96 protein-coding genes (1 of these 96 running past the window's edge) are annotated in these 115,343 nt (G+C 40.5%); 58 read left to right on the top strand and 38 right to left on the bottom strand.

The window, feature by feature from the left end; translation table 11 throughout:
- The 7 genes from B5X76_RS15630 to B5X76_RS15600 form a co-directional block, all read right to left on the bottom strand.
- Window positions 1-32, bottom strand: partial view of an acyl-CoA thioesterase gene (locus B5X76_RS15630; RefSeq protein ID WP_079644508.1) — the beginning only. 379 nt of this gene lie to the left of the window's left edge; only the first 32 of its 411 coding nucleotides appear in the window; the start codon lies at window positions 30-32; the stop codon falls past the left edge of the window.
- 112 nt (window positions 33-144) lie between these two features.
- Window positions 145-1,551 carry a dihydrolipoyl dehydrogenase gene (gene lpdA, locus B5X76_RS15625; RefSeq protein ID WP_079644495.1) on the bottom strand — a complete coding sequence of 469 codons (1,407 nt, stop codon included), beginning with the start codon at window positions 1,549-1,551 and terminating at the stop codon, window positions 145-147.
- A 205-nt stretch (window positions 1,552-1,756) separates the two neighbouring features.
- Entirely contained in the window at window positions 1,757-2,290 is a 534-nt protein-coding gene (locus B5X76_RS15620; protein WP_079644493.1) for a plastocyanin/azurin family copper-binding protein, read from the bottom strand.
- 259 nt (window positions 2,291-2,549) lie between these two features.
- Window positions 2,550-4,172, bottom strand: a complete 1,623-nt coding sequence (locus B5X76_RS15615; RefSeq protein WP_079644491.1) for a response regulator — start codon at window positions 4,170-4,172, stop codon at window positions 2,550-2,552.
- On the bottom strand, window positions 4,169-4,747 hold the full coding sequence (locus B5X76_RS15610; RefSeq protein ID WP_079644490.1) for a chemotaxis protein CheB: 579 nt from the start codon (window positions 4,745-4,747) through the stop codon (window positions 4,169-4,171). The genes B5X76_RS15615 and B5X76_RS15610 overlap by 4 nt, the downstream gene beginning before the upstream one ends.
- A complete protein-coding gene (locus tag B5X76_RS15605) occupies window positions 4,744-5,580 on the bottom strand; it encodes a CheR family methyltransferase (RefSeq protein ID WP_079644488.1) in 837 nt (278 codons plus the stop codon). The genes B5X76_RS15610 and B5X76_RS15605 overlap by 4 nt, the downstream gene beginning before the upstream one ends.
- Window positions 5,568-8,858 carry a response regulator gene (locus B5X76_RS15600; protein ID WP_176141102.1) on the bottom strand — a complete coding sequence of 1,097 codons (3,291 nt, stop codon included), beginning with the start codon at window positions 8,856-8,858 and terminating at the stop codon, window positions 5,568-5,570. The genes B5X76_RS15605 and B5X76_RS15600 overlap by 13 nt, the downstream gene beginning before the upstream one ends.
- Window positions 8,859-9,137: 279 nt before the next feature.
- On the opposite strand from B5X76_RS15600, the gene floA reads away from it, so the two are divergent.
- From floA to B5X76_RS15585, 3 genes are all read left to right on the top strand, one after another.
- On the top strand, window positions 9,138-10,121 hold the full coding sequence (floA, locus tag B5X76_RS15595) for a flotillin-like protein FloA (RefSeq protein WP_079644484.1): 984 nt from the start codon (window positions 9,138-9,140) through the stop codon (window positions 10,119-10,121).
- A gap of 450 nt (window positions 10,122-10,571) precedes the next feature.
- Window positions 10,572-11,090, top strand: coding sequence for a KdsC family phosphatase (locus tag B5X76_RS15590; protein ID WP_079644482.1), 519 nt, complete (start codon window positions 10,572-10,574; stop codon window positions 11,088-11,090).
- 1 nt (window position 11,091) lies between these two features.
- Window positions 11,092-11,688 carry a Maf family nucleotide pyrophosphatase gene (locus B5X76_RS15585; RefSeq protein WP_245801067.1) on the top strand — a complete coding sequence of 199 codons (597 nt, stop codon included), beginning with the start codon at window positions 11,092-11,094 and terminating at the stop codon, window positions 11,686-11,688.
- A 33-nt stretch (window positions 11,689-11,721) separates the two neighbouring features.
- On the opposite strand, the gene B5X76_RS15580 is transcribed toward B5X76_RS15585, so the two are convergent.
- Window positions 11,722-14,391 (bottom strand): TonB-dependent receptor domain-containing protein, encoded by a 2,670-nt coding sequence (locus B5X76_RS15580; protein WP_079644480.1) that lies wholly within the window; start codon window positions 14,389-14,391, stop codon window positions 11,722-11,724.
- Window positions 14,392-14,559: 168 nt separating this feature from the next.
- Window positions 14,560-14,985, bottom strand: coding sequence for an HYC_CC_PP family protein (locus B5X76_RS15575; RefSeq protein WP_139375342.1), 426 nt, complete (start codon window positions 14,983-14,985; stop codon window positions 14,560-14,562).
- 316 nt (window positions 14,986-15,301) lie between these two features.
- On the opposite strand from B5X76_RS15575, the gene B5X76_RS15570 reads away from it, so the two are divergent.
- Complete coding sequence (locus B5X76_RS15570; protein ID WP_079644477.1) at window positions 15,302-16,183, top strand: energy transducer TonB; 882 nt, start codon at window positions 15,302-15,304, stop codon at window positions 16,181-16,183.
- Window positions 16,184-16,254: 71 nt separating this feature from the next.
- Here the strand turns inward: B5X76_RS15570 and B5X76_RS15565 are convergent, their stop codons facing one another.
- From B5X76_RS15565 to B5X76_RS15555, 3 genes are all read right to left on the bottom strand, one after another.
- On the bottom strand, window positions 16,255-17,574 hold the full coding sequence (locus tag B5X76_RS15565) for a carboxypeptidase-like regulatory domain-containing protein (RefSeq protein ID WP_079644475.1): 1,320 nt from the start codon (window positions 17,572-17,574) through the stop codon (window positions 16,255-16,257).
- Window positions 17,567-18,139 carry an RNA polymerase sigma factor gene (locus B5X76_RS15560; protein WP_079644473.1) on the bottom strand — a complete coding sequence of 191 codons (573 nt, stop codon included), beginning with the start codon at window positions 18,137-18,139 and terminating at the stop codon, window positions 17,567-17,569. The genes B5X76_RS15565 and B5X76_RS15560 overlap by 8 nt, the downstream gene beginning before the upstream one ends.
- Before the next feature lie 79 nt (window positions 18,140-18,218).
- Window positions 18,219-19,118, bottom strand: coding sequence for a hypothetical protein (locus tag B5X76_RS15555; RefSeq protein WP_079644471.1), 900 nt, complete (start codon window positions 19,116-19,118; stop codon window positions 18,219-18,221).
- 186 nt (window positions 19,119-19,304) lie between these two features.
- On the opposite strand from B5X76_RS15555, the gene B5X76_RS15550 reads away from it, so the two are divergent.
- From B5X76_RS15550 to B5X76_RS15535, 4 genes are all read left to right on the top strand, one after another.
- Window positions 19,305-19,868, top strand: coding sequence for a C40 family peptidase (locus B5X76_RS15550; RefSeq protein WP_079644469.1), 564 nt, complete (start codon window positions 19,305-19,307; stop codon window positions 19,866-19,868).
- A 101-nt stretch (window positions 19,869-19,969) separates the two neighbouring features.
- The gene (locus B5X76_RS15545; RefSeq protein WP_079644467.1) at window positions 19,970-20,467 is read left to right on the top strand and encodes a hypothetical protein; all 498 of its coding nucleotides are present in this window, start codon (window positions 19,970-19,972) and stop codon (window positions 20,465-20,467) included.
- 34 nt (window positions 20,468-20,501) lie between these two features.
- Window positions 20,502-20,777, top strand: coding sequence for a hypothetical protein (locus B5X76_RS15540; RefSeq protein ID WP_079644465.1), 276 nt, complete (start codon window positions 20,502-20,504; stop codon window positions 20,775-20,777).
- 188 nt (window positions 20,778-20,965) lie between these two features.
- Window positions 20,966-23,431: a phosphocholine-specific phospholipase C gene (locus B5X76_RS15535; protein WP_079644463.1), complete on the top strand. Its 2,466-nt coding sequence runs from the start codon at window positions 20,966-20,968 to the stop codon at window positions 23,429-23,431.
- 281 nt (window positions 23,432-23,712) lie between these two features.
- Here B5X76_RS15535 and B5X76_RS15530 read toward each other — a convergent pair whose 3' ends face one another.
- Window positions 23,713-24,807, bottom strand: coding sequence for a hypothetical protein (locus tag B5X76_RS15530; protein WP_079644461.1), 1,095 nt, complete (start codon window positions 24,805-24,807; stop codon window positions 23,713-23,715).
- 2 nt (window positions 24,808-24,809) lie between these two features.
- Entirely contained in the window at window positions 24,810-25,610 is an 801-nt protein-coding gene (locus B5X76_RS15525; protein WP_079644459.1) for a sigma-70 family RNA polymerase sigma factor, read from the bottom strand.
- 1,396 nt (window positions 25,611-27,006) lie between these two features.
- Here B5X76_RS15525 and B5X76_RS15520 point away from each other — a divergent pair.
- The 3 genes from B5X76_RS15520 to B5X76_RS15510 all read left to right on the top strand — a co-directional run bounded on the left by B5X76_RS15520 (window position 27,007) and on the right by B5X76_RS15510 (window position 30,858).
- Window positions 27,007-27,306 (top strand): GIY-YIG nuclease family protein, encoded by a 300-nt coding sequence (locus B5X76_RS15520; RefSeq protein WP_079644458.1) that lies wholly within the window; start codon window positions 27,007-27,009, stop codon window positions 27,304-27,306.
- A 1,626-nt stretch (window positions 27,307-28,932) separates the two neighbouring features.
- Window positions 28,933-29,412 (top strand): helix-turn-helix transcriptional regulator, encoded by a 480-nt coding sequence (locus tag B5X76_RS15515; protein ID WP_176141101.1) that lies wholly within the window; start codon window positions 28,933-28,935, stop codon window positions 29,410-29,412.
- A 75-nt stretch (window positions 29,413-29,487) separates the two neighbouring features.
- Window positions 29,488-30,858 (top strand): tetratricopeptide repeat protein, encoded by a 1,371-nt coding sequence (locus B5X76_RS15510; RefSeq protein ID WP_079644455.1) that lies wholly within the window; start codon window positions 29,488-29,490, stop codon window positions 30,856-30,858.
- On the opposite strand, the gene B5X76_RS15505 is transcribed toward B5X76_RS15510, so the two are convergent.
- From B5X76_RS15505 to B5X76_RS15495, 3 genes are all read right to left on the bottom strand, one after another.
- Complete coding sequence (locus B5X76_RS15505) at window positions 30,851-31,885, bottom strand: energy transducer TonB (RefSeq protein WP_079644453.1); 1,035 nt, start codon at window positions 31,883-31,885, stop codon at window positions 30,851-30,853. The genes B5X76_RS15510 and B5X76_RS15505 overlap by 8 nt on opposite strands.
- Window positions 31,886-31,978: 93 nt before the next feature.
- Window positions 31,979-32,590 carry a response regulator gene (locus tag B5X76_RS15500; protein WP_079644451.1) on the bottom strand — a complete coding sequence of 204 codons (612 nt, stop codon included), beginning with the start codon at window positions 32,588-32,590 and terminating at the stop codon, window positions 31,979-31,981.
- Window positions 32,583-34,538, bottom strand: coding sequence for a tetratricopeptide repeat-containing sensor histidine kinase (locus B5X76_RS15495; RefSeq protein ID WP_079644450.1), 1,956 nt, complete (start codon window positions 34,536-34,538; stop codon window positions 32,583-32,585). Before B5X76_RS15495 ends, B5X76_RS15500 begins: the two co-directional genes overlap by 8 nt.
- A gap of 194 nt (window positions 34,539-34,732) precedes the next feature.
- Between B5X76_RS15495 and B5X76_RS15490 the strand changes: the two genes are divergently transcribed.
- The 10 genes from B5X76_RS15490 (at window position 34,733) to B5X76_RS15450 (ending at window position 41,383) form a co-directional block, all read left to right on the top strand.
- Window positions 34,733-35,326, top strand: a complete 594-nt coding sequence (locus B5X76_RS15490; RefSeq protein WP_079644448.1) for a carboxypeptidase-like regulatory domain-containing protein — start codon at window positions 34,733-34,735, stop codon at window positions 35,324-35,326.
- Window positions 35,327-35,335: 9 nt separating this feature from the next.
- A complete protein-coding gene (locus B5X76_RS22025; RefSeq protein WP_176141100.1) occupies window positions 35,336-35,491 on the top strand; it encodes a hypothetical protein in 156 nt (51 codons plus the stop codon).
- A 30-nt stretch (window positions 35,492-35,521) separates the two neighbouring features.
- Window positions 35,522-36,316: a hypothetical protein gene (locus B5X76_RS15485; protein ID WP_079644446.1), complete on the top strand. Its 795-nt coding sequence runs from the start codon at window positions 35,522-35,524 to the stop codon at window positions 36,314-36,316.
- 34 nt (window positions 36,317-36,350) lie between these two features.
- Entirely contained in the window at window positions 36,351-36,890 is a 540-nt protein-coding gene (locus B5X76_RS15480; protein ID WP_079644444.1) for a hypothetical protein, read from the top strand.
- Between the two features lie 203 nt (window positions 36,891-37,093).
- Window positions 37,094-38,083 (top strand): helix-turn-helix domain-containing protein, encoded by a 990-nt coding sequence (locus B5X76_RS15475; RefSeq protein WP_079644443.1) that lies wholly within the window; start codon window positions 37,094-37,096, stop codon window positions 38,081-38,083.
- A 44-nt stretch (window positions 38,084-38,127) separates the two neighbouring features.
- Window positions 38,128-38,340 carry a hypothetical protein gene (locus tag B5X76_RS15470; RefSeq protein WP_079644442.1) on the top strand — a complete coding sequence of 71 codons (213 nt, stop codon included), beginning with the start codon at window positions 38,128-38,130 and terminating at the stop codon, window positions 38,338-38,340.
- Window positions 38,341-38,697: 357 nt separating this feature from the next.
- A complete protein-coding gene (locus tag B5X76_RS15465) occupies window positions 38,698-39,306 on the top strand; it encodes a fibronectin type III domain-containing protein (protein WP_079644441.1) in 609 nt (202 codons plus the stop codon).
- 61 nt (window positions 39,307-39,367) lie between these two features.
- Window positions 39,368-40,051: a hypothetical protein gene (locus tag B5X76_RS15460; RefSeq protein WP_139375341.1), complete on the top strand. Its 684-nt coding sequence runs from the start codon at window positions 39,368-39,370 to the stop codon at window positions 40,049-40,051.
- 71 nt (window positions 40,052-40,122) lie between these two features.
- Window positions 40,123-40,623, top strand: coding sequence for a hypothetical protein (locus tag B5X76_RS15455; RefSeq protein ID WP_245801066.1), 501 nt, complete (start codon window positions 40,123-40,125; stop codon window positions 40,621-40,623).
- A gap of 130 nt (window positions 40,624-40,753) precedes the next feature.
- Window positions 40,754-41,383, top strand: a complete 630-nt coding sequence (locus tag B5X76_RS15450; protein ID WP_079644436.1) for an outer membrane beta-barrel protein — start codon at window positions 40,754-40,756, stop codon at window positions 41,381-41,383.
- A gap of 36 nt (window positions 41,384-41,419) precedes the next feature.
- Here the strand turns inward: B5X76_RS15450 and B5X76_RS15445 are convergent, their stop codons facing one another.
- The 5 genes from B5X76_RS15445 to B5X76_RS22370 form a co-directional block, all read right to left on the bottom strand.
- On the bottom strand, window positions 41,420-42,796 hold the full coding sequence (locus B5X76_RS15445; RefSeq protein WP_079644434.1) for a nucleoside permease: 1,377 nt from the start codon (window positions 42,794-42,796) through the stop codon (window positions 41,420-41,422).
- A gap of 9 nt (window positions 42,797-42,805) precedes the next feature.
- Window positions 42,806-43,444, bottom strand: coding sequence for a bifunctional nuclease family protein (locus tag B5X76_RS15440; protein WP_079644432.1), 639 nt, complete (start codon window positions 43,442-43,444; stop codon window positions 42,806-42,808).
- Between the two features lie 118 nt (window positions 43,445-43,562).
- The gene (locus tag B5X76_RS15435) at window positions 43,563-44,537 is read right to left on the bottom strand and encodes an electron transfer flavoprotein subunit alpha/FixB family protein (RefSeq protein WP_079644430.1); all 975 of its coding nucleotides are present in this window, start codon (window positions 44,535-44,537) and stop codon (window positions 43,563-43,565) included.
- A gap of 36 nt (window positions 44,538-44,573) precedes the next feature.
- Complete coding sequence (locus B5X76_RS15430) at window positions 44,574-45,311, bottom strand: electron transfer flavoprotein subunit beta/FixA family protein (RefSeq protein WP_079644429.1); 738 nt, start codon at window positions 45,309-45,311, stop codon at window positions 44,574-44,576.
- A 154-nt stretch (window positions 45,312-45,465) separates the two neighbouring features.
- A complete protein-coding gene (locus tag B5X76_RS22370; protein WP_262507911.1) occupies window positions 45,466-45,597 on the bottom strand; it encodes a hypothetical protein in 132 nt (43 codons plus the stop codon).
- A 71-nt stretch (window positions 45,598-45,668) separates the two neighbouring features.
- Here B5X76_RS22370 and B5X76_RS15425 point away from each other — a divergent pair, with 71 nt between their 5' ends.
- Together B5X76_RS15425 and B5X76_RS15420 are read left to right on the top strand one after the other, a co-directional pair.
- Window positions 45,669-46,001 carry a hypothetical protein gene (locus tag B5X76_RS15425; RefSeq protein ID WP_079644427.1) on the top strand — a complete coding sequence of 111 codons (333 nt, stop codon included), beginning with the start codon at window positions 45,669-45,671 and terminating at the stop codon, window positions 45,999-46,001.
- A 68-nt stretch (window positions 46,002-46,069) separates the two neighbouring features.
- The gene (locus B5X76_RS15420) at window positions 46,070-46,486 is read left to right on the top strand and encodes a copper resistance protein NlpE (protein WP_079644425.1); all 417 of its coding nucleotides are present in this window, start codon (window positions 46,070-46,072) and stop codon (window positions 46,484-46,486) included.
- Between the two features lie 40 nt (window positions 46,487-46,526).
- On the opposite strand, the gene B5X76_RS15415 is transcribed toward B5X76_RS15420, so the two are convergent.
- The 4 genes from B5X76_RS15415 to rsmI all read right to left on the bottom strand — a co-directional run bounded on the left by B5X76_RS15415 (window position 46,527) and on the right by rsmI (window position 50,821).
- Window positions 46,527-47,660: a cysteine desulfurase family protein gene (locus tag B5X76_RS15415; RefSeq protein ID WP_079644423.1), complete on the bottom strand. Its 1,134-nt coding sequence runs from the start codon at window positions 47,658-47,660 to the stop codon at window positions 46,527-46,529.
- Between the two features lie 9 nt (window positions 47,661-47,669).
- Window positions 47,670-49,313, bottom strand: a complete 1,644-nt coding sequence (gene lnt, locus B5X76_RS15410; protein ID WP_079644422.1) for an apolipoprotein N-acyltransferase — start codon at window positions 49,311-49,313, stop codon at window positions 47,670-47,672.
- 8 nt (window positions 49,314-49,321) lie between these two features.
- Complete coding sequence (locus B5X76_RS15405; protein ID WP_079644420.1) at window positions 49,322-50,041, bottom strand: PH domain-containing protein; 720 nt, start codon at window positions 50,039-50,041, stop codon at window positions 49,322-49,324.
- Between the two features lie 114 nt (window positions 50,042-50,155).
- Window positions 50,156-50,821, bottom strand: coding sequence for a 16S rRNA (cytidine(1402)-2'-O)-methyltransferase (rsmI, locus tag B5X76_RS15400; protein ID WP_079644418.1), 666 nt, complete (start codon window positions 50,819-50,821; stop codon window positions 50,156-50,158).
- 102 nt (window positions 50,822-50,923) lie between these two features.
- Between rsmI and serS the strand changes: the two genes are divergently transcribed.
- Window positions 50,924-52,195, top strand: a complete 1,272-nt coding sequence (gene serS / locus B5X76_RS15395) for a serine--tRNA ligase (RefSeq protein WP_079644417.1) — start codon at window positions 50,924-50,926, stop codon at window positions 52,193-52,195.
- A 35-nt stretch (window positions 52,196-52,230) separates the two neighbouring features.
- Here serS and B5X76_RS15390 read toward each other — a convergent pair whose 3' ends face one another.
- Both B5X76_RS15390 and aspS read right to left on the bottom strand, forming a co-directional pair.
- Window positions 52,231-53,616, bottom strand: a complete 1,386-nt coding sequence (locus B5X76_RS15390; RefSeq protein WP_079644415.1) for a LutB/LldF family L-lactate oxidation iron-sulfur protein — start codon at window positions 53,614-53,616, stop codon at window positions 52,231-52,233.
- Between the two features lie 209 nt (window positions 53,617-53,825).
- Window positions 53,826-55,580: an aspartate--tRNA ligase gene (gene aspS, locus B5X76_RS15385; protein WP_079644413.1), complete on the bottom strand. Its 1,755-nt coding sequence runs from the start codon at window positions 55,578-55,580 to the stop codon at window positions 53,826-53,828.
- A gap of 415 nt (window positions 55,581-55,995) precedes the next feature.
- Here aspS and mraZ point away from each other — a divergent pair, with 415 nt between their 5' ends.
- The 13 genes from mraZ to ftsZ all read left to right on the top strand — a co-directional run bounded on the left by mraZ (window position 55,996) and on the right by ftsZ (window position 72,024).
- Entirely contained in the window at window positions 55,996-56,466 is a 471-nt protein-coding gene (mraZ, locus tag B5X76_RS15380; RefSeq protein WP_079644411.1) for a division/cell wall cluster transcriptional repressor MraZ, read from the top strand.
- Window positions 56,459-57,388 carry a 16S rRNA (cytosine(1402)-N(4))-methyltransferase RsmH gene (rsmH, locus tag B5X76_RS15375; protein WP_079644409.1) on the top strand — a complete coding sequence of 310 codons (930 nt, stop codon included), beginning with the start codon at window positions 56,459-56,461 and terminating at the stop codon, window positions 57,386-57,388. Before mraZ ends, rsmH begins: the two co-directional genes overlap by 8 nt.
- Window positions 57,389-57,454: 66 nt before the next feature.
- A complete protein-coding gene (locus B5X76_RS15370; RefSeq protein ID WP_079644408.1) occupies window positions 57,455-57,865 on the top strand; it encodes an FtsL-like putative cell division protein in 411 nt (136 codons plus the stop codon).
- A gap of 18 nt (window positions 57,866-57,883) precedes the next feature.
- The gene (locus B5X76_RS15365; protein ID WP_079644407.1) at window positions 57,884-60,001 is read left to right on the top strand and encodes a penicillin-binding protein; all 2,118 of its coding nucleotides are present in this window, start codon (window positions 57,884-57,886) and stop codon (window positions 59,999-60,001) included.
- A gap of 2 nt (window positions 60,002-60,003) precedes the next feature.
- Window positions 60,004-61,458 (top strand): UDP-N-acetylmuramoyl-L-alanyl-D-glutamate--2,6-diaminopimelate ligase, encoded by a 1,455-nt coding sequence (locus B5X76_RS15360; protein ID WP_079644406.1) that lies wholly within the window; start codon window positions 60,004-60,006, stop codon window positions 61,456-61,458.
- A gap of 9 nt (window positions 61,459-61,467) precedes the next feature.
- Window positions 61,468-62,712, top strand: coding sequence for a phospho-N-acetylmuramoyl-pentapeptide-transferase (mraY, locus tag B5X76_RS15355; RefSeq protein WP_079644405.1), 1,245 nt, complete (start codon window positions 61,468-61,470; stop codon window positions 62,710-62,712).
- Between the two features lies 1 nt (window position 62,713).
- The gene (gene murD, locus B5X76_RS15350; protein ID WP_079644404.1) at window positions 62,714-64,087 is read left to right on the top strand and encodes a UDP-N-acetylmuramoyl-L-alanine--D-glutamate ligase; all 1,374 of its coding nucleotides are present in this window, start codon (window positions 62,714-62,716) and stop codon (window positions 64,085-64,087) included.
- Between the two features lie 129 nt (window positions 64,088-64,216).
- Window positions 64,217-65,410, top strand: a complete 1,194-nt coding sequence (locus B5X76_RS15345; RefSeq protein ID WP_079644403.1) for an FtsW/RodA/SpoVE family cell cycle protein — start codon at window positions 64,217-64,219, stop codon at window positions 65,408-65,410.
- A 110-nt stretch (window positions 65,411-65,520) separates the two neighbouring features.
- A complete protein-coding gene (murG, locus tag B5X76_RS15340) occupies window positions 65,521-66,618 on the top strand; it encodes an undecaprenyldiphospho-muramoylpentapeptide beta-N-acetylglucosaminyltransferase (protein WP_079644402.1) in 1,098 nt (365 codons plus the stop codon).
- A gap of 4 nt (window positions 66,619-66,622) precedes the next feature.
- Window positions 66,623-67,975, top strand: a complete 1,353-nt coding sequence (gene murC, locus B5X76_RS15335; RefSeq protein ID WP_079644401.1) for a UDP-N-acetylmuramate--L-alanine ligase — start codon at window positions 66,623-66,625, stop codon at window positions 67,973-67,975.
- A gap of 2 nt (window positions 67,976-67,977) precedes the next feature.
- A complete protein-coding gene (locus B5X76_RS15330; protein ID WP_079644400.1) occupies window positions 67,978-68,796 on the top strand; it encodes a cell division protein FtsQ/DivIB in 819 nt (272 codons plus the stop codon).
- Window positions 68,797-68,818: 22 nt separating this feature from the next.
- Window positions 68,819-70,183: a cell division protein FtsA gene (gene ftsA, locus B5X76_RS15325; RefSeq protein WP_079644398.1), complete on the top strand. Its 1,365-nt coding sequence runs from the start codon at window positions 68,819-68,821 to the stop codon at window positions 70,181-70,183.
- Window positions 70,184-70,317: 134 nt separating this feature from the next.
- Window positions 70,318-72,024: a cell division protein FtsZ gene (gene ftsZ, locus B5X76_RS15320; protein WP_079644396.1), complete on the top strand. Its 1,707-nt coding sequence runs from the start codon at window positions 70,318-70,320 to the stop codon at window positions 72,022-72,024.
- A gap of 194 nt (window positions 72,025-72,218) precedes the next feature.
- Here the strand turns inward: ftsZ and B5X76_RS15315 are convergent, their stop codons facing one another.
- Entirely contained in the window at window positions 72,219-72,860 is a 642-nt protein-coding gene (locus B5X76_RS15315) for a response regulator transcription factor (RefSeq protein WP_079644395.1), read from the bottom strand.
- A 205-nt stretch (window positions 72,861-73,065) separates the two neighbouring features.
- Between B5X76_RS15315 and mscL the strand changes: the two genes are divergently transcribed.
- The 5 genes from mscL to tsaB all read left to right on the top strand — a co-directional run bounded on the left by mscL (window position 73,066) and on the right by tsaB (window position 75,171).
- Entirely contained in the window at window positions 73,066-73,473 is a 408-nt protein-coding gene (gene mscL / locus B5X76_RS15310) for a large-conductance mechanosensitive channel protein MscL (RefSeq protein WP_079644393.1), read from the top strand.
- Between the two features lie 136 nt (window positions 73,474-73,609).
- Window positions 73,610-73,768 carry a 50S ribosomal protein L34 gene (gene rpmH / locus B5X76_RS15305; RefSeq protein WP_079644391.1) on the top strand — a complete coding sequence of 53 codons (159 nt, stop codon included), beginning with the start codon at window positions 73,610-73,612 and terminating at the stop codon, window positions 73,766-73,768.
- A gap of 56 nt (window positions 73,769-73,824) precedes the next feature.
- Window positions 73,825-74,214 (top strand): ribonuclease P protein component, encoded by a 390-nt coding sequence (gene rnpA / locus B5X76_RS15300; RefSeq protein ID WP_079644390.1) that lies wholly within the window; start codon window positions 73,825-73,827, stop codon window positions 74,212-74,214.
- Window positions 74,198-74,449, top strand: coding sequence for a membrane protein insertion efficiency factor YidD (gene yidD / locus B5X76_RS15295; protein WP_079644388.1), 252 nt, complete (start codon window positions 74,198-74,200; stop codon window positions 74,447-74,449). The genes rnpA and yidD overlap by 17 nt, the downstream gene beginning before the upstream one ends.
- A gap of 29 nt (window positions 74,450-74,478) precedes the next feature.
- Window positions 74,479-75,171: a tRNA (adenosine(37)-N6)-threonylcarbamoyltransferase complex dimerization subunit type 1 TsaB gene (tsaB, locus tag B5X76_RS15290; protein ID WP_079644386.1), complete on the top strand. Its 693-nt coding sequence runs from the start codon at window positions 74,479-74,481 to the stop codon at window positions 75,169-75,171.
- A gap of 10 nt (window positions 75,172-75,181) precedes the next feature.
- Here the strand turns inward: tsaB and B5X76_RS15285 are convergent, their stop codons facing one another.
- Complete coding sequence (locus tag B5X76_RS15285) at window positions 75,182-76,087, bottom strand: magnesium transporter CorA family protein (protein WP_079644384.1); 906 nt, start codon at window positions 76,085-76,087, stop codon at window positions 75,182-75,184.
- A gap of 188 nt (window positions 76,088-76,275) precedes the next feature.
- On the bottom strand, window positions 76,276-77,004 hold the full coding sequence (locus tag B5X76_RS15280; protein WP_245801065.1) for an OmpH/Skp family outer membrane protein: 729 nt from the start codon (window positions 77,002-77,004) through the stop codon (window positions 76,276-76,278).
- 159 nt (window positions 77,005-77,163) lie between these two features.
- Between B5X76_RS15280 and gyrB the strand changes: the two genes are divergently transcribed.
- The 6 genes from gyrB (at window position 77,164) to B5X76_RS15250 (ending at window position 88,435) form a co-directional block, all read left to right on the top strand.
- Window positions 77,164-79,122 carry a DNA topoisomerase (ATP-hydrolyzing) subunit B gene (gene gyrB, locus B5X76_RS15275; protein WP_079644381.1) on the top strand — a complete coding sequence of 653 codons (1,959 nt, stop codon included), beginning with the start codon at window positions 77,164-77,166 and terminating at the stop codon, window positions 79,120-79,122.
- A gap of 153 nt (window positions 79,123-79,275) precedes the next feature.
- A complete protein-coding gene (locus B5X76_RS15270; RefSeq protein ID WP_079644379.1) occupies window positions 79,276-80,079 on the top strand; it encodes a hypothetical protein in 804 nt (267 codons plus the stop codon).
- Window positions 80,069-82,117, top strand: coding sequence for a helix-hairpin-helix domain-containing protein (locus B5X76_RS15265; protein WP_079644377.1), 2,049 nt, complete (start codon window positions 80,069-80,071; stop codon window positions 82,115-82,117). Before B5X76_RS15270 ends, B5X76_RS15265 begins: the two co-directional genes overlap by 11 nt.
- Complete coding sequence (locus tag B5X76_RS15260) at window positions 82,105-84,198, top strand: ComEC/Rec2 family competence protein (RefSeq protein WP_079644375.1); 2,094 nt, start codon at window positions 82,105-82,107, stop codon at window positions 84,196-84,198. The genes B5X76_RS15265 and B5X76_RS15260 overlap by 13 nt, the downstream gene beginning before the upstream one ends.
- Before the next feature lie 3 nt (window positions 84,199-84,201).
- On the top strand, window positions 84,202-86,100 hold the full coding sequence (locus tag B5X76_RS15255; RefSeq protein ID WP_079644373.1) for a RecQ family ATP-dependent DNA helicase: 1,899 nt from the start codon (window positions 84,202-84,204) through the stop codon (window positions 86,098-86,100).
- 97 nt (window positions 86,101-86,197) lie between these two features.
- Complete coding sequence (locus tag B5X76_RS15250) at window positions 86,198-88,435, top strand: sodium-translocating pyrophosphatase (protein ID WP_079644371.1); 2,238 nt, start codon at window positions 86,198-86,200, stop codon at window positions 88,433-88,435.
- Between the two features lie 68 nt (window positions 88,436-88,503).
- Here the strand turns inward: B5X76_RS15250 and B5X76_RS15245 are convergent, their stop codons facing one another.
- Window positions 88,504-94,404 (bottom strand): alpha-2-macroglobulin family protein, encoded by a 5,901-nt coding sequence (locus tag B5X76_RS15245; RefSeq protein WP_176141099.1) that lies wholly within the window; start codon window positions 94,402-94,404, stop codon window positions 88,504-88,506.
- Between the two features lie 216 nt (window positions 94,405-94,620).
- Between B5X76_RS15245 and B5X76_RS15240 the strand changes: the two genes are divergently transcribed.
- Entirely contained in the window at window positions 94,621-95,211 is a 591-nt protein-coding gene (locus tag B5X76_RS15240) for a pentapeptide repeat-containing protein (RefSeq protein WP_079644367.1), read from the top strand.
- A 22-nt stretch (window positions 95,212-95,233) separates the two neighbouring features.
- On the opposite strand, the gene B5X76_RS15235 is transcribed toward B5X76_RS15240, so the two are convergent.
- A complete protein-coding gene (locus tag B5X76_RS15235; RefSeq protein WP_079644365.1) occupies window positions 95,234-96,124 on the bottom strand; it encodes a LysR family transcriptional regulator in 891 nt (296 codons plus the stop codon).
- A gap of 79 nt (window positions 96,125-96,203) precedes the next feature.
- Here B5X76_RS15235 and hutH point away from each other — a divergent pair, with 79 nt between their 5' ends.
- The 7 genes from hutH (at window position 96,204) to B5X76_RS15200 (ending at window position 106,817) form a co-directional block, all read left to right on the top strand.
- The gene (gene hutH / locus B5X76_RS15230) at window positions 96,204-97,763 is read left to right on the top strand and encodes a histidine ammonia-lyase (RefSeq protein ID WP_079644363.1); all 1,560 of its coding nucleotides are present in this window, start codon (window positions 96,204-96,206) and stop codon (window positions 97,761-97,763) included.
- 3 nt (window positions 97,764-97,766) lie between these two features.
- Window positions 97,767-99,014 (top strand): imidazolonepropionase, encoded by a 1,248-nt coding sequence (gene hutI, locus B5X76_RS15225; RefSeq protein ID WP_079644361.1) that lies wholly within the window; start codon window positions 97,767-97,769, stop codon window positions 99,012-99,014.
- A gap of 2 nt (window positions 99,015-99,016) precedes the next feature.
- Entirely contained in the window at window positions 99,017-101,023 is a 2,007-nt protein-coding gene (locus B5X76_RS15220; protein WP_079644359.1) for a urocanate hydratase, read from the top strand.
- A gap of 7 nt (window positions 101,024-101,030) precedes the next feature.
- A complete protein-coding gene (gene hutG, locus B5X76_RS15215) occupies window positions 101,031-101,990 on the top strand; it encodes a formimidoylglutamase (RefSeq protein WP_139375340.1) in 960 nt (319 codons plus the stop codon).
- 150 nt (window positions 101,991-102,140) lie between these two features.
- Window positions 102,141-103,019, top strand: a complete 879-nt coding sequence (locus B5X76_RS15210; RefSeq protein ID WP_079644554.1) for a pirin family protein — start codon at window positions 102,141-102,143, stop codon at window positions 103,017-103,019.
- Window positions 103,020-103,228: 209 nt separating this feature from the next.
- Window positions 103,229-106,024: a TonB-dependent receptor gene (locus B5X76_RS15205; RefSeq protein WP_079644357.1), complete on the top strand. Its 2,796-nt coding sequence runs from the start codon at window positions 103,229-103,231 to the stop codon at window positions 106,022-106,024.
- A 13-nt stretch (window positions 106,025-106,037) separates the two neighbouring features.
- Entirely contained in the window at window positions 106,038-106,817 is a 780-nt protein-coding gene (locus tag B5X76_RS15200) for a GLPGLI family protein (protein WP_245801064.1), read from the top strand.
- A gap of 8 nt (window positions 106,818-106,825) precedes the next feature.
- Here B5X76_RS15200 and B5X76_RS15195 read toward each other — a convergent pair whose 3' ends face one another.
- The 5 genes from B5X76_RS15195 to amaB form a co-directional block, all read right to left on the bottom strand.
- Window positions 106,826-107,650, bottom strand: a complete 825-nt coding sequence (locus tag B5X76_RS15195) for a sulfurtransferase (RefSeq protein ID WP_079644354.1) — start codon at window positions 107,648-107,650, stop codon at window positions 106,826-106,828.
- A gap of 265 nt (window positions 107,651-107,915) precedes the next feature.
- The gene (locus B5X76_RS15190) at window positions 107,916-108,494 is read right to left on the bottom strand and encodes a hypothetical protein (RefSeq protein WP_079644352.1); all 579 of its coding nucleotides are present in this window, start codon (window positions 108,492-108,494) and stop codon (window positions 107,916-107,918) included.
- Window positions 108,494-109,309: a metallophosphoesterase family protein gene (locus B5X76_RS15185; RefSeq protein WP_079644350.1), complete on the bottom strand. Its 816-nt coding sequence runs from the start codon at window positions 109,307-109,309 to the stop codon at window positions 108,494-108,496. Before B5X76_RS15185 ends, B5X76_RS15190 begins: the two co-directional genes overlap by 1 nt.
- Before the next feature lie 213 nt (window positions 109,310-109,522).
- The gene (gene lat, locus B5X76_RS15180) at window positions 109,523-110,812 is read right to left on the bottom strand and encodes an L-lysine 6-transaminase (protein WP_176141098.1); all 1,290 of its coding nucleotides are present in this window, start codon (window positions 110,810-110,812) and stop codon (window positions 109,523-109,525) included.
- Window positions 110,813-110,824: 12 nt separating this feature from the next.
- The gene (gene amaB / locus B5X76_RS15175; protein ID WP_079644347.1) at window positions 110,825-112,354 is read right to left on the bottom strand and encodes an L-piperidine-6-carboxylate dehydrogenase; all 1,530 of its coding nucleotides are present in this window, start codon (window positions 112,352-112,354) and stop codon (window positions 110,825-110,827) included.
- A 106-nt stretch (window positions 112,355-112,460) separates the two neighbouring features.
- On the opposite strand from amaB, the gene B5X76_RS15170 reads away from it, so the two are divergent.
- Together B5X76_RS15170 and B5X76_RS15165 are read left to right on the top strand one after the other, a co-directional pair.
- On the top strand, window positions 112,461-113,624 hold the full coding sequence (locus B5X76_RS15170) for an acyl-CoA dehydrogenase family protein (protein WP_079644346.1): 1,164 nt from the start codon (window positions 112,461-112,463) through the stop codon (window positions 113,622-113,624).
- Window positions 113,625-113,788: 164 nt separating this feature from the next.
- Window positions 113,789-114,493, top strand: coding sequence for a 3-keto-disaccharide hydrolase (locus B5X76_RS15165; RefSeq protein WP_079644345.1), 705 nt, complete (start codon window positions 113,789-113,791; stop codon window positions 114,491-114,493).
- Window positions 114,494-115,343 lie beyond the last annotated feature (850 nt).

Genomic DNA, 115,343 nt, shown 5'->3' with positions numbered 1-115,343 from the left:
GGTTTTATCCATTTACGTGTGTGAAAATTCATGTTTTAAACGTTGTATATATTTCATTAATCAAAAAATGCCCTTTGCCTTTATCCGTAAGAAAATACGGTTTTAGCAAAAGGCATTTCTATATTTAAAAAGCTTGATTTCTAATTAAGCATGAATAGCTCTATTAGCTGTAGCTGCTAATGCTGCTTCTTTCAATGCTTCGGTATATGTAGGGTGTGCATGACATATTCTGCCGATGTCTTCAGCAGAAGCTCTGTATTCCATAGCTACGACTGCTTCTGCAATCATATCTGCTGCTCGTGGCCCTATCATATGTACTCCTAACACCTCGTCCGTTTCAGCGTCGGCTAATACTTTGACAAAACCATCGGTATCTCCTGATGCTTTGGCACGACCGGAAGCTTTGAATGAGAACGAACCTGATTTGTATTTTTTACCAGCTTCTTTCAGTTGCTCTTCAGTCTGCCCAACAGATGCTACCTCAGGCCATGTATATACGACCCCAGGGATCAAGTTGTAGTCGATATGTGGTTTTTGACCGGCAATACGTTCTGCAACATATATTCCTTCGTCTTCCGCTTTGTGTGCCAACATCGCACCTTTTACTACATCACCAATTGCATATATACCCTCTACCGAAGTCTCTAGATGATCATTGACCGTGATTTTGTTGCCCCTCTCTTCTGGAGTGATTCCGATATTTTCTAAACCTAAATCTTTGGTGTAAGCGATACGGCCTACAGATACGATACAGTAATCTCCTTCAAAAGAAACAGCCTGACCTTTACTGTCTTCAGCAGTAACAGTCACTTTCTTACCTTTAGCGGAAGCTCCGGTTACTTTGTGTCCTAAGAAAAACTCCATACCTAAAGATTTTTTTAGTACACGTTGGAGTTCTTTTCCTAAACCACCATCCATTGTGCTGATAATAGATTTAGCATACTCAATGACAGAAACTTTGGCGCCTAAACGCGCATAAACTGATCCTAATTCCAGACCGATTACACCACCACCAATAACAATAAGGTGTTTAGGTACTTCAGTAAGGTTTAATGCTTCTGTAGAAGTAATGATACGCTGTTTGTCAATAGGGAGGAATGGTAACGCAGTAGGTTTGGAACCTGTCGCGATGATTACGTTCTTGCCTGTGATTTCTTCTGCCGTACCATCTTTTTTAGTGATTTTTATGGTATTTTTATTAACAAAAGAACCTACTCCTTCGTAAGAGTCGACTTTGTTCTTTTTAAATAAGTAAGTGATACCTGCCGTATTTTGGGCAATGACATCGTTCTTACGATCGATCATTTTCTTAACGTCTATTTTAAGACTGCTAAGGCTAATCCCATGATCAGCAAAGGCATGAGCTGCGTTGTGATAGTGCTCTGAAGTGTCCAATAGGGCTTTAGAAGGTATACAGCCTACATTAAGACAGGTACCCCCAAAAGTACTGTATTTTTCGATTACCGCTGTTTTTAGGCCTAATTGAGCGCAACGGATAGCGGCTACATAACCACCTGGACCACTGCCTATAACTATAACGTCGTATTGCATGATTGCGAGTTTTAAATTTTGAGGCTAAGTTAAGACTTATCTCTAAGTAATTCCAAAATATTGATTCAAAAATACCCCTTAAAGTTTCTGTTTATTTTGTTCTATCGCTTTCTAGGTTTTGTTTTAACGTCGAAAGCCTTAATATAATACAAAAGGCACGACTCCGTGCCTTTTGTATTATATTAAAAGAAAATCCGTACTGCTATTATTCAGCAACAATTTTTCCGTGCATTACACCATAGTGTCCTGGGAAACTACAGATATAGTCGTATACTCCTTTTTCCAAAGTCACGGTGATTTTATCTTCTTCACCTGGGCCTAGTAATTTGGTGTGTGCTACAATCGATGAAAGTGAAGATTTAGGGATGTACTCGTTATCCGCTGCAGCTGATGCTTCGCCGCCAAAAGTAGGCAAATCGACACCAGGATTAAGAATAACCAAGTTGTGTCCCATTGATTCTTTTGGCATTGAACCGACATTTTTCAATGTTAATTCTAGAGGTTCTCCTGCTTTTACGCGGATCAACTCCGTGTTAAATTTCATTTGATCGTTACCTTCTACAGTCCAGCTGTTGGAGATCGCTACATTTTCGATACCAGGTACCGTTTCAGCCGGAGATTCCGAAGTCGTTTCTTCGGTCGTGTTTTGCGTTGAACTTTCTGACTTCGTGTTGTTTCCTCCGCAAGCAGCTAGAGATACAACGGCAGCTAAAGCTGGGATAAAAAATAATTTTTTCATATGTGTATAATTTGTCTTTTAATGGTCAAATGGAATACTCATGAGTGTTCGTGCTTCGCTAAACATGAGTATTTCATTGAAAAGTAATTAAATTTAAGCGTATAAAAACTCCATTGTACAATAGAGCTAGTTACACCCGGATTGTTGTTAATGATAAATGAGCTAAAACAGGTTTCAATGTTGTTTTATGCCATTATTCCATTGTTAAATAGAACGCTTAAAGATACTAAAAATAAAAGTACTAGATGGCAATTAGACCTCAAAATGGCAATTTGTTGACTTTCTCTGATTCACATACTTTTGTTATTTTCTTGTAGAGCTCGGCAGGATCAAAAGGTTTACCAATGACCTCATCTGCCCCTACTTGAAAAGCTGCTTGTTGTTCATGCTCCAGTACCGATGCGGATATGGTAATTATAGGTGTCTGTCTGCGTGCCGGGTTGATATTGCCCCGGATTTCTTTAATAGCTTCAAATCCACTCATGACCGGCATATGGGTGTCCATGAGGACCAGGTCAAAACTGTCTTTTTCTAAAGCTTCTAGCGCGAGACGTCCATTTTTTACGACAGTGACTTTGCAATCCCAAGTCTGTAGGATATGGGCCAGCATAAAGCTGTTTAACTCATTGTCTTCTGCTACCAAAACGTTAAATCCTTCCAGTTTAGGGAATTGCGAGTAGGGTAGATTGATCTCTCTTTTGATTTTCTCCTTGTTTTTAACTTCTTTGATATCGACAATAAATGAAAATTCTGACCCATCACCGTATACGCTTTGGGCATGCACTTCACCATTTAAAAGCTCGGAAAGGCGTTTTACAATAGCTAATCCTAAACCAGTACCGCCAAATTTTTTGGTGATTCCATCATCGCCTTGTTCGAATGCGAGAAATATTTTGTCCACTGAGCCTGGCTTTATACCGATTCCGGTATCAGTGACTGAAAATTTTATTTTATGGATATCATCCGTCTCTTCTAGGGTCTGTACCGCTAATGTTATCTTTCCTCTTTCGGTAAATTTTAAACTGTTGGATACAAAATTGCTGATGATCTGTTCGAGTCGCAAGGAGTCAAAATGGACATGTTTTGGCAATTTTGAATCAAGTCTTACATCAAATTCTAGCTTTTTATCAGATGCTTTGATCTTGAACATCTGCCCCAGATCCAAAAGTAGATTAGTGAGATGGAAGTCCTCCATTTCAATCTTCATCATGCCCGAGTCGATCTTTGAAATATCCAAAATGTCGTTGATGATCAGTAATAGCGAATTGGAGGCAATCTCCAGTCGATTGACCCAGTCCAATTGCTCAAAACTTAGATTTGCATTTTTCAACATATGCACTATTCCTTTGATACCGTTAATAGGGGTGCGGATCTCGTGACTCATATTGGCCAAAAATATTTCTTTGGATTTTCGAGCTTGTTCCGCTTCTTGATTGGCTTGTATCAGTGCCTTCTTAGAAAGTTCTAGTTCGGTGTTTTTTTGGATTATTTCTTCTTGAATATGTATCTGTTTGATGAATGATGTTACCTTAGCAATGGTGATTTCGGGATTGAGTGGCTTGTAAAGATAATCTACAGCACCACTTTGCAAACCTTTGATCAGATATTTATCCTCTTTCGATATCGCTGTAACCATTACAGCCATGATGTGGCTTGTCTTTGGGTTGGCTTTGAGCAAAGAGACAAATTCAAAACCGTTTATTTCCGGCATTTGAACGTCTACCAAAGCTAAAGATATATCGTTTTTCCAACATAATTTGAGCGCTTCATTCGGATCGGTGGAGCAGATGATATTAATGTTTTCAATATCGGATAAAAGAGCTTGTAAACTTATGATGTTCTCTTCTTTGTCGTCAAGTATTAATAAGTTGATGTTTTTCATGGTAAAAAGAGATTGTAGCAAAAGTAACGTATTATTTCTTGATTTTTAAGTACAGTAGCAGCGGTAGATTCTTGGATACCAGAAAGCGGCATTGTATTAATTATGGCTTCATCCGGATCTTGTATAAATGTCTTTCCACCAAAATGTTCCACAGTGCTCAGGCCGTGGGCGCCATCTATATTAGCTCCCGAGAATAAAAAGGCCTTACAGTTTTCTCGGTACACCTGAGCAGCTGTTTCGAAAAAAACGTCGATTGATGGTTTTGAATAGTTAACATGCTCTGAGCTGTCCAGTGCAAATGTTCGGTCGGGCTCGACAAGTAAGTGGTAGCCCGCTGGAGCAAAATAAACATAGCCGTTTCTGATTTCCATTTTGTCTGTCACGGATACAACAGGTCTATTCAGTTTTTTTGAAAGACTACTTTCAATTTTGGTGTTAAATGTAATGCTGCGATGGATCACAACGCACAGTGCATAGTCTAGCTGTTGAGGTAGTTTTTCGAGTATTTCAGTGATTAGTGTAAATGAACCTGCTGAGCCCCCAATGATCACTATTTTATCTGCAGTTCCTTTCATCTAATTTTTTGGTAGATATTTAAGGTGCTATCTATAACTTTAAATTTGCTTTTTATAGCATGCCCATATAGGCTTTCTTTTGTTCCCAAGCACAAGAAACCAAAGAGAGCCAGTGATTGATAAAACAAATTCAAGGCACGTTCCTGCAATTCTTTATCAAAATAGATCATCACATTACGGCATAATATCAGTTGGAACTCATTGAAGACATTATCTGACACTAAGTTGTGTGTAGAGAATAGCACCTTATTTCGATACTCATTATTGATTATTGCCGCATCATACATGGCCGTATAGTGAGAGGCGAATTCAGAAGGAAGGCCTGATTTATTATAGTTATCTGTATATGACTTAATTTTCTTTAGTGGATAAACTCCTTTTCGAGCGAAGTCCAAAGCTTTTAGACTGACATCTGTTCCGTATAGGAAAGATCGATCTAATAAATTATTTTCCTTTAGCAGTATTGTTAGAGAGTACGCCTCTTCGCCTGTTGCACAGCCGGCACTCCATATTCTCAATTGAGGATAGGTCTCTAGGTAAGGGAATAGTTTAATTTTTAACTGCCTGAAAAATTCGGGATCCCGAAACATTTCGGTCACATTGACCACCAATTCTTGTATAAAATAGTTTTCAAAGCCATCGACATTTAGTATAGCATTTTTTAGGTCGACCAGATCTATTTTTTCAACCATAAGAAAGCGTTCTACCCTTCGTTTTAATGAAGATTTGGAATATCCAGTAAGGTCGAAGTCTGAGATATTCTTCAGTAGATAGATGACTTCATCTAAATCTGAAAAACTGATGAATTCACTTTTGCTTGCTACCCTAACCATACCTGCATTAATGACGTTAACTTGTCTATATCGATAGGCTTACTGACATAATCATTGGCTCCGATTTGTATAGACTTCTCTCGATCGCCTTTCATAGCCTTGGCTGTGACAGCTAGGATAGGTACATTTTTATACTTTAGGTCTTCACGGATTATTCTTATGGCTTCGTATCCGTCCATCTCAGGCATCATAATATCCATCAGAATAATGTCTACATTATTGTCCGGATTACTCATGATCTGTACAGCCTCTTTGCCATTATTGGCAATCTCTATATCCATCTCAAAGCTCTGTAACGACGTGGTAAGTGCAAACACATTGCGCATGTCATCATCAGCGACAAGAACCCGTTTTCCTTTTAAATTGCTTGTCTGCTGAATGTTACCCATGTTTTTGATCGGTTGATAGGAGGAATCATTGATCTTATTTAGAAAAAGATTGACCTCATCTATCAATCGGTCGCTTGATTTGTCGGATTTTAGAATAGTTGCTCTTGCATCAGCGATAATCTGATCATATTGCTCTTTTGGGAGCTCGTATGCCGTATTGATAATGATCGGAATATTTACTAAACGAGGTGTTTTTTTTATTTTTTCTATTAGATCTAGGCCATTCCCATCGGGGAGCTGCATATCTAGAATGATACAGTCAATATTTGTTTCTTCAGAGAGTTTTTCCCATGCTGTAGCTAATGAAAAGGCCTGTATGACATTGATACTGTGGTCGGCAAACGAATCCTTAATAAAATCACTCTGCAACTCTTGATCTTCTATCAGTAAGATCTTTTTGACTGCCTGGCTTAGATTAAGATTGATTGTTTCAAACGTATGCTGGATCGTGTCTGCTGTCACCGGCTTGTGCATAAAGCCTATAGCACCTTTTTCTAAGAAATCTTTTTTGTTGAAAGTCGCTGCAGACATCATATGTACAGGAATATGTTTGGTCAACGGGTTTTCTTTCAGAAGTCTTAATACTTCCCATCCATCAGCTATAGGGAGCATTACGTCAAGGATAATGGCGTCGGGATTGATTTGTTGGGCCACTTCTATTCCTTTCGCCCCGTCATGAGCAAGACTGACTACAAATCCATACTCTTCTGCGAAGCCCTTTAAGATATCTGCAAAATTGATGTCGTCCTCTATAATTAGAATGGACCTTTCTTTTTCTGGGGCCGATCGTCCGTTTTCGGCAATCGGAACTATTGGGTTTACTTGTATTTCTTTCTTCTCGACAGGAGGTTGTGTCTTTTCTACAGCTACGGTTTCGGAAGCTGTATAGGGGATGATTAGGGAGAATGTACTTCCTATTCCGATCTGGCTTTCCAGTGTGATTCTTCCTCCCAATAGGGAAGCTATTTCCCGACTAATAGATAGACCTAGTCCAGTCCCTCCATATTTACGGCTTGTAGAGCCATCTTCTTGCCTAAAGGCTTCGAAGATGAGTTCTTGCTTTTCCGGTGAGATGCCTTTTCCAGAGTCTTTGACTTCAAAGCATAAATTATTGGTTTGCATTTTTATGCTAAACTCTACCGTGCCATTGATAGGGGTAAATTTAAATGCGTTTGAAAGAAAGTTTTTGACAACCTGCTGTAGGCGATACTCGTCACATAAAAAGTGTCTAGGTAGATCGTCTGTTAATTTTGTTGTAAAAGTTATGCCTTTATCCTTCGCTACGGCTTTAAATAGTTCCTCCGTATTACTTGCAAAATCTTTGGAATAAATTTTTTCGATGTTTAGGTCTATTTTTCCTGATTCTATTTTTGCTAGATCCAATAGCTCATTGATCAGTTCCAGAAGATCTGTTCCAGCCCCGTGTATCACACTGGCGTATTTTACCTGTTCTGTGTTTAGGTTTTTTAACTTATTGTCCTGTAGGAGTTTTGCCAGTATTAGGATACTGTTTAGCGGGGTTCGGAGTTCGTGGCTCATGTTGGCCATAAATTCAGACTTATATTTACTAGCTTGCTGTACTTCTGCTATTTTTTGTTCTACGATTCTATGGGCATGGTTTAGGTCTGTATTTCTTTTTTCGACTTCGGCTGCTTTTTGATTCAGTTCGACATTGGTTTGTGTGAGTTCTTCCTGTTGTACACGAAGCTCTTCTTCAGAAGATTCCAGAAGATGAGTTTTATGTATTAATTCTTCGTTCGTGATTCGTAGTTCTTCCTGTTGAGCTTCTAGTTCCTCTGTTTGTCTTTGTGTTTCTTCCAGCAATTGTTCGACCAATAAATGGCTTTGTCCAAATTTGATACGGGTAGCGATCAATCTACTGATTCGTGTTAGGTAATCCTTATATTTTTTTTGTTTTTCAGGAGTGCATAGTGCTGCGATTTCAATGATACCAAGGCAATGGTCTTCATGTATCAGTGGCGAAATAAATACTGTAGCGGGTAATTGATTAAGCGTAGCAGTATTTGTATTTAGGTGATTTGTATCTTCTATCTTTTGTATGACAAAGCTTTTGTCTTCAGCTATTTTTCCTAAGAAACCTTCCCCACTTACAAAGTTTTCGAGGTTTAGTGTGTTTTTCAGACCTAAAGCAGCAGTTCTTTCGAATTGGTAGGAGTCTAATTTTCTTACATATATTGCGATAGCTTGTGTCGAAAGTTGTTCGTTAAGTAGTTTGGTTACAATCTGACTTATTTTATAGCTATCATCTATACCACTTATTCTGTCAGCGAGATAAGCACTTTTCTCCAGTATCCAGTTTGTATCTTCAATATGTATGCGAGCTTCTTCAAACTCTTTATTGACATTCTTCAGTTCGTTGCTGGATTTGCGAAGTTGGGTTAGTATTTGAAAAATCTTGTAGAATGAATAAGCAATAATTAGCAAGCTGATAATAATCAGCCCTATTATTACCTTTTCAACATCGCTGATATATTTTTCGTTTTTTGCCATCTCTTTCGCACGATTGGCAATAACAGATTCTATAAATATGTTGGTAGATTCTAAGTTTTTTTTCTGCTCTTTGAGCCAATAATTGATTGTCTCATCCTTGGATCCCCCTTTATCACGTAATGACGATATGTCTAATACGGTCTCAACACGGTCGATCAGGTGTTTTGCGTTTTCGCTGTTCTGAGAGCTTACCTTCCTTATCGCTGTAACATGTTCTTCCAGCTCGTCGGTGTTGTTAGCAATTTCGATTTCTGCACTGTTCAGTCCTTTTACCAAATCGATATGCGCTCGGGTTAGATCATAAAGACTTTTGTTGACGGTTGTCGCTAACTGTAATTGTTCTTGCGAGTTTTTTATGATTTCGTCGTTTCTAACCATGAAGTTAGAAAACTGACTAAATAAATATATGATTGACAACAAGATAATGCTAGTAGCGATGCCAATGCTTATAAAAACCTGGGTTTTTAATTTATTTCGTTTATTCATGTTGATGGTATCTAAACTGTTTTTCATCCAGTAGGATTAGGTTAGATGTATACAAAGGTATATAATAGTTTAATTTCTTTATACGTATTGTTAATAATATAAAGCACAATAATGCACAGAAAATTAAAATAAATTAATATCTTTAAAAAGCTATTTTTTTAATTTTAATATATGAATCCAGACGTATCTTTAATTTTAACCATCATCGGTGCTGTTATAGCCCTTTTTTTTCTGTTCTATTTGTTGCCTGTTAACCTGTGGTTTACAGCACAATTGTCTAATGTACGGATTAGTCTTTTGAATTTGGTGTTAATGCGCTTGCGTAAGGTGTCACCAGCATTGGTTACCAATGCGATGATCACTTCTACCAAGGCCGGATTACGCATCAGTACTAACGATATAGAGACGCACTATCTTGCTGGTGGCAATGTCAATAAAGTAATCAAAGCGTTAATTTCAGCTGATAAGGCTAATATTCCTTTGGATTTTAAACTGGCGACTGCTATCGATTTGGCTGGGCGTGACGTCTTCGATGCGGTTCAGCTTTCTGTTAATCCGCAGGTTATTAATACTCCTCCTGTGGCTGCTGTTGCCAAAGACGGTATTCAATTGATTGCCAAAGCCCGGGTTACTGTACGTGCTAATATCAATCAATTAGTCGGTGGAGCAGGAGAGGAGACTATTCTTGCCCGTGTTGGTGAAGGTATCGTTACGACGATCGGTTCTTCGGCTAATCATAAGGAAGTGCTAGAGAATCCTGATCGTATTTCGAAAACTGTATTGTCCAAAGGATTGGATTCTGGTACGGCATTCGAGATATTATCAATTGATATTGCTGATATTGATATCGGCGAAAACGTAGGAGCAAAGCTACAGACCGATCAGGCCGAGGCAGATCTTAAGGTAGCTAACGCGCGCGCCGAAGAGCGTAGAGCGATGGCAGTAGCGAATGAGCAGGAGATGAAAGCCAAGGCGCAGGAAGCGAAGGCTAAGGTTATCGAAGCGGAAGCTCAGGTACCTTTAGCTATGGCGGAAGCTTTCCGCAGTGGTAACTTGGGGGTGATGGATTATTACAAAATGCAGAATATTCAGGCCGACACAGATATGCGTTCTTCTATATCCAATCCGAAAGGAAATGATAAGGGTAAATCGTAAGATTTGTGTTGTTTAATGATGTCTTCATTCCGATGGCTGCTTTTTGAGATCGGAATGAAGACATTTTTTTTGAAAGTGTTTGTCCTTAAGGATATCAAGAACTTTCATGATTCCTTTGGATCATGAAAGTTTTACTTTAGGTCGGTAGGGTTTGAGCTTTTTAGAAAAAAACAAAACCTTGACGATGGGCGCCAAGGTTTGCTACTAACCAATTATAAACCTAAATTATGAAAAGACTATTTTATAAACAACTCATTATATTTCCGAATTGTTAACACAAAGTTACGTCAAGAAACGATAGGAGTCAATACTTTTGGTGAAAAAAGTTGCGAAAACAACTACTTTGTGACAAATTCTTGATGTTTCTGGTTTATCTCGATAAATCTGTGGCGACTATGAGTAAATAAACGATTTAGCATATATGATTTAATCTTTACCTTTGCGTTTATTATGATTTATTCAACACTGAAAAATACGAAATGTGTCGTTCTGGATGTCGATGGTGTCCTGACAAATGGTGATATCTTAGTTAATGAAAGTGGCGATCAGCTACGTACATTTAATGTGAAGGACGGCTACGCCATTCAATACGCTGTAAAACAAGGATTATTGATTTTTGTGATTACAGGAGGGCGTTCTCAGGGAGTTTTGAGCCGCATGGAGGGACTTCGGGTATCGGAGGTACATTTAGGGGTGTCTGACAAATTAGGGCTGTTGCAGGATCTGGCGAATCGCTATGGGCTAAGTTTTGGCGAGATCGCATTTATTGGCGACGATATGCCTGACTATACCTGTATGCAGCAGGTAGGGGCCGCCATTGCACCAGCGGATGCTGTCGAAGATATTAAAAAGCTCAGTCACTATGTCTCTTCCAAAAAAGGAGGAGAAGGGGTCGTCCGTGAGATCATCGAAAAGATTTTGCGACTTCAGGATAAATGGCATTCCGATGTTTTTATAAAGAGTATTTAATATGTTGTTAGCAGACGTTATGCAATCGATCCCGGTTATATTGGGATCCCAATCACCACGACGAAGAGAACTCTTGGCGTCATTGGATTTGAAGTTTGAGGTGTTGGTACGAGAGATAGAAGAAGTGGTGCCCTCGCATATTGAGTCAAGAGATGCTGCCGAATACATAGCGCTAGAAAAAATTGGAGCTTTTTCCGATTCCGAATTTTATGATCATGTCGTTATTACGGCAGATACTGTTGTTGTAGACAACGCGGATAGGGTTCTTGGCAAACCAAAAGATGCAGCGGAGGCAAGAAAAGTTTTGATGACTTTGAGTGGAGGATCACATCTCGTTTATACGGGAGTGGCAATAGCCTATCGTGGAGAGGTAAAAAGCTTTACCAGTATGACTGTGGTACGGTTCAGGTCATTAGAAGTCGCTGAGATAGACTATTATCTGGATAAATATAAACCTTACGACAAGGCGGGATCTTATGGTATCCAGGAATGGATTGGACGTATAGGTGTGGATTCTATTGAAGGTGCTTTTGAAAATGTGGTAGGACTCCCTACGAGCCATCTTTATAGCGAACTCAAACAAATGTTAATCAAATAATAAAAAAGGCGGTTTTAAAAACCGCCTTTTTTATTATTTGATATGGTACCTTACCCCCGAGTAGAACATTCTACCCGTTAGTGGTCCCCACAATAGATTGGTGTCAAAGTATTGTCCGAATGGTTGGTCAAAACCAAGGATTGGATCTTTTTGGTAATAGTTGCCAAGATTCTCTCCTCCGATATAGATATCAAAGTTTTTGTTTCTACCTAAAGTTTTGCTGACCTGCGCATTCATCGTTACATAGCCTTTCGAGTGCGATGCTAACTGAAATTCTACAGGGTTGGCTGCCGTCGATGGCATTCTTTTTTCTCCAACGACATTTAATGTATAGTCAAATGACCAGCCACTGTGTAGGTTGTAAGCTAGATTCATAAAGCCTCTATGTTTTGCAGTCAATGGCTTTTGTAAGCGACCATTTGCATAGTCTGTCTGTACGTCCAATAGGCGGTATGCAAAGCGTGCTTCAAAGTGCTGAGCCGGCATAAAACGTAGCTCTGTTTGCAAACTGTTTGAGAATGATTTTCCATCCAAATTATAGAAGGAAACAGTCCTAGCGTCTTCGAAATCGATAACAACTTGGTCCTGGAAATTGTTGTGAAACAATTCTACCGAAACGCCAGCCTCTCTTCCAAACAATTGAAAGTTTTGGTCGAATGTCAAACCTGTATTCCACGATACTTCGGGTTTTAATCCATAAGCATTATTTTGATTTGCTAAAGAAGCAAAATCGATGGTACGGCTAGAAGCAAAGATGCTCATATTTTCTGCGAAAATATTTGCGGTACGCTGACCTCTTCCTGAGCTAAGACGAAGTGTCGTTGTCGATGTAGGAGCGTATCGTACCACAGCTCTAGGCGTAGTAAACCAGCCATATAAAGAATTGTAATCTTGGCGTAATCCCAATACAGCGTCAAAGTTTTCGGCAGGACTGTACGTATATTCTGCGAATGCTCCTGTTACAGCCTCTTTTCTTTTAAAATTGAAGGTGTTGACCGTTTCGTTGTAATCGTCATACGATACCGATGCTCCGACTTTATATTTATGAGCGACCGAACCTATTACATCTTGAAAAATAAGATTAGCATATCCGCTACTTTGTTTACTCAGATAGTTGGTAAGCCCGAAATAGCTATCTTGCTTATAGTTTGATCCTGACAACTGTAAGCCGATACTTCTCAGTCTGTTTTCTGGAAATACATATCCGATTTTAGCGAAACCTTCAATGCGCTGATTGTCAAAACCTAGACCATAGCGGTTTGTTGTTCCTTTGTCGGTGGATTTGTTAAAGTCGGTCTGCCCTCCCGTGCGATCATCTTTTAGATATTTGACACCAAATTGTGCAATTACCCCCTTACCATCTTCATAATGCCATCTATTAATGCCCGAAAATAGGTTTCCTACAGGAACATCTCTAAAGCCATTGTCGCTATAGTTCATGTTTTTATTGTACATGAAGTTATCGTGTAATAAGAATCCCACAGACCATTTGTCATTGAGTTTTTGAGCCAAGTTTAAGTTTACGTCTGTACGTCCCATATTATTGGCATAGGCATTGAAAAATAATTTGTCTGAATCGTGCGGTTTTTTCAATTCTACGTTGATTTGTCCGGCCATGTTTTCAAACCCATTTACTACAGAGCCGATTCCTTTAGATATTTCAATGGAATTGATCCAGGTTCCAGCGATGCTGTTAAGTCCTAAAGGAGTAGCAAAACCACGAGGTCCCGGCAAACCTTCAACTGTAAGTTGTGTGTAGATACCGCTAAGTCCTAGCATCTGTATCTGCTTACTGCCTGTTACTGCGTCATTACTCACTACATCTACGGAAGCATTTGTCGAAAAACTTTCACTAAGATCACAACAAGCAGCTTTGAAAAGTTCTTTTGTCGTTAAAATCTCTTTACGCATTGGGTCAAGCTTATTGATATAAGTTGATTTTCTGCTGCGTGATACCACTACTTCAGACAATACATTATCTTTTGAGTGGATTATCAAAACTTCATGTAAATCTTTAACCTCTACGGTGTCGGGAGTCATTCCTGAATGAGAGAAAACTAAATGTTTATACCCTTTTTCATGTTTAATTTTGAATACACCGTTGTCATTACTGGTTGTTTGTTTTTCTGGCGCCTCTAACCATTTAATATTAACACCAGCGATAGGGGTCATTTCTGCTTTACCATCTTCATTTACCACGACGCCAGTTACGATATGATCGTGGTCATGGTGTTCTTGTTCAGCTCTCGTTCCTCCTTTTTTATTATCATGATTATGTCCCGCATGGTCATCATGATTATGCCCAGCGTGGTCATCGTGATTATGTCCACTATGATCCTCCTGGTCATGTTTTTCTTCTTTACCGTCGCCTAATCGCTCATACAGACAACATTCATGGAGTTTAGCGTAGACGTCATCCGCTGCTTTGATTAAAGGTGTATCGTGACCAGCTTTAGCTATAGCTTGTTGAATCTGTTTTAGATTCACTTGCTTTGAATTGTATTTGGTAGTTATTTTGTGTGTATTTAGGTCCCAAACGGCAGATTCCACACCTTGTATTTTCGCTGCTGTTTCGATCCGTTTTTTACACATGCCGCAGTTTCCAGGGACTTCAAATGTAGTCGTGCTATCTGTTTGGGCAATGGTGACTTGCGTCATGAATATAAATATAATTAAAGACGTTATTTTAAATATTGTACGCATATAAAATTAATTAAACCTTGTATTGGTTCTAATGAAATGTTTACTCCAGCTGTTTTTGTCCTAAAAAAGACATTCTTAGCATAGACTAAATATTACTTTGACACAGTTATGTAAGTAGTTATTTGAGATACAGCTTTCGGTACTCAAACTAAATAAGGGGGGGCAATCCTAAATTATAAAAATACAATTCAATAGAAAGGTGGGCGGAGAGGAGTCTATATAGACAAAACTGTTTTTCAGTGGTAGCTTTTCTTTTTCTATTTCCACAGCTAATGGCTTGGAGTTGATCCAAAGCCGTGTAAGGATAGAAGGTGCAAAGTGTACCGAAAAGTGAGGGTGTCCAGAAAATAGCTTATTGGCTAGCTGATCTATTTTGATCTCTACATCGTTGCATTTACCATCGGAGCATGTATTATGGTGCTCCGAGTCGGATTTTTGCTCCTCGTGTTTTGTGCATAGTGGGCATGCATCATGCCCTGTTTTTTCGTAGATACTGATCGATGTTCCTCCACAACAATTATGCATATACACTGAACCTCCAAAAGAGACTATGGTGTAGATTATACATATTAATAGGGCTAGAAATCTTTTCATTACTGGCAAATATAAAGTAAAATAAATGATAAAAAATATGATATACCTGCAACATTATTGTTATCTTAGTGTTAGCTAACCTTTATCTAATTATTATGATGGATTTTTTTGATCAGCCGCTAGTAGCTATAGCTGGTATTGCAGGGCTAGTTTTTGCAGCCCTTTTATTGCTTAAAGTATACACCAAGTTGATGTCGCGTGTCCAATAATTGACGGATTTATCCATTACAGAGAGCCTCGGAAAAAGTTTTATGGAAAAAGCTAGAGCGGGTCATCATAGCATTAAACAGAGTTATAAACCTTTAATTTTATTGCTATGCTATTTTCAAAGTCAGTTATTTTCAACAAAGAATGGATGGATGTCGTTTTTGTTGGTCGGAACAAAGCTTATGGAGCCTATCAGTTAAGACTTTTTGGAGAGAAAGCGATCCAGATTTCATTAGGCGGGGTTGTATTGATTGTTGCTGCTCTGTGTGGCCTATCTTTCATTGAGCCTACACCGAAAATTACGTCGAATCAGCCAACGCCTGAGATGAGTCTGACGGTGGTGGAGATTGATAACTCCTTACCAATAGAGGAGGAAATTGTCAAGCCTAAAGAGACAGAGGGAGATGTGCAACAAGTAGCTCAGGATGTGCCTGCTGTCGATCTGGTGAAATTTACGGAAATTAATCCCACAGACCGGGCATCGGTCAAAGAAGATGTGATCGCTACATCGGAGACCTTAGCACCCAAAAAGATGATTGCGGCAATTTCTATGAAGGGTGAAAAAGGGGGGACGTTGATTCCTAAGGGTACGTTTGGTAAGGAAAAACGAGATGGGGGTTCCATCGGTCGTTCGATTGGAGATGTGACAGGGGGAGGAGGCGATGAGAATGGTACATTTACGTCGGTAGAAATAATGCCTATGCCTCCGGGGGGAATGAAAGCATTTGTGGATTGGGTGGCTGTAAATTATCAATTTCCGTCGGCAGCTGTCGATAATGAGGCCGCCGGAGTTATTCAAGTGTCTTTTGTGGTTGAGAAAGATGGTGGATTGAGTTCTTTTGAGGTCGTCAAAGATTTGGGCTATGGTACCGGCGATCAGGCAATAAAGCTTTTGAAAAGGGCGAAGAAATGGAGCCCTGGTATCCAAAATGGAATTCCTGTTCGGGTTGCTTACACCTTACCGATTCGACTTAGTACGATTCAGCAATAATAATCGATTGTCATTTCGAACGATAGATTTCATTTTGTTATCTCTTGTTCGAAATGACTTCTGAGAAATATTTATAAGGATTTTATTTGCAGATAAATATTTTTCCAATCGGTTCCTCTTTTCCAGGATGGCCCCTTTTCTACTAAAGAGATTACTTTTGGATTTAACGTTTTGTCAGAAGACTTCAATACAGAGATACGAGTCGGAGTACCTTTCTTATCCAATTCCATTTGGAGGTTAAAGGTATAGTTCGAGCTGGTATGTTTTGCGATTTCTTCATGAAGGTAAGCCAGGTATTTCTCCCAACCTACGGAAGGTGTGCTCCTAGTGATTTTGGTAGTGCTACCGGTACTCACTTCTTCTGGTTTAGTCTCTTTTGGGGACAGTAAGATAGTTTGTTCGCCACTTTCAGCAGCAATTTCCCTTGCATTGTAGCCATTAGCATTAATTTCCAAGTTCTTTTTGCTATTTGCAGCGTATGCAAAACGCCCCTCTGCATCGGTGACTACCACGTTGTCGTTTTGAAGATCTTTTACAGCAGCTCCAGCAAGGGGTTGTCTAGATTGTTGATCAATAACCTGACCCAAAATAAAGCTGGTTTGTGGATCTAAGCCCATATTACTGAGCCTTGCTCTCATCTGTGCTGCCGATGGCGTATTATTCGGGTTAACACTTACCCGAGCGTCAGGGACTTTAGACTGAAGCTGCTTTCTAGAGTTGGAAGCCAATAAGTTTGATTTATCTGTCGCTTCTGTGTTGATAATAATCACATCGCTCTCGTGTTTTGGATGTCCTAAGTTTAAGGTTCCAGCTATATCTTGCGAAAGCTCCACATTCTTTTCCACCGGCGTATACGCTAATATATGCTTTTCATGAGGAGTGAGGGATCTATTTCCAGAAGACGCTTGTACTTCACTCTGTGTGTTTTCCGGATGCGTTGTCGAGGGCTGAGGGGTTGCATGCGCCAACACATGATTAGTACTATCATGTGCTGTTGCTTCCAGAATGTCTGCCTGTGTAGGGGCACTTATTGATTCAGGAGACTTACTTGCGATGGCCTGCTCTGTTGTAGGTCTGCTATCCTGTTGGTGCCAGAACAAAATCCCTACAGTAGCTAACAATACGATCGATGCAGCAATCTGCAGGTATCGATTGTGCCATAATGGTCGCTTAATACCTCGATGTTGCGTGCGCTGATTAATCTGTTGGCGGATACTGTCCAGTGGTATAGAATTCGATCCTTGCTCTTTCTCTATTTCCATTCCCATCAGTATATCCGTCAGCATCTCATCCTCATGAGCAGCACGTTCTACTTCGTGCATTTCTCGTGCAGATAATTCGCCATTGATATACTTGCGTAGGTGGTCTATATCGAAAGTGAGTTTACGCATCGGTTTTATCCATACAGTTTTTTAAATTTCTCTTCCCGTTCTGAATGTAGCTTTTCACTTCATTCATGCTATACCCTGTTATTTCCGCTACTTCTTTGTAACAATGCTCGTTGATAAAAAAAAGGTCTACAGTTACCTTTTGCTTTTCTGGAAGCTTTTCTATGCAGTGCTCCAATAAAGATAATTTTCCTTCTTTTTCAAGATAGCTTTCTTCCTGATGCATATTCGTAGGAAATTCCACAAATTCGTCCACCGAAATTTCTAGTTTACCTTTTTTTGATCGTAGGTCCATTAAGCAATAGTTCTTGCTTACGACATATAGCCATTTAGGAAAACTTTCGATATCCTGTTTTTTAATTTTAGTTATCAATTCTTCAAAGATTTGCATCACACTGTCTTTGCTTTTTTCCTCTTCTTTGAAGTAGCGCAAACATACGTAGTATACCATTTCGGCATGTTTGCTGTACAAGGTCCCTAGCGCTTCCATATCATTAGCCTGAAGATACCGTCTCAATAAGACGGAGTCTTCTTCGTTAGGAGGAAAGGCCGGATTGTACAGTTTCATAAAATTGCGCTCAAATTAGTGCTTTTTTTTCAGAGTATCAGTTATTTAATGTTAAAAATAGGCTTTGCAACCAACTCAATTACAATGGAGACCAATATACATATGCTTCTTTAATGTACTGATACTTATTTTGACTGTTGGGGACTATGAATGAGAAGTTGCCACCTTCGGCCCCTGGGAACGAGGTAACCAGTTCTATTTTACCATGGCGCTCAAACGCATTTAGTATAGTAAAATCCTCCATAGGGAATTGACCTCCATCATCCACCCGCCAGGTACTCATCTCATTGTACTCGGCTTTAAATTCTTGAGTGAACAATGTTGAAGTAGTATTTCTTTTTGTTACGAGTACGACAGTCAGGCTATCTGCTATCGGAGCTAATTGCACTAAGAAGATACTGTCCTTTTGTGATGTCGTCGCAATGAGTTTGGCGTTGGTTATCGATCTGTCGTATGCCTTTTTCAGTTCGGAGGTTACGCTACTGGCCGAAGCATCTACAAAGGTGTTGTTGAGAGTAAGTGGCTTTCTGTTTTTCAAAAAAATAGCATCGCAAAGTAGGACGTATGCCTCGCCCGGTTTTACTTTTTCTGCTAGATTGAAAACAGCACCAGGGATATTGTCAAAATTATCGGGTGTTTGTCTTCCATTATAGGCATTTCCTTCTTTTTGGATTTTAGCAAAATCTAATCTATAGGATTGCGAATTGACCCAAGCATGTTCGAGTTTCTTTTCGTCTGTAGGTCGCTCTTCATCATCGATTAAGATAATCTGATTACGCAAATTATTGAATAGACCAAAGCCAATATCACGATGTGATAGCGTATCGTCTGTTGCGCTTTCTATAGTTTGCTGAGGTATGCTGTCTCTGACCTGGGGACTGTTGTTGTTTTGCTGCGGAGTGCTATTACAGCTGGTATAAGTGCCTAGCGATAGGATGCAGAGCGGTACTAATAACCACTGGTTGAGTGCGTTTTTCATGTTTACAAATTTAGTGTAATTATGCGTGTTTGTACAAAAGGATTTGATATAATTGTATTGAGCTGTATATGGGGTTTGACTGATTTATGATTTAAATAGGACCTATTTAAATCACAAATGTGGAAAACTATCTGTTTTATAGTATTATTGTGAGCGACTATATTCGTATAAATAAGAGGATATACTATGACACTAACGAAAAACTTATCTCTATTACTGCTCCTCGTACCTCTCATTTTTGCATCCTGTGGTGCCAAAAAGAAAACACTGTACGGCCATGGACATAAGCCGACAACAGGGAATAACAATTCCACAACTACAAAGAACAAGGGCAATCTTACCGCCTATTATGCAGAGTTACTTGGTACAGATTCTCGGGATATGAATGCGGATCTTTATTCTTTTATTGATGATTGGATGGGAAGTCCACATCGTATGGGAGGACTTACGCGCTCCGGGATCGACTGTTCGGCTTTTGTAGGGATGGTCTATAATGAGGTGTATCGCAAAGATCTCCCACGCACCTCTAGGGATATGGCACAAAATATTAAGCGAAAATACGACGATCAGCTCAAAGAGGGAGATTTAGTTTTTTTCTCCTTTGGTGGCCGTGATATCGATCACGTAGGTGTGTACCTGCAAAATGGAAAATTTGTACATGTTTCGACCAAACAGGGAGTCGTTATCTCCAATCTTAAAGACGTATGGTATTATAAATACTTGAAGCGTTGTGGAACACCTACGAGCTAAAATATTAAAGATTGTTAAAACTCCTTAACCACAGGGTGTCTTCACTTTAGCAGATCAGATTTTTGTTTATATTTATGCTGTCAGATCAGCAATTATAAACTATGACCAATCAACCTTGGAGCATTTCTGCTAAAATAGGTTTTCGCTTTGCCTTTATTTTTATTCTATTATTTATTCTGTTTAAGAATAATGGAGCTTTTTCGTTTTTGGGTTATTTGACCCAATTTCTTATGACACCTATACGCCAAGTCTGCCATTGGTTTGCGTCTAACATTCTGAGTTATCAATACGATTATGCTATTTATACCAATGGAAGTGGAGATACTTCATACGATTGGGTTTCTATCACAGTCTTTTTGTTTGTAGCTGTTTTTGGAACGGCTATTTGGTCCGTCTTGGACAGAAATAGGAAAAGCTACAATACCTGCTATTATTGGTTGACAGCTATCACGAGATACTATATAGCCTTCATGTTGATTAACTACGGTGTAATCAAACTGACACACTCACAAATGCCGCCGCCGGGGTTAGGTAGACTGATGCAGCCTTTGGGCGAGTTCTCTCCTATGGGACTAGCCTGGACCTTTCATTGCCGATGATAAGACGGAGCGCAAGAGCATACCTCAAGATTGGATGTCGATTGTTTTTGAATATGAAGGGCATGCTTCAGTTCGGGATAAGTACTATAAGAAATCTTCTATAGAACCAAAAATCAATCCTGGAGAAAAGAAAATATCGTTAAACAACTATACATTTGATTATTCTGTTGCCGACAACGGTGATATTTTCTTGAAGAAAGTGTTTGATGATCGTACCGAAGTGATTAAGCTGATCAAACAGAAACCTGAAGAGTTTGAACTGATGAAACGTAGATTTAACTGGATACAGGAGTATCCGTATAATCGGTAGAGGGTACGCTTTGGAAGTATCCAAGTTCGGAGTTTGATTACAACATCGAAAACGTAGACGAGGCGGTCAAGCGCCAATTCGGAGGGGGTGACGATATCAACCAGCTGATGTGGATTTTGAAATAAAATGTATTAAAACTATATTAGAAGGTGCTCTCCATGGGCACCTTCATACTTTAAACAATCTAAATGGAAAGCAGAAGAGATTTTATAAAAAAGGCAGGAATGCTAGCGGGTTCTTTTGGATTATTCAATAGCCTTCCATCGGCTATTCAGGCAGCATTGCGTATCGATCCTGCGTATGGCAGTACTTATTTGGATGCAGAGCATATCGTCATGGTCATGCAGGAAAATCGTTCGTTCGACCATAGTTTTGGCAGTCTCCGCGGTGTCCGGGGCTTCAATGATCCTAGAGCGTTGCGCCTTACCAATGGAAATCCAGTATGGTTGCAGTCTAATAAGAATGGAGAAACTTATGCGCCGTTTCGTCTTGATATTAAAAACTCTAATGCGGCTTGGACACGAGATCTACCTCATTCTTGGGAAAATCAGATAGGGGCATGGAACAATGGCCGGTTTGACAATTGGTTAGAATCCAAGCGATCTGGCAATAAGCAATATCGGGATCTACCCTTGACATTGGGATATTATACCCGTGAAGATATCCCATTCTATTACGCTTTTGCAGATGCATTTACGATATGTGATCAACACTTCTGTTCTTCTATTACAGGTACTACGACCAACAGACATTTTTTTTGGACAGGCAAATGTGTTCCTGAGAAGGGCGCAAAACCTCTGGTTAGAAATTCTGACGTATACTTCAATAAGGAAGCGCATTGGCGTACATTCCCAGAGTTACTGGAGAAAAATAACATCAGTTGGAAGGTTTATCAAAATGAAGTGAGCGTGCAGAATGATTTGAGTGGTGCAGACGAAAGCTGGCTTGGCAATTTTACAGACAATAATCTGGAATGGTTTAGTCAATATAAGGTTCGCTTCAAAAAGAGCCATCTTGACTTTTACCAGCGACGTATACAAGAGTTACCATTCGAAATCGAAAAGATGAAAGATGAATTAGGCAACCGCAATGATCAAAAGTTAAAGCAGAAAATTGAACAGAAGGAACAGCAGCTGGAAAGTTTTAAAAGGGAATCTGAAAATTATAGCGCTGACAAATTTGATCGGTTGGATACGTTTACAAAGTCCCTGCACCAACGGGCCTTTCAGACCAATGAGGGAGACCCAGACTATCACAATACACAGGTCGTAGAGATCGACGGACAAGAGATTACCGTACCCAAGGGGGATGTCCTGTATCAGTTTAGAGAAGATGTACGCCACGGGCAGCTGCCTACCGTATCCTGGTTGGTCGCGCCGCAGTATTTTTCTGATCATCCTAGTGCTCCCATGTATGGAGCTTGGTATGTATCTGAGCTTTTACAGATTTTGACCGAAAATCCGGAGGTATGGAAGAAGACCATCTTTATCCTTAACTATGATGAGAATGATGGTTACTTTGACCATGTACCACCATTCGTAGCGCCCAAACCGGGCGATTCGAGTACTGGTGCGACAAGTGCCGACCTTGATTACAGCACAGAGTATGTTAGTAGAGAGCAAGAGCTTGCTTACGGTATAGATCCGGACTACGCTACCGAAGGACCTGTGGGGTTGGGCTATCGGGTGCCTCTTATTATAGCTTCGCCTTGGTCCCGAGGCGGTTGGGTTAATTCTGAGGTCTTTGACATTACGTCTACGATCCAATTTGTGGAACACTTTGTCCAACAAAAATTTAAAGTAAATCTTGTTGAGGATAATATTAGTTCTTGGCGGCGGGCGATCACTGGAGATCTAACATCTGCGTTCAGACCTTTTCAAAAAGGGAACTTCAAATTTCCTGACTTTCTAGATCGCAACAGCCAGATCTTGGCGATCAATAATGCACGGGAAAAACCTCTTCCCAACAATTTTCGCAAATTCGAAGAGCAAGACTGTACGCTCATAAAGCAAGGAAAATACCGGAATTTACTCCCGGCGCAGGAACAAGGGACTAAGCCGTCCAATGCGCTTAACTACGAACTATATGTTCAAGAAAATATAGAGAACAGACAGTTGGTGCTACGTATGGAAGCTTCTGCATCGCTGTTTAAGAAAAAGTCCTTGGGTGCAGCCTTCAATGTCTATGCGCATGGCTACAAAAAAGATAAGGCCAATTGGGCTTTCGCTGCTTCAGCTGGAAAGTCTGTTTCTTACGCTTGGTCCTTGGATGAATTTGAACAGCAGGCGTATCACTTGGTGCTACATGGGCCAAACGGGTATTATAGATCGTACCAAGGAGACCAGAAATCCAATAATATCCTGATCGAACAATCCTACAGGGCTGCTGATGAAGAAATTGTCTTGACTATTCACAATAGAAATAGCCATGCGATTACACTTCAGATTACGGATCATTACAAAAATGCTGATTCTGCTCCTATGCTGATTGCTGCATCCAAGAAGAAGGAAATAAAGATCAAGACAAAACATGTATACCGCTGGTACGATCTTGAAATTAAGAGCCTCGATCCAGGCTCCCAGTTTAGCAGAAGATATGCCGGTAGAATAGAAAATGGTAAAGATAGTGTCACAGATCCTTTAATGGGAGCATGAAAGTCTTTATAATTTTAAATATATTCAGTTTAGAAAAAGGGATTGTTTTACGAAGATAATCCCTTTTCTTTCATATTGGGCTGTATCATAATTGAAACTCTCACGTCATTTCGAGCGAAACGTAGTGCAGTCGAGAAATCTAAAAACTTAAATTTCAAATCTTTAGATTTTCGTTCCGAGAGCCCTTCGGGGTTCTCCATTTCGCTGCGCTACAGTCGAAATTACGGTAAATTCTACTTTTGATATAGCCCCATGTGCTTCTTTATAATCAAGGATTTTATTTATTCAATAATAACTTGGATTCCAGCCAAATTTGCTTTGTACTTTATTTTCTCGATAAGTCCATAGTATGACCAGTTACGCAATAAGAATTCGTCTTCTTTGGCGACCTCTTCTTTTAGACTTTGGTTGACGAGCAGGAGAGTGCCAGCTTGGGCTTTGATGCAGACATCAATCAGTCTTCGGCTGTAGAGGTGTAACTTGTTATCAACGTAGCTTTTCTCTTTCTGATCATAATGTTCGAGACTTTTTAGCTTTTTCTTGCGACCGTGTCCACCTCTGGAGAATGCCGCAGCCCGTTGGATACGGTGTCTCGCTGCTTGTATCGCGATACGACGGTACAGGAATTCTTCCTTATTACCGATTTGAAAACTGTCTTTTTCAATCTGCACGGTAATAGGATGCTCTACGGCTAGAGACGCCTCGGCAATGACATGATCTTTTAGCTCATGTTGTTTCTTGGGCATTTCTAAGGCGAGTAGCAGGAAGATCTTCCCTTTAACGATCTTGATCGAGCTACCACAGATTTTGATTTGACCCACAAGTGCCCGCTGCAATAATACGCGCTTGTCCGAGCGGTCTTTACCCAGATAGGTTCGGAAAGGAATTTTAAACAGCATGAACTTAAAGTCTCTATTGTTTTCATCCTTACTGAGCTTGATTTGGCTTCCCGAGAAGGGGATAGGCATATCTTTCTTATAGTTCCGCAGCGACTTGACACCCTTCCAATAATCTAGTCTTTCGCTATTAAAAGTCTTGATGAGCGTCATGTTGATGCAGGATAGGATATCGGAATGAATTTTTCCTTTAAAATAACGGGATAATATTTTATAGGTCGTATTCATCCGCGACGTATTTAGAATGCCTTCTTCATCCTTGTTGCGGTCGGCTAGTTTGACTTTAACATCATCCTGTAGATAGATGAGGTCTTTCATCTGCTCTTGGATATATTGGTGCGACATGACCATATTGGCTCCCCGGAATACGACATCTTGCCATTCGAATAGGGTTTTATAATATTCAGAGCGTTTATCCTTATCGTCAGAGTCGATATGAAGCTGTATTTTTCTAGTGAGTACGATATTGTCTTTTTCCATGATTATGCTGTTCTTTTAGTGGGTTTAACTTTAGCTCTTGCTTCGATAAATATTTTTCTGACGATGGAAGAATTTAGCTTAAGGGCTTCTGATATCTCGTCGAAAGACATCTGTAAATCGTAGCGCATACGCAGCACTTCGGCTTGCTCATCAGAAAATTCGCCCTCTATTGTCAGCTTTGTCGGTTTATTCAAGATGTTTAATTTGTCTTGACTATTGAAAATCGTTTTGAGCGTATCAATGGTTTTCTCTACCTGAATACTAACCTCATAGTCTGAGATGCCTCCTAAATAATAGGCGATACGTTCGTAATTAAAACTGTATTTAAGACAAAGCCTGATGAATTGCTGTTGCTGCTCAGACAGGTGAGGGATTAGGTTATTAAGTTTATCAAGCTGAACCTGTTTTTCTTCCTCCAAGCGTTCGATGTATATGGTGTCTATTTCTCCCTCTTCTTCCATGTCATAGCCTAACATAAATTCTTGATAGTCTTCAATACCATCCAATCGAAGTAAGCTTCGTTGAAATCTATTTCTGGATTTAGTAAAGTAGACACCGATAGCGGCTCGGATTTGCTTTTTTAGAAAGTTGAAAAGAGACTCGCTGTCTTCAATCTGTTCGCGGAAGAGCCAAAGGCGAAAGAAAGCTTCCTGTACAATACTTTCTGCTGTACACAGGTCATCGGTAGCTCGTTCGGCCCGATAGCAGAATTGGTCGAAATATTTTTTGTAAAAGTAGTCTAGGCCTTTCTCTTTTCCTTCTTTTAGAAGGGAGAGGTGTAGCTGTGTGTTGTTTAGTTTCATGATTTGGTTTTTTGCTTGTTGTCAAATAACTGCGGATAACCTCAGCGTTTTGCTAGTTTTATCTTTTGTTGCCAAGGCTACCGCAGTTGTGTTTTATTTGCTAGACGTATTGGTATGGGGGATAGATTGCGCTTCAAGACTATAGTTGTGTGTACTCTGGTAGTTGTAGTTTGTTAATTTATTTCCTAGGTCCGTATTGTTGTTACCCGACAAATTGCGCTTGCTTCGTAATTCCCGTCATCTCGATTGGAGCGAAGCGGAATAGAGAGATCTATAGACTATGTAGGGTTAATTCTAGTCGTTAGATCTAACTTCGTTGAGCCCTTCGGGGTTCTCTGTTTCGTTCGAGATGACGGCATAGTTCGGGGATTGTGACCATCTACAGGATTGTTTTCCAATGGACCAAAAGAGCTCGCGTTGTAATTACCCTACAAATTGTGATTATCTACAGGTAATTCTTGCGGAATCAGGTGTAGACCCAAGTTGTCATTCCCCTATCAGCTGTGACTATGCATGGTTATTCTACGCTTATATTAGGGTACTTAGTGAGTGGCGGCATACTCTCACCCTAAGGCTGAACAAGCAGCCTCCTGTCTGTTGTTTAAATTTTACCGAATAACCCCACGTCACCTTGTGGAGAGGTGACGTGGGGCTCAACGCAGTTAAATCTATGGACTATGTTATATGTTTTTAGATTTCTCTATTCCGCTACGCTTCAATCGAAATGACGTGATGGAGGTCAGCTCTGCCCACTTATAGGCGATCAGTATCTTGAATCAAAGATGATTTAAGTTTTGTGTATCCTACAGATTGTGATCATCTACAAGGTTAATGACTCATGTATTGTCATAGTTTAGTTGTTACTACCTTACAAATTGTGATCATCTACAGGCCTTCTTTTACACATAATTTGTACTTATAGTTGTGAATACCCTACACACTGTGGTCCTCTACAGGGCTACAAATCATTACCTTTAAGGTTCCAGAAGTTGTTAATACCCTACAAATTGTATTTACTTATTCATTTCATACCGAGCGCAGTCGAGGTATCTATGGACTGTCTAGGGGTAAATGTTATTTCGCTAGATCTCTCTATTCCGCTGCGCTACAATCGAGATGACGGGGACAGGACAAATAAATTTTCATTAAGATGATTAAAGCAAAAGGGTTACAGTAGAAGCCGTTGTTAATACCCTACAAACTGTGATCATCTACACGTCGCCTACCGAGCTACTCGGGGGCACAGATGTCGTGAATACCCTACAAAATGAGATCACCTACAGGATACCTCGTCTGCAATCAATATTAGGGTACTTAGTGAGTGGCAATACGCCCTCACCCTACGGCTGAACAAGCAGCCTCCTGTATGTTGTTTAATTTTTAGTAACTTAATCCTATGGAAAGAGGTGGTGCGATATACATATTAACTAATGTGAACCGAACTGTACTCTATATTGGAGTGACTTCTGATTTATACTCAAGGTTGGTTGAGCATAGAGAGAAGCGTTATTCTAATTCGTTTACGAGCAGGTACAATTCCTATCTCTGTGTTTATTTTGAATCCTTTCCTACTATTGAAGAAGCCATCGACAGAGAAAAGCAGCTCAAGAAATGGAGTCGCGCAAAGAAAGAGAATCTCATAAACAAGCTTAACCCACAATGGAACGACCTCTGGGAGATTGTAAAGGAGTGGTAAATTAAGGTGTCTGTTTATTAAATGCTTAGTTTTTGTAGACGAGACTCAGTTGTGTATACCCTATAAATTGCATTTGCTCATTTCTTTGCGTCATATCGACCTTGTGGAGATATCTATGGACCATATGGGAATAGCTATTGTGTCGTTGGACCCATTCGATAGTACTGTGTTACGCTTCCTGATTCTCGAGACACAGTAGGGTGACGATATAGTATACAAAGTATGACTACATGTAGGTGTCTCCGATTTCTTCAACAGGCCCTGCCGTTGTTAATGCCCTATGTAAAGGATAGAAGCCCATGAGCTAGTTGCGAATCCCCTATAAGTTGTGATAATATATAGTTAGATCTCTCCGCTACGGTTGAGATGACGGGTAGAAGTATAAAGGAGGATACCCCATCTCTCTTTCTGCTAGTTGTCAATACCCAACAAACTGTTACCATCTACAGGCAAATCTTAGCATTGAAAAAGTAAGTTCTCGTTGTTATTACTCTATAAACTGTGCTTGCTTATTTGATTTCGTCATCTCAACTTGTAGAGAGAATTATGAACTATATAGTCTGACTCCTTGCCTTTAGATTTTCGTTCCGAGAGCCCTTCGGGGTTCTCCGCTGCGGTCCCCGAATAAATTCGGGACGCGCGAGATGACGGGCTAGAAGGCGAATTGTGATCATCTACAGGAATAAAACCGAGGAAATGCCTTAACGTTTAGTTGTACCTACCCTACAAATTGTGGTCATCTACAGGCCCCAGTCTTTTAGGCCGACCACCTCGTAAGTTGTGTATACCCTACAAATTGCACTTGCTTATTTTGTTGCGTCATACTGACCTTGTGGAGATATCTATTAACTGTATAGGGTTAACTATTATGTCGTTAGACCCATTCGACTCCGTTGCACTCCGCTCAGGGTGACGATATGGTATTCAAACTGTGGTCACCTACAGGCCTTCACAAAATTTGGTTTCTCAGGCCACGGTTGTTACTACCCTACAGATTGTGACCATCTATAGGCTAAAATCCTGTTACAATAAGAGTCACCCTGTTGTGTATACTCTACAAACTGTGATTATCCGTATGAACTGATTGATTCAATATCGGAAGGGCTCAGTTGTCACTACCCTACAAATAGCAAGAACCGCCCTACGCTGTCTGTTATCAATATTAGGGTACTTAGTGAGTGGCAATATACCCTCACCCTACGGCTAAACAAGCAGCCTCATGTATGTTGTTTAGTGAACTCCTTTCCCTTTAACCTTTTTTACCCATACCAATATGTCAAAGAACAATATCTTTCCAAGGAATCAAAAACAATCAAGTTTTCGTTCCGGACCTTATGCCAAAAAAGCACAAGTAATGTTTACTAAGTTTTTAGAGGATTTTTTAAGCAAATAATTGGTTTTTTGTATGATTTTTGGGCGCTAATACAATTGCTTTAAAATATCACCTCATGAAATAAATCTACCTTTTTAAACAGGAGACTTAATCACATTCTTATACAAGTTACTTCTCATAGTTTATATAAGTATTGGTTACTGAATCGAAGATACAAAGAAGAATTAATAAAAACAAATATTATAAAAACTATATTTTATTTTGTTTGCGCAAATATTGGTTCTATTTGTTTTGTGATAGCAGTAAACAAAGATATATTAAAGGTATTAGGTGAAAAGATACGTATTCGTCGTGAAGAACTTTCCTATTCTCAAAACGATGTTGCCGATTTAACCGGGCTTACAACCATTACCATACTCGCCTTAGAAAAAGGTCGTGGTACTACCCTTAATAACTTCTTGCTCATTTGTCGCGCTTTACAAATCCAGCCGCGGGATCTTTTCGAGAGCGACATCGAACTCACCCCACTTTTTGCTTTGCCTCCAGAATCTCAAAAGCGTATAGAGAAGAATCAGAAGCTAGATCATTTGGTATACGACTCCGATTTTTTTGAAACCCCAAGACGTGTCTCTGATGTAATAAAAGAGCTTGGGGCAGATAAAGCCGATAGTAACAAATATTCGGTTTATCTGACAGGGTACTGTAAAGAAGGTGGATTGGACTATGTCAAGGAGGGTAATTATAAAAAGTATTTGAAGAGAAAGGGGAAATAGCCTTTTGTATTTGAACTTCGTTTGCCCTTCAAAATATTTTGACTATGTTTGTTGGGTGACCAATAAATTACTGATATGATCAATGTAACTTGGATAAAAACTCCTTTTCTATTTGTATTATTCTTGATCTTTTTTTCCGTTAATGCTCAAACTGGTTTTCTTGAACGGGTGGATTATGATAGCATACGAACGGTTGCAAATAGCCAAAATAAGTTAATGTTTCTACTGGTACATGAGCAGAATGAAAACTTTGAACCGCTGAAAGCGTCGGTCTCTAAAAAGAATAGAGCCTTTATCGGTGAAAAGTTTGTGTCGGGTATCGTACAGGTAAAGCGGGAGAATTTTGAACATTCCCTCCGTAAAGCATTTTATCTGACCTCGCCGGTATATCTATTTGCAGATAGCGAAGGGTATCCAATTTTGAGATATAATAGGCCTATCAAGGATGAAAAGGTCTTATTACAACTTGCTGATTCAGCTCATACACTCGCTAAGGGAGAAACCTTAGGTAAGTTAGTCAGACAATATAAGAAAGGGATGCGTAGTAGGGCATTGTTGACGAAGCTATTGACCCAATATCAGTTTTTCAATTACTATGCGGATCAGCGGATATTGGGTGACTATCTTTCACAGCTGACTGTCCAAGAATTGAATAACTTTGAAACTGTGGTTTTCTTAATGAAAAGTGGACCGGTATATAACGAAAACATTTATAGACTGTCACGTACCAATGCCAAGATGGTGGATAGTTTATATGCTACTTTACCTTTACCCACTCGTATTAACATCAACAACCGTATCATTCAACAGACGTTTCGACAGTCTTTGGAAACCTCAAATTTCTATCTAGCCCACGAATTGCAGCAGTTCGTAAGGGGCACTTGGAGTCCGAACTATTTACGAGCCGAGATCAGTAGTGCTTTTTATCCCATGGAATATAAGCGCTTGACTAAGGATAGCTTGGGATATGTTGCTATGGCGAGAAATTATTATAATACGCACTATTATCGTGTGGCACCAGACTCTTTGGCCCGGCTAGACTATGCCGTGGATCAGAAGATTAATGTTTCGCGTTATCAGTGGCAGTTAAAACGTGTAGAAAATGAAGCGTTTCAGAAGTGGTTTAAGGTATGTGAATCTAGGTACAAATATGAGCATGCGCAGCATCTGAGTTATGGTGCGCGTCAAATATTGACCTTTGCTCCGAATAATACAGATGCACTGTATGATGCGATTCGATGGCAGCAGAAAGCTATCGAACAGTTTCCGGGAAGCGGACTATATCACCATACCCTAGCTATGTTGTTATATAAGATCGGTTTTTCTGCTCAGGCTGAAACTGAACTCCTGCGTGCAAAAGATCTTTATAAATCGAATAAGATCAAATATCGAGAAATGGAAATGCTACTAAAACAGATGAAGTCAAATAAAGATCTCCTTATTTAGTTAAATTCAGACGTATAGGAAGCGTATACGCGACGCGGACAGGTATCCCTCTTTCATAGCCAGGAGACCAATCTTTAGCTTTTTTAAGGACAGCGACGCCAGCATTACCCGTCCCATATCCAAGATCGTCGATGATTTTGTAACTTGAAGTTTTACCGTCTTTTTCAACAACAAAGCTGATGGTTACTTGGCCTACTACTCGAGCTCCAATAGCCTCTCTAGGGTATTTGTAGTTGTTGCCGATAAACATCCTTAATTGTTGGATCCCTCCCGGATATTCTGGTTGTACCTGTACTTTTGTATATTTTATTTTCTTTCCAAGACTATCGGTGGTCTCTCCATTAACAATGATTCCTTTTTCATACCATTCCTCAAATTTATACTTGCCTTTATTAATGGTCCCTTTCCAGTGGCCGATACGTACACCGTCGGCGTATTCGCCCTGTTCAACGTCGTTATCTTTGTCCACAAATCTTGCGGTTCCCTTACCATTTGTTATCTGAACATTGTTTAGGGAATCTGCGTAGTAAACCAATCGACTGTCGGGGTCGGAGCCAAATGCCGATTCTTGGTTCTCTTGTGGTTTTAAATAGAAAATACTTTCCTTTAATACGCCATTTTTATAGTACCTTTTAGCGGTATCTACCAGTTTGTTCTGTGCATAATTTAATATAGCAGCCAATGTTTCATTGTCGTAGTATGTCTCCACTGTCCCTTCAAATTGTAGTCTTTTAGGGTCTAAGGTTTTTACCCAGCCGTGTCTCTTTAAACTGCCGTTAGGATAGTATTCGTTTAGTTCATAGAGAGCGAGACTATTAGGTGAAATACGTAGTATTCGGGTATAGTCGGCTGAATCCTTTTGAGCGGTGAAACTGCCATTTTTCTTCATGTAGGTCACAATCGTTTCTTGTGCGCTTAGTGATTTCGTACAAAACAAAACAAGAAAGAATGCTACATATTTACGGATAAAGAAAAGTGTTTGTTTTATAATATTATAATTGTTACTAATTTTTAATAGTACAAACATAATTAAACTTCACTTGATGTACAATCCATAAATTATTAAACTCCCCACAAGGATTATATATGGGACAACAGACCCCTATTGTCACCAGTATACTTAGATCAATTTTTGCTCAATAGCTATTCTTACCAGTACAGCTGTATTTTTAGCATCCAGTTTCAGTAATAGATTTTTTCGATAACTTTTGATGGTCTCAGGACTTAAGAAAATACGTTCTGCAATTTCTCCGTTAGTAAGTCCTTCCGCTACGAGTTTCAGCATTTCCCGTTCACGGTCGCTGAGCCAAATATGGGTCTCTTTGGGTCTGTTCATCAGCATGTCGATTTCATGGCAAAGAAATGTCTCCCCATTCGCTACAGCTTCTATTCCAGCTATCACCTCTTCGGTCATCGCATTTTTAATCAAGTAACCCGAAGCCCCGTTATCGAGCATTTGTCGCACGATACTGTACTCATTGTGCGTAGTCAGCGCTAGAACCTTTATATCAGGATGCTGCGTTTTTATTTCTTGGCATAGATCTACGCCGCTCATATCCGGTAGGCCTACGTCCATTAACAGAACATCGGGCTTCCAGAAATTAATGGAATGTCTACATTGAGCAGCACTATGGGCTATGCCCACGACATGTGCTGTACCTGAATCTTCTATCAATCCCTGCAATCCGTCGGTCAGGATTTTATGGTCATCTACAATGGCTACCTTAATCATGTGCTATGTTGTTTTTTAGATCCAATTCGACGTGTATTTCTGTGCCCTGATCTGAAGAGAGGATTTCCATCTTTCCTTGAAATGCGCCTACCCGGCTTCGGATATTTTGGAGTCCCATTCCTTCGGGCGTAGTATTGGGGTTAAAACCCTTTCCATTGTCCTGTACCGTAAAAGAAATACGGTCAACTTCCTGGACAAGTTGCACATTGATCTGGGTGGCTTGTGCATGTTTTAATACATTGTTCACTAATTCATGGATGCAGCGATAGAGCATGATTTCCATTTTGTCGGGCAGGCGCGCTTCGTTTCCAAAATAATGGAATCGCGCGATGGGGACAGCAGCGCAAAAATCGGATAGCGATACCTTAAGCCCAAAGCGTAACAGGGTCTCGGGCATCATATGGTGAGCCACGCGACGCAGCTCCTGTATAGAATCGTCGAGCATGCCCAATGCTTTCTGGAATCGGGATACATCGACGGATTCGAGCAATGCATTTCCTTGTACCTGAGGTAGATTGAGCTTTACGGCCGATAGCATACTTCCGAGGCCGTCATGCAGATCACGCGCTAGACGCGTGCGCTCAGCGGCTTCACCATCTAAGGTGGCTTGTACAGCAACCAGTTGTTTTTCCTGCTCGAGCCGCTGGCTTTCTTTCTCGGCGAGCTTTCTCCTGCTTACTGCGAGTCGGTAGCGTATATAGGCAAAGGCGAGAGCGATGAGGAGGATAGCTGCTCCTGCAATTCCCAACCAGATGTACAGTTGACGTTGTTTTTCCAATGCTTCTATTTTTAGCTCTTTCTTTTCGGTCTCGTATTTTACTTCCAGCGTGGAAAGTGAATTTTGATAGTTTTCGTTGCTGTATTTGTCTACGGTAGACTTATACCGCTCCATATATTCCTCCATCGCATCAAGGTCTCCCAAGTGTGCATATATCAAGGGTAGGTTGGAAAATAGTGTTAGTTTCAAATGGTGATCTGTCGAATCGGTTTGCAGTGCCAACAACGCATTTTCAGCAGATTTTTCGTATTGTTGCATGTAATAGCTGATGCTGGAGATATCGGCGTAGGAGTGCGCAATTAGATTTACATTGTCCGTTTCTTTCGCAAGATGAAGCGCCTCCTCTGCATATTTCATCGCATTGGGGTAGTCATCATACTGAAAATAAGCGCCACAAAGTGTTTGCAATGCACTGATTTCGTTTGAACGGCTACCTGATTTACGATGGATTTTAAGCGATTCCTTCGCATAGTATACCGCTTTTTCCTGACCACCAGTCTCGTTTTTATAGACACTGCTCAGTGAAAGATAAATATCTCCCAAATTTTGTGTGTTTCCATGTTTAAACGCGATTTTCTCTGCTTTCCCGTAATAGTATAACGCTTGAGTATCATTTTGCATGAGGTGATAAGTTCCCCCTATGCCCATATACACATCACACATTTTTTGGTCATCCCTAAGCCGCTCGCCCAGTTTTGCAGCTTCAAAATATTGTTCTAAGGCTTTTTTATACTGGCCTTGCCGACGATAGAGTTGACCATACATCTTAAGAATCGGCACCTCGTCATCTTCGTTCTTATTCTGTCTTGTAAGGATCAACGCCTTATCCAAATAGAAGGCGACAGAGTCGAATACCATGCTCACGTAGTAAGAAGATCCCAGATAATACAGAAATTTAGCCTCAGACCTTTGATCGCCCATCTTCTCCGCCCAACGCTGCCCTTCCAAACTAAAAGACCTAGACCGGATAGGATCGTCATTTAGATATGCTAATGCCAAATCCATATACGTGTCGACCTTCTTTTGATTGCTCAGTTTATTCGTTTTCAAGACTTGTTCCAAAGAATCCAAATTCTGTCCGAAGCTTATAACCGGTACAAGTGCTATCAACAGATATAGCGGTAAATGAGATAGCCCTTGGATTATTGTATGTATATATCTTTTCATCATCCTGTTTGGTTATTCGAGATTGTCCCCGTCGTTGTAAGACAAAGGTAGCTTTATATGTCTCCGTAAAAACCCCCTTTGGGGGATATTGGAGGAAGTTTTTCCACTTTACCTTTGTTTTTATCAAGTGAATAGACGCGGTAAATGTGTTTTGTTGGACTGATCCGAAAAAAATATCAATTATAAAAATAAACAAAATGGAAACAACAATTAAAAACAAGGCAATAGGATTATGCTTGGTCATGATCATGCTACTAGCCTGTACAAAGTCTGCCGAGGACACAGACGAATTAAGTGAAGAAAAAGGTTATGCAACAGGTAAAGTGACGGATACGCAAGGAAAGCCTATTCAGGGAGCAAGAATACTGCTGGACAACACGATACTATATGCCTCCTACATACACGGGACGACTGATAGGGACGGTGTCTACAAAATTAAAGCACAGCCCGGATCATGGCGGACATTTGCTTATGTGGATAAGACGTACAACGGACAGAAATATACTATGGAGCTTTTTCCGGACAAGACTGATGCCTATAACGAAGAAGGTGCAGTCCGCAATTTTAGCTGGAAACTGGAGGGGACTATGCCTTGGGAAGCTGAAAACTATTACGGAGGCTTCGTGATGTTACGGGGAGCGGATGGTTTTTACGAAGATGAGAAAGACATCGAACTGGTATTTACGCCTCTTGGACCGCTTATCGACGGTTCTGCGGGACGTACATTGACGATCCGTTATGGTGAGGACAAGTGGCAGAACCGCTATGAATTACAGGACATTCCCATTTGACGGTATAAGGTGAAGGCAACATTGAAGAAGAACGGCACAGACCAGCCATTGAAGGTCGAAGATTGGGATAAACAGGATGGGCTGAAGCCCGAGATCCTCCTGGATTTCCTGCCCGACCCGCCGAATAGAGGTCACAATTCGGCATCTATAGCAATCGGGTATTAAAAAAGTACTATCAACTAAAAAAATAACAAAATGAAAACAATGATCAATAAAACAATATGGCTGCTTTTCATTGCAGTAGCCGTGGCTTCCTGTTCAAAAGACGATGACTGCGATCCTGAAGATGAGAACAGTCCGTGCTACGTAGGTGTCAGTTCTGGAGACAGGTTGCTCCTGACTGAAGAGAAAACAAACGGTAAGACGGAAATGAGATTTGAATACAATGAGCAAAATCAGGTGGTGGTGCGGCACGTGCATGGTGTTGAAGGAAGTCTAACTACCGAACATTTCACCTACAACGGCAATAAAATGATCAAGTTGGAACGAAAAACCAACGGACAGTTTGTAATGAGCGAAGCCTATACCTATGGTGCTGGTGACCGGCCCGTATCAGCAACCTGGACTGATTCCGATGTTGTGGCAAACGTCCTGTATGAGTACGTAAATAATACGGTCATCGAAAAGGTCTACACTCCTGAGGGGGGAATCAATATCAATAGCTATACATTCGACAGCAATGGAGAGAATCTCCTAAAAGCAGAAATAACAGCAGGGGGGCTACTATTGAGTACGATTGAATATGGCGACTATGACGACAAGCATTACCGTTATACTGCCTATCCGTGGTCATGGAAATCAAGGTCTTTAAATAATGCAAGGAGCCAAAAATTGAAGGCTATGGGAGTGGAAGGTGGAGAAATATCTCGAGACGACATCTGGAAATATACGTATAACGCTGCTGGTTACCCCACTAAGGCAGAAGTCTATGACAAAGCCTCCAATACATTAATAGAAACTAGAGAATTTACCTATAAAAAAGCAAATTAAAAAGATTATTCAGCATTACTTAATATACAGAAAAATGAAAAAACTATTCTTTATCCTTTTTGCGGTTTTTATGACAATAACCGTCTACGGACAACAATTTCAAAAAGGGACTACCGCAATCAATGCCGGTATTGGACTGGGGACGGCTTTGGGTGGTCTCGGCAAGGCCCGTCCTGCTATTGCAATAGCTGTTGACCATGGGATGTGGGCTGTCGGAGGCCCGGGCGTCGTCAGCCTAGGAGGCTATATCGGCAATACGGGGTATAAATACGATGACTTGGGCTATACGGCTAAATGGAATTATACGATCATAGGTGCTCGAGGAGCATATCATTATAATGGCCTTACGTCCGTTCCCAAGCTGGATGTATACGGAGGCGCGATGCTCGGTTATAATATTGCCAAATACTCGTCGGATAGCGGGGATGACTCGTTTGCCAATACGTATGGAAGTGGATTGGGTTTTTCAGGTTTTATTGGTGGAAGGTGGTTTTTTGCCGAAAGCATAGGTGCTTATGCAGAGCTGGGATACGGTGTTTCGATACTTAATGCAGGGGTTACCTTTAAATTCTGATCAGAATCCTATTAAAAGACTCACTACTAATAGGTAGTGCTGTACTCACGTGGACAAAATATGGAGAACCTCTTTTAGGAGGTTTTCCCTTATAAGTTACTTTGAGTTTGCTTCCTTATGGATTATTTAATGAAGTGTAAATTTTCTATTTAGCCCCTTTTTCCTTATCTTAGGATTACCATCAATTGTAAACTTAGAAAAGCATGTCACAGAAGGAACTCTCCCAATTGTGGAGTAAATCACTATTGGCGCGGCCCGATCCTAGAGATGTGCGGAAGACCATGCATCTGTCCGCCTATCCGCAAGGTACAGCATCTAGCCCTGTTGAAGGGGTACACCTGATCCAATATCAGATGGCCGATATCATTCTCTTCGAAATAAAGGGACGACCTCCAAACCTACATCTGATCGATCTGCCAACCAGCAACAATGAAATGTTATGGCTCTGTATCCAGCTTCTCGGTAAAACAGTTTTCCCAAATGGTCATAATATATACGCTGAAAATATGCTCTCTTTTATGAAGCAGAACGTGGACTATCCGATTACACTGAGTGCGGAACGACAGTGGATGCTCTTTTTTGGACTTTCAGGCAATTCAAAGCTGCAGCTGCTGGCCGAACTACCCGAGCTAAGGCAGGCTTTTCAGGATCTGCCAAATAATATATTACAAGCGATTTCTATTTCTTCCGTCGAACGACAGCTTATAGAAGAGCTTTGCAAAAAAGCATTGGGCCCTTTCAATGCGCTGTATCAAACCGGTGTTGCGATAGGGAAGCTATTTGCGGGTTATACCCAGCAGTTGGTAAAACCAAAAACGTTATCTAGAGAAGAATTTCAGGTGCAGATCTATCATCGGGCCTTGGCCTACATACAGGAACATTACCTAGCGGAAGATTTGACCAGCGAAAAGATTGCTGATATACTCGGTTGCTCGGTCCGGAATCTAACAAGGGCATTTGAAGGACGATCGTTAGGAGTGAAAGCTACTGTAATGACAGTGCGATTGTACAAAGCAAGAGAGCTGTTGCAGACCCAACCCGACTTATCTGTCGAACGTATCGCTGGGATGTTGCATTTTTGGGATGCAAAGCATTTTGCGATGCACTATAAGAAAATTTTTCATTGCTCGCCAAGGGCTGAACGTAAAGCAAGTCTTTTGCAACAAACGGAGCTTTGGATAAAGAGTAGCTAGCATTTGTAGGCGATGTGTAAAGAGATAGGGTTGACGGCCTAGCGTTGGAGAATGGTGACCTAGCGCTTAGTGCATATACGCCAACGTACGAAGGTCATACACTAGCTGCTTGTGCGCATAAGATAGGGTATAGAAAGGAGGGGCTAGCGTGGGGATTTGAGACGTTGGCGTATGGAGATCATACGCTAGCTGCTGGATTGGATAAGCTAGGGTATAAAAGGGATAGTCTAGCGTCTAGGTTTAATAAGCTTGTGTAGGAGTCCTGGATGCTAGAGCTTAGGCTGTGCACGCTGGGGAACAAGCCTGATGATCTAGCGTCTGGGAGCGGCACGCTAGGGATTAATGCTAAAATGCTAGCGTTTACAGTCTACACGCTAGAATCGAGGTGCCCGGTTTTTAAAAGCAGTTTTGAACCAAAAACAATGTTGGAGGTGGTTTAAAGGGCTGTTTTTTTGTGTTGAATCCTTAAAATGCCGAGTTGAAAGGGGTAAAAAACGGCAAAAGATATTTTCGTCACCCCCTAAACTTGGCCGAAATTTAAACCTTTTCGGTTGTTTTGTGCCACATCTTTGTAAGGAGTTAATTAATTATTATTTATTTAAAATTTAACAAAAATGATTAAACCAAATTACAGAAGCAAAGATGCAACAGAGTTGTTGAACTATGCAGAACACATTTTTAAGAGTATGACGGATAATACAGGCATGTTCGTCGATCCAGTGCCTGCTCTTCCTGTCTTGGAAAGTGCGTTAGTCGCTTATCGTGCGGCATACGCCGAAGCTACACATCGGGATATGCGGGCGGTAGTAATCAAGGGGCAAAAAGGAAAAGATCTACAGCAGGTGATCTATAGGTTATCTCATTATGTGGACGCGCAGGCACTGGGCGATCCGAATATCATCCTGGCGGCTGGGTACAAGCCATCAAAGTCGACACAAAACCGGTCTGGGCGTACACCAAAGGCGGCAGGTCTTAAAGTCAGAAATATGGAGGTCGGATCTGGTGTTTTAAAAATTACCGTGGATCCCTGGAAGCCAGCAAGGTTCTACCAGTATGAATATCGAAAGAAGGGGATCGAAGAATGGACCAGTATGCTGAACAGCAAATCCACCGTCGAACTTAGCGGTTTAGAGAAGTTACAGGAATATGAATTTCGGGTTTCCTATCTCGGTACAGACACCGTAACCAATTTTAGTGATGTCGTGACGGCTCTTGTCGTTTAATATACAAACCGTAAGGAAGAATGTGTCAGCGCAATTCTTCCTTACTTTTAATACAACCAATATGATGAATATGATATTAACAGAACATGCCCTCCGGACCATTATACTGGAGTTTGACGAGAGCAAAGAAGCTCCCGAATTTGAAACAAAGGCGTTGGATATCTACTATGAAATGCACAACCGTACCTGGCTGTGGATGGAACGGCTACGTATAGCTAGAGAAAAGATACCTGCATTGGAACTCTGTGTGGAAAAGGCGGAGGAATTGTGGGAAGAAGCAAACTGCAAGCTCGAACATCTACTAGTCATGATACCGCAGAACCCCGAGCGGCCGAGAGTAAAGATGCAACTCAAGATGTTTACGGAAGAATTGAATAGATTTTTATGCGATTTTGTCCCAGATTTGATTGATCAGGCTGCAGACTTTTACGAATATGATACATTCACCGTAGAGGAAGATACCTGGCTGAGCGATGTAGCCTTTAAGCAGTTTCGTGCTATTTTTGATGATTATAAAAGTTGTAAGGTGGATATGGTTTCATTCGACCGTGATCTGGATGATTTTAAAGGGGTATTAGGCCATATGCGAAAGCGTGAAGGCAAGTACTATGAAACGATGAATGGACTTATTGATACCTATGACGAACTGAACAACAAAATAGATGTACTACATGATCGCATAAGCGAATTTGATAACAACTTATTGGAGTTTTTCGCTAAGGAAAGATCTGCACGGGAAAAGTAATCGTATTCTAATTGCTATTCTCTGACACAGGATCATGGTAAATTGTGTACTTTTGCCGATATTTTTTAGTTATGAGCGATAAGACAAGGAAAATCTTTTTAGGAATCTGTATCATTGTTCCATTTGTGGTCTACTGTGCAATTTATTATTCGTCAATGATCAAAAATGCTCCGTACCGGTTTTCTGATTTTGAATCTATTGAAATCACCTATGGTACACCAGGAGAGATGCTGAATACATATAATTCTAAAACGCAGATCTATCATTACTTGACTAAGGATAATGAGGTGCTGACAGATACATTAAAGATGAGGGATAACGATCTATTGTATCTTCATCGTAAAGCAATGGAATTGGGATTTTGGAATGTGGATAATGATATGACGACAGAGCGTAAGGATTCTACAGAAGGAAAAAATGTACCTCGCTATATTCTCAAGTATACCTATAAGGAGAAAACTAAAGAAGTGACATTGGATGCGGACTATCCTGGTACACAGAAGATGAAAGATGCAGCCAAATCAACTATAGATGCGGTGCTAACTATGATAGCAGAAGTTAAAGCGCGATAATAGTTTTTATTTAAATAATTAAAGGCAAGGTAGTTATATCTTGCCTTTTTTAGTTAATAATGGTTAAATAGTTTTTTGTGAAAATTAATTTGAATATTATTGTTGTCAATAAACTTTAAAAATTAAAAATATGAGAAGAACTCTACTAACTATTGCCGTGACTGCCGGCTTAACATCGATGCTTCAAGCCCAAGAATTTGGGCTTAATAAAGGCGACATACTACTGGAAGGACAAATCAATATCCACAGTAGTAAAGATAAAAATGCTGATTTGAAAAATAGTTATTTTAGGTTCTCGCCTAAGGTTGGCTATTTTTTAAGCGATAAATTTGCTGTTGGGGTTGATTTAGGATTTTCTAAAACTAATCGAGAGGAGCTAGGTACAAATAATAATATATTTAAGAGCAAATACAACGAATTTAAGGTTGGTGCTTTTGGAAGATATTATTTCCTGAACATAGGCGAGCGCTTTAAAGCTTATTCGGAATTGAATATGGCCTACCATCAGGGCAAGACTACAATGGCAGTGGATTATGACGATGTGAAATCAAATTATTTCGCTGCTAATGGCGGTATCGGAGCCAATTTCTTCTTAACAAAAAATGTGGCACTAGGTTACTCTTTCGGTAATATTATAGGATTTAGTACTTCTAAAATTGATGAGGAAGGGGCTAAGTCTAAGAATCAATTTTACCTCAATGTAAATTCATTTAATAACTTTTTTGAGACGGGACAGTTTTCATTGACATTTAAATTGTAAAGCAAAAGAGCTCTTCCTTTTCGGAAGAGCTCTTTTTTAATGACCTGTATTTTCTAAGTCTTTGGGATCGTGCTTATGCTTGAACAAAATAGAGAAAGCAATAACAATCACCAAGGTATACGCAGCGAAGGCGAGCCAGATATGTTGCCAGTCTTTGAGGTATATTGCTGCGTCAAATGTACCATTCGTAATCTGAACCCCTTTCTGAGCAACCAGATCCAGTAGTTTTGGATTGTCTGCTGTTGTATCTAGACGAGTTGCCAAAGCATTAATATCGTTGTATGGTTGGGTGTAATACTTGTCAATCAACCATCCTGATACCTGTGAGCCTAATATAGCCCCAAATCCATTAGTCATCATCATGAAAAGTCCTTGTGCTGATGAACGAATCTTGGAATCGGTCGATGACTCGACAAACAAGGAACCAGAAATATTAAAGAAGTCAAAAGCCATTCCGTATACGATGCAGGAAAGGATAATCATCCATAATCCGGAAGAGGGATCCCCATAAGCAAATAGACCGAACCGCAATACCCAAGCTACCATCGCGAAAAGCATAACATTACGGATTCCGAATCGCTTTAGGAAGAAAGGTATCGCTAAGATGAATAGGGTTTCCGAAATCTGTGAGATGGACATAATGATTGTCGATCGTTCGACCACCAATGAATCTACATATTTTGGATAGAATGCGAATTCACTCAGGAACACATCCCCGTAGGCGTTGGTGAGCTGAAGTGCTGCTCCCAGGAACATCGAAAAAATGAAGAATAGGGCCATTTTATAGTTCCCAAATAGTTTGAAAGCCTCTAGTCCTAAGAGTTCAGAAAGTTTCGCATTTTCTTTGGTGAGGTGTTGGGGAGGACATTTAGGTATCATGAACATGGCGTATATTCCCAGGAAAATAGACCCCCCTGCTGCGATATAAAATTGATATTCGGTCGCTTTATTGCCTGTAAGGTTGGTGAGCCACATGGCCGCGATAAATCCTACTGTGCCCCATACCCGAATTAAGGGGAATGCTTTGATCAGATCGTGGTTGCCTTTGGTCAGGGAGCTGTAGGCAATAGAATTGGATAACGCGAGGGTAGGCATGTAGCAGCACATAGCCAATAACATCACGGTGAAAAAGTTGTCAGGACTACTGACCTGCGCCAAGTAAATTAAACAGGTTGCGTACAAGAGATGGAGCGCGATATAAAGTCGTTCTGCATTGACCCATCTGTCGGCAATGATTCCCATCAGGGTAGGCATGAATAGAGAGGCTATTCCCATTGTCGAAAAAATAGCGCCAAACTGCGTGCCATCCCATTGTTTAGTGCCAAACCAATAATTGGCTATTGTGATCAACCATGCTCCCCACACAAAAAACTGCAGGAAGTTCATGATGGTCAGTCTTAGTTTGATAGACATATATGTGTATTATGATTTTCTTCTTTCGATCTCATCCCGGATACGGGCTGCGGCCTCGTACTGTTCATTTTCGATAGCTTTTTGTAACGTCTTGTTCAGTTGCTCATCGCTTAATGAAGCGTAAGGAGAGGGAGGCTCAATAGGTTGTTTCTTTTTCTCTTCAGGAGTGGAAGTCGGATTGTCTGTATCTGCTGCTGATGCAGAGGATATATTTTCTAAAAAGGCAAAATCATTATTCTCAATAATGATTCCTGCAGAGGACATAATAAAGTCATAGGTGAAGATCGGGCAACCGAAACGTACCGCTAGCGCCACGGCATCTGAAGTGCGGGCATCGAGTTCTACTTTGAGGTTGTTGGTACTTTTGCAAATGATCTTTGCAAAGAAAATTCCATCGACCAAATTATAGATTAGTACTTCTTCTAATTCGATATTGAAGGCTTCAGCGAAGGATTTAAAAAGATCGTGGGTAAGTGGTCTACTTGGCGTCATTTTCTCAATTTCGACGGCGATGGCTTGCGCTTCAAAACCACCAATGATGATGGGAAGACGTCTATTCCCATTAACTTCGCCCAAGACTAATGCATACGCTCCAGACTGGGTCTGGCTATACGATAAGCCTACAATGTCTAACTTTAATTTCTTCATCCTAATTCACGCTGTGATATGGATTAGGCGACTTCCTCTTCCAATGGTACAAACTTAGATAAAATGAGGCAAATAAGCAACGGCACCAAGTACTTGGTGCCGTTGCTTATCTGTTTTTTTAATTTCCTTTATGCTTTTTTAAAGCTTCAATCAATTTTGGAACGACGACGAAAGCATCTCCAACGATGCCGTAATCGGCCACCTTGAAGAAAGGAGCCTCGGGGTCTTTGTTGATGACGACTATGGTCTTGGATGAAGAAACCCCAGCTAGGTGCTGTATAGCGCCAGATATTCCGATAGCAATATATAAATTAGGGCTTACCACAATTCCTGTCTGACCGACGTGTTCTGAATGGGGTCTCCAACCTGCATCTGAAACCGGTTTTGAGCAGGCTGTAGCTGCTCCTAGTACTTGAGCCAGCTCTTCGATCATAGGCCAGTTTTCTGGTCCCTTGAGACCTCTCCCTGCCGATACGACGATCTCCGCTTCTGGTAATGATATGGTATCGGTAGCGCGAACGATTTCTTTAACTAGGGTATTAAGGTCTGACGATGCAAAATCGGGTGTGTAACCTTCAATGGTCGCAGTACCGCCGGTTTCTTTTGCCGCAAAAGCATTGGGATTGATCGTCAATACTTTTATGGTAGACTGGAGCGATACGGTAGCAATTGCTTTGTTTGAAAAAGCAGATGTCTGTACATCAAACGAATTGCCTGCGATGTGTGGTAGGGCTGAAGCTCCAGATACAATACCGGCATTTAATTTTGCGGCCACACGTGGTGCAAGCCCCTTACCGCTAAAAGTATTGGAAAGAATAACTACAGATGCATTCTCCTTTTGCACGGCAGAAGCTAGAATTGCTGCATAGGCCTGATTGACAAATGACTTGAGGCTATCAGTAGAGACTTTGAGAACTTTTGAGATCCCATAATTTCCTAATTTTTGCAGTTCTGTATCTTGCACATCTCCGATGGATATAGCGACTGCTTCGGTTTGAAGTAAGTCGGCCACAGCCTTACCGTAAGATGCTGCTTCGAAAGCAGATTTCTTGAATTGACCTTCTGTATTCTCTATATATATTAATACTGACATAAGAATTCTTTTTTTATAGTTTGAAGATAACCTTTGTTAGATTACTTTCGCTTCATTGTGTAATAGGTTGACAAGTTCTTCAACCTGATCTTCCTTCACTAAGGTTACGCTACCTCTTGGCGCTGGAGTCGCATACGATGTGATTTTTGTAAAGGAATCTACAGCGATAGGTTCGATTACCTCTAAAGGTTTTGTTCGCGCACTCATGATACCGCGCATATTCGGGATTTTAGGTTCGGCTACCCCTTCGGCCGCACCGATAACAATAGGCAATGACGCCGTTAGAACTTCTTTACCGCCTTCGATTTCACGTTCAACACTGACTTGGCCATTTTCGATGTGCAAGCCTTTGGCAATAGATACGGATGGCATGCCTAACAGCTCTCCTAACATGGCAGCTACCTGAGTTCCATTATAATCGATGGATTCACGGCCTGTCAAGATCAGATCGAAACTGTTGTTTTTGGCATAGGCGGCGATTTGATTGGCTACAAACCAAGCATCGGAAGGTGATGCATTGATACGTACCGCATTGTCGGCACCTATCGCTAATGCCTTACGGATGGTCGGTTCGGTAGCAGCATCTCCGACGGTGATTACCGTAACGGAACCGCTAGCTGCTACGGCTAGATCAACCGCTTTGGATAGAGCAATCTCGTCGTATGGGTTGATGATGTATTGAACGCCAGTCGAATTAAAGGTCGTGTTTTCGTTGGAAAATGTTATTTTCGATGTAGTGTCAGGGACATTACTTATACATACTAATATCTTCATATACTAATCTTTTATTTCAAATCTACTGATTTACACTTAAGTTTATTTATCAAATATAGTCAAAATTTTGTAAAATCCTATGCGTGCATAATATTGGGTTGCGCGTTGAAAATATGCTTCTCGTCATTTCGGCCCTGTGGAGAAATCTATGACGTTAATTCTTTTCATCGATAGATTTAACTACGTTGAGCCCTACGGCGTTCTCTGCTACGGTCCCCGAATAAATTCGGTACACAGCGAAATGACGTACTGTGGTCAACTGGGTTTCTGTTGCGTTTTGCGGCATTAGAGAAGTTGTATTTTGTTTTTTGATAGGCTTTGGTTTTCTTTGTAGATTATCACTAAACTTTAATACCTATGGATAGGATTGCGCAGCTTAACGACTTTATAAAGGAAACCCCCAATGATCCATTCTTGCACTATGCCCTCACCATGGAGTATGTTAAATTGGATGACCAGGATCGAAGTAGGGCTGGATTTGAGAATCTAGTGTCTGTATATCCGGATTATGTGGGGACTTACTATCATTACGCGAAATTTCTAGAGAAGCAAAACGAAAAGGAGGCAGCAGAACTGATTTACGAAAAGGGGATATTAGTTGCAAATAAGATGCGGAATAGGCATGCTATGGGCGAATTGCAAGCGGCATTGAATCTTCTACGTGGACTGGATGATGACGATGACTATTAAGTAGGGCAAAATCTGTTAAAAACTAATTTTTGGTACTGTTTTTGAACTTCCCTTAGAAAGAAGTACAAATGCGGATTTTCGCCTACATATCGACTGCTTTAATAGCAACAGTTCTTTTTGTTGGTTGTATAAACAATAAAAAGAGAACTACAGCAAAGGATAAGCTGGAGAGTGTAGAGTTATTGGCCGCAAATATCGTAGGCGTGTATGCTGGAAGTCTTCCTTGTGTAGACTGTGATGCGATCAGTACTGTACTGGAATTGCACCGTAACCATTCGTATACGCTCACCTATATGTACGATGGTAAATCGGATGATCAGTTTGTGAAAGAAGGAAACTGGGAGATTGAAAAGAATAAATTGATACTGGACGGTGTCGATTATAAATATAAGATCGAAAGTGAAATTCTTGTACAGTTGGATCTGTCTGGGAATGAAATAACTGGCGACTTGGCCGAACGCTATCAGCTAGCGCGGTTGGAATAGATTAGAATAGAAAAAGGAACTGTAAAGTTCCTTTTTTATTTTATTTATGTTCGCAGATTTCTTTTAACTTTTCTACAACAAAGTCTATTTCCTCTTTGGTATTCCATTTACAGAAAGAAAAGCGTACAGATGGTCTCGCGCTATCAACTTTGATTCCAGTAAGGACGTGTGAACCTATGTCGGATCCTGAACTGCATGCGCTACCGCCGGATGCGGAGATTCCCATGATATCAAGATTGAACAATAATACATCGGCCATCTCTGTACAAGGTAGTGACACATTCACCACGGTGTAGAGGGAACGGTTAGGATCTGTACAGCCATTGAACTGGATATCAGGTATAGCCTTAGACAATTCATTAATCATGTAGCTTTTCAACCCTTGAATGTAGGCATGATGTTCCTCCATATCGCGATAGGCAATTTCGAGGGCACGCGCTATGCCGGCTATACCATAAACATTCTCGGTCCCACCACGCATGTTGCGCTCTTGGGCCCCACCATAGATTAAAGGTTTGATTTTGTTCTTACCGTTGATATATAAAAACCCGACACCTTTGGGTCCATGAAATTTATGGCCAGCTCCAGTGATGAAATCTATTTTAAGTTCCGAAAGATTGTGCGTATAATGGCCCATTGTCTGGACCGTATCCGAATGCAATACCGCATTATATCGTTGACATATCTCGGATACTTGGTGTAAGTCAGTAAGGTTGCCTATCTCGTTGTTGGCTTGCATAATCGAAACAAAGCTGCGAGGGTTGGAGGCTAGGAGCTGTTCTAGATGTTGTAGATCTATATGTCCTTCACTATCTAGATTTAATATATCGAGATGGATTTTTCCAGATTTTTCGAGCTCTTCTAAGGTGTGCAGTACTGCATGGTGCTCAATAGGGGAGGTGATGGCATGTGTGATGCCAAAATCTTCAATAGAACGAAAAATAGCCATATTGTCCGCTTCGGTTCCCCCTGAAGTAAAGAAGATTTCGGAAGGAGAGGCGTGCAGTAAGTTGGCAATGGTTTTTCTCGCTTTTTCGATAATAGTCTTTACTTGTCTACCATGCGTGTGTATGGATGATGGATTCCCAAAATCATTTTGCATAGTAGCCGTCATGACTTCAATGACCTCAGGATCAAGTGCTGTAGTAGCTGCGTTGTCTAGATATACTTGCATGTAGCAAAATTAATTATTGTGCGTGTATTTCTTTGTATTTTTTTTCTGATTCGGGATTGGGATCAATAAGAGTAGTGCACTGGCCAAGCAGCCCAATAAACCCAAATAGGCAATAAGATCGCCATATTGTGTGTAAAATGTGATATCCTCATTCAAATTGATCTCCTGGCTGAGTGCTGCAGGAACCCACCATTCTGTCTGTTGTACGATATCGCCACGTTGATTGATAAACCCAGATATTCCGGTATTGGCCGAGCGAGCGACCCAACGTCTATTCTCGATAGCTCTTAGTTTGGCATAGGACATGTGCTGGTCCTTGCCAGAAGTGTCTTTCCACCAGCCGTCATTGGTGACGATTGCGATAAACTGTGCTCCTTTTTTTATGTATTCGGCAACGTATATGCCCCAGATAGATTCGTAACAGATTACCGGTGCAGAACCGATACCGCTCTGGCTGTAAAACACAGAAGGCTCTTTGTCGTGACCGTAACCACCTGTAGTACCGCCAAAGTGTTCAAAAAGTGGCTTCATAAAAGATAGCGCTTTGCCAAAAGGCATTTGCTCTACCCCTGGTACCAGCTTAGATTTGTGGTAAAATTGTACTTTGCTTGATCCGTCAATCAATACTGCCGCGTTAAAGCTGTCGAGATACTTATCTCCAAATGGACGAGCTGTTGGTGTTTTCTGGTCGGAATAGACGAGGTAGCTTTCGATTCCAGAGAGAATATTACCATTGTGGTACTTCTCCAAAAAAGAAACACTGTTTTCGTAAGCTGGATACGCTCTAAAATCCTCTTCATTGATTCCATTACGATCGGAGATAGCTGTTTCTGGCCACAGGAAAAACTCGGTGTTGGGTTTGGCTACACTTTCCGAGAGCTTGAATAGTTTGTCTAGCTGTTCTGCCGGCGTGATGGAACCGAACTTCTGGTAAGGGTCAATACTGGGCTGCACGACAACAACTTCAGAAGGGTTGATGTGCTCCTCGTAACTAAAATATTGAATTAAAGAAACGGTTATCGGCAATAGAACTGTCGATAGTAGCCCAATCATTAATTTTTTTTGCGAAAAGGCGGCGACTTTTTCTTTGTATTGCCAATACAAAAGGAAAGCAAAGATATTGGTTAACCAAATCCAAAGTGTACCACCGTACACACCTGTAAAGCTGTACCATTGTATCAATTGATGGACATTAGCGAGTCCATTGCCTAGATTCATCCAAGGAAAGGCTAATCCCCAGGTCTGGTGCAGATATTCGTAACCGATCCATAAGGACACGAGTCCAATAAAGCTTACAGCAATGTGTCGTTGTTTACGAATCTGATAGTATAGTCTAAACGCCGAGGCCATAAGTAGCGGGGCTAATGCATAAGGAATCAGTGCGATAAATAAAGATACCGCTGTGGGCAAGAACGCATTCATAGCGTTGAATACCCAATATATGGATGCCGTATTCCAGACAAAACCCGTTAAGAAAGCAACTTGAAATATCTTCGCTCCCTTTTTGCTATAGTTGCCCCGGATAATATTTTCGATAGCCACCAAAAGAGGAACAAAGCCTACGAGCAATAGCAATCCAGTGTAAGGGATTGGTGGCCATGCAAGCCAGAGCAAAATGGCACTGAGTAGTGCCAGTAAATAGTTTTGTTTCACGTGCTATGTTATAACTGAGATAGAATTTCTGCTTTCTTACTTTCGTATTCTGCTTGAGAGATCAATTGTTTGTCAAACAGTCCTTTCAGTTTTTTCAACTTTAGTGTGATTTCGTCTTCTTCGACCTCAGTAGCGCCAGGTGTAGATTCTGTTCTTTCGAAAATTGGAGTTGACTCGACTCGGGTATTATCTTGTACAACAATAGGTTGCTCGACCAGAGGTTGTTGTGGTGCTTCGAAAGCCGGCTGGATGGGGGTTGGGATTTCTCTCTTTGGCTCTTCGTAAATATCACGAATAGGAACTATCGGTTTTGTAACAGGTGCTGGCTCTTCGTTTTCGATTTTGACATTTTCCAACGCTTCTTTTATGAGCTGATACAGCTTGCGGGCCTGTGTCTTAGGAATGTAGTCTATGCTCAGGTTCTCTCCGGTAAATGGAATTACGGTTACCTTAGAACCAAATATTTCTTCTTTGAACGCGATGTCTTTAATATCCTTCCAAGAGAATATTTCAAAATTGGTTGCTAGTCCTAATTTGGTGAATTCGCAAAGAAAAATACGTTTGTTACTGATAGCGATACTATCAGGAAGTAGGGTTACAGCCGGCTTTTTTTGTAAAGCGATGTAACTCAATGATTCGCCATGTGTCAACATGTCGACGATTTTGCTGTATATTTTTTCTACAACTTTAAGGTCTTGTCCGTCTTGTATAAACTTATCTAAACTCATTTTTTCTGTACAATGATAATGATCAATATATAAACTATATCTGCTAAGTAAACTTAATTAAAAAGCTTTGTATTCACGCAAGTGTAATAAAACTTTTATTAAGCTAGAATCTTGTTATTCTAGTCCGGCGACACAAAAGACAAACTCTCCCTTGATTGGGTTATTCTCGTAGTAGGTCTTTAATTCGACGAGTGTTCCGCGTTGGGTCTCCTCATAGAGTTTGCTAAGTTCCCGGGAAATTGACGCTTGTCGATCTTCTCCAAAATAAGTTATAAACTCTTCAATGGTTTTGAGCAGGCGGTGCGGTGACTCGTAAAATATCATCGTTCTTTTTTCTTCCGCAAGCTGCTTCATTCGGGTTTGACGGCCCTTTTTGACCGGTAAGAAGCCCTCAAAACAAAATTTGTCATTGGGTAAACCTGAATTGACGAGCGCAGGGACAAACGCTGTTGCGCCCGGTAAACACTGTACCGTGATGCCTTCTTTTATAGCCTCTCTCACTAATAAAAAGCCAGGGTCGGAGATTGCGGGTGTGCCAGCATCTGAAATCAACGCGATCTGCTGCCCTTCTTTTAAAAAACGGATGATCTCATTGACGGCCTTGTGCTCGTTATGCTGATGATGTGCAAAAACCTTCTTGTCAATACCAAAATGCTTTAATAGTGGTGCACTGGTACGTGTATCTTCAGCAAGTATAAGGTCAGACTCTTTGAGGATACGTATCGCTCTAAAGGTCATGTCCTCCAAGTTGCCAATGGGTGTAGGGACTAAGTATAGCATACTCAAAGGTAAAGAAATTAAGTAAAAGGCGGAAAAAAGTGTGAGCTAGTCACGGCTCGAGCGACATAAATGGTTATCTTTGCGACATAAAACTCAAAATATATGTTGCAGTTAAATTTTATCCGAGAAAACAGGGATGCAGTCATTGAAAGATTGGCTGTGAAAAACTTTAAAGATGTGGCTTTGGTTGATGAAATCATTAGCTTGGATGAACAACGCCGTCAGATTCAGAACGAGTCCGACGCTATTGCTGCTGAAGCAAATTCGTCCGCTAAGCAAATTGGTGATTTGATGCGTCAGGGAAAGAAAGAAGAAGCCGAATCCATTAAAGCAAAATCCTCCGGATACAAAGAGCAACTGAAAGAGTTTACGGAGAGATTATCTCAGGTAGAGCAGGAATTGAACTATAAAATCGTGCAATTGCCTAATTTGCCGCATAGCTCGGTGCCGGTGGGGATAACTCCTGAAGAGAATGAGGTGGTACTGACAAATGGTACTATACCAGAGTTGGGCGAAGGTAAGTTGCCGCATTGGGAACTGCTGACAAAATACGATATCGTAGATCTGGAGCTTGGTGTAAAAGTAACAGGTGCGGGATTCCCGGTTTATAAGGGTAAAGGTGCCCGCTTGCAACGTGCGTTGATCAATTATTTTCTCGATCAGGCTGCTGAAGCAGGCTATACTGAGGTAGAAGTGCCAATAATGGTCAATGAAGCATCTGCTTTTGCAACGGGGCAATTGCCAGATAAGGAAGGTCAAATGTACCATGTTACAAATGATGATCTTTATCTTATCCCTACAGCAGAAGTGCCCGTAACTAATCTGTATCGCGATGTGATCGTGAAAGAAGAGCAGTTTCCGATCAGACACTGTGCTTATACACCTTGTTTTCGTAGAGAGGCGGGATCGTATGGTGCACACGTGCGTGGCCTAAACCGTCTGCATCAGTTTGACAAAGTAGAGGCTGTACAGATCGTGCATCCGGCTAAGTCTTATGAAGTGATCGAAGAGATGAGCGCTTATATACAAGGTCTGTTGCAGAAATTGGAGCTACCTTACCGCGTGCTTCGTCTTTGTGGCGGTGATATGAGTTTTACTGCTGCTTTGACTTACGATATGGAGGTGTTCAGTGCTGCACAGGAACGTTGGTTGGAGGTGTCTTCTGTATCTAATTTTGAAACTTATCAATCTAATCGATTGAAAGTACGCTTCAAGAATGAAGACGGCAAAATGCAGCTGGCACATACATTGAATGGATCGGCTTTGGCTTTGCCTCGTATTGTGGCTTCTATTTTAGAGAACAATCAAACCGAGAAAGGGATTAAGATTCCGGCGGTTTTGGTGCCGTATACGGGCTTTGAATATATTGATTAACAGCATTAAAAAAAGCGAGCCTAGGCTCGCTTTTTTTAATGCTGTTTCTCCTTTTCCTTCCATTGCTGTGCAAAGGATTTCTTTGGGAATTCAGGAAGTGCTCTATTCGGACCCCAAGCTTTCTTGAAGAAATTGCGGGCAAAGAAATTCTTAAGTTTACCGCCGAAAAAATCTATGAGTTTACGTCTTTGGATCGCATAGGTAAAACCTTTCCACATTCGCTTTTCCATAGGTGGTGTTAGGTCTTCTTGTACGGCATCCCGACGATTTAATAAAAGCATTTTCTGTATATCTATTCCTACTGGACAGACCTCGGTGCATTTGCCGCAGAGGCTGGAAGCATAGGATAGGTGTTTGAATTCTTTCATGCCACTCAGATGCGGTGAAATCAACGAACCAATCGGTCCCTGATAGGTGGTTTCGTAGGTATGTCCGCCTATGTTTTGATAGATTGGACATACATTAAGGCAGGATCCGCAACGGATACAGTACAATCCTTGACGTTGCTCTTTCTTTTCTAGAAGATGTGAGCGCCCGTTGTCCAATAGGACAACATACATTTCGTCTGGCCCGTCAGTATCGGTGTCTAGTCGTGGCCCGCTCAAAATGCTGTTGTACACGGTGAGGTTTTGACCTGTTCCATGTGAAGCAAGTAAGGGCCAGAATAGGTCTAGGTCGGCCAGACTTGGTAATATTTTTTCAATACCTACGACAGCGATATGTACCTTCGGAAAGGTGGTAGTCAGTCGGGCATTGCCTTCATTTTCGGTAATAGCAATACTTCCTGAATCGGCTATCAAAAAATTAGCGCCTGATATGCCTATATCAGCGTTGGTATAATGTGACCGTAACAGTTCGCGTGCTTTCATCGTGAGTTGTTCGGCGGTTGCATCTAAGGGGGTATCGAATTTTTCGTGAAATAGCTTAGCAATGTCTTCTAGACTGAGGTGCATTGCCGGCGTCACAAAATGATAAGGTTTGTGATCCAACAGTTGAATGATGTATTCTCCTAAATCACTTTCGATCGTGTCAACTCCTTTGTCGTTGAGAAAATGGTTGAGTTCAATCTCTTCGGTGGCCATAGACTTGGACTTGACTACGGATTTCGCTTTGTGCTTTTCCATGATCTTCCAGATCTCCTGTCTCGCCTCTTCAGCATCGTTGGCCCAGATTACTTTACCACCGTTGCGCGTGAAATTTGCTTCGAAATCCAAAAGGTATCTATCCAGATTCTCAATTACCTTCCATTTTACCAGATTGGCTTTCTTCTTGGAGTTGGCTAAATCCAGAAATTTGCTTTTTCCTTTTTCAAAAGCCAGGTTGTATTTGTCAATATTGTTATTGATAATTTCTCGATGACGGAGGTCAAAGGATTTTGTGGTGCTGTCTTTTAAAAATTTCTCTGCAACGTTCTGTGCCATGTGGTAAAACTACTCTTTTTTTCTGAAATTGTCCGTATTATTGATTTGACATTATATTTCAAGGTATCAATGAGCTCTCTTCGTTCGGTTTAATGGACATCAAGAACTTTCATCGCTGTTGGTGATTCAATGGAATCATGAAAGTTTTTTCTGAAAGTGTATATTTTAATGAAAAACTCCCGCTGTTTTGCAGCGGGAGTTTTATTGTTTTATGCTTTAACATTTAAAGCTAGACTCAGCTCTTCGAGCTGCGCTTGGTCGATTGTTGCTGGAGCATCGATCATGACATCGCGGCCAGAGTTGTTTTTAGGGAAGGCGATAAAATCGCGGATAGTTTCTTGTCCGCCCAATATCGCTGTAAGTCGATCTAATCCGAATGCTAGGCCACCGTGTGGTGGGGCACCGTATTGAAACGCATTCATCAAGAATCCAAATTGATCTTGAGCCTGCTCTGCTGTAAAGCCGAGGTGCTTGAACATTAATGCCTGTGTTTCTTTGTTGTGGATACGAATCGATCCGCCGCCGATTTCATTTCCGTTAAGAACTAGGTCATAAGCGTTTGCTCTGACTTTGCCCGGATCTGTATCTAATAGGTGCATGTCCTCTTTCTTCGGAGAAGTGAATGGGTGGTGCATCGCGTGGAAACGGTTTGTGTCTTCGTCCCATTCTAATAGCGGGAAGTCGATAACCCATAATGGAGCAAATTCGTCCGGTTTACGTAAGCCCATGCGATTACCTAGTTCCATGCGTAGTGCACTTAGCTGAGCACGTGTTTTGTTGGCAGGACCCGATAATACTAAGATTAAATCTCCGGCTTTTGCTCCTGTGGCTTCAGCCCATTTTGTTAAGTCTTCTTGGTCATAGAATTTGTCAACAGAAGACTTGAAGGATCCATCTGCTTCGCACTTGACGTATACCATGCCTAGGGCACCAACTTGAGGACGTTTTACCCAGTCGATAAGACCATCGATCTCCTTCCGGGTGTAGCCTGCTGCTCCTGGTACGGCGATACCGACTACAAGTTCTGCATTGTTGAATACAGCAAAGTCCTTATGTTGTGCTACCGTATTTAACTCTCCAAACTCCATTCCGAAACGGATGTCCGGTTTGTCGTTTCCATACTTGCGCATCGCTTCGTCAAAAGTCATGCGAGGAAAAGCGTCGATATCGATATTGTGAATTGATTTTAATAAATGTCTTGTTAGCCCTTCAAATACGTTTAAGATGTCCTCTTGCTCGATGAAAGCCATTTCACAGTCGATCTGTGTAAACTCTGGTTGGCGGTCTGCACGAAGATCTTCGTCCCTAAAGCATTTTACAATCTGGAAGTATTTGTCCATGCCTCCGACCATCAATAATTGTTTGAAGGTTTGCGGAGATTGTGGTAATGCATAGAACTGTCCCGGGTTCATGCGGGATGGTACTACAAAGTCACGGGCCCCCTCGGGAGTAGACTTAATAAGGTAAGGTGTCTCTATCTCACAGAAGTCTAGGTTAGAAAGATAGTTTCTGACCTCTTGGGTTACTTTGTGCCTAAATAACAAGCTGTTTTTTACCGGATTGCGACGGATGTCTAGATAGCGGTATTTCATACGGATATCTTCGCCACCATCGGTGTCGTCTTCAATGGTGAACGGAGGTAACTGTGCTTCGTTTAGTATAGTTAACTCGCTGACAAGAACTTCAATCTCACCGGTGGCGAGGTTGCTGTTTTTTGATTCGCGCTCGATTACTGTTCCTTTGACTTGGATGACATATTCGCGGCTTAAAGATTTTGCCAACTTCATTACAGCTTCGGTGGTACGTACTTCGTCAAATATAAGCTGCGTGATACCATATCTATCCCGAAGGTCTACCCAGATCATAAAACCTTTATCCCGGCTCTTTTGAACCCAACCCGAAAGTGTAATTTCTTTGTTGACATCTGCTGCACGTAGCTCGCCACAATTATGACTTCTATACATTATATATAAAGTGAAAAGTTAAAAGTAAAAAACGAACCATCTGTCTAGAATTGCCCGGCAGATGGTTGAGTTGCAAAATTATCGGATTTGGAGGAGAATAACGAATGATGGGACATTAATAATTTTAAGTTTTATGGACTACCACTTTGCCCCACTGATCTAGTAAAACTGAGGTAGTTGTAGCTTTTTTTTGCGAAAACAGAGGTGTTATGGGAACAGAAATTACAAACTGATTAATTTTTAGAGTTTATTGATAATCAGTATGTAGGTTTGTTTTTGGTTGTTTACGGGGCTTTTTTTGTGTGCTTTGTAGCTCAAATTCTATGTGGAAAACTTTTTTGTGGGGGAAAGTGGGGGATTGTGGGGGAAAGTGTATACTTTTACAATTGAAATTTAATTTAGCATAACTAGCTCAATGATTCAGCTCATCGGAGAATTCGAATGTAAGTTGGACGCCAAGGGAAGATTGGTGGTTCCTGCTGCGCTCAAACGGCAATTGCCGGATGTAGAGCAGGAGGGGCTTATTGTGAACCGGGGTTTTGATAAGAATCTCGTGATTTATACGCGGGAAGAGTGGGATAAGCAGGCTGCTAAGATTTCGAGGTTGAATACATTTAACGCTAAGAACAGGGAGTTTGTGCGGCAATTTATGCGTGGTGCCACGATTCTATCGTTGGATTCGGCGGGTCGGGTATTGTTGCCAAAAGTTCTTTTGGACTATGCGAATATAGAAGGTGATGTGGTGTTGGCTTGTCAGTTTGATAAGGTGGAAGTGTGGCCGAAAGCAGTTTATGATGAGAAGATGGATTTGGGTGATGGAGAAGATTTCTCCGCTTTGGCAGAAGAAGTAATGGGTGGTTTAGATTTTGGAGGTATCGATGGCTAATGAACAGGTATATCATGTTCCGGTTATGCTTCATGAGTGTATGGAGGCATTGAACATTAAGCCGGATGGGGTTTATGTCGATGTCACCTTTGGTGGTGGTGGGCATTCGCGTGAGATTTTAAAGCGATTGGGGGCAAGTGGGCGTTTAATTGCTTTTGATCAGGATCCGGATGCGCTACGTAATAAAATCGATGACGATCGTTTCGTATTGATTCATCAGAACTTTCGGTTTTTGAAAAATTATCTCCGATTGGAGGGGATTAAGCAGGTAGATGGTGTGTTGGGAGATCTTGGTGTGTCGTCGCATCAATTTGATGATGCCGATCGTGGTTTTTCCATCCGTTTTGATGCGGATTTGGATATGCGAATGGATCAGGTGTCGGATTTGGATGCACGAAAAGTGTTGAATACCTATCCGGAAGATGAGTTGCATCGGATTTTTGGAATGTATGGAGAAGTGCAGAATGCAAAGTCTTTAGCAAAAACGATTGTGACTGCGCGATTAACAAAAGCGATTGAGACGGTTGCCGAGTTGAAGGAGGTGATAAAAAAGATGGTGCCTCGTGGGAAGGAACATAAATATCATGCGCAGGTTTTTCAGGCTTTGCGTATCGAGGTGAATAAGGAGCTGGAGGCATTGCAGGAGTTTTTGCTGCAGACTATTTCCGTTCTGAAGCCGGAGGGGCGATTGGTAATAATGTCTTACCATTCTTTGGAGGATCGCTTGGTTAAGAATTTTATGTTGAAAGGTAAGTTTAAGGGTGAGGTGGAGAAGGATTTTTTTGGGAATGAAATTAAGCCTTTTAAAGTGGTGACTCGTAAAGCGATTACAGCTTCGGAGGTGGAGCTTGCGGAAAATAATAGATCAAGAAGTGCAAAGTTGAGAGTTGCTGAAAAGTTGGCTGAAACGAAAGCGGATTAGAAAGTTATTTCTAATTGACGATAACGGCGTTTGATAAATATTGTCGGGCGTGTAAAATAAAAAGGGATGTCTAGAAAAAACACGATACGTAACAAAGAGTTGAGTGAGGATGTTCAAGAGGAGATGTTTGAGGAGGTTGAGGAGAAGGTAGAGGAAACGCAGGATTTTATCCGAACGATTTTCTCGCCGAAAAAGATTTCAACTTATTTGGTGACCAAGAACTTGCCCTTTGTCGCCTTTCTGGTTTTTTTGACATTGATATATATATCAAACCGGCATTTGGCGGAGCGTACCGTACGTCAGATAGATCGGTTGGGTAAAGAGGTGAAGGAGTTGAGTTGGGATTATAAGTCGCTGTCGGCTGAGTTGATGAAGTTGACAACGCAGACAGAGATAGCAAAAAGGGCGGATACGCTAGGGTTGAAAGAACGGACGGAACCGCCTATAAAACTTGAGGTTTTAAAGGAAAAAAAGTAAGGATAACGGTTAGGTGGAATGAATATAAGGAAGTCCATATTAGTAAGAGTATACCTGGCTTTCGGGCTTATGGTGTTTGGGGCCTTGGCGGTTTTTGCCAAGTTGCTTCACTTGCAGTATGTGGACGGAAAAGAATGGAAGGCTATTGCTGATAGCTTGACGATTCAAGAACGTGTGGTAGAGGCTGCTAGAGGGAATATTTATTCGAATGATGGTAGTCTAGTGGCGACTTCGGTGCCGGAGTATGAGATTCGTTTTGATGCGATGGCTATCCCGTTGGAGCATAACGACGTTTTTAATCTGAAAGTGGACTCCTTGGCTATCCGGCTATCTGGTTTTTTTAAAGATAAGTCTTCGCGGCAATATCTAAATATGTTGAAGGAAGCTCGTAGTAAAAAGCAACGCTACGTACTCCTAAAAAGAGCAGTGTCTCATCAGGATCTGAAAGTGTTAAAGACCTTTCCGCTGATGAAAACATTTAAAGAGGGGAAAACCCGTTTTTCAAGTAGTCTGGTATCCGTTCGTCAAAACAAACGGATTCTGCCGTTTACGAATTTGGCAGCACGGACTATCGGTTATAAAAATGATGAATTCCGTGTAGGGCTGGAGGGTGCTTATGGGGATTATATTGAAGGTAAAAGTGGAGCGCAAATGATGCAGCGTATCGCTGGTGGTGTTTGGGTGCCATTGAATAGAGAGGTTGAAGTAGCGCCTGTCGATGGTTCGGATATCATCGCGACGATCGATGTCAACATGCAGGATATGGCACAACGTGCGCTAGGTAAGCAGATGAAAATCTCTAATGCGGATGAGGGGTGTGTGGTATTGATGGAGGTCGCTACGGGGGAAGTTCGTGCAATTGCAAACTTTACTAGAGATACAGATGGTGAATATCGGGAAAAATTTAACTATGCAATAGCACAGCGTGCTGATCCAGGATCAACATTCAAGTTGGCCTCTTATTTGGCGGCACTAGACGATGGGCTAATCGATACGAATACCATGGTGGATGTGGGGAATGGTACTTACAAAGTTCCTTCGCATACGATCCGGGATTCACACGCTCCTAAAAAGTCTTTGATGACTGCAAAGGAAGGTTTTGAGGCTTCATCCAATGTGGCTATCACGAAGTTGATAAATATGAAGTATGGTGAGAACCCTTCTAAATTTACTTCAAAATTGCACAGTTGGGGGTTAAATGATCCTTTAGGCTTGCAGATTCCAGGGGAAGCTACACCAGTGGTGAAGACGCCAAAGAATAAAAGTTGGAGTAAGTTGTCTTTAATTCAGATGGCTTATGGTTACGAGTTGTTGCTTACGCCATTGCAGACATTGGTCCTATTTAACGGGGTGGCTAATGATGGTAAAATGGTGGCGCCTCTTTTTGTAAAGGAGATTCGGCATTTGGGAAATACGGTGGAGAAATTTGAAGCGCGTGTTATTAACAAGCAAATGGCTTCTAGTGATGCGATAGCCAAAATGCAGCGTATGTTGGAAGGTGTGATGACGCAGGGGACGGGTAAAAAATTAACAAGCCCGTTATATACTTCTGCTGGAAAGACAGGTACAGCTCAGATGGCTGACAATTCGCGTGGGTATGGACAGCGAAGGTACCAATCTTCCTTTGCGGGATATTTTCCAGCGAAGAACCCGAAGTATTCGATGATCGTGGTGATTCGTAATCCGCGGAATGGATACTATGGTGGTTCGGTAGCAGGACCGGTGTTTAAAGAATTGGCTGATATGGTGTATGCGAATGATTTATCGTTGCATGGTACGTTTGCTACACGCGATGTAAATGTTGCCGGGACTAAAACACCGTTGACCTTAGCTGGATCTAAAGAAGCTTCGACTAAGGTGTATGAAGCCTTAGGGTTTACATCTTATAACTGGAACAGTATCGCACAAGGGGCAGGTGCGGATACCTCAAAAAAGGGAGTTCCTTTTGTGGAGGTATCTATTCGTGAAGGGGTGGTTCCTAATGTGGTAGGAATGGGATTGGTAGATGCGCTATATACGATGGAGAATGCAGGGTTCAAAAGCCGGGTGAATGGTAAAGGGAAGGTAGTTTCCCAATCGTTGTTGCCAGGTGAAAAATTGAAAATAGGGACAAATATTGCACTTGAATTGAACTAGATATGATATTAAAAGAGTTATTGCATGCAGTGCCTGTAATTCAGGTTGAAGGCTCGCTCGAAGTGGAGATCACTTCGGTGTGCTTTGACTCGAGAAAGGTTGATGCAGGGTCGCTATTCGTTGCGGTTCGAGGTGTACATACCGATGGACATTTGTTCGTAGACAAAGTTGCGGCGGCTGGAGCTGTAGCACTCGTTGTTGAAGAGCTACCGGCAGATATGCTGGATACGGTGACTTATTTATTAGTCAATGATAGTGCGTATGTATTGGGACTTATCGCGGGAAATTTTTACGGTAATCCGTCCAAAGACCTGAAGTTGGTCGGTGTGACTGGGACCAATGGAAAGACCACGGTAGCCACCTTATTGTTTAATCTTTTTAATCATCTTGGATATCAAGTGGGGTTGTTGTCTACTGTAGAGAATCGAATAGGTGACCGTGTCGTAACGGCAACTCACACTACTCCGGATCCAGTGGCTTTAAATCATTTGTTGCGGGAGATGGTGGATGAAGGCTGTGATTACTGTTTTATGGAGGTGAGTTCGCACGCTGTTGTACAGCAGCGAATTGCTGGATTGCGGTTTGCAGGCGGAATATTTACGAATATTACCCACGATCACTTGGACTTTCATAAGACCTTTAGCAATTATATTAAGGCGAAAAAAAGCTTTTTTGATGAGTTAGATCGTTATGCTTTTGCGTTAACGAATATTGATGATAAGAATGGTGCGGTTATGTTGCAAAACACCTTTTCGCACCGAAAAACTTATGGTCTGCAGAGTATGGCAGATTTTAAGGCTAAGGTGGTAGAGAGTCACTTTGATGGTATGTTGTTGCAGATCGATGGTCATGAAGTGTGGGTGAAATTGGTAGGTGGATTTAATGCATATAATATTTTAGCAGTATATGGTGCGGCCATTTTGTTGGAACAGGAAACGCTAAAAGTGTTGACTGCATTGAGTGAAATCACAGGGGCTGAAGGACGTTTTGAAACTGTTCGATCGGCCAAAGGAATTGTCGGGGTGGTCGATTATGCCCACACACCGGATGCGGTTGAAAATGTTTTGGAGACGATTCAGCAATTGCGTACAGGCGGACAACAGATTATTACGGTGTTGGGCTGTGGTGGCGATCGAGATAGAACTAAGCGGCCGGAAATGGCTAAAGTAGCGTTGAAGTACAGTGATAAATTAATTATCACTTCGGATAATCCACGTACGGAAGATCCATTGGCTATCATTAAGGAAATGGAAGCCGGTGTTCCTGCAGATAAAAAGAAAAATACGTTCAGTATTTCGGATAGAAGAGAAGCGATCCGTGCGGCTTGCCATCTGGCTTCGCCTGGGGATATCGTGCTTATCGCCGGAAAGGGACATGAGAAATATCAAGAGATCAATGGTGTGCGTCATCATTTTGATGATCGTGAAGAATTAGAAAATACATTTAACGAACAATAACGAGAGCCGATGTTATATTATTTATTTACTTGGTTACAAGAACATTTACATATTCCAGGGTCGGGACTGTTTCAGTACATTTCGTTCAGAACGGCCATGGCGGTTATTGTGTCTTTGATAATTACAACGGTATTTGGTAGTCGTCTGATTCGATTGTTGCATAAAAAGCAGGTCGGAGAAACTATTCGTGACTTGGGTCTAGAAGGTGAGAAGAAAAAGCAGGGTACACCGACTATGGGAGGATTGATTATCATCGCTGGTATTCTGATCCCTACACTGTTATTTGCTAAGCTTGACAATATATACGTGATCATCATGATCATTACGACTCTTTGGATGGGAGCTATCGGATTTTTGGACGATTATATCAAAGTGTTCCGTAAGAACAAAGAAGGATTGGCAGGCCGTTTTAAGGTGATTGGTCAGGTGGGGTTGGGGACATTGATTGCTATTACGATGTATTTCCACCCGGATATCGTTGTGCGGGAACAGGTGTCAAATCCGAGTTCGTCTAGACCAGTGGAGGTAGTTATTAATCCGCAGACCGGAGAAAAAACGTACGCGGAGAATGTCAAATCGACCAAAACGAATATTCCTTTTTACAAGAATAATGAGTTTGATTATTCTAAGGTGTTGGATGTGATTGGTTTGGAGGGTAAGTGGGCGACTTTTTTTCTGTTTCTGTTTGTTGTTGTTTTTATTGTTACCGCGGTGTCCAATGGCGCAAATATTACGGATGGGATTGACGGTTTGGCGACCGGGACTTCGGCTATTATCGGGATTACATTGGCAATATTGGCTTATGTGTCGGGTAATATCATTTTCTCTGATTACCTGAATATCATGTATATCCCGAACTCGGGCGAGTTGGTGATTTTTGCGGGAGCCTTTATCGGTGCATGTACGGGGTTTTTGTGGTACAATGCTTATCCAGCACAGGTTTTTATGGGAGATACAGGGTCTCTTGCAATTGGAGGTATAATCGCAGCTTTCGCAATTTTGATTCGGAAAGAATTACTGATTCCTGTTTTGTGTGGTGTGTTTTTGATTGAAAACATATCGGTCATTATGCAGGTTTCTTATTTTAAATATACGAAGAAGAGGTTTGGTGAGGGGAAACGGATTTTTCTGATGTCTCCATTGCATCACCATTATCAGAAAAAAGGATATCACGAAGCTAAGATAGTTACCCGCTTTGTAATCGTTGGGGTTATTTTGGCGATTTTGACAATAGTCACACTGAAAATTAGATAAGATGGCAAATATTGCTGATACATATTATCCCCAAAAAGGTCGCTTAGTAATCCTCGGCGCAGGAGAGAGTGGTGTGGGTGCTGCTATCCTAGGTAAGGATAAAGGCTTTGATGTGTTCGTGTCGGATCTTGGCGTTATTGCAGATAGCTACCAGAAGCAATTGCAAGATGAAGGGATCGCTTTTGAGAGTGGCCAACATACAGAAGCGGCTATTGTGAATGCAGATCTGATTGTGAAAAGCCCCGGGATCCCAGAAAAGGCTCCGTTGATAAAGAAGTTGAGAGACGCTGGTATACCGCTTATATCGGAAATTGAATTTGCAGCCCAGTATACGGATGCTCGTTTAATTTGTATAACAGGATCGAATGGGAAATCGACAACGACTATGCTGACGCATTACATGCTGCAAAAGGCGGGTCTAAAAGTTGGATTGGCTGGAAATATAGGAAAGAGTTTTGCCTTGCAGGTAGCACGCTCCGATTTTGACACCTATGTTTTGGAGATATCCAGTTTTATGCTCGACGATATGTATCATTTCAGAGCAGATGTGGCGGTATTGTTGAATATTACACCAGATCATTTGGATCGGTATGACTATAAGATGGAGAACTATGTGAATTCAAAATTTAGAGTGATCCAGAATCAAACGGCAGAAGATTTCTTTATCTACTGTAGTGATGACGAAGAAACAGTTAAGGCGTTGCCTAGATTTGATATAAAAGCTGTTATGCTGCCGATGACACAGGAAAATGTGGTGTCTCAGGGAGCCTACTTGAACGATAAAAAAGATATAATAATTAACACACCTAATAGAGAAATATTTGCGATGAATATTGAAGAGTTATCATTACAGGGAAGACACAACGTGTACAATAATATGGCGTCAGGTTTGGTCGCTAAGGTACAAGAGTTGCGCAATCAGACGATGAAGGAGAGTATGGGCTCTTATGTGAATATCCCGCACCGATTGGAGCATGTGGCATTTATAGGTGGGGTTAATTATATTAATGATTCTAAGGCTACCAACGTGAATTCGGTTTGGTATGCGTTGGAGAGTTTTTCTCCTGATATCGTTCTGCTTTTAGGTGGAGTGGATAAAGGAAATGATTATAACATGTTGCTGGATCTGGTAAAGCAGAAGGTAAAGGCGATTATCTGTATCGGTAAGGATACTTCGCGTATTCACGATGCATTTGAAGATGAGGTCGATGTAATTGTAAACAGTGCTTCTATGGAAGATGCTGTTCAGATTGCTTCGCACCTGGCTAAAAAAGGGGATACAGTATTGTTGTCTCCTGCTTGCGCAAGTTTTGATTGGTTTAAAAACTATGAAGAAAGAGGCGATAAGTTTAAGGAAGCTGTGATGGCTTTGTAGGTTGTCGAGTTAAGAGGTTATGAGTTGTCAAGTGAACTAGTTAAAAAGTTAAGAATTTAACGAGATTACAAGATCACATGATAACATGATCACACAATAACAAGTTAACTTGTTAACAATAAAAAGGGAATGGAACAAATATTTGCAAAACTAAAGGGAGATAAATGGATCTGGATTATCGTGATAATTCTATCAGGATGGTCTTTGCTTGCTGTTTATAGCTCCGTCGGTACACTTGCCTATAAGGAAGGTAAGGGGACCGAGATGTATTTGTTCAAGCATTTTTCGATCGTTGCGATTGGTTTGGTGTTGATGTATCTGTCTCATAAATTGGATTATAAGTGGTACGCCGGGATTTCAAAGATTTTGATGGTGATTACGATTCCTTTGTTATTGTATACCCTAATTTTTGGTAGTTCGGTGAATGATGCTTCCCGTTGGGTGACAATACCAGTAATTAATCAAACGTTCCAAACTTCGGATTTGGCGAAGTTGGCTTTGATTACATTTTTGGCAAGAATGCTTTCGCGAAAGCAGGAAGAAATTAAGGATGTCAAGAAGTCGTTCGTCCCTATAATGGGAGCTGTATGTGCGGTATTTGTTTTGATCGCATGGGCCAATCTTTCTACAGCATTGATGCTTTTCGGTACGAGTGTGTTGTTGTTGTTAATTGGTCGTATCTCTTTTAAGCAGATAGCATTGGTTACTGCAGGTGTGGGGGTTTTGGGATTGATCGTCATTTCGATAGGACCTCGTAGGGCAACTTATTTTAGTCGTATCGAAGGATTTTTTAAGACTGAAGAGGTGCACGAAAGTAATGTGCCATTTCAGGAGGATAAGAATTATCAGGCAAATAATGCGAAAATCGCTATTGCTACAGGTGGGGTATTCGGTAAAGGTCCAGGAAATAGTGTGCAACGTAACGTATTACCGCACCCTTATTCGGATTTTATTTTTGCCATCATTATTGAAGAGTATGGGACGATGGGAGGTGTTATTCTTCTGTTCTTGTATCTCGCACTGATGTATCGCTGTATCCGTATCGTGACGATGAGTCCCCGGGCATTTGGCGCTTTTCTGGCTGCTGGGTTGGGATTTAGTCTCACGATTCAGGCATTGGCAAATATGGCTGTTGCAGTTGGTTTAGGTCCGGTGACAGGAGTTCCGCTTCCATTGGTGAGTATGGGGGGGACTTCCATTTTGTTTACATCAGTGGCATTAGGGATAATTCTTTCTGTAAGTAGGAATATTGAAGAATTAAAAGGTAAAGAAGAATTGGACGAGGTGATAAAACCTAAAAGGGTTGTTGTCGGGACTATTTGATTTTAAGTTAATAAGGTTAATAGAGTTATAAAGTTACAAGGTTAATGAGTCTAGAGTTACGAGGTTAAAATCTCATATCTCAATACTCATTACTAAATACTAAACAAGTAATGGCGAATAAAGTAATCATCAGTGGTGGCGGTACAGGGGGACACATCTTTCCTGCGATAGCAATTGCTAATGCTTTGCGCCGTATTGAACCTGATGTTGAGATTCTATTTGTTGGGGCCGAGGGGAAGATGGAGATGGAAAAAGTGCCAGCAGCAGGTTACACGATAATAGGTTTGAATATTCAAGGATTCAACCGTTCGTCTTTGTTGAAGAATCTGTCTTTGCCATTTAAGATGGTGGATAGTTTGTTGAAGGCAAGAAGGATTATCAAAGACTTTAAAGCGGACGTCGCTGTGGGGGTAGGTGGGTATGCTTCCGGTCCGTTGTTGATGATGGCAAATATGATGGGCGTGCCTACGTTGATCCAGGAACAGAATTCGTTTGCGGGTAAAACGAATAAGAGTCTGGGCAAGAAGGCTAAGAAAGTCTGTGTTGCCTATGAGGGGATGGAGCAATTCTTTGCAAAGGAAAAGGTGCTGTTGACCGGAAATCCGGTTCGCCGTACGTCGGTAGATATTGAAGGTAAAAAAGGTGAGGCATTGGTTCATTTCGGTCTAGAAGGGGGCAAGAAAACTATTTTGGTGACAGGGGGAAGCCTTGGAGCAGGTACGCTCAATGACTGTGTGAAAAATAACATGGACAAGCTTAATGCAGCAGGTGTACAGGTTATCTGGCAATGTGGCGGGTACTATATCGATAAGCTGACTGCAGAGCTTGGTGGGAAACTTCCCCATAATATCAAAATGTCTGCTTTTCTACAGAAGATGGATTATGCTTATGCCGCAGCAGATCTTATTATTGCGAGGGCAGGTGCTGGTACTATTTCGGAGCTCTGTGTTGTAGGTAAGCCCGTTATTCTAGTCCCTTCGCCGAATGTGGCAGAGGATCATCAGACTAAAAATGCTATGGCATTGGTAAATAAAGATGCCGCAGTGATGGTGAAAGATGTGGATGCTAGAACTGTTCTTTTGGATAGGGCGATTGCATTATTGCAGGATGAAGAGACTTGCCAAAAGTTGGCAACCCATATTAAAGCGTTAGCACTATTAGATGCTGATGAAGTAATAGCTAGAGAGGTATTGAAATTAATTAAGTAGGAGTATGAATATTGATCAAATAAAAAGAGTTTACTTAATCGGTGTCGGTGGGATCGGGATGAGTGGTTTGGCTCGTTACTTTCATAAGTTGGGGTGTGCGGTGAGTGGTTATGACAAGACGGAAACCGAATTGACAATGGCTCTGGTAAAGGAGGGGATTCCAGTTATTTATACGGATGATGTGGCGTTGATTGATACTGATTTTGTAGTTCCTTCGGAAGAGTCTTTAATTATATATACTCCAGCAATCCCTGCTGATCTGAAAATAAAGAACTATTTTTTGGAAAAGGGTTTTGAGCTTTTTAAGCGCTCGCAGGTGTTGGGTTTGATCAGTGCTAGTCGTTTTACGATTGGTGTCGCCGGGACGCATGGAAAAACGACAACATCGACAATGATTGCTCATATCTTAAAGGATTCGGGATATGATTGTTCGGCTTTTCTAGGTGGGATAAGTTCAAACTATAATACGAATGTCCTTTTTGGGGCTAATAACGTGGTGGTAGTGGAAGCTGATGAATACGATCGTTCTTTTTTGACTTTGCATCCAGATATCGCTATAGTTACTTCGGCAGATGCAGATCATTTGGATATTTATGGTGATGAATCGCATTTGATCACCTCGTTTGAAATGTATTTGGATAGAGTTGTTGACGGAGGAAAACGGATCGTTAAAACAGGATTGCCTTTTGCCGGTGATATCAGTTATTCAAAGGATGGCCCGGCAGATGTATATGCACAAAATATACATGTTAAAGACGGACAGTTTTATTTTGATTATGTCGGTGCTGATGTTACGATTGAACAGGTGTTACTAGGTATACCTGGACTTCATAATGTAGAGAATGCGGTCGCGGCTATAACAGTAGCGAGATTGCTAAAGATAGAAGACCAAAAGATTGTAGCTGCACTGGCTAATTTTAAAGGTGCAAAGCGTCGTTTTGAATTTATTGTTAGAAACGAAAAGCATATATATATCGATGATTATGCACATCATCCTGAAGAATTGAGAGCTTTTCTGAGTTCAATGCGCAAGTTGTATCCCGAAAAGAAATTGACGGTGGTTTTCCAGCCTCATTTGTTTACCCGTACCCGGGATTTTATAGATGGGTTTGCGGAGGTTTTGGGTATGGCAGATGAGCTGTTGCTTATGGAGATATATCCAGCGAGAGAGTTGCCGATTGAAGGAGTAACTTCGTCCTGGTTGCTCGATAAGGTTGATTTAATAAATAAACGGGTAGTGAGCCCTCAAGAGGTCTTAACCATAGCACAAGACGAACAGCCGGAGTTACTGGTTACTGTCGGAGCGGGAGATATAGATAGATTGGTGAGACCGTTGAAAGATATATTGGAGAAGTAGATATGAGCAATATCAGATGGAGCGTAGTTTTTTACATTTTTTTAGGTCTAGTGACCTTTATTGGGTTAGCTATGCTTATGAGTCTGGTTGTGAAAAAGGATCGGGTGCAAGCTTGTAAAACGTTAAAAGTTGTTGTTGAGGGTAAGGAAACATTTATTGATCAACACGATATTTCAAAGATGATCGATCAAAAGTTTGGTGCCGTGGTAGGGAAAGACCTAAAAACGATAAAGGTTGAGCAGATTGAGAAGGAAATTGAAAAGCTGCCTTATGTGTCGAATGCGGAAGTGTACTTGGATATGGATGGTACAGTGCAGGTTACGGTTCAGCAGCGGGAGGTTGTACTCCGTATTATCAATAAGGCCGGACGTGAGTACTATGTAGATCGTTCCGGGAAGAAAGTACCTGTCACGTTGAAATATGTACCGCATGTGATGGTTGCGAATGGTAATATCACAGAGGGCTATAAACAACCTCTGGAGGAGATCGAGTCCAAATTGGTGCAGGACTTGGTGACAGTTGTCGATCATGTTCGCGGAGATGAGCTTTGGGAAAATCAGATCGTTCAAATATTTGTAAACGATCAGCGGGATATCGAATTGATACCTAGAGTCGGTAAAGAGGTTTTGGTGATCGGATCAGCAGACTCGTTGGGGTATAAATTGAGACGACTAGAGGCGTACTATAAGAATATCCTTCCAAAAGTAGGTAGTGATGCCTATGAGAAGGTGAACGTCAAGTATGGCGGACAGATCATTTGCGAACGTAGGGGAAACTGGTTTATCGACAGTTTGCAAATGAAAATTAATATGAAGAATTAAAATACAGCATAATATACAGCATATGAAACCAAGAATTACAGAAATTGAAAGAGAGAATCCAATCGTCGTAGGATTGGATATCGGTACAACAAAGATTTGTGTTACTGTTGGAAGACGCAGTGGTTCGAATAAGATTGAGTTGTTGGGAGTTGGTAAAGCCGAATCAGCAGGAGTCAACCGTGGGGTAGTCGCTAATATTCAAAAGACGGTTTTCAGCATTAGAGAGGCGGTATCCTCTGCAGAAGGACAGTCCAATGTGGATATTAAAGTGGTGAATATCGGGATAGCAGGACAGCATATCAAGAGTATTCAACATCGTGGTATCTTGACCAAAAGCGATGATGATGAAATTGGTAGAATCGATGTTGAGCGTTTGATCTCGGATATGTACAAATTGGTGCTTCCTCCGGGCGAAGAGATAATCCACGTATTACCTCAGGAGTTTACGATCGATAATGAACCAGGGATCAAAGAGCCTATTGGTATGGCAGGACGTCGTATGGAAGCTAACTTTCATATTATTTCAGGCCGAGTGACGGATATCAAAAATATTAAGAAATGTGTTGATAACGCTGATTTAGAAGTTTCTTCGTTAGTGTTGGAGCCATTAGCATCTTCCGAGGCTGTATTGGATGATGAAGAAAAAATGGCTGGTGTTGTACTTGTTGATATCGGTGGTGGTACTACGGATGTGGCTATTTTCCACGAAGGTATTATCCGCCATACTGCTGTAATTCCATTAGGGGGTAATATTGTAACTGAAGATATCCGTCAAGGTTGTGCTGTACTTAGAAACCAGGCGGAACAGTTGAAAGTGAGATATGGATCAGCATTGGCTGATGAAAATAAAGAAAATGAAGTAATATGTGTACCTGGTATTCGTGGACGTGATTCAAAAGAGATTTCGGTCAAAAATCTAGCGTATATAATTCAGGCTCGTATGGAAGAAATCATCGAGCACGTGTATTACGAGATAAAATCTTCAGGTTACGAAGATAAATTAATTGCTGGTATCGTTATTACTGGTGGTGGAGCGCAATTGAAACATTTGGTTCAGTTGGTCGAGTATATCACCGGAATAGACTGTCGTATCGGTTACCCGAATGAGTATCTTGCTAAAACAGATATGTTGAACAAGCAGACATTTGAGGAAATGAAAAGTCCAATGTATGCAACAAGTATTGGTCTTTTGATTAAAGGTATTCAGGTTATAGAGGACGAGGAGGCTGCACATCAAGAAATCGCAAGCAAGAAAACAGAAAGAACACCTGTGAAGGAGATCGCAGAAAAACAAAGTAAAAAGGAGAGTTGGTTTACTAAAATTATTTCTGAATTCATTAAGGATAATCAAGAGATTGATGACGATACTTTTATAGGTAAGAAATAATTTTCAACACAGGGAGGTTTTTTCCACAATTTAACAAATGTGGAAAACTGTTGTGGATATTTTGGTATTATTACATTCGAATTGTTGAGTTTGGTATTGATCGGTAGCTTGGCAGTTCATAAAAATAGGATATTATGTCGATACAATTTGAAATGTTAAAGGAGCAATCATCTATAATCAAGGTTATAGGTGTTGGTGGTGGCGGTGGAAATGCCGTAAATCACATGTACAAGCAAGGGATTAGTGGTGTAGATTTTATTGTGTGCAACACAGATGCGCAAGCGTTGGAGTTGAGCCCAATTCCTAACAAAGTACAATTGGGAGCTAGTCTTACAGAAGGTATGGGTGCTGGTGCTGATCCTGATGTTGGTGAGAATTCTGCTATCGAAAGTATCGACGATATCAAGAGAATGTTAGGTGCCAACACTAAAATGTTGTTTATTACTGCTGGAATGGGTGGTGGTACGGGAACTGGGGCTAGTCCAGTACTCGCTAAAGCGGCGAAGGAGATGGGGATTTTGACAGTAGCAATTATTACAACTCCTTTTACATTTGAAGGTAAGAAACGTCGTTCGCAAGCTGAAGAAGGCTTGAATGAATTGCGCAAGTATGTAGATTCTTATCTTGTAATCTCAAATGACCGCCTTCGCGAGATTTTTGGTAATCTTACGATGACTGCGGCTTTTGCGAAAGCAGATGATATATTGACTACAGCAGCGAAAGGTATTGCTGAGATTATTACTATTCCTGGTTATGTCAACGTGGACTTTAAAGATGTGCGTACCGTTATGAATGATAGCGGGGTAGCAATCATGGGTAATCACGTTGCATCAGGCGAAGATAGAGCGATTAAAGCTGTAACGGGTGCATTAGCATCTCCACTGCTTAAGGATAATGAAATCGAAGGAGCGCGTTACATCTTGTTGAATATTACTTCTGGTAAGACCGAGGTGACCATGGATGAGGTTGCGATCGTTACTGATTTTATTCAAGAGAAGGCAGGATTGACTGCGGATTTAATTTGGGGTAATTGTATCGATGAGGCTCTAGAGGAAAATCTATCTGTAACTATTATTGCTACGGGATTTCAGACTTCAGAAGAGCGTATAAAGGAGAAAGAAAAAGAAAAGGTAGCGTTGCCTTTGACTCCTGAGTCATCAAGTTCTTTTGTTAAACCTGTTTCTCAGAACCAGTTTGCGGAGAGAACGATCGAGTCAAGAGTGGATAATTACATAAAGCCAATGACTCCTACCAATGTGGTGGAGGAGAAGGTTACTGTTCCTCAAGCCGATTTATTTACGGCCCCGGTAAAGCCTACAGGTTTCACAAATTCTAATGTGCAGGCTGAACCTCAAGTTGTAAGACACACATTAGATGTGCAAGATGATTTTGTTGAAGAAAAGGAAGAGAATCATGGTTTTGAGTTAAAGACCTCACCTTCAGTTTTCGAATTCAAGCTACCTACTGTATTTGATGCGTACGAGGAGAAGGTTGATGAGGAAGTGGAAAGTCAGGTAAATAATATAGTGAGTTCGAGCGCTGCGCCAACAATGAATGTCGCGAGCACTACAGTTAAGGTTGAAGAAGAAGTGAATTTTGAAGATCAGCTTTTAAAAACTAAGGAACGTATATTGCGCCTGAAGGAGTTGAGTATGAAGCTTAAATCTTCAAACGGATTACAGGAGTTAGAAAATGAGCCGGCTTATAAAAGAAAGCAAAAAACTTTAGAAGATGTGCCTCATTCTGCGGATTCGCAAGTGTCTCGTTTTACCCTATCATTTGACGAGGGTGTTACAGAGATTCGTTCAAACAATTCGTTTTTGCACGATAATGTAGATTAAGAAGGTATTATATAAAGAATCATATGCTGTGAAAACGGTCGAATGCCTAAGGTATTCGACCGTTTTTTATAAGGAGAGCGCTAGCTCTTTATTCTTGGTGCTTTAGATCGCTTTTACCGATGTTTTGGTAGCGGTCTGTAGGTGTGTTGTGTCTGTAATTTAAATCGCATATAACAGACTGGTCCTGCCGGATGTTAATCTTTGGCGTGTAGCTTGAATAGTTCTATAAGATCTGGGATGTTACTAACTGCCAGTTTTTCGAATATTCTACTTTTGTATGTGCTCACTGTTGATGAGCTTAATGCTAAAAGATTCGATACCTCAAGGATACCATGTCCTTCGATTAAATGCTTAGCGACATCCATTTCTCTGTTGGACAGTTTGTTCAAAGGGTTGACACGATCTATAGATGACTTTGTACTTGTTAGTTTTTGGACGTATAGATCCTTTACTTCGTTGGACATGTACTTTCCGCGATCCTGGATGCTTTGAATGGCATTAGCGAGTTCTTCCATGGCTGTGTTTTTATTGAGGTATCCAGCTGCTCCGGCTTCTATATAGCGTAGCGCATAGATATTTTCGTCATAAGAAGAAAAAACCAATATTTTGAGGTCATGTTGTAGATTAAGTATTTCACTGATAACCTTAATATTGTTGCCTCCAGGCATGTTGATGTCTAAAAGCAATAAGTCAAATTTTTCAAATTTCAGATGATCATAGACCTCTTTGATAGTGACTGCATTAGTTATAGAAATATCATTGAATTTTTCGTTAATCACTACGGCAGCCCCTAATCTAACTATGCTGTGGTCATCTGCGATGAGTATCTTTTTCATAAAGAGGGATGTACGTTTTATACTTTAGCAATTATTTTAGCACTGGCTTGAATAGGGTAATGCTAATGCAAACATACGAAATAATCATATATATACTCTGTTGTCTACATTAATTAATAATAAAAAAATCGGATTGGATGGAGGTAGTTTTGATTATTATCGTTATTATTGTGTGTATAATTGGTAAACAAAACATTGATAAATTATGGGATTTTTAAAGGAGTTTAAAGAATTTGCAATGCGCGGCAGTGTATTAGACCTAGCTGTCGGTGTTGTAATCGGTGGTGCTTTTGGTAAAATTGTCACTTCTCTTGTTGACGATATTATTATGCCTCCTATAGGTTTTATTACAGGTGGTGTAGATTTTAGTAAGTTGAAGTACGTTATTACAGAAGCTAATGCTGCTGCCGGAGTTGAGGAAGTGGCTATTAAGTACGGTAACTTTGCAAACGTAATTATTCAGTTTTTGATTATCGCATTTTGTATTTTCTTGGTTATTAAGGGGATAAATTCGCTTAATAAAAAGGAAGAGGCGGCTCCTGCAGCGCCACCAGCTCCAACCAAAGAAGAGACTTTGCTTACAGAGATTAGAGATATTCTAAAAAATAAATAGCCAGTCCATTCAAGAAGGTGTTGTGGCATAAACTTTTTGCTTTTAGTGCTTGATAGTTTAGAAATAATACAGTACTTTTGCATTCCTGTTTAAGGATAATTATTGGTTAGAATATAAAAAAATATAATAAAGCGTCATGAAAAGAACATTTCAGCCTTCGCAAAGAAAAAGAAGAAACAAACACGGCTTCAGAGAGCGTATGAGCACAGCTAATGGTAAACGAGTATTAGCTTCTCGTAGAGCTAAAGGAAGAAAACGTCTTACTGTTTCTGACGAGTACCGCCACAAAGGCTAGTCTTTTTTTTAGCGCCGGTGACTTTAACTGTGCCATTCGGACTTTAACGTCATCGAATGAGAAAAACATTTAAAAAAGAAGAACGACTATGTAACAAAAGTTTATTAAGTAAGCTTTTTCATAGTGGTTCTTCTTTTGTTGTATACCCTTTTCGGGTGGTGTATATGGATATACCATTAGATCGTATTAAATCGCCTGTCAATGTGGTGATTTCCGTTTCTAAACGGAGATTTAAAGCCGCACATGATCGAAATCGGATTAAGCGTTTGATGCGTGAGGTGTATCGTTTGCAAAAAGCTGACCTTTTGTATCCTTCTGTAAAGTTACGTTCTTTGGGCCTGTTGTTAGCAATTCAGTATGTTGGTAAGGAAGAAATGCCATTCGCAACGATGATGGGCAAGATGGAAAAGGCATTAAAGCAATTGGTTGATGAAGGTAATCAGTAAGATTGGTGCACTTGGTGTCAGGGTTTTGAAAGAAATCTTTTTGTTGATAATCCGATTGTATCAACTTCTAATTTCTCCATTGTTGGGTGCTAACTGTCGATATACACCGACCTGTTCGCAATATGGTAAGGAAGCCATTATAAAGTATGGCCCTTTTAAGGGAGGATGGTTAGCGATAAAGCGTATAGCTAGTTGCAATCCCTGGGGTGGACATGGACATGATCCTGTTCCTTAAATTGATATATTTTCTGAATATATAATTCTATGAGTAACTACATATTACAAATCGATACCGCAACAGAAATCTGTTCAGTCTCTATAAGTGCTGATGGTGTGCTTATAGGCGAATATGCCGTGCAAGAGGTGAATGTTCACGCTTCTATGTTGACTGTTTACATCGATCGACTATTGAAGGAGTTATCTCTGGATTATAAAGACCTGTCTGCTGTGGCCGTAAGCAAGGGGCCAGGTTCCTACACTGGGCTACGGATTGGTGTGTCTACCGCAAAAGGACTGTGTTATGCGCTTGACATCCCTCTGCTTGGAATAAACACATTGGATAGTATGTTTGAGGGCTATGCGACGCATTTTGGCTTAGCGGATGACTGTCTGTATGTTCCAATGTTGGATGCGCGACGTATGGAGGTTTATATGGCCATTTTTGACAGTTCAAGAAACTCTGTAAAGGATACCGCAGCTGTTATCGTTGATATGGATACTTTTGATGCTTTTCCTCAAAAAAAGATTGTACTTTTTGGATCTGGAGCGAATAAACTAGGGGAACTACTAAGCGACCGAAAGCATATTATGATTGACGATCAGTATCGACATTCCTCAACTTATCTTAGTAAGATTGCTTTTCAGCGATTACAGCGCAAAGAGATTGAGGACCTGGTCTATTTTGAGCCGTTTTATCTTAAAGAGTTTGTTGCGACGGTATCCAAGAAGCTGATTTGATCGGCGTGACTTATAGCCATCTTTTTCTTTTAAACCAATAATATATTAATACGGATAAAATTGTCATAGCAATCAGTATTCCTGCATATCCGTATTCCCATTCCAGTTCTGGCATGTGTTCGAAATTCATACCGTATACGCCCACAATAAAAGTCAGTGGCATGAAAAACACCGATATTATCGTCAGTGTACGCATGATTTCGTTGGTATGATTGGATTCAATGTTGAAGTAGATATTCAGCAATTGAGATGTGTTTTCTGATATATTTCTGAAGAGGGTATTGGTTCTGGAAAATGAATCCCTAAGATCTTGGGTGTATATGTTTTTGTATTCTGGCATATGGAAGTAATCGACAATATCCTTGTATAACGTCAAAACACTTCGGATTACGTCAATTTGTCTTTTGATGTAATATAGCTTCTTAAGAAATGGTTTTCTTCTATGGTGTAAAAATACAATCTCCTCATAGTAGTCAAGCTGTAGCGCCATTTTTCCTAAAACTAGGTTTTCAAATGTTTTTAATGCATCAGACACGAGGCCGTTAACTAGTGTCTTGCTAGATTGTAGTCTGCGATGTGATCTTTCAGTTGTCTTGATGCGTTCGAGGAAATCAATCTCGTTGCGATGTACCGTGATGACGAAATTTTCGTTGTAAAATAAAGATATTCGTTCGGTTACTTCGACTAAAGAATCTGACTCTTCGTCAAACTTATTAGGGATAGAACGTATTATTAAGAAATGGTAGTTTTCGAATTCCTCTATTTTGGGAAGGTGCCCGGTTTCGATACAGTCCCGTATGGAGGCTTCGTTGAGCTTGTACTTTTCTTTTAATTCATGAAAGTCCTCGAGTTTAGGGTTGGATATATCTATCCATTCAAAGCTACTTTCTGGATGTTGGAGGATGTATGTAACCATTTTAGGATAAGACGCTTTAATTTTGTTTCAAAATAATGATATTCATTTGAATTCGCAAAGTGGTCGTTCAAATAAAAGGTTCATATTATGCCATAATGAGTTAAAACGAATCAATAGTGCGGGTACTTTCCAAAAAAAAGGGATTCAAGTATCTTGAATCCCTTAGTTCTATATAAAAAAGTTTAGTTTTATTTTTTATCAGCTGGTTTCTTTGTGTTGTATTCCTTATTCAATGCTTCTACCACTTCCTTAGTGATGTCTAATTTTGAATCGGCATAAACAACAGCAGGGTTTGTTTTAGAGTAAGTTAAAACAAACTGATAACCTTTTTCTTCTGCATGTTTTTTCAAGTATTCTGTGATAGCGTTGTAAACGGCATTAAATTCAGTAGCTTCGTCTTGAGCTAATGATTGTGATGCATTTTGGTCAAGTCGACCTAACTCATCTTGTTTACGTGCTAATTTTTCCTCGGTAGCTTGACGTTCAGATGCGCTCATCGTTGCGGCTTTTTGTTGGTATTCTGCTACTTCGCGTTGAAAGGCCTGACCTTTGGATTGTAGATCAGTCTGCGCTTTCTTTACTTTAGCTTCCAATTTGGTCTTGATGTCTTTGAAATAAACATACTTTTCAGAAAGCGTGTCCGAATTTACATAGACAATTTTTTCTTGATTTTTGGATGGGGAAACAGCTGTGCTATCGTTCTTTGTAGAAGTTGTATTTGGGGCATTTTGATTACATGCCGTAACTGCCATTGCCAAGCCTAATCCTAAAGTAACTTTTGATAAGTTTGCTAAAAATCTATTCATTCTTTTGTCTATTTTCAGTTTAAAAAACAAACCTACTATAAAAAAATTACAAATCCATCTTTTTAGTCGTTTTGTAAATAAAAAATGTGTTTTTAGCGGTATTTTACGCAAGCTATTGCTTGCTTAAGTGCCTAATTTTTATTAACTTTGAGAGTTAATTTTTATGGGTAGTGTTGTCTTTTGTTAGATCAATATAGATCTTAGAAAATACTTCTTATTTTGATTGGGGATAATGCTGCATAAAGATTTTTTCTGTTTTTAATTTATTTCATGAGCGAAGAAAAAAAGAATCCTACAACGTATTCAGCTGATAATATTCAGGTATTAGAGGGATTGGAAGCTGTACGTAAACGCCCCTCCATGTATATTGGAGATACAGGCCCTAAAGGTTTACACCATTTAGTTTATGAGGTTGTTGACAACTCTATTGATGAGGCTGTTGCTGGTTACTGTAATGACATCTTTGTAACGATCCATAAGGATAACTCCATCTCCGTAAAGGATAATGGTAGAGGTATTCCTACCGGGATAAATAAGAAGGAAAATAAGTCTGCCTTAGAGTTGGTAATGACGGTACTTCACGCAGGTGGTAAGTTTGATAAAGATACTTATAAGGTGTCTGGAGGTCTGCATGGTGTTGGGGTATCTTGTGTGAACGCATTGTCGATTCATTTGAAGGCTGAAGTACATCGTGAAGGTAAAGTATTCAATCAAGAATATGAGCGCGGTAAGCCAATGTATGAGGTGAAGGAAGTGGGTGTTTCTGACAAAAATGGTACTATAGTTACATTTAAGCCAGACGCTGAAATCTTTACGCAAACGACTATTTATAATTATGACACATTAGCTAATCGTCTTAGAGAGCTCGCATTCTTGAATAAAGGGATTACATTGACTTTATTAGATGAGCGTGAGACGAATGAGGATGGCTCAGAAAAGAAAGATGTGTTTTTATCCGAGGGCGGACTTCAGGAGTTTGTCAAGTTCTTAGATGGTAATAGACATGCATTGATCCCTACGCCAATCTATTTGGAAGGAATAAAGCAAGGTATTCCGGTAGAGCTTTCGTTTCAATACAATGATACCTATTCTGAGAACGTACACTCTTACGTTAATAACATTAATACAATAGAAGGCGGAACGCACGTTGCAGGTTTTCGTAGAGGTTTAACTAGGATACTTAAAAAGTATGCTGACGAATCTGGTCTGTTGAAAAACTCAAAAGTTGAAGTTACTGGTGATGATTTTCGTGAAGGCCTAACAGCGGTTATTTCTGTAAAAGTCGCAGAACCTCAATTTGAAGGGCAGACGAAAACAAAACTGGGAAATACGGAAGTTATGGGCGCGGTGGATGTCGCGGTCGGAGAGATTTTGGGCGTCTATTTGGAGGAAAACCCGAAAGAAGCTAAAATTATAGTTCAAAAGGTAATTATAGCCGCTCAAGCAAGAGCTGCCGCACGTAAAGCTCGTGAATTGGTGCAGCGCAAGACTGTAATGAGTGGTTCAGGTTTACCTGGAAAGCTGGCAGATTGTTCGAGTAACGACCCTTCGATATGTGAGATATTTTTTGTCGAGGGAGATTCGGCGGGGGGGACAGCCAAACAAGGACGTGACCGTAACAATCAAGCTATCATGCCACTTCGCGGTAAGATCTTGAACGTAGAGAAGGCAATGGAGCACAAAATCTACGAGAACGAAGAAATCAAAAATATGTTTACTGCCTTGGGCGTTTCTGTTGGTACAGAAGAGGATCCTAAAGCATTGAACATGGCTAAACTAAGATATCACAAGATTATCATCATGACGGATGCGGATGTCGATGGTAGCCACATTGCTACGTTGATCTTGACTTTCTATTTCCGGTATATGCGCGAGCTAATCGAAAAAGGATATATTTATATAGCGACTCCTCCTTTGTATTTGGTTAAAAAAGGTAAGGATTTTCAATATGCTTGGAATGAAGACCAACGTCTAGCTGCGATACAGCGTTTGAAAGGAACGGGAAAAGAGGATTCAGTACATGTACAGCGTTATAAAGGTCTTGGTGAGATGAATGCAGAGCAGCTATGGGACACAACAATGAATCCTGAGTATCGTACATTACGTCAAGTTACGATAGAAAATGCAGCAGAGTCTGATCGCGTATTTTCTATGTTGATGGGAGATGAGGTAGCTCCTCGAAGAGAATTTATTGAAAGAAATGCAAAGTATGCTAGAATAGATATCTAGAAGACTAATTACGTTATTTCGGAAGCCAGATAGTGAAAACTATCTGGCTTTTTTTATGTGATGATTTTTTAACTCGTTGGATATAATCTGTGATTCATCTGTTTTTTATTTTCCTTATTTTTATTAATTTAGTGAAAACCAAAGGCTTAAAGTATGAATACAAGTGTAGTGATGTTCCTGTTGCTGCTAGGATTACCAACTTATGCGCAGGATTTTTTTGCAGCTCCATTGCAAGGTATGGGCAATACGGGATTGGCCTTGCCCTCTATTTATAATCTCACAGTTAATGCAGCTGCGCTCACTAAGCTGTCAAATGCTCAGGTCGCGGTAGCTTATCAACCTCATTTTTTAACAAATGATATACAGGCTCAAGCTTTGTTTTCAATCGTCCCAATCAAAAAGAAAAATGCGATTGGTGTGGCTCTTAATAATTATGGGCTTAAGGGAACTTCTTCCTTATTAACTTTGCGTGCTGTATATGCACGTGCTTTTGGTGATTTTATTTCCACGTCACTATCTACCAATTATCATCAATATCAGGTAAAGGGGTACGGCGGAGATCAAGCATTGTCCTTAGATCTAGGATTCCATTTTATGATTAATGAAATGTTTGCTATTGGAACCTTATTGCGTAATGTTTCTTTTTCTAGTTTTGATGACACCATTGATCAACATATCACAAAAGAGGTTGGCGTAGGTGTATTGTATCGCTTGTCTAAGGAATTGTTGGTAACTGCGGATGTTTATTATAATACAATACGGGCAATAGATCCTAAAGTAGGTTTTGCTTACGATATAGATCGATTATTCATATTACGGGCAGGGGTGACTGCAAAGCCAATGCAATATTTTGCTGGGGCGGGAATAACAATAGGAAAGCTGATTTTTGATATTTCATCTTCTTTTCATACACGTATAGGATATTCTCCTCAAATAGCCTTGAATTATGGCTTTTAGATCGTTAATAACCATGTTCTTTCTAACGCTGGGGCCTTGTCTATCATTTGCACAAGAAGAAGAACGTATAGATGAGTTGCTTTTAGAGCAAATCCAGGAGGAATTGGGAGAGCATGTTGATATCAGCGAAATCTCGGAAAAATTGCACTATTACTTAAAAAATCCCTTGGATCTAAATACCGCGAGTGAATCTGAGCTTGGCGATCTATTCTTTCTCTCACCACAACATATTCAAAACTTAATTGATCATCGAACTTCCTCAGGACCATTTCTCAATATTCTCGAATTACAGGCAATTAAAGATTTTGACGCTCAATTGATCGAAAGGATTGTTCCTTTTGTACAGATAGCGCCAATAAATCCGCTGAAAGGATTTAAGTTCAGAACTATGATGGACAAAGACGAAAGTATGCTAATGATACGTTACGGACGAAACCTTGAACCTGCAATCGGATATCAAATCCAGGGGAGCGATCGATCGAGATATCTAGGAGATCCTAATCGGTATGCATTGCGTTACCGATGGAACTATGATAATCAAATTCGGGTAGCGATAAATATGGAAAAGGATGCAGGTGAGCCATTCTTCAAAGGAAAGCAACGGTATGGTTTCGATTTTTATTCCGGTCATATAGAGATAAGGGCTTTGAATAAATATGTAAAAAGGGTGGTCCTCGGAGATTATGCTTTACAATTTGGTCAGGGGCTGGTAACATGGAACGGATTAAGTTTCGGTAAGGGCGCCTGGATAGGAAGTGTCGCGCGACAGGGGCAAGGATTGGTTCCTTACTCATCTATGAATGAAAATAATTTTCAAAGAGGGCTCGCTGCTTCAATAGACGTGGGCAATGTGGAATGGACACCATTTGTTGCATACAATAAGTTGTCAGGAAAAGTAGAAGAGTTTGAAGGAGATCGGATTATTTCCAGTATCAATATGTCTGGGCTACATCGGACCGAGAGCGAGCAGTCTTCTCGAAAAGCTGTGGGACAAGTGGTTTATGGAAGTAATTTTAGGTACAGGCACAGGAGATTAAAAATCGGCATAACTTATATGGGGGGTACATATGATGGGCTCAAGCTAAGAGGTGTTGACCTTCGACAAAAGTTCGATTTTGAAGGCAAAAGCCTTCATGGTGTTGGCGGGCACTACAATTATTCGTTTAGAAACTATTATTTTTTTGGGGAAACTGCATATAGCTTTGGTGGGGGCTGGGCTACGAATAATGGTGTTATAGCCAGTGTACATTCTAAGCTTTCTCTATTTGCTAACTATAGAAATTACCAGCGTGATTATCACACAATTTATGGACAGTCTTTAGGTGAGGGAAGTCAGTTGGCCAATGAAAGAGGAGTATATACAGGGGCGGTGTACCATCCGAGCAGAAAGGTAGAATGGGTAAATTATATTGATCTATTCCAGTTTCCTTGGTTACGGTATCGAGTGGATGCACCTAGCTCTGGCGTAGATTTCTTAAGCCAATTTACATACACATGGTACAAGATTGGAAAACTGACATTCCGATACCGATATCGGCTTAAGCAGGAGAATACGGTTATAGCAGATCGAAATACCAATCTATTGGCTGATGTAAACAGACATCAATTTCGAGTTGATTTTCAGTATAAGCTGAGTGACACTTGGCGTATACGTACACGGGGAGAGATCATGAGATTTGAAAAGGAAAGTACAAGTAGAAGTAAAGGATTTCTGTGCTACCAAGACGCTTTCTGGCAGATTAGAAAACCCCAGTTACAGTTTAATATGCGTCTAGCCTATTTTGATACTGACGACTACGATTCCCGTATATATGCTTATGAAAATGATGTATTGTATGCATCTGGTTTTCCAATGTATTACGATAGAGGTATTCGCTCTTACCTTAATATTCGCTATAAGATAAAAAGAAACCTTGATATATGGACCCGGTATGCATTGACTTATTATTTCCAAAGAAAGGAGGTTGGTTCTGGATTGGATTTAATTGAAGGAGCTAAGAAAACCGATTTAAAAGTGCAATTGAGATGGCAATGGTAAAGCAGAATATCCTAGCATTACACTTTGGGAAAATCCCGATGGCAAAACCATTATTAGCATTTTTACCCGGTATATGTGTCGGTTATTATACCACATCTTTCCAATTTTCATTTTGGATCGACGTACTACTTATTTTGATTGTTTTACAATTGGTGAGCTTCTTCAACCGGAGAAAGTCTTGGGGTAGGTTACTATTTCCCTTGAGTTTTTATTTATCATGGAGTGTGCTGGGGGTATGGACCACCGTGTGTACAATGCCATCTTATCAGACCGCGCATTTTTCAAACTTTGAATCCCAGCACCTTTTTGTTGTAGTAAACGAGGAGCCTCAAATTAAAGGGGAGAATATTCGTTTTTCAGCCGATGTGAAAGCTGTCGTTCAGGAAGGGAGGGTACATGCAAGTACAGGTCAATTAATGGTAACGTTGCGATTGGATACAACCGAAAGAGAAGAGTTCCGTTATGGTGATTTATTACAAATACCGAATCAGATACAAATAGTAAAACCAGCAGCTAATCCTAAAGAATTTGATTATAGAAAATACCTTCAAAGTAAAGACATAGAGCAACAGTGTTTTCTTTCTGCTAATCAAATAGTGAAAGTTGGTTTGCAAAAAGGTAATCCTATTGTAGATAGAGCCTTATTTTTCCGAGAGCAGATGATGCACAAATTTGCAGTCAATATTAAAGATAGTAGTTCGTTGCAGCTGGCTATGGCTCTTATTTTTGGTTACCGATCTCAGATAGACATAGATACAATAGATGTATTTCGGAATACTGGCACGGTACATATTTTGAGTGTCTCTGGTCTGCATGTAGGATTGGTTTTTGCACTTCTCACGCTGTTGTTAAAATGGATGAATCGATTTTCTTACGGAAGGCATATACGAAGTGTTGTTATTTTGTTGGCTGTATGGTTTTATGTGATTCTTACCGGGATGAGCCCACCGATTCTTCGGGCTGGAATTATGATTACTTTTTTTATCGTGTCCATAGGGGCGAATAGAACTCAAGTACCGTTAAACACATTGTTTGCATCGGCATTATTTATCCTAATATTTTCACCCAAAAGCTTATTTGACGTTGGGTTTCAATTGTCCTACTTGGCCGTGTTGGGCATATTGATACTCTACCCATTGTTTAAATCTTTCTATCGTCCGAAACAGCGCTTGGCGCGTATCATAGTTGACTACATCTATATTTCCATAGCCGCTCAACTATTTACCTTGCCGGTAATACTTTATTATTTTGGACAATTTCCAACTTATTTTATACCTGCAAATCTATTTATCGCTATCCCTAGTACTGCGATAATGTATTTGGGGATATTGCTGGCTTTGTGCCCTTTTTCAATGGTAAATAATTATTTTGGGCTGGCATTGCATGGGTTATTGAATTTCTCGGTAGAAGGGTTGGGCTATATAGAGCGACTTCCCGTTGCAGTTTTGAAGGGAATTATCTGGAATGAAATTCAAGTCGTCTTGTTTTTTTTAGTACTCTTAGCATTAATATGGGCCTGGAATTTTAAAGATAAGAAAGCTGTTTTTATGGGTTTAAGCTTGCTCGTGTGCTTTTTGGGTTGTACTGGTACGTTGTATATAAAGCGACAAAATCTCAGTGGTTATCGTGTTTATAATGTCCGCTCGGAAGTAGGTATTGCTCATATCAGGAAAGGAAAAGTAGTGTTGTATAGTACATTTGATTCGTTGAGACACAGAAATAACGTTTATGCCGTTTTACCGGATCTGAGACAGTTTGCTGATGAGCATTCGATAGAATTTGTAAAACTTCCTGATAATGATAGTATTAACTATACGCTATCGTTGGGGAATAAAAGGGTACTTGTTTTAGAAAGAGAGCTGGTCGATACTGTAAAGGATGTGGATATTATTGTATGGCGCAAAAATAATAGAAGTAAATTGAAATACCTCATAAATACAGATCGCAAGGTCCCTGTGATACTAGTTGATGGTAGCAACTCGGATAAAACTCTAGCATATATTCAGTTTAGGAATGATATTCTTAGGGAACAGGTATATATACTGAAAAATAATTTTGCTTATGTTTGGGATGAGGAATAAGATATGATAGAAAATAGTCTTTCTATATTAAAGCAATACTGGGGCTACGATGCATTCAGGCCGTTACAGGAAGAAGTAATACAGTCTGTCTTGAATCGACGGGATACGCTTGCTTTAATGCCCACTGGAGGAGGTAAGTCTGTATGCTTCCAGATACCGGCCATGTTGCAAGAGGGAATATGTATAGTGATCAGTCCTTTGATTGCATTAATGAAAGATCAGGTTGAACAATTACGGAGTCGTGGTATAGAAGCTATTGCGATCTATTCAGGAATGGGGTATAGAGAGGTGGATATTGCATTAGACAATTGTATTTTTGGAAAAATCAAATTTCTTTATCTAGCACCAGAACGGTTGTATTCTGATTTGGTGAGAGAACGTCTTCGGTATATGAAGGTCAGCCTTTGGGCTATTGATGAAGCGCATTGTATCTCGCAATGGGGGTATGATTTCAGACCTTCTTATTTACAGATTGCACAATTACGAGAGTTACACCCCCATGTACCTTTTCTCGCTTTGACAGCTACAGCTACTCCTGAGGTTGTGGTGGATATCCAAGATAAATTAGGTTTCACAACACCCAATGTGTTGAGTCGTAGTTTTGCCCGCTATAATTTGGGCTATATGGCGCTACAAGAGGAAAATAAGATGAATCGAATGTTGCGTATTGTAAAGAAAGTTGGTGGTACAGGCGTGATATATGTTCGTAATCGTAGGGAGACGCAGGAGGTAGCAAGGTTTCTTTTGAACCATGGGGTTCCGGCAGATTATTATCATGCGGGTATCGGGATGAAAGAACGTTCATTAAAGCAAGAGGCGTGGACATCCAACAAAACCCGGGTTATTGTAGCGACGAATGCATTTGGGATGGGGATAGACAAATCGGATGTACGCTTTGTAATTCATTTGGACGTCCCGGACTCTTTGGAAGCGTACTATCAAGAAGCCGGTAGGGCCGGACGGGACGAAAAGAAGGCATTCCCTGTCCTTCTGTATCAACAGGCAGATCGTGAACGGTTATGGAGTAATTTGGAAAATAGTTTTCCAGAGATAAGTTTCATTCAGCAGGTTTACCATTATTTAGCAAATTACTATCAGATTGCTTATGGTGCTGGAAAAGGTCTTTTTTTTGATTTCGATATTGTAGAATTTAGCAAGAAGTACACAATAGATCTGCTACAGACGTTAAGTGCTGTTAAATTTTTAGAAAGAGATGGTTGGATCTCCTTGTCGGAGGCCGTTTACATTCCCTCACGGTTCAAATTTGAAGTCGATTTTCAGGATTTGTACAAGTTTCAGGTTCAATCTGCAAAGTATGATCCCGTAATTAAGGCCATTTTACGGACTTATGGTGGTGTCTTTGATTTCTATGTGCCGATCAATGAATATGAGTTCGCAAAAAAGCTGAAGATTCCCTACGAGGCGGTCGTTGAGTTGCTGCAAGGCTTAGAGAAACAACAGGTCGGTTCTTATTTGAAGAGTACAGACAAACCCCAGCTTCAATTTTTGCAGAGCCGGGTAGATTATAAAAACCTATACATTGATATTGATTTTTTGCGCGAGCGTAGACAATTTAAAGAACGACAAGTGAAAGCGATATATGACTACCTTGATGAGAAAGTTTGTCGGAGCCAAGCCTTATTGAGTTATTTCGGTGAATCGGAATCGGAATCCTGTGGTGTTTGTGATCTTTGTTTGACCCGGGATTTTAAGGAAGGACAAGAGCATAAGATTGAGCAGGAGATGCGGGTTGTATTACTGGAGAACGGCCTGGGGCTTCATGATCTTATTGATGCGATCCCCGTTGCGGATGAAAGTAAGCGAATCCAAGTGTTGCGGAAATTAGTGGATTTAGGAAAGATTGAGGAACGTGATGCCATTTATTATTGGGTTGTAAACTGATTTTTTTGATCGTGAAAGCTCTCAAAAAGAAAGTGTTAAAGGTTTTCTATTTTCCCAAAAAATTGATAGCTTTAACTGATAACCAAATAAACAGTTTATGGAGAACCTTATCGTTTACCTACCAGCAGCTCTCGCTGTGCTCGGTCTATTATTTATGCTATCCAAGGCAAGTTGGGTAAGAAAGCAAGATTCAGGTGAAAGCCGAATGCAATTTATTTCTAAGAGTATTCAAGAAGGAGCAATGGCCTTTCTGAAAGCCGAATATCGAATACTTTTAATTTTTGTGGTGATTGCCTCAATTGCCTTATTTTTTGTTTCTACACTGGTAGAGACTAGTCATTGGATTATTGTTGTTGCTTTTGTCTTTGGGGCTTTTTTTTCTGCCCTGGCAGGAAACATAGGGATGCGTATCGCTACTAGTGCGAATGTCCGTACGACGCAAGCTGCCCGTACCAGTTTGCCGCAGGCTTTAAAGGTTTCGTTTTCAGGAGGTACTGTGATGGGGTTGGGTGTGGCTGGATTGGCTGTATTGGGTTTGAGTATCTTTTTTCTCTTGTTTGTTAAGATGTTTGTTTCCGGGGAAAATAGCTTTTATAGTGAAATGACAGTAGCGCTGGAAGCATTGGCTGGTTTTTCTCTGGGGGCCGAATCTATAGCTTTGTTTGCACGGGTTGGAGGCGGTATCTATACCAAGGCTGCCGATGTAGGAGCGGATCTAGTAGGTAAGGTCGAAGCAGGTATTCCGGAGGATGACCCTAGAAACCCCGCTACTATTGCTGATAACGTAGGTGATAATGTGGGAGATGTCGCTGGAATGGGAGCTGATCTTTTTGGTTCGTATGTAGCTACAGTGTTAGCGTCTATGGTGTTGGGTAATTATGTAATTAAAGATATGGGAGAGGCCGCAGGTGTAGCCTACACGGATGCGTTTCAGGGAATGGGGCCTATCTTACTGCCCATTGTGATTGCTGGTGTTGGTATATTAGCGTCTATTATCGGAACATTCTTTGTTAAGGTTTCTAATAATGACGCAAAAGAAGCGGAGGTGCAAAGGGCACTTAACATGGGCAATTGGGTTTCGATTGCTCTGACTGTGGTCGCATGTTTTTTCTTGATTCAGTATATGCTACCAGAAGTAATTCAAATGAAGTTTTTTGGAGAGGGGTTTAAGGACATACCACGAATGAATATCTTTTATGCGACCATTGTGGGGCTTGCCGTAGGGGGCTTGATTTCAGCTTTTACAGAATATTATACTGGTTTAGGAAAGAAGCCTGTACTCAATATTGTACGTAACTCTTCAACGGGTGCGGGCACTAATATTATTGCCGGACTAGCTACAGGTATGATGTCTACTTTTTCGTCTGTGTTATTATTTGCATTTGCGATTTGGGGCTCTTATGCTTTGGCAGGATTCTACGGTGTAGCGATTGCGGCTTCAGCGATGATGGCGACGACTGCGATGCAATTGGCGATTGATGCATTTGGTCCTATTGCAGACAATGCAGGGGGGATTGCAGAGATGAGTGAATTGCCAAAGGAGGTTCGTCAGCGAACGGATGTCTTGGATTCTGTTGGAAATACAACTGCCGCTGTAGGTAAGGGCTTTGCAATTGCTTCTGCAGCATTGACGGCATTAGCGTTATTTGCTGCTTATGTAACTTTTACCGGTATCGACGGTATTAATATTTTTAAAGCAGATGTGTTGGCTGCACTTTTTATAGGAGGGATGGTTCCTGTGGTATTTTCTGCATTGGCCATGCAGTCTGTTGGCAAGGCGGCGATGGATATGGTTAATGAAGTACGCCGACAATTCCGTGAAATACCAGGAATATTAGAGGGGACAGGTAAGCCGGAGTATGATAAGTGTGTGGAGATTTCGACCAAAGCAGCGCTACGCGAAATGATGTTGCCTGGTGCATTAACGATTATTACACCTATTTTGGTCGGCTTCATCATGGGACCGGAAGCATTGGGTGCGTATATGGCCGGAGTTGCTGTATCAGGTGTCCTGTGGGCCATATTTCAAAATAATGCAGGTGGAGCTTGGGATAACGCTAAGAAGTCTTTTGAGGCAGGCGTAGAAATTAATGGTGAAATGACTTACAAAGGCTCAGATGCGCATAAGGCCGCGGTGACAGGCGACACAGTAGGGGATCCTTTTAAAGATACATCAGGCCCATCAATGAATATTCTGATTAAGCTTACTTGTTTGGTTGGGTTAGTTATTGCGCCTATTCTTGGAGGACATACATTGACATCGACTCAAAAGGAAAAAGAAGTAGCAAAAGAAAAGGTAGTGATGCTAGAGACAAAGCAATCGAACTCGAAGTAGTTACTTGGGAGTATTAAAAAAAGGGGAGCAACCAGATGGTTGCTCCCCTTTTTTTAATGTTCTCTCATTTAAGGAATAATAACCAATCGTATGTTTTCTGATCTTGCATTTACGGTAGGATCGTACATACACTCGATGCTACTTACTCCTGAATTAAATACACCAACATTATTAGCTTTAATTTCATATTCGAACTCCTGCTTTCCTTTACGGAGATTATCAAAGAAATAGTTGGTCGAAGCATCTTTCATACTAAAGTAATACCCTTGCCACCAACGGTAGCCTGAAGGTTGGTAGATTGGTTCTACTCCAGACGGGCGGCTGTCTTTCATATGTACGTATTGTAATGCGGCATCGTTGACAATAACGATTTTGACTTTAATGCGTTCGCCCAGTTTGGCTTCATGTGTCTCGATCCATTTGCCATTACGCTCAACAAGATATTGTTTTTGAATGGATAGTGCATTGGTATTACGCTTCACTTCGGAAAGCGGAACAAAATACTGATGATAGATCCCGCCGTATATAGTTCTATTGTTGTTGTTTTGAATAGTAAGCTGCTTGTCTTTTTGCAGTGCAGACCGATCGAAATCTAGGGAAACTTGACCCAATATGATATCTTTAGTGTGGGCCTGTTGGCGGTCAACAAGTACGTTTACCTTATTGTCCAAACTAAAGTCATCGGGATTATTCGCGAGTAGGAGTGCATAGATGGCATCTACGGTCATCCAGGTACTGTTCCAATGGTTTATTTGTTTTTTATAGTATAACCATTGGGTTATGGCCTGAAGCTGAGAAGGGTCGTTTAGCTTGTAGGCTTCAACAAGGTACGACTGCATACTTACAGCATCATAAGCACGGTCGTTGCTCGGCCAGTACATTCCTCTGTCTTTATCATGGACGACCTCTTGGCTGATTCTGTTCTTTAATTCATTTGATTGTTTAGCGTTACCATACAATTGGTTGACTATCCATGCTTTGGCCGCTAAACCTGCCGATCCTTTGGCCGTCACCTCCGGAGCTTTTATCAACTTATTGGTGAGCTGTTGGATGCTGTTGCCCTGAGGTTTGAAATAACTTGTCCAGTAATGGCGGGCATACAGGTAACTCAGAGCGAGTTCTACAGATGCTTTCGGACTAAAGATACTACTGTCTTGGTCTAGGTATTGAGTGAGACCTTCCATTGCATCTAGCATGTCCGAATCCACTAAACTATGGTCGAGGTGGAGCACTTTGCCCACGATTTCAAGCATGCGTATAGAGATACGGTTATCTACTTTTCCTCCTTGAAGCCAGCTGAACCCTCCTTCGTCAATTTGGTTCTGGAGTATCTTTTTTTCTACCGCCTTGATTTCTCCGTGGATGTCGCTATTGAAAAGAGCAGCGATAGCGGCTAATTTTTCTTTTTCACTTTTAATGGCTTGTAACCATGGCATTTCCTCTTGTTTCAACTCACTTAGACTGCTGTTTTCTTCTAGCTTGCTTTTGTTTTGATCTTTGTCTAGTGTTTTGAAGTAAGTGGCAATCTCTGGATAGTTCTTCTCCATATATTGTACCATCTTCAGACCGAACCACTTACTACCACTCTGTTCCGTGGACTCGTATGGATAGTTCTTCAGATAATCTAGTGTTGTGATAATTTCTAGAATAGGATTGCTCTGTACCTGTACCTTAGCGTGTAGGTTGTCTTTTCCGGCACTGTGTAAGCTGTAGTCTTTAGATTCTCTAGACTTCAGTATGATTTTTTCGGTATCTGAAATCAGCACCTTATTGGAGAGTATCGGTAACTCTACAATTTCACCATCAGAAAATGAATCCGTAGCGGCTACGATTTTAATCTGTATTGTTGGTATATGTGCCGGTACTTTAAGTTTCCATTCGACAATGCTATTGTTTGTGGTAGGGACCTCGAAAGCCGTCGTACTATTTCCTGTTAAAAATAGATTGGTAATGTTTGTGTTGTCTTCTGGGTTAAGTATTTCAATCCGTGCATTGCCTTTCAATGCTTGCTTACTTACATTCTGTACCTGTGCTTTCAATGTGATTTCATCTCCCTCTCTGAAATACCGAGGTAGATTAGGACGTACCATCAGCTGTTTCTGTGTTTGGCTGATGAAAGTGGCGTCGCCGGATGTAAGATCTTTGCGGTGCGCAAATAAGAGCAATTTCCATTTTGTGAGCGTTTCGGGACTGTCAAATTCGAAGTTGATATTTCCTTCTGCGTCGGTATACAGCGTCGGGAAGAAAAATGCAGTTTCCTGTAAGTTGGTACGGATCTGCGCTTGATCCAGCTGATCTTGTTTCTTTTTACCTTCTTTGGTGGTAACAAGAATGACCCCATTTGCAGCTTTGGAGCCATATAGGGCTACTGCAGCAGCATCTTTGAGAACTTCTAATTTTTCAATCTGATCTGCTGAGAAGTTTTCAAGGACAAAGCCGTCCATAATTTCTCCATCTACAACGTATAGTGGAGTTGATTGTCCTGGGCTGGCTGCTCCTCGTATACGCAGGTTTTGTACTTCAACCCGTAGTTTAGGATCCTTGAGCTCATCATACATAGTGCCAACACTTTGGAATACTACTTCTTCAGCCACTCCAGATCCAGATCGACCTTCAACACCTTTTGTTGATCCAGTCGCGAACCCAGATTGCATAGACTCGTCGAATAGACCATAGGTATAAACGTGAGATAGTCTATTTCCTGAGGTCGGTAGTCTATTGTCTTTATAGAATACGGAGTTTGAATAATCGTCTTTATAGAACCCGTTAAGGAGGTGGTAATAATTGATGTTACCAAAATAAGAGGTATGGAGTGGTAATGACGATGGGAAGCTGTTGTTTGCGAATACATCCAGTGCGCTGTCGTACATTGTAGCCAATACCTCAGCTTCGGATACTGATAGGTCCTTCTGCGCGATACTGAAACTCCACTTTTCCTTTTGGCCCGGTGTGATTTTATCTCTAAATGTTTTAGCGGTAATCCGTAAGAGTTTGTCTTGTCGAATCACCGGTATAGCTGTCGATGTGATCGCCAATTTATTGTTCGCTACTAATAGGGCTGTAAAAGAGATGTTGGGCAATATTTGCTCCTCTTCTAGCGTGAAGGTGTAGGTAACTTGACCATTTTTTATAGCCAATAGTTGAGTTGGTCTTTTTGATGCCCCAAGGGAACTGAATAAATAGAGGTATTTAGCATTTTTTTCGTCGGTTTGATAGGTGATGGTGACTTTGTCTCCAATGCTATAGTTTGTCTTGTCGGTATTGGCTGTCAAGAACTCCGTATTGCTTACTTTTTTAGTGACGGCATCGTACAGTTGTACATAATTGGTCGCCTTTATGGTATCTCCCTGCTGTATGCTGATGGCCTCGATCATATAGCGTCCTTTGGTAAATAGATTGGAATCTATCTGGACAAGACCCGTATCGCGTGTATCGAAGTCGTAGGATGCGAGCAGCTCTTTTTGTTGCTCTTTTTGTAATAGGCTCTGATCAAATATTGCTGGGAAATATCTTTCGTATTCCTCGGTACTCAATAGATGGTATTCGAGGTTGCCGAATATCTGGCTACTTTCTCTGGTCATGACTGTCGTTGGCTGACTTAATCGGTATATAATGACCTTGCCAGAAAACAAAAGTGGCTGACGATTTTGATTGGTAGTTTTGATGGTTAAGTTCTTCCATTTTTTCTCCTTTATTCGAGCAGAGGTCTGGATTTTAATCTGCCACGGCCGGGTAGAGAAATTGTACTGATCGCTTGTAGCCTGCATTTCGCCACTTTGACTGGTTACCTCGGCATTGTATTGTAGAGAGAAGTTATCCAAACCCTTGAAGGTGGAATCCATCAGCGCCACCTTAAATGCAAATTTTCCTGACGCATCAGTGGTTGTGGTGGAATCCATATAAGTAACATATTGACGAAGCTTGTTGCTATAAAACGTGATGCTGTATTTTACCGTTGCATCCGGCAATGCCGCTCCAGATAACATTTCAACAGAACCTGTAAATAATGCGGTGTCTTGAAGCGTATAAGTCTCCTTGTTCGTGTCAAAAGTTACTTTGAACGTTGGTCTTTTGTATTCCTCCACCTGGAAGTAATGGGAGCCTTGTTCTCTGCCCTTATGTAGAGCTACGATTCTGAATGATCCTGCCAATGTTTTGTTCGGTAAAATAAAACTTCCATTTATCGAGCCATACGCATTACTGGTCAGGGTCAAAGAGTCTATTTTCTGATAGCTGGCATCGTGAAGATAAATCTTTAGCTCTTCTTTTTCCATCACTTTGCCCAATAGTGCGTGGCTATTGTACAATATGCTTTTGAAGTAAACCCGTTGTCCCGGTCTGTAGATAGCACGATCTGTCAAAGTCTGTATAGAGATTTGATTGGTTTCGTCCGGTTGCGGTCTATTGTAAACATGACGGCCTATGGTTTTTAGCTTGTTGAGGTCAATCAATTGATTTTCCTGTGGGAGATAGAGTAGGTAATCACCAAATCCGCTTCTCTGCTTGGAAGTATATAAAAATTCGCCTTTTTTATCAGTGCGTATTCCCTGAGCCAGATCCAGGGTATTGTAGCGGTTCAGCTCATACAACTGTATTTTTTTATCCATATAAGGCTTGCCCGACATTCGGTCTAGTAGTAGACCTTTAAATAAGGTGCTATTGTCATCGGCTTTATCTTGACTGGCCGAAATAAAAAGGTCGGAAATGATAATTTTCTGATGTACGACTTCGTAATATAGACCATCATCCTTGAATTCTTTGTTGTTGGATACTAGAACCGTGTAATTGCCAAATGGCAGTGGGTTCAATTTGTAGAGCGTATTATGGTTCTGATAGTCTGCAAAGGATTTTAAGGGCAACAATTCCTCATATACAAGTTTGGCGTCTAAGCTCGTCTGGTGGGTCAGTGAATCATATTTAACATCGAAGGTCCGATACGATTTGAGCGCATTGGTGGTGTTATAGACTCGAATGTAAACACTGTCTACGTTGGTAGTACTTATTTTAATTGGTGTATAATGGTTTGAAGGTGCAAATGATTTACTATTGATTTGAATATGTGCTTGTTTAATGGCCTTTTGAAGATTTTTTGCATTATCGATCCAAGGTGAATTTGGATATCGATCTAACGCTTGGTTGATGAACTTTAGGGCTTCTTTTTTATTGCCTCGTCTGTCATAGCTATGGGCTAACTGAAACAAGAGATAAGCATTATAGTCACTTTTATAATTTTCAATAATTTCTTCGTATGTGGTTATCGTATTTTGCTGAGTAAGGTATTGTAAAGTAGGTAGATTGCGCGTAAGAAGGTATGAAGTAGCATTAGCATATCCTTTTTTCTTGTTGATTTCAATTAGTTCCTCCCTTAATTTATGGGCTTTAGTATTTTGATTCTGACCCTGTGTATAGAGGAAGTCAAGATAATGGTACGTTAAAAAATGATATAAAGTAGGGGATAAGGATTGATTTTGAGTTTCCACAAACATATCACTCCATTTTTCCAGATGTTCGTTAATCAGCAATTCTTTTGGTGCTGTTGAATTATTAAATACAGAATCAATGTATTTTAGTTTGTCTTTGCTGGAGCTTGAAATAAATAGATTCTTACTGTTACTGAGGTATCGGTTCGAGTTTGAAGCAAGAAATAAAGCATAAAAATTGTTTAATATAGCTTTTTCTATCGAAGAGGCGATATTAATATTCTGTTCGAAATGTTTTTGAATTTCGATAAAAGCACTGTCATCAGTGTTGTTTACTTTTCGTGCCTGACTCTCTGCCATAAAAGCGCGAACCCATTCTGCTGAGTTGTTGCTTCGTCTTGCTTCAGCTTTAATATCTGCAAGAAGTGGAAGTGTCTGTTCGTAATTTTTGACACTAATAAGGCGCTCTATCTCGTGCCATTTTGCTGAAGGGGGAGTAATAACTGTCTGCGCAATACCGAAGTAAGGTAAGAGAGATACTAATAGCAAAAAAAATACTTTTATTGAGTGATTCATATTTTCAAACTTGTGATAGAAAATGTTAATTAATTGCTTTTTTGCAACGGATGCCCTTTTAAGTTAAATTCCATAAATGAAATTTAAAAATAAGAGTTTAATCTGTCGCTTCTAAGGAAAGGAATGAAATCTTTCCTATCTTTCCAAAGGAATTACCAATTCTATATTCTTTAGGTATTTTATAAAAAAATGAACACTGATATCGTCGTACACACCGATAAAACTTTTCAACAAGTAGATTTTTCAGAAAAAGAACTTCGTAGCCGTGAGTTTATACGTTGTCATTTTATAGGCTGTGATTTTTCGAAAAGTGATTTGCGAACCAACGACTTTGAGGATTGCACGTTTGAAACCTGTAACCTATCAATGGCCAACCTGCAAGGTGTCGGCTTACGCAATATTATTTTTAAAGACAGTAAAATAATGGGGATAGACTTTTCCGCATTAAATAAATTTATGTTTTCTTTTTCTTTTGAAAACTGTCAGCTGGATTATTCCATATTTTATGGAGCTAAGTTGAAAAAAATGCAATTTACTAAATGCTCGCTTCGGGAGGTCGATTTTAGTGAAGCCGATTTGTCTGGTAGTGTCTTTGCCGAATGCAATCTTCTTAGTACAGTGTTTTCAAGAACAAACTTAGAAAAAGTAGATTTTAGAACTTCTGCCAACGTAATTCTAGATCCTGATCTTAATAAGATGAAAAAGGCGAAGTTTACAATAAATCAGTTAGAGCTTTTATTGCTTAAGTACAATCTTGATGTTGAAGATTCGATGCCTTAGTCGTATTGAGTTTTTATATATCCTACAAAAGTTGATTTATAACCTCTAGTAATGCGGGTATGCCTGGGTTGCGATTTTCGTGATTCCAGGCCAGTGTCAGTGTTGTCCGTTGGTGTATATGTTCTAACTCAATGAAATCAACATCGGTGTTGTAACCGTTTTTAAGCGAAGACGGCACAATGGCAACGCCTAGCCCCTGGGATACTAAATTGAATATACTCAAGGCATTAACAGTGCGCAATGTTACATTGGGTATAAAATCTTGATCTCGGAATATACTCATTACCAGGTCGTAATACGAAATGCTATAGGCTTTTGAAAAGAGAATAAAAGGTTCGTCTTTGAAATCAGTCAATTCCAGATTACGTTTCGATTTTAACGGATGATTCTTAGGGATGACAAGGGCGAAGTGTTCGGTAAGGATTGGTAACGATTTAATGTTTGGTGGAGCTGTATCTATACGAACGAATCCGAAATCTAGTTCATTGCGGGAGAGCATCTCTAATTGCATTTCATTACTAAGTTCATTGAGCGTAATATCTATTAAAGGTTGCTTATGCTTTAATGACGCTAACAATTGGGGGAGAATGGTCTGTACTGCGGAGCCTATAAAGCCTAGTTTTAAAGAAGTTACTTTTCCTTCAGCTATTTTTTCAATCTGTGTTTGGATATTATTCAATTGACTGAATAGGAGGTCAACTTCCTGCATCAGGTATTTACCTGCTTCGGTAAGGTGTACCGAACGTTTGCTTCGGTCGAAAAGGACTGTTTTATAAATCCCTTCCATTTGTTTTATCTGTCTGCTTAACCCTGGTTGGGAGATGAAGAGGCGATCCGCTGCTTTTCTAAAGTGAAGTTCTTCAGCCAAGACCTTGAAGTAATAAAGGTGTCGAAGTTCTATTTGATAATTCATGGTTATCAATTGTTGATTAAAATAGTATTACTAGTTATCAAATATAGCTGTTAAATTTGGGATAAAAGCAAAGGATAAGATGAACACATTTAAATACGGAGTAGATTTTTTACAAAGTTCTACAGCAATAGGGATAGCAAAAGGTAGTATTGAGGGCGTATTGACGCAAACAGTTATAGAAGATATCAATCGAAGTGCAGGCTACGTACAGGATATAGTCGATTCCGGTAAGGTTGTTTACGGGATAAATACCGGTTTTGGGCCATTGTGTACTACGCTAATCGATGCTAACGATACACGTAAGCTACAAGAAAACATCTTGATGAGTCATGCTGTTGGCGTAGGGGAACCTATAGATAAAGAATTGTCCAAATTGATGATGATACTGAAGGTCCATGCACTAGCAAAAGGATTTTCGGGAGTACAATTAAGTACTGTAGAACGCATCATTTGGCATATACAACAGGATGTCGTGCCTGTCGTTCCGAAACAGGGATCCGTAGGCGCTTCTGGTGATCTGGCGCCATTATCACATTTGTTTTTGCCATTGATAGGTCTTGGAAAGGTGTTTTATAAAGGTGAAGTACGTAATACGGCAGATGTATTGAGCGAATTGGAAATGGAACCCGTAGCACTAGGAGCGAAAGAAGGGTTGGCGTTAATCAACGGAACTCAGTTTATGGCGGCACACGGTGTGAAGGCTGTGGTAGAGATGAATCGATTGATGAATAATGCGGACTTGATAGCGACATTGATGATCGAAGGATTAAATGGATCGATTAAACCTTTCTTTACCGAATTGCATCAGTTGAGACCTTATAAAGGTAATGTATTTGTCGCTTCGACAGTGTATAATCTATTATCTGGTTCAGCTATATTGGAGTCCCATAAAAACTGCTCTAGGGTACAGGATCCATACTCTATGCGCTGTATACCACAGGTGCACGGGGCTTCTCGTAATGCATGGTTGCATTTCAAAGAAATCATAGAGACGGAGATTAACTCTGTGACAGATAACCCAATTATTATTAATAATGAATTGACTATTAGCGGAGGATCTTTTCATGGACAGCCAATAGCTCTGCCATTGGATTATGCGACATTAGCGGTCAGTGAATTGGGGAATATTTCAGACCGTCGTGTATACCTCTCATTAGAAGGAGAAACAAATGGAGTCCCGAAGTTGTTAATGAAATCGACAGGCTTGAATTCTGGATTTATGATTTTGCAATATACTACAGCTGCTATTGCCAGTGAAAATAAAGGGCTTTGTTTTCCTGCATCTGCAGATAGCATCCCGACTTCTATGGGGCAAGAAGATCACGTGAGTATGGGGTCTATATCGGGAAGAAAACTTTTGCAAGTGATTGACAATGTCGACAAGATCTTAAGCGTGGAATTGCTTTGTGCAGCGCAGGCGAAAGATTTTCACAACCCATTGCAGTCGACAGCTGTAATAGAGGCATTGCATAAACATGTGAGAAAGCAGATACCACATTTAGAAGAAGATCAGCCGATGCAGGATATTCTGGATAAAGCTTTAGCAATTGTGAAATCAGGCGAATTGATTGAGCTAGCTAAATCGACAGGAGATAATTCGTATTTGGGAACAGGTGTTGAATATTTTGAAAACTACTAAACGATGAATGAACTATTGATAGGACCGTTTCGACAGTTGCTTACTATGCGAGATTTACCGCTGAAAGGAGCTTTGAAAGATAGTCAGTTGGAGGTTATTGAACAAGGAGGAATATGGATTGAAGACGGTAAGGTCAAAGCAGTGGGTGATTTTGAGACTCTCCGTGGTCAGGTAGGAGAGTCCGTGAAGCTCCAGTTGGTGACTGAAGATAAGGTATGTTTGCCTGCATTTATAGATTGTCATACGCATATTGCCTTTGGAGGTAATAGGGCAAATGATTTTGCGATGCGTAATGCAGGAAGTTCGTATTTAGAAATTGCGCAAGCTGGAGGCGGTATTTGGAGTACCGTCAAACATACACGCGAAGCGACACAGGAAGAATTGAAAGAGATGACCAAGGACCGGGCTGAAAGTCTTTTGGGACAAGGTATAACCACGGTTGAAGTTAAAAGTGGTTATGGTCTTAATCGGGATGAGGAGTTGAAGACTTTACGAGCTATTAAACAAGCTAATGCAGAAGTTGCAACGGACTTAGTTTCGACCTGCCTGGCTGCACATATGAAGCCAAAGGATTTTGAAGGAACTGGCAAGGAGTATCTGGAATTAATGTCTAGTACGTTATTTCCGGTTTTATGTGAAGAGAAATTGACTGAACGTATAGACGCATTTATAGAGCAAACTGCTTTTTCAGCGGAAGATATTGAGAACTATTTTGAGACTGCCCGCGAGATGGGATTTATGATTACGGTACACGCAGATCAATTTAGTACCTCGGGATCAGCAGTTGCGGTTGCATTTGAGGCCGTGTCTGCCGACCATTTAGAAGCGTCAACGGATACGGAAATTCAGCTGCTTGCCGACTCTGATGTTGTTGCTGTGGCATTACCTGCTGCATCTTTGGGGATAGGTTGTGCATTTACACCTGCCCGACGTTTGTTGGACGCTGGAGCATCACTTGCCATTGCTACGGATTGGAATCCTGGTTCGGCCCCTATGGGACAGCTTATGGCGTCGGCTACTATTTTGGCGACCATGGAGAAATTATCTAACGCAGAGGTTTTGGCAGCAATTACATTTAGGGCAGCGCACGCGCTTCGTCTCTCTGATCGTGGTAGATTAATGACGGGACAACTAGCGGATTTTGTGATTTACGATACCGACAATTATCAGAACATAACCTATCTACAGGGGGCATTACAGCCTGCCGCTGTTTGGAAGAATGGCGTTGAAGTGAGGTCTAATATAAAATAAATATGCAGAATTTTAAAAACGACATAATACAGGGCATACCGGATCAATTACCTGCTAGAGTTGCTCTGGACCCTACGGTAAGTCATGCGCCGGTGCGCAAAACAATATTGACCAAGGCAGAGGAGCGGTTGGCGATAGCAAATGCTTTACGTTATTTTCCAACGGTATGGCATGAGGAGCTTGCTGCTGATTTTCTGAAAGAACTTCGTACTTATGGCCGTATTTATATGTACCGGTTTCGTCCTGCATATCCGATGTATGCACGGCCTATTGATAGCTATCCGGCTCAAAGTCGCCAGGCTGCTGCGATTATGTTGATGATCCAGAATAATTTGGATCCTGCAGTGGCTCAGCATCCGCATGAATTAATTACCTATGGTGGAAATGGAGCTGTATTTCAAAACTGGGCGCAGTACTTATTGACTATGGAGTACCTAGCCAAGATGACGGACGAGCAGACTTTGCATATGTATTCTGGGCATCCGATGGGCTTATTCCCTTCGTCAACATCGGCGCCACGGGTTGTCGTTACCAATGGTATGATGATACCTAATTACTCTAAACCAGATGATTGGGAGCGATTCAATGCCTTGGGCGTAACTCAATATGGACAGATGACTGCTGGCTCATATATGTATATAGGCCCCCAAGGTATAGTGCATGGTACCACGATTACGGTGATGAATGCATTTCGTAAGCATTTAAAATCTGGGGATACCTCAAAGGGCAAAGTATTCCTGACTTCGGGATTAGGAGGAATGAGTGGGGCACAACCCAAAGCAGGAAATATTGCTGGCTGTGTTACGGTCTGTGCAGAGGTAAATCCTGTGGCGGCGCGCAAACGTCATGAGCAAGGTTGGGTCGATGAATTGCATGAAGATATAGATACGTTGGTAAAACGTGTGCAACAGGCCATTCAAGGAGAAGAAGTCGTATCATTGGCTTATATTGGCAACGTAGTAGAAGTATGGGAGACTTTTTATGAAGAGGAAGTATTTGTTACGGTAGGCTCAGATCAGACTTCGCTACACAATCCTTGGTCAGGTGGTTATTATCCTGTGGGGTATAGTTTTGAGGAGGCAAATAGGATGATCGCACAGGAACCAGAAAAGTTCAAAAGTGCAGTACAGCAATCTTTGGTCAGACAGGCCGAGGCTATAAATAAGCATGCTGCACGTGGAACTTACTTCTTCGACTATGGTAATGCCTTTTTATTGGAAGCATCAAGAGCTGGCGCCGATATTCTGGCTACGGATGGCATGAACTTTAAATACTCTTCTTATGTACAGGATATTTTAGGGCCGATGTGTTTTGATTACGGTTTCGGACCATTCCGCTGGGTCTGTACCTCTGGTAAGGAAGAAGACCTAAGAACGACCGACCATATCGCGCTGCGGGTTATGGAAGGACTTCAGCAAGAAGCTCCTGAAGAAATAAAACAACAACTTGCAGATAACATCAAATGGATTAAGGATGCTGAGCAAAATCGTCTGGTGGTAGGTTCTCAAGCACGAATTCTTTATGCTGATGCCCTTGGACGGATAATGATTGCCAAAGCGTTTAATGATGCGGTAGAATCAGGAGACCTTTCTGCGCCTGTGGTATTGGGAAGGGATCATCATGACGTCAGCGGTACCGACTCGCCGTATAGAGAGACCAGCAATATTTATGACGGAAGTAAATTTACGGCCGATATGGCTATACACAATGTCATAGGGGATAGTTTTAGAGGTGCTACCTGGGTATCTATACACAATGGTGGGGGCGTAGGTTGGGGCGAGGTGATTAATGGCGGTTTCGGTATGCTGCTAGATGGATCTGCGGCGGCAGAAGAGAAGTTGCGCAATATGTTGTTTTTTGATGTCAATAACGGGATAGCACGTAGAGCTTGGGCTAGAAATAAAGAAGCGATGCAGGCGATAGATACGGAGTTAATGCGTAGTGCTACTCTGAAGGTTACGAAAGCAGAATTAGTGGATGCTACATTGTTGGACAGACTTTTTGAATAATTAAGATATGGACTCAGGATATCGATCTGGAGATATAGCACAGTGGACGGGACGTGTAGATGGCACTGATGAAAGGATGCGTCGATGGCATCAAGTGATACGTTGTGTAGACCTTCATGAGGTTCATGATCTTAAAGGTACAGTTGTACTTTTAGGTTTTTGTTGTGATGAGGGGGTACGACGCAACCAAGGAAGGATAGGTGCTAAAGCGGGGCCTGAACAATTCCGAAAGGTGCTATCTGGACTTCCTGTGCATTTTTCCGAAATGGTGGCTCTCGTGGATGCCGGAGATGTACATTGTCTTGGTGCAGATTTAGAATCTGCCCAGTCGAAATTGGCCGAACTCGTGACTCTAATCCGAAAACAAGGAGGCTTCCCTTTATTACTGGGTGGAGGGCATGAAATCACCTATGCACATTTTAAAGGTTTGGATACTGATGACCGAAGTATCGGTATTGTTAATATTGATGCACATTTGGATATTCGCCCGTTGAAAGACGGTGCCGGAAATTCAGGTACGGGGTTTTATCAGATAGCAGAGGACCTGACCAATTCTGGTAGGACTTTTAATTATTTGGCTTTAGGTATTCAGGATATCAGTAATACGCAAGCATTATTATCCTATGCAAAAGAAAAAGGAACTAAGATCATAAAGGCAGAAGACATCTGCGCGGCCAATGTGGATGCGGTGATTGCTGCGGTTCACGATTTTGCAGCGCAAGTCGATCAGATTTATCTCACAATAGATTTAGATGCTTTCGCAGCTCCCTATGCTCCTGGTGTGAGCGCATTGGCTTTTAATGGTATTATTCCCGATGTGACCTTTCGACGGGTCTTTCAATCGATTATCAATTTACCAAATTTAGTTAGTTTGGATGTAGCTGAGTTAAATCCTTTGTATGATATTGATCAACGTACGACAAAACTGGGGGCTGATTTAATCTTTAAGTTTTTGCAACAGTTTTAAAGAAAGAAGATCTTATACAGTAAACAGGTGTCTATTTTGATGCCTGTTTGCCTTATGGCTGCTGTAGAAGAACGTTTTTTTTCGTTTTTTTCTACCTCTACAACTCACATATATTGTGTAACTTTAGTTGAAAAAAGAAGGAGATACACCATGTCAAATATTGATTTTATTAGAGAAGAAACAGCTGCTAACATAGGGAATTTTTTTGTAGGTAGGTTATTGCCCTTCAGACAAAAGAGGTCGATAGGGCCATTTGTATTTATCGATCACATGGGGCCAGTTTGCCTTGCGGATCATGAAAATCTAGATGTAGGTCCCCACCCACATATTGGTCTGTCGACACTTACTTATCTTTTTGATGGTGCTATCTTTCATCGCGATAGCTTAGGTACAGCGATGGAGATAAAGCCAGGTGCGGTAAATTGGATGACAGCAGGAAAAGGAGTGACACACTCCGAGCGTACACCAGAATATCTTCGTCATCAAGATAAATTTATGCATGGCTTACAGATTTGGGTGGCATTGCCTAAACAACTGGAATTCATGGATCCCGAATTCCATCATACCGAAGCTCAGGATATACCGTCTTGGGTACAAGATGGAGTGTCTTATAAATTGATCGCTGGACAAGCCTTCGGTAAGCAATCTCCAGTACCAGTATATAGCAAGCTATATATGATTGAGATTAAGACCGGTAATAAAGATGCTTTTATCGATATTCGAGGTGAGTTATATGGAGAGAGTGGTTTGTATATTTTGGAGGGAGATATTGAAAGTAATGGGTTCGATTATGGATCGAAGCAGATTTTGATTACGAAAGATGCTCATTTATGCTCGTTCACGATGAAAGCTAATACTACGGTATACATTTTTGGAGGAGAACCTTTTCCTGAGGAACGATTTATCTCTTGGAATTTTGTAGCTACCGACAAAGCTATCAACGAGGAAGCTAAACAAAGATGGATTGCTAGAGAGTTTCCTAAAGTACCCGAAGATAATGGTTATGTTCCGTTTCCTGGGACTGAATAACTAATCACAAAAGATTAAGAGAAGACTGATCCAAAATGGATCGGTCTTTTTTTTGCGCCACCGATATGTTTAATTATTAGAAAAATGTTAACATTAATATTTAACATTTGAATAACTATATTTAACATATTTTTACGATTTTTTAGTAACTAAATATTTAGTTTTGACTTAAGTGATTGATATAATACTTATATTATAAACTATTTGCTATGAATCCAAACCTACTATTGCTACTTTTTGTATGCCTCCTTTTTATGAGTTTTTTTTCGGCTTCTGCACAAACCAAAGTTTCTGGACAGGTGGTTGATGGCTCTGATAATGGTAAGCTAGAGAAAGCGTCTATCGCGCTTTTGAATGCCAAGGACTCCATTCTCGTCCGGTTTACGTGGTCGAAAGAAAATGGTGGTTTTTCACTTACCAATTTAGACACCGGAAGTTATAAATTACTTGTGTCCTATCCCCAATACGCGGATTTTGCTCAGGATCTGGTATTAGATGCTGAAGGAAAGGAGTTGGGAATTATTAAGCTTTCTAAAGTTGCATTATTGATTGAAGAAGTTCAGGTAATGGGCAGGATGCCTGTGGTGATAAAGGGAGATACAATAGAATATGATGCTGCCAGTTTTAAGGTGGAAAAGGATGCTAAAGTAGAGGATTTGTTGAAGGTGCTTCCTGGGATAACCATGGATGCCAGCGGTAGGATTACAGCACAAGGCAAAGAAGTGAAAAAAGTATTATTGGATGGAGAAGAATTTTTTGGCGATGATCCTACTCTGATAACAAAAAATATACGCTCCGACATGGTGAGTAAAGTACAGGTCTATGAAAAAAAATCGGATCTCGCGGTAAGAACGGGAATTGACGATGGTGAACGAACACAGACAATTGATATTAAGTTGAAAGAAGACAAAAAGAAGGGAATGTTCGGCCAGGCCTCAGGAGGAGTAGGGACCGATAAATACTATGCTGGAAAGGTAATGGCAAATCGATTTAAAGGAACTCAAAAAATAGCAGCATACGGAATTGTAGCAAATGACGGATTGGTAGGGTTAGGGTTTGAGGATGGCCAAAAATATGGGGTAGGAGGGAATACGAATGTAACCGTAATGGACGGAGGAGGAATTATGATAACGTCTGATGGAGGTTTTGACGGTACAGACTCCTGGAGCGGTAATTATCGGGGAGCAGGCGTGCCCAAAGCACTGAATATGGGATTTAGTTTTTCTGATAAATCAAAGAACGATAAGCATAAGCTGAATGTAAGTTACAAACGGAATCAAATGGATGTTCGGAATAATAGCACCTATCAAGCGCAAGAAAGCTATCCTGAGAATCCCACCTTGGATAATGCTTCTACAAGAACAGACAACCAGGATAAGTCACATAATATTAATATGCGATATGATTTTAATATAGATTCTTTGTCTTCAGGAACAGTTCGCTTAGGATATAGCCGGAAGAATCAGGAGAATAACGAAGATAAGGAAACGGATCGTCGAAGTCTAGAGGGGCATTTAATCAACGAAACGGAGAATCTAAGTAACGCAGTCAATAGTAATGAAAACCTAAATCTCGATTTTCTATTAACTAGAAAGTTTAAAAAGGACAAACGATCAATGACATTGAACGCAAATATTCGGTCGAACCAGACGGATGGAAAAACCAATTATTATTCGCTAGCAAACTATTATTCCACAGGGACAAAGACTGAAATCGATCAATTTAAACGCGATGAGGTAGGGAGCAAGGTATTTACCACTTCGCTAAATTATACAGAGCCATTGAGTAAGAACCTTACGGCTACGTTGGGATACTCGTTTCAAAAAAATAACGCTACCAACTTAAACCAATCTTTTGATAAGGATCCAGCAACAGGGGACTACACCCTGTTAGATTTGCAGGTCTTGAATGATTTTCGGGTCAACAGTTCAAAAAATACAGCTAATACAGGGTTAAACTTTAAAAATGACCTTTGGACTATCAACGTCAGTAACAGATTAGATTTTGAAGATGTGAGTCGGACCTATAACAATCTAAATACACAGTTGCAGCGATCACAGACATCTGTTAACCCCATGTTCTATTTGGGTTATAAGCTGTCAAAGAGTAAAAATATCAGTTTTAGATACTACGGGCGTACAGTACAGCCTGACTTGACACAGATTGAGCCCTTAAAGCAAAATGCGAATCAATTGGTTAATTATCTGGATAATCCTGATCTGTCTGCAGGGTTCAGTAATTCCTATTCTCTGGATTTTAATTCTTATCGACCGTTGAAAGACCGTAGTTTATACCTTTATGGAGGTGCCAATCAAAGTATCAATAGTATCAATAGTAGGGTTCGTTATTACTCAGAGACTGGAAAAAGGGATATTTCGTTTGTTAATATTGATAAGCAAAATTGGTCAGCACATATGGGAGGAGGCTATCGTATGCCTCTATTCCGTAAAATAGGTGTTAATATAAATACCGGTCTATCGGCAAACTTTAATAGTACTTATAATTATTTGTCTACAGGCCAGGAAGAGCCCGAATTGAATAATACGGAGCGCTTTAGTTTTGGGCCTTCTTTGGGAGTTAGTCGGTACAGAGCCAATAAGATGGATTTTTCTGTAGATTTTCGACCAGGAGTGCAGGTACTTAACTCATCGTTACAGTCCGAGTTGAATAGTACGACTTTTACGTTGTCCTCCAATTCAAACCTTACTTATTATTTTCCTAAAGATTTTAAAATTTCTGTGAACATGGATCAATCGTATCAAGGAGCAACCGAGACCCTTAAAGCTTTTAGTACCTTTAATATGACTGGATATATTTCTAAAAAATTCTTAAAGGACAAATCGCTGGAAGCGCAGGTTTTTGTAAATGATATTTTAAATAAAAACAATGGTATAAGTCGTTATCAGAATGGGTATTCCTTTGTACAGACAAGCAATGATGTATTGAAGCGTTATGGGATGTTTAAACTGATTTACAATTTTACAACTATGAAAGGAGGTAATTAAGATGGTTAAAGCAATGTTATTATTTATATTTCTGAATATCGTATTTATTGAAATACAAGCACAATATGCTTTTTTTCCAAATAGTGGGACGATCACATATGAACGTAAGTTTCATGTACAAAATTATTTAAAACGTAATTACTTGAATAAGGCAGATCTCGATACTTGGGATAAGATGTTTGTAGATGAGGTGGTGAAAAATGGACCCGTGGAAATAGGGACTAAGCATAGTCTTAAATTTTATGATGGAGAAACACTATTTGAGACTATCAAAGAAGACTATCCTTCTAATTATCGTAGTGCTTTAAATTATCTTCCAGTGTTCAATGATTCAAAAACCTATAAAAATCAAAAAACGAATATGTTTTCAAGGGTAATTCAATTTGGAGGGGATGAGATTTTATTGGAAGATACTATACCAAATGTCAAGTGGAAATATACCGATGAATATCGAAATATTGTTGGGTACGAGTGCCGAAGGGCTAATGGCTTGATTCAGGACTCTATATATGTGGTGGCTTTTTTTACGAATCAGATTGCGATGTCTTGCGGCCCTGAGCTTATACAGGGATTACCAGGTACAATATTGGGCTTATCCGTTCCGGGGTGGAATATTAATATGTTTGCTACTCAAGTAGAATTAAATAATCAACCCGTGTCGAGCCAACTCACTAAAAGCAAAAAGATACAGCCGAAATCTAAAGAGGAGATTAAAGAACTATTGAAAAGTTCTGTTTATGACTGGATGGATGAGAAAGCCTTTCAAAAACAATGGAGTAAAGTCTTGTTTTAAACAAGACTTTACTCCATTGGTAAAGCATGATCTGCACCCCATTCTGCCCAAGAACCATCGTAAACAGCGATGTTCTTTACGCCTGTTTGATATGCGGCTAATGCTAGGATAGAAGCTGTAATCCCTGACCCACAGGTGAATATATTCGAGTGGGCTTCGCGTAAATGCGGGGCGAATAGGGGTTCCAATAGGGCCTTGTCTTTCAGGAAGGGCCCTTCCAGTACTTGATCAAATGGGAGGTTGCTTGAAGTCGGAATATGTCCGGACCGGACACCGGGACGGGGTTCAGCAACGGTTCCGCTAAATCGGCCTGCTCCTCTCGCATCTATGATAGTAGATGTCTTTGATTTTAGGTGTTGTAATATGTCTTTCGTGTTTTTAAACCAATCAGCCTGAACGACAGACTGAAAGTTACCCCGTTCGGTTGGGATATGGTGTCTGTTACTTACCGGAAGGTCTGCAATCTGCCATGCCTTTACTCCGCCGTCAAGCACATATGTTTGTTCATGTCCCATATAGCGAAACATCCACCATGCGCGTGGACTGGAATACACACCCCAGCGGTCATAGATAATGACAATGCTATCTTGATTTATCCCCAAATTTTGTACATGTGCAGTAAAGGTAATCGGATCCACCATAGTGTGTGGTAATCCGGTAGAGTGATCCGAAAAAACTCCTTCAATATCAAAGAATATTGAATTTGGAATTAACGATATATTGTTGTTGTCGATCTTCTCATTAACTTTATCGATTGTGGCATCAAGAAGGATGATGTTATGACTGTGACTTAAATTTCTCAGTTGCTGTACGTTGATTAAAGGTGATTTCATAAGTGAAAAATTATTTCATGATCGCCAGTTGACGGATCGGTTTGTTATTTTTAAAAAGCTATTAACTTGTTCCGATTGTCTTCGACAAGCTCCTTGCGGTCGGTTTATCGAAATCTAATATCCAAAGTATGCTATACGCGTTTTGTAGCGAATAGTGTTCATGCTTCTTCGCTGTCATATGTGTTTGTACGCCTGTGTTGCATGAATATTTCAATTGCCTTTTGATGATAAATATACATCTCAAAATTGATTTTTTAAAGCTTACCTAATGTTTTAGGCGATAGACAATCCCGATTCCTATATTCCATATTTCCCTAAAGGAGATTGCTTTAGCACTTTTGGCATAGTTTATTACTCTTTTGTCGGTAGTGCCTAATTCATAATATATTCCCCAATTTTTGTATTTTACTTCACTTCCTATTATTAATCCGATGTTGATCGCTGTAGGGAAATAGTAATATCCACTATCGTAATAATGAGGTAATTTAGAAAAGTACTTTCGTCCGAATGCGTAATTGTACCAAAGACCAACATTCAACCATTCTACTTGTAGATGAGGGGTGTAGTCTTTATGCAATGTGCTATATTGGCCTTTAATGGTTACAGAGTGAATAGGATCATCGGCGTACCTAACGGGTACAAATCCGTATAAAATAGTACCCTTCCAATGTTGTTTTGGAGATTGATAACGTACGCCTGTCGAAAACATACCAATATTTCCCGCAAACTGCAGGACAATGTCGTTCGGCACGAGTTTGGACAATAAGTTTTTTGTAGAATCTGATGACGAAGCCCACAGGTTTAGTTGTAAACTTGTCAATAGTAAAATTAATATTAACCGCATTAATAGAATCGTTGTTGTATTTTGATGTTTTTACCCATTACAGATACTTTTACATATTGTCTTTTTTGTAAAGTAGGGGCCACGACGTACGGAACACCATCATTATAAGGAGTGTCATACTCGTAAGAGTGGGTGTGTCCGTGGATAGATAATCTCGTTTTTTTGTTGGAAGCCAAGGTTTCCACATATTCAGCTCTTAAAGTGGGGTCGAAGTCGTAGGACATGGGAGAGACATGGGCTAAATAGAAAATATTGTTTTCACTTGTGTTTTCTACCTCCTGTTTTAACCAAGTAAGGTCGGGAAGTAGACTGTTAAATCCGACTTCTCTACCGTTGGTGTTGAAAACGATGAATTTATTGTCCCCATAGGTAAATGAAAAATTTTCTTGACCAAAGAGTTTACGAAAAATTTCACGGCCATTGCTCAGCATGTCATGATTACCTATAGCACCAATGACTGGAAACTTAAGATCTTTTGCATCATCGTAGTATAGGTTGTATTCAAAATTTGCACCATAGTCTGTGAAATCACCGCCATGTAGAATAAATACGATGCTGTCTTCCGTATAGTTCTTATTGGCATGGGATACAAATTCCTCTAGTTCATTATAAGCTACCTGTGTGTCCGATATGACTAGGAAGCTGAAACTGTCTCTAGGTGCAATTTGTTTCAGTCGAACAATTGCCTTTTGGTTGATATTTCGATCCAAGGGTTTTACTTCAAGTACTGAAAATTGAAAATTTCGATTACAAGAATTAAGTATGCATATGAAAATGATCGCTACTAAAATATATGTTTCTTTACGTAAAAGCATGTGTGTATGTTTAAACAATCATGTGTTTTGCGCAAGTTTATATATTTATTTTTTGAACAAAGTAATTAAAAGGTCAAATTGAATTATTTTACTTAATCACGGCGAGTTTATTTAGAAAGCTAGTTTACTAAATTAATAAAGGCTGCCCTTACGGGCAGCCTTTATTAATGATAGGATCTCTTGTAAGCTGTAGAGATATTTTTCAAGAGCTAGTTAGGTTAAGCAATTGCGAATTATTGTAAAAGCTTTATCGATGTCTTCGATCGTCACCGTAAGATGAGGTCTAAAGCGTACGCTTTTTTCGCCGCATCCCAATATTAATAGCTTGTTATCCATTGTTTTTTGAATAAATTCATCGCGTAGCTTTTCGTTCTCGAAATCAAAGGCAGCAAGTAATCCTTTTCCTCGGGCATTAGATAAATTAGGGAAATCCTTGACCAACTGAATAATTTGTTGGGAAATGTATCTTCCTTTTTCTTCCGCTTTAACGACCAGGTTCTCTTGTTCTATAACTTCTAAAATAAGTTTAAATCGTACCATGTCAACAAGATTGCCGCCAAATGTAGAGTTGATACGACTAGATTCTTTGAATACATTTTTTTCTACACGATCAAATTTCTCTCGGTTAGCTAATATTCCGCAAACTTGAGTTTTCTTCCCGAATGCAATCACATCTGGTATAATGCCATAATGTTGATACCCCCACATTTTACCTGTCATAGCAATACCTGTCTGCACTTCATCCAGTATCAGTATGATATCATGTTGGTCACATATAGCTCTCAATTTTTGAAAAAACTCTTTTCGAAAATGATTATCTCCGCCTTCGGCCTGTATAGTTTCGATAATAAGACAAGCGATATCTTCAGGATGTCGTGCTATGGCTGCATTGATCTCGGCAACAGCCTGCTTTTCCAATTCTATCGTTTCGGCAAGATTTATTTCATCGATTGGGAATTTTAATTTGGGATTAGTGATACGAGGCCAGTTAAATTTAGGAAAATACATGTATTTTTTTGGATCTTTCGTGTTGGTCAACGAAAGGGTATATCCTGTACGTCCATGAAACGCCTGTTTGAAATGAATTACTTGACTGGCTTCATGATCAATCCCTTTTGATAGATTGATTCTTGTCTTCCAATCAAACCCTGCTTTTAGCGCATTTTCGACAGCCAAAGCCCCACCATCTATAAAGAAACAATAATCCAATTCTTTAGGGATAGCAACGCGTTCGAAAGTATCCAGAAAATCAGCATATACTGTAGGATAAATATCAGATAACGCCAGTTTATTGATGGCTGCATCTGCCAGTTGGTCTACATGCTTAAGAATATAAGGGTGATTGTAACCAATAGGGGAAGAGGCAAACATGCTGAACATGTCCAGGTACTCGTTGCCGTCCACATCGGCTATGTATGAACCGTGTGATTTTTCCAGATCTATAACGACAGGAAAGCCGTCAGCCAAAATATGCTTCGCCAATCTTTGATGTACTTCTCTCATAATTTTCAGTTTTTAAAGATCAAATTTTATCCCTTGTGCCAATGGTAGACTGGTGGTATAGTTTATGGTATTCGTTTGCCGGCGCATATATACTTTCCACGCGTCAGAACCCGATTCACGGCCTCCACCTGTTTCTTTTTCACCGCCAAATGCTCCACCGATTTCAGCACCAGATGTACCTATATTGACGTTGGCTATGCCGCAATCTGAACCATTCTGACTCAAGAATAATTCTGATTCCCGTAAGCTTGAGGTCATAATAGCGGATGATAATCCTTGCTTTACATCGTTTTGTAATACTATGGCATTGTCTACTTCACCACTATATTTAATAAGATATAATATTGGAGCAAAAGTTTCATCCTGGACAATCTGATAGTGATTTTCTACTTCAGCGATAACTGGGGTTACATAGCATCCGCTTTCATAACCTTTGCCAGTCAATACTTTCCCCTGAACTAATATTTTACCACCTTGATCTTTTATTTTTTCCAGCGCATTTAAATAGATGTTAACTGCATCGGTATCGATTAAAGGTCCCATGTGGTGCTTTGTGTCCAGTGGATCTCCAATTTTCACCTGCTTATAGGCGTCTGTTAACGCTTTCTTGACTTTGTCGTAGATACTGTCATGTACGATCAATCTTCTTGTACTTGTGCAACGTTGGCCTGCGGTACCCACCGCGCCAAATACAGCACCTATAATAGTCATTTTTAAATCGGCGCTGGGCGTGACAATAATAGCATTGTTACCCCCCAGTTCCAGTAATGTTTTACCAAGTCGTTGAGCAACGCTAGTAGCGACCTGTTTACCCATCCTAGTAGATCCTGTAGCGGAAACTAACGGGATGCGATTATCTTCCGAGATCCATTTTCCAACTTCGGCATCACCTGTTACCACCGATGAAATACCTTCTGGCAATTTGTTACTTTTTAAAATTTCAGCAATTATTTTTTGACATGCAACTGCGCATAGTGGAGTTTTTTCGGAAGGTTTCCAAATGACTACGTCTCCACATACCAGAGCAAGGGCAGTATTCCATGACCAGACTGCAACAGGGAAATTAAAAGCGGTGATAATACCGACGATACCCAAGGGGTGGTATTGATCGTACATACGGTGTCCCGGTCTTTCAGAATGTATTGTGTTTCCATAGAGTTGACGGGAAAGACCTACCGCAAAATCACAGATATCTATCATTTCTTGAACTTCTCCTAAACCTTCCTGATAGGATTTGCCCATTTCATAAGAAACCAATTTGCCCAATACGGGTTTTAACTCTCTTAATTTTTCTCCCAATTGGCGCACTATCTCTCCACGTTTGGGAGCTGGAATATCCCTCCAGATTAGTTTTGCTTTTTCAGCTTCGCCGATAACCTTGTCGTATTCTTTACGGGTTGTTGATTGAACATTTGCAATAAGTTGACCGTTGGTTGGTGAAAATGAAGCTATAGATTCCCCTTTCGCAAACCATTTGGTGCCTGTTGATGTGCCTAGGTTTTTGATTTCTATTCCTAGTGTTTTTAATTCTTTAATTGTCATAATATGGTTTATATTATTCGAAATTTTCATAAATATAGAGAATAATATTTATTGTATATGTATTTGTGTTGAATTTTTAATATTTTTATAGAAAGCCCAATTAGATATGAACAGCACTGTAGACTATTTTAATTTAGACGAACTTTTAGGACAAGAATATTTATTGATTCGTCAAGCCGTGCGCGATTTCGTGCGTACAGAGATTTTGCCCGAAATTGATACAAAAGCACAACAACATGAAGAGATCCCCAATTTAATGAAAAAATTGGGAAGTATAGGGGCTTTGGGACCATTCATTCCGAGTAAATATGGAGGGGCTGGATTGGATTATCTGGCATATGGCTTGATTATGCAAGAGTTGGAAGCGGGGGATTCTGCTATTCGTTCGGCCGCTTCGGTACAATCTTCTCTCGTGATGTATCCGATATATACATTCGGGTCTGAGGAGCAAAAGGAAAAATACCTGCCTATGTTGGCTACCGGCGATTGGGTTGGGGCATTTGGACTGACCGAACCAAATCATGGGTCAGACCCATCGAGTATGGAAACTCGATTAAGAAAAGAGGGAGAAGGCTATCTGTTGTCGGGGACTAAAACATGGATCACGAACGCCCCCATCTGTGATATTGCTATAGTGTGGGCTAGAGATGAGGACGGGAAGGTAAAGGGAGTGATTATAGAGCGGGATGATATAGGTTTTTCAACACCGGAAATAAAGAACAAATGGTCACTGCGAGCTTCGCGAACGGGAGAGCTGGTTTTTGATGAGGTGTATGTCTCAAAAGAAAGATTACTACCCGGGGTGTCTTCGATGCGAGGACCATTGTCATGTTTGAATTCTGCCCGCTATGGTATTTCGTGGGGAGTAATCGGAGCTGCCATTGATTGTTATCAGGTGGCCTTAAATTATGCCTCCGAAAGAACACAATTTGGAAATCCGATTGCTAGTTATCAGTTACAGCAAAAAAAATTAGCCGAAATGATTACTGAGATCACGAAGGCACAGCTCTTATCATGGAGACTTGGGGTACTAAAGAATGAGAATCGTGCTACATCGCAGCAAATATCTATGGCGAAACGTAATAATGTGGATATGGCATTGCGAATAGCACGTGAGTCGCGACAGGTTTTAGGTGCGATGGGAATTGTTGGAGATTATCCAATTATGCGGCACATGATGAATTTAGAATCGGTCATTACTTATGAAGGCACACATGATATACACTTATTGATCACAGGACAGGACATCACAGGGATTAGCAGTTTTTAGATTTGCTTTCTATTTCTTAATTTAGAAACTCATCCTTAACCTGTTATAGTAAAATGATTCGGTATATTTTTATTGGAGACGATATTTCTTCCAAAAGTGGATTAAACCATTTGTATAGCATTTGTCGCTACAGATGCTTGGTTGGTTTATGTTTATTAAGTTTTATGTTGTTTACGCCTTGTTTTTCACAGGAAGTCCTTTTTGAGTTTGGAGAAAAGCAAAGTTGGCGAAATCTCATCACTGGAAACGCCAGTAATGAGACGCTTAAATGGGTAGATGTTAATACTACAGCTGCTACCTGGCACACGGATAAAGAGGTATTAGTATGCGCTGGGTTGCCTATTGGGGTAATTCGATCGGAAAAAATGTATCAGAACTTTATTCTAGATGTGGAGTGGCGGCATTTAGAGGCAGGAGGAAACTCGGGGATTTTTGTCTGGTGTGATGCGGTTCCTGAAGCGTCTAGTAGATTGCCAAGTGGGGTTGAGGTTCAGATGTTGGAGCTCGATTGGGTAAATCAGAATCAGAAAAATGGTATAGTACCTCCAGTTGCTTATGTTCATGGTGAACTTTTTGGCGCCGGTAAGGCCGAGACGGTACCTGATAATCCCAGAGGGGTAAGGAGTAAATCTATCGAAAACAGGTGTCTAGGTGTTGGGGAATGGAATAGATATACGGTGGTATGCGTCGATGGGACTATAAAGTTGTCTGTTAATGGAAAATTTGTGAATGGTGTACGAGGATCAACACAACGTAAAGGGTATTTATGTTTAGAGTCAGAAGGTGCGAAGATTGAGTTTAGGAATTTGAAATTGGTCGAATTGGATGAGGGGTACATATTACCAGAACAAATAGTAGCGTCTCTTTAATTTATTTTGGACAAATCACCCTTTAACTCTTTGTGTATTTATATCCGAGTTTAATAGCTAATAGAACCGATACATATTCTATTTTTATAGAGATTTTCTAGGGCTATAATAGAGGGTTTGTAGAGGGTTCATAGAGGTAAACCCCTATTTTCTCTCTGTCAACCCTCGGTTAAAATAGGAGTGTTATATGGAAAGCCTGGAATTACCCTGCCTTCTTTGTTATCATAGGGGCGAAGGGATAGGGGAGGATGCCTGTTTTTCGTGCTTCCGTATATAGATATCTAATATACTACAGGTGCCGGTTCTTATTTAGGACGTTCCCCGGGGGTGGGAGCTGTGTTCTTATGATTTTATCGTTCAATGTTACAGTACGTTAAGTTTATTTTAAATAAATAAGTCATGAAAGATTAGGAACTGATAGGATTATTGTCCTATCTTTGCACCACTCCGCAAGGGAGGGACGGTCGGATCTGAGGACGAGGCCATGAAAAAAGAAGGGTTTAAAGTTATTTAAACGCAGGAATGAAAGAGAGGCCGTTAAAAATAAATTTCACATTTATTTTGGAGGTTTGAAAAAGATTCCTACCTTTGCAGTCCCAACGGAAACGAAGGGCAACAGAAAAGTAAGATAAGGGATTTATTTCCGACATCATAAAAGCAGAAGCGCGAAGCGGATGCGATAGAAGTTCTTTAAAAAATGATCATGTAACGTAACGAGTAGTGTTGAGAAACAACGAAAGTTAAAAAAATCAGCCTTTAGTTTTAGAATTAGAAATTATAATAAAGACAATTCTATTTTTATAAATAGTCTTGGTCTTACACTTCATTTTACAATGGAGAGTTTGATCCT

The sequence above is a fragment of the Sphingobacterium nematocida genome (assembly GCF_900168125.1).
Lineage (GTDB): Bacteria > Bacteroidota > Bacteroidia > Sphingobacteriales > Sphingobacteriaceae > Sphingobacterium > Sphingobacterium nematocida.
Note: the sequence above shows the minus strand (reverse complement) of the source record. Positions and strands in the feature narration are given on the sequence as shown.

Excerpts from the sequence above, each read along its gene's own strand:
- lpdA (WP_079644495.1), bottom strand. The coding sequence starts at position 1,551 with ATGCAATACGACGTTATAGTTATAGGCAGTGGTCCAGGTGGTTATGTA.
- B5X76_RS15620 (WP_079644493.1), bottom strand. The coding sequence starts at position 2,290 with ATGAAAAAATTATTTTTTATCCCAGCTTTAGCTGCCGTTGTATCTCTA.
- B5X76_RS15615 (WP_079644491.1), bottom strand. The coding sequence starts at position 4,172 with ATGAAAAACATCAACTTATTAATACTTGACGACAAAGAAGAGAACATC.
- B5X76_RS15610 (WP_079644490.1), bottom strand. The coding sequence starts at position 4,747 with ATGAAAGGAACTGCAGATAAAATAGTGATCATTGGGGGCTCAGCAGGT.
- B5X76_RS15605 (WP_079644488.1), bottom strand. The coding sequence starts at position 5,580 with ATGGTTAGGGTAGCAAGCAAAAGTGAATTCATCAGTTTTTCAGATTTA.
- B5X76_RS15600 (WP_176141102.1), bottom strand. The coding sequence starts at position 8,858 with ATGGTTAGAAACGACGAAATCATAAAAAACTCGCAAGAACAATTACAG.
- floA (WP_079644484.1), top strand. The coding sequence starts at position 9,138 with ATGAATCCAGACGTATCTTTAATTTTAACCATCATCGGTGCTGTTATA.
- B5X76_RS15590 (WP_079644482.1), top strand. The coding sequence starts at position 10,572 with ATGATTTATTCAACACTGAAAAATACGAAATGTGTCGTTCTGGATGTC.
- B5X76_RS15585 (WP_245801067.1), top strand. The coding sequence starts at position 11,092 with ATGTTGTTAGCAGACGTTATGCAATCGATCCCGGTTATATTGGGATCC.
- B5X76_RS15580 (WP_079644480.1), bottom strand. The coding sequence starts at position 14,391 with ATGCGTACAATATTTAAAATAACGTCTTTAATTATATTTATATTCATG.
- B5X76_RS15575 (WP_139375342.1), bottom strand. The coding sequence starts at position 14,985 with ATGAAAAGATTTCTAGCCCTATTAATATGTATAATCTACACCATAGTC.
- B5X76_RS15570 (WP_079644477.1), top strand. The coding sequence starts at position 15,302 with ATGCTATTTTCAAAGTCAGTTATTTTCAACAAAGAATGGATGGATGTC.
- B5X76_RS15565 (WP_079644475.1), bottom strand. The coding sequence starts at position 17,574 with ATGCGTAAACTCACTTTCGATATAGACCACCTACGCAAGTATATCAAT.
- B5X76_RS15560 (WP_079644473.1), bottom strand. The coding sequence starts at position 18,139 with ATGAAACTGTACAATCCGGCCTTTCCTCCTAACGAAGAAGACTCCGTC.
- B5X76_RS15555 (WP_079644471.1), bottom strand. The coding sequence starts at position 19,118 with ATGAAAAACGCACTCAACCAGTGGTTATTAGTACCGCTCTGCATCCTA.
- B5X76_RS15550 (WP_079644469.1), top strand. The coding sequence starts at position 19,305 with ATGACACTAACGAAAAACTTATCTCTATTACTGCTCCTCGTACCTCTC.
- B5X76_RS15545 (WP_079644467.1), top strand. The coding sequence starts at position 19,970 with ATGACCAATCAACCTTGGAGCATTTCTGCTAAAATAGGTTTTCGCTTT.
- B5X76_RS15540 (WP_079644465.1), top strand. The coding sequence starts at position 20,502 with ATGTCGATTGTTTTTGAATATGAAGGGCATGCTTCAGTTCGGGATAAG.
- B5X76_RS15535 (WP_079644463.1), top strand. The coding sequence starts at position 20,966 with ATGGAAAGCAGAAGAGATTTTATAAAAAAGGCAGGAATGCTAGCGGGT.
- B5X76_RS15530 (WP_079644461.1), bottom strand. The coding sequence starts at position 24,807 with ATGGAAAAAGACAATATCGTACTCACTAGAAAAATACAGCTTCATATC.
- B5X76_RS15525 (WP_079644459.1), bottom strand. The coding sequence starts at position 25,610 with ATGAAACTAAACAACACACAGCTACACCTCTCCCTTCTAAAAGAAGGA.
- B5X76_RS15520 (WP_079644458.1), top strand. The coding sequence starts at position 27,007 with ATGGAAAGAGGTGGTGCGATATACATATTAACTAATGTGAACCGAACT.
- B5X76_RS15510 (WP_079644455.1), top strand. The coding sequence starts at position 29,488 with ATGATCAATGTAACTTGGATAAAAACTCCTTTTCTATTTGTATTATTC.
- B5X76_RS15505 (WP_079644453.1), bottom strand. The coding sequence starts at position 31,885 with ATGTTTGTACTATTAAAAATTAGTAACAATTATAATATTATAAAACAA.
- B5X76_RS15500 (WP_079644451.1), bottom strand. The coding sequence starts at position 32,590 with ATGATTAAGGTAGCCATTGTAGATGACCATAAAATCCTGACCGACGGA.
- B5X76_RS15495 (WP_079644450.1), bottom strand. The coding sequence starts at position 34,538 with ATGATGAAAAGATATATACATACAATAATCCAAGGGCTATCTCATTTA.
- B5X76_RS15490 (WP_079644448.1), top strand. The coding sequence starts at position 34,733 with ATGGAAACAACAATTAAAAACAAGGCAATAGGATTATGCTTGGTCATG.
- B5X76_RS15485 (WP_079644446.1), top strand. The coding sequence starts at position 35,522 with ATGAAAACAATGATCAATAAAACAATATGGCTGCTTTTCATTGCAGTA.
- B5X76_RS15480 (WP_079644444.1), top strand. The coding sequence starts at position 36,351 with ATGAAAAAACTATTCTTTATCCTTTTTGCGGTTTTTATGACAATAACC.
- B5X76_RS15475 (WP_079644443.1), top strand. The coding sequence starts at position 37,094 with ATGTCACAGAAGGAACTCTCCCAATTGTGGAGTAAATCACTATTGGCG.
- B5X76_RS15465 (WP_079644441.1), top strand. The coding sequence starts at position 38,698 with ATGATTAAACCAAATTACAGAAGCAAAGATGCAACAGAGTTGTTGAAC.
- B5X76_RS15460 (WP_139375341.1), top strand. The coding sequence starts at position 39,368 with ATGATGAATATGATATTAACAGAACATGCCCTCCGGACCATTATACTG.
- B5X76_RS15455 (WP_245801066.1), top strand. The coding sequence starts at position 40,123 with ATGAGCGATAAGACAAGGAAAATCTTTTTAGGAATCTGTATCATTGTT.
- B5X76_RS15450 (WP_079644436.1), top strand. The coding sequence starts at position 40,754 with ATGAGAAGAACTCTACTAACTATTGCCGTGACTGCCGGCTTAACATCG.
- B5X76_RS15445 (WP_079644434.1), bottom strand. The coding sequence starts at position 42,796 with ATGTCTATCAAACTAAGACTGACCATCATGAACTTCCTGCAGTTTTTT.
- B5X76_RS15440 (WP_079644432.1), bottom strand. The coding sequence starts at position 43,444 with ATGAAGAAATTAAAGTTAGACATTGTAGGCTTATCGTATAGCCAGACC.
- B5X76_RS15435 (WP_079644430.1), bottom strand. The coding sequence starts at position 44,537 with ATGTCAGTATTAATATATATAGAGAATACAGAAGGTCAATTCAAGAAA.
- B5X76_RS15430 (WP_079644429.1), bottom strand. The coding sequence starts at position 45,311 with ATGAAGATATTAGTATGTATAAGTAATGTCCCTGACACTACATCGAAA.
- B5X76_RS22370 (WP_262507911.1), bottom strand. The coding sequence starts at position 45,597 with ATGCCGCAAAACGCAACAGAAACCCAGTTGACCACAGTACGTCATTTC.
- B5X76_RS15425 (WP_079644427.1), top strand. The coding sequence starts at position 45,669 with ATGGATAGGATTGCGCAGCTTAACGACTTTATAAAGGAAACCCCCAAT.
- B5X76_RS15420 (WP_079644425.1), top strand. The coding sequence starts at position 46,070 with ATGCGGATTTTCGCCTACATATCGACTGCTTTAATAGCAACAGTTCTT.
- B5X76_RS15415 (WP_079644423.1), bottom strand. The coding sequence starts at position 47,660 with ATGCAAGTATATCTAGACAACGCAGCTACTACAGCACTTGATCCTGAG.
- B5X76_RS15405 (WP_079644420.1), bottom strand. The coding sequence starts at position 50,041 with ATGAGTTTAGATAAGTTTATACAAGACGGACAAGACCTTAAAGTTGTA.
- rsmI (WP_079644418.1), bottom strand. The coding sequence starts at position 50,821 with ATGCTATACTTAGTCCCTACACCCATTGGCAACTTGGAGGACATGACC.
- serS (WP_079644417.1), top strand. The coding sequence starts at position 50,924 with ATGTTGCAGTTAAATTTTATCCGAGAAAACAGGGATGCAGTCATTGAA.
- B5X76_RS15390 (WP_079644415.1), bottom strand. The coding sequence starts at position 53,616 with ATGGCACAGAACGTTGCAGAGAAATTTTTAAAAGACAGCACCACAAAA.
- aspS (WP_079644413.1), bottom strand. The coding sequence starts at position 55,580 with ATGTATAGAAGTCATAATTGTGGCGAGCTACGTGCAGCAGATGTCAAC.
- mraZ (WP_079644411.1), top strand. The coding sequence starts at position 55,996 with ATGATTCAGCTCATCGGAGAATTCGAATGTAAGTTGGACGCCAAGGGA.
- rsmH (WP_079644409.1), top strand. The coding sequence starts at position 56,459 with ATGGCTAATGAACAGGTATATCATGTTCCGGTTATGCTTCATGAGTGT.
- B5X76_RS15370 (WP_079644408.1), top strand. The coding sequence starts at position 57,455 with ATGTCTAGAAAAAACACGATACGTAACAAAGAGTTGAGTGAGGATGTT.
- B5X76_RS15365 (WP_079644407.1), top strand. The coding sequence starts at position 57,884 with ATGAATATAAGGAAGTCCATATTAGTAAGAGTATACCTGGCTTTCGGG.
- B5X76_RS15360 (WP_079644406.1), top strand. The coding sequence starts at position 60,004 with ATGATATTAAAAGAGTTATTGCATGCAGTGCCTGTAATTCAGGTTGAA.
- mraY (WP_079644405.1), top strand. The coding sequence starts at position 61,468 with ATGTTATATTATTTATTTACTTGGTTACAAGAACATTTACATATTCCA.
- murD (WP_079644404.1), top strand. The coding sequence starts at position 62,714 with ATGGCAAATATTGCTGATACATATTATCCCCAAAAAGGTCGCTTAGTA.
- B5X76_RS15345 (WP_079644403.1), top strand. The coding sequence starts at position 64,217 with ATGGAACAAATATTTGCAAAACTAAAGGGAGATAAATGGATCTGGATT.
- murG (WP_079644402.1), top strand. The coding sequence starts at position 65,521 with ATGGCGAATAAAGTAATCATCAGTGGTGGCGGTACAGGGGGACACATC.
- murC (WP_079644401.1), top strand. The coding sequence starts at position 66,623 with ATGAATATTGATCAAATAAAAAGAGTTTACTTAATCGGTGTCGGTGGG.
- B5X76_RS15330 (WP_079644400.1), top strand. The coding sequence starts at position 67,978 with ATGAGCAATATCAGATGGAGCGTAGTTTTTTACATTTTTTTAGGTCTA.
- ftsA (WP_079644398.1), top strand. The coding sequence starts at position 68,819 with ATGAAACCAAGAATTACAGAAATTGAAAGAGAGAATCCAATCGTCGTA.
- ftsZ (WP_079644396.1), top strand. The coding sequence starts at position 70,318 with ATGTCGATACAATTTGAAATGTTAAAGGAGCAATCATCTATAATCAAG.
- B5X76_RS15315 (WP_079644395.1), bottom strand. The coding sequence starts at position 72,860 with ATGAAAAAGATACTCATCGCAGATGACCACAGCATAGTTAGATTAGGG.
- mscL (WP_079644393.1), top strand. The coding sequence starts at position 73,066 with ATGGGATTTTTAAAGGAGTTTAAAGAATTTGCAATGCGCGGCAGTGTA.
- rpmH (WP_079644391.1), top strand. The coding sequence starts at position 73,610 with ATGAAAAGAACATTTCAGCCTTCGCAAAGAAAAAGAAGAAACAAACAC.
- rnpA (WP_079644390.1), top strand. The coding sequence starts at position 73,825 with ATGAGAAAAACATTTAAAAAAGAAGAACGACTATGTAACAAAAGTTTA.
- yidD (WP_079644388.1), top strand. The coding sequence starts at position 74,198 with ATGAAGGTAATCAGTAAGATTGGTGCACTTGGTGTCAGGGTTTTGAAA.
- tsaB (WP_079644386.1), top strand. The coding sequence starts at position 74,479 with ATGAGTAACTACATATTACAAATCGATACCGCAACAGAAATCTGTTCA.
- B5X76_RS15285 (WP_079644384.1), bottom strand. The coding sequence starts at position 76,087 with ATGGTTACATACATCCTCCAACATCCAGAAAGTAGCTTTGAATGGATA.
- gyrB (WP_079644381.1), top strand. The coding sequence starts at position 77,164 with ATGAGCGAAGAAAAAAAGAATCCTACAACGTATTCAGCTGATAATATT.
- B5X76_RS15270 (WP_079644379.1), top strand. The coding sequence starts at position 79,276 with ATGAATACAAGTGTAGTGATGTTCCTGTTGCTGCTAGGATTACCAACT.
- B5X76_RS15265 (WP_079644377.1), top strand. The coding sequence starts at position 80,069 with ATGGCTTTTAGATCGTTAATAACCATGTTCTTTCTAACGCTGGGGCCT.
- B5X76_RS15260 (WP_079644375.1), top strand. The coding sequence starts at position 82,105 with ATGGCAATGGTAAAGCAGAATATCCTAGCATTACACTTTGGGAAAATC.
- B5X76_RS15255 (WP_079644373.1), top strand. The coding sequence starts at position 84,202 with ATGATAGAAAATAGTCTTTCTATATTAAAGCAATACTGGGGCTACGAT.
- B5X76_RS15250 (WP_079644371.1), top strand. The coding sequence starts at position 86,198 with ATGGAGAACCTTATCGTTTACCTACCAGCAGCTCTCGCTGTGCTCGGT.
- B5X76_RS15240 (WP_079644367.1), top strand. The coding sequence starts at position 94,621 with ATGAACACTGATATCGTCGTACACACCGATAAAACTTTTCAACAAGTA.
- B5X76_RS15235 (WP_079644365.1), bottom strand. The coding sequence starts at position 96,124 with ATGAATTATCAAATAGAACTTCGACACCTTTATTACTTCAAGGTCTTG.
- hutH (WP_079644363.1), top strand. The coding sequence starts at position 96,204 with ATGAACACATTTAAATACGGAGTAGATTTTTTACAAAGTTCTACAGCA.
- hutI (WP_079644361.1), top strand. The coding sequence starts at position 97,767 with ATGAATGAACTATTGATAGGACCGTTTCGACAGTTGCTTACTATGCGA.
- B5X76_RS15220 (WP_079644359.1), top strand. The coding sequence starts at position 99,017 with ATGCAGAATTTTAAAAACGACATAATACAGGGCATACCGGATCAATTA.
- hutG (WP_139375340.1), top strand. The coding sequence starts at position 101,031 with ATGGACTCAGGATATCGATCTGGAGATATAGCACAGTGGACGGGACGT.
- B5X76_RS15210 (WP_079644554.1), top strand. The coding sequence starts at position 102,141 with ATGTCAAATATTGATTTTATTAGAGAAGAAACAGCTGCTAACATAGGG.
- B5X76_RS15205 (WP_079644357.1), top strand. The coding sequence starts at position 103,229 with ATGAATCCAAACCTACTATTGCTACTTTTTGTATGCCTCCTTTTTATG.
- B5X76_RS15200 (WP_245801064.1), top strand. The coding sequence starts at position 106,038 with ATGTTATTATTTATATTTCTGAATATCGTATTTATTGAAATACAAGCA.
- B5X76_RS15195 (WP_079644354.1), bottom strand. The coding sequence starts at position 107,650 with ATGAAATCACCTTTAATCAACGTACAGCAACTGAGAAATTTAAGTCAC.
- B5X76_RS15190 (WP_079644352.1), bottom strand. The coding sequence starts at position 108,494 with ATGCGGTTAATATTAATTTTACTATTGACAAGTTTACAACTAAACCTG.
- B5X76_RS15185 (WP_079644350.1), bottom strand. The coding sequence starts at position 109,309 with ATGCTTTTACGTAAAGAAACATATATTTTAGTAGCGATCATTTTCATA.
- lat (WP_176141098.1), bottom strand. The coding sequence starts at position 110,812 with ATGAGAGAAGTACATCAAAGATTGGCGAAGCATATTTTGGCTGACGGC.
- amaB (WP_079644347.1), bottom strand. The coding sequence starts at position 112,354 with ATGACAATTAAAGAATTAAAAACACTAGGAATAGAAATCAAAAACCTA.
- B5X76_RS15170 (WP_079644346.1), top strand. The coding sequence starts at position 112,461 with ATGAACAGCACTGTAGACTATTTTAATTTAGACGAACTTTTAGGACAA.
- B5X76_RS15165 (WP_079644345.1), top strand. The coding sequence starts at position 113,789 with ATGTTGTTTACGCCTTGTTTTTCACAGGAAGTCCTTTTTGAGTTTGGA.